Annotated in this window: 103 protein-coding genes (2 of these 103 only partly in view); 58 read left to right on the top strand and 45 right to left on the bottom strand. The window is 68.1% G+C overall.

Going from position 1 to position 112,295, the window contains the following annotated elements:
- The 5 genes from AC2YHA_RS16760 to AC2YHA_RS16740 all read right to left on the bottom strand — a co-directional run.
- Positions 1-354 carry the 5' portion of a hypothetical protein gene (locus AC2YHA_RS16760; protein ID WP_487402523.1) on the bottom strand. 303 nt of this gene lie to the left of the window's left edge, so only the first 354 of its 657 coding nucleotides appear in the window; the start codon lies at positions 352-354; the stop codon falls past the left edge of the window.
- Positions 351-2,333, bottom strand: coding sequence for a hypothetical protein (locus AC2YHA_RS16755; protein ID WP_487402522.1), 1,983 nt, complete (start codon positions 2,331-2,333; stop codon positions 351-353). Before AC2YHA_RS16755 ends, AC2YHA_RS16760 begins: the two co-directional genes overlap by 4 nt.
- Positions 2,334-2,503: 170 nt before the next feature.
- Complete coding sequence (locus tag AC2YHA_RS16750) at positions 2,504-4,300, bottom strand: AMP-dependent synthetase/ligase (protein ID WP_487402521.1); 1,797 nt, start codon at positions 4,298-4,300, stop codon at positions 2,504-2,506.
- 29 nt (positions 4,301-4,329) lie between these two features.
- Positions 4,330-6,084, bottom strand: coding sequence for a gamma-glutamyltransferase family protein (locus AC2YHA_RS16745; protein WP_487402520.1), 1,755 nt, complete (start codon positions 6,082-6,084; stop codon positions 4,330-4,332).
- A gap of 144 nt (positions 6,085-6,228) precedes the next feature.
- A complete protein-coding gene (locus AC2YHA_RS16740) occupies positions 6,229-7,284 on the bottom strand; it encodes a quinone-dependent dihydroorotate dehydrogenase (protein WP_487402519.1) in 1,056 nt (351 codons plus the stop codon).
- Positions 7,285-7,409: 125 nt separating this feature from the next.
- Between AC2YHA_RS16740 and AC2YHA_RS16735 the strand changes: the two genes are divergently transcribed.
- From AC2YHA_RS16735 to AC2YHA_RS16695, 9 genes are all read left to right on the top strand, one after another.
- A complete protein-coding gene (locus AC2YHA_RS16735; protein ID WP_487402518.1) occupies positions 7,410-7,823 on the top strand; it encodes an SUF system Fe-S cluster assembly regulator in 414 nt (137 codons plus the stop codon).
- Complete coding sequence (gene sufB / locus AC2YHA_RS16730) at positions 7,823-9,286, top strand: Fe-S cluster assembly protein SufB (RefSeq protein ID WP_487402517.1); 1,464 nt, start codon at positions 7,823-7,825, stop codon at positions 9,284-9,286. The genes AC2YHA_RS16735 and sufB overlap by 1 nt, the downstream gene beginning before the upstream one ends.
- Positions 9,283-9,813 carry an N-acetyltransferase family protein gene (locus AC2YHA_RS16725; RefSeq protein ID WP_487402516.1) on the top strand — a complete coding sequence of 177 codons (531 nt, stop codon included), beginning with the start codon at positions 9,283-9,285 and terminating at the stop codon, positions 9,811-9,813. The genes sufB and AC2YHA_RS16725 overlap by 4 nt, the downstream gene beginning before the upstream one ends.
- Positions 9,810-10,118, top strand: coding sequence for a hypothetical protein (locus tag AC2YHA_RS16720; RefSeq protein ID WP_487402515.1), 309 nt, complete (start codon positions 9,810-9,812; stop codon positions 10,116-10,118). The genes AC2YHA_RS16725 and AC2YHA_RS16720 overlap by 4 nt, the downstream gene beginning before the upstream one ends.
- A 2-nt stretch (positions 10,119-10,120) precedes the next feature.
- On the top strand, positions 10,121-10,864 hold the full coding sequence (gene sufC, locus AC2YHA_RS16715; protein WP_487402514.1) for a Fe-S cluster assembly ATPase SufC: 744 nt from the start codon (positions 10,121-10,123) through the stop codon (positions 10,862-10,864).
- Between the two features lie 262 nt (positions 10,865-11,126).
- The gene (locus tag AC2YHA_RS16710; RefSeq protein WP_487402513.1) at positions 11,127-12,203 is read left to right on the top strand and encodes a SufB/SufD family protein; all 1,077 of its coding nucleotides are present in this window, start codon (positions 11,127-11,129) and stop codon (positions 12,201-12,203) included.
- A gap of 155 nt (positions 12,204-12,358) precedes the next feature.
- A complete protein-coding gene (locus AC2YHA_RS16705) occupies positions 12,359-13,537 on the top strand; it encodes a cysteine desulfurase (protein WP_487402537.1) in 1,179 nt (392 codons plus the stop codon).
- The gene (locus AC2YHA_RS16700) at positions 13,534-14,004 is read left to right on the top strand and encodes an SUF system Fe-S cluster assembly protein (RefSeq protein WP_487402512.1); all 471 of its coding nucleotides are present in this window, start codon (positions 13,534-13,536) and stop codon (positions 14,002-14,004) included. The genes AC2YHA_RS16705 and AC2YHA_RS16700 overlap by 4 nt, the downstream gene beginning before the upstream one ends.
- Positions 14,004-14,357 carry a HesB/IscA family protein gene (locus tag AC2YHA_RS16695; RefSeq protein ID WP_487402511.1) on the top strand — a complete coding sequence of 118 codons (354 nt, stop codon included), beginning with the start codon at positions 14,004-14,006 and terminating at the stop codon, positions 14,355-14,357. The genes AC2YHA_RS16700 and AC2YHA_RS16695 overlap by 1 nt, the downstream gene beginning before the upstream one ends.
- On the opposite strand, the gene AC2YHA_RS16690 is transcribed toward AC2YHA_RS16695, so the two are convergent.
- The 10 genes from AC2YHA_RS16690 to AC2YHA_RS16645 all read right to left on the bottom strand — a co-directional run bounded on the left by AC2YHA_RS16690 (position 14,347) and on the right by AC2YHA_RS16645 (position 26,135).
- Positions 14,347-15,732 carry an efflux transporter outer membrane subunit gene (locus AC2YHA_RS16690; RefSeq protein WP_487402510.1) on the bottom strand — a complete coding sequence of 462 codons (1,386 nt, stop codon included), beginning with the start codon at positions 15,730-15,732 and terminating at the stop codon, positions 14,347-14,349. The two genes, AC2YHA_RS16695 and AC2YHA_RS16690, sit on opposite strands and share 11 nt — an antisense overlap.
- The gene (locus tag AC2YHA_RS16685) at positions 15,729-16,874 is read right to left on the bottom strand and encodes an HlyD family secretion protein (RefSeq protein ID WP_487402509.1); all 1,146 of its coding nucleotides are present in this window, start codon (positions 16,872-16,874) and stop codon (positions 15,729-15,731) included. Before AC2YHA_RS16685 ends, AC2YHA_RS16690 begins: the two co-directional genes overlap by 4 nt.
- Positions 16,871-18,460 carry an efflux MFS transporter permease gene (locus AC2YHA_RS16680; protein ID WP_487402508.1) on the bottom strand — a complete coding sequence of 530 codons (1,590 nt, stop codon included), beginning with the start codon at positions 18,458-18,460 and terminating at the stop codon, positions 16,871-16,873. The genes AC2YHA_RS16685 and AC2YHA_RS16680 overlap by 4 nt, the downstream gene beginning before the upstream one ends.
- Before the next feature lie 175 nt (positions 18,461-18,635).
- Positions 18,636-19,268, bottom strand: coding sequence for an alpha/beta hydrolase (locus tag AC2YHA_RS16675; RefSeq protein ID WP_487402507.1), 633 nt, complete (start codon positions 19,266-19,268; stop codon positions 18,636-18,638).
- Between the two features lie 332 nt (positions 19,269-19,600).
- Positions 19,601-20,476, bottom strand: coding sequence for a helix-turn-helix transcriptional regulator (locus AC2YHA_RS16670; RefSeq protein ID WP_487402506.1), 876 nt, complete (start codon positions 20,474-20,476; stop codon positions 19,601-19,603).
- A 32-nt stretch (positions 20,477-20,508) separates the two neighbouring features.
- Positions 20,509-22,074 (bottom strand): alpha-amylase family glycosyl hydrolase, encoded by a 1,566-nt coding sequence (locus AC2YHA_RS16665; RefSeq protein ID WP_487402505.1) that lies wholly within the window; start codon positions 22,072-22,074, stop codon positions 20,509-20,511.
- The gene (locus AC2YHA_RS16660; protein WP_487402504.1) at positions 22,071-22,910 is read right to left on the bottom strand and encodes an alpha/beta hydrolase; all 840 of its coding nucleotides are present in this window, start codon (positions 22,908-22,910) and stop codon (positions 22,071-22,073) included. The genes AC2YHA_RS16665 and AC2YHA_RS16660 overlap by 4 nt, the downstream gene beginning before the upstream one ends.
- Positions 22,907-24,007, bottom strand: coding sequence for an alcohol dehydrogenase catalytic domain-containing protein (locus tag AC2YHA_RS16655; protein ID WP_487402503.1), 1,101 nt, complete (start codon positions 24,005-24,007; stop codon positions 22,907-22,909). Before AC2YHA_RS16655 ends, AC2YHA_RS16660 begins: the two co-directional genes overlap by 4 nt.
- A gap of 8 nt (positions 24,008-24,015) precedes the next feature.
- The gene (locus tag AC2YHA_RS16650) at positions 24,016-24,828 is read right to left on the bottom strand and encodes a phytanoyl-CoA dioxygenase family protein (protein ID WP_487402502.1); all 813 of its coding nucleotides are present in this window, start codon (positions 24,826-24,828) and stop codon (positions 24,016-24,018) included.
- Between the two features lie 272 nt (positions 24,829-25,100).
- The gene (locus tag AC2YHA_RS16645; protein WP_487402501.1) at positions 25,101-26,135 is read right to left on the bottom strand and encodes a LacI family DNA-binding transcriptional regulator; all 1,035 of its coding nucleotides are present in this window, start codon (positions 26,133-26,135) and stop codon (positions 25,101-25,103) included.
- A gap of 183 nt (positions 26,136-26,318) precedes the next feature.
- On the opposite strand from AC2YHA_RS16645, the gene AC2YHA_RS16640 reads away from it, so the two are divergent.
- The 5 genes from AC2YHA_RS16640 to AC2YHA_RS16620 are packed head-to-tail and all read left to right on the top strand — an operon-like array spanning position 26,319 to position 35,071.
- Positions 26,319-29,126 (top strand): TonB-dependent receptor, encoded by a 2,808-nt coding sequence (locus AC2YHA_RS16640; RefSeq protein WP_487402500.1) that lies wholly within the window; start codon positions 26,319-26,321, stop codon positions 29,124-29,126.
- 60 nt (positions 29,127-29,186) lie between these two features.
- Positions 29,187-31,010, top strand: coding sequence for an alpha-amylase family glycosyl hydrolase (locus tag AC2YHA_RS16635; protein WP_487402499.1), 1,824 nt, complete (start codon positions 29,187-29,189; stop codon positions 31,008-31,010).
- Positions 31,007-32,632: an alpha-glucosidase family protein gene (locus AC2YHA_RS16630; protein WP_487402498.1), complete on the top strand. Its 1,626-nt coding sequence runs from the start codon at positions 31,007-31,009 to the stop codon at positions 32,630-32,632. The genes AC2YHA_RS16635 and AC2YHA_RS16630 overlap by 4 nt, the downstream gene beginning before the upstream one ends.
- A 10-nt stretch (positions 32,633-32,642) precedes the next feature.
- Positions 32,643-33,560 carry an alpha/beta hydrolase gene (locus AC2YHA_RS16625; RefSeq protein WP_487402497.1) on the top strand — a complete coding sequence of 306 codons (918 nt, stop codon included), beginning with the start codon at positions 32,643-32,645 and terminating at the stop codon, positions 33,558-33,560.
- Complete coding sequence (locus AC2YHA_RS16620; RefSeq protein WP_487402496.1) at positions 33,542-35,071, top strand: MFS transporter; 1,530 nt, start codon at positions 33,542-33,544, stop codon at positions 35,069-35,071. The genes AC2YHA_RS16625 and AC2YHA_RS16620 overlap by 19 nt, the downstream gene beginning before the upstream one ends.
- Here the strand turns inward: AC2YHA_RS16620 and AC2YHA_RS16615 are convergent.
- Together AC2YHA_RS16615 and AC2YHA_RS16610 are read right to left on the bottom strand one after the other, a co-directional pair.
- On the bottom strand, positions 35,063-36,403 hold the full coding sequence (locus AC2YHA_RS16615; protein WP_487402495.1) for an Nramp family divalent metal transporter: 1,341 nt from the start codon (positions 36,401-36,403) through the stop codon (positions 35,063-35,065). The two genes, AC2YHA_RS16620 and AC2YHA_RS16615, sit on opposite strands and share 9 nt — an antisense overlap.
- A gap of 54 nt (positions 36,404-36,457) precedes the next feature.
- Positions 36,458-37,114: a uracil-DNA glycosylase gene (locus tag AC2YHA_RS16610; RefSeq protein ID WP_487402494.1), complete on the bottom strand. Its 657-nt coding sequence runs from the start codon at positions 37,112-37,114 to the stop codon at positions 36,458-36,460.
- A 22-nt stretch (positions 37,115-37,136) separates the two neighbouring features.
- Between AC2YHA_RS16610 and folK the strand changes: the two genes are divergently transcribed.
- On the top strand, positions 37,137-37,622 hold the full coding sequence (folK, locus tag AC2YHA_RS16605; protein ID WP_487402493.1) for a 2-amino-4-hydroxy-6-hydroxymethyldihydropteridine diphosphokinase: 486 nt from the start codon (positions 37,137-37,139) through the stop codon (positions 37,620-37,622).
- Between the two features lie 987 nt (positions 37,623-38,609).
- Positions 38,610-43,295 carry an autotransporter domain-containing protein gene (locus AC2YHA_RS16600; RefSeq protein ID WP_487402492.1) on the top strand — a complete coding sequence of 1,562 codons (4,686 nt, stop codon included), beginning with the start codon at positions 38,610-38,612 and terminating at the stop codon, positions 43,293-43,295.
- A gap of 159 nt (positions 43,296-43,454) precedes the next feature.
- Here the strand turns inward: AC2YHA_RS16600 and AC2YHA_RS16595 are convergent, their stop codons facing one another.
- A complete protein-coding gene (locus AC2YHA_RS16595) occupies positions 43,455-44,201 on the bottom strand; it encodes an isocitrate lyase/PEP mutase family protein (RefSeq protein ID WP_487402491.1) in 747 nt (248 codons plus the stop codon).
- 110 nt (positions 44,202-44,311) lie between these two features.
- Positions 44,312-45,166 (bottom strand): TolB family protein, encoded by an 855-nt coding sequence (locus tag AC2YHA_RS16590; RefSeq protein WP_487402490.1) that lies wholly within the window; start codon positions 45,164-45,166, stop codon positions 44,312-44,314.
- A 134-nt stretch (positions 45,167-45,300) separates the two neighbouring features.
- Between AC2YHA_RS16590 and AC2YHA_RS16585 the strand changes: the two genes are divergently transcribed.
- On the top strand, positions 45,301-47,211 hold the full coding sequence (locus AC2YHA_RS16585; RefSeq protein WP_487402489.1) for a M48 family metallopeptidase: 1,911 nt from the start codon (positions 45,301-45,303) through the stop codon (positions 47,209-47,211).
- A gap of 22 nt (positions 47,212-47,233) precedes the next feature.
- Here AC2YHA_RS16585 and AC2YHA_RS16580 read toward each other — a convergent pair whose 3' ends face one another.
- The 3 genes from AC2YHA_RS16580 to AC2YHA_RS16570 form a co-directional block, all read right to left on the bottom strand.
- Positions 47,234-48,952, bottom strand: a complete 1,719-nt coding sequence (locus tag AC2YHA_RS16580) for a cation acetate symporter (RefSeq protein WP_487402488.1) — start codon at positions 48,950-48,952, stop codon at positions 47,234-47,236.
- Positions 48,949-49,272: a DUF485 domain-containing protein gene (locus tag AC2YHA_RS16575; protein WP_487402487.1), complete on the bottom strand. Its 324-nt coding sequence runs from the start codon at positions 49,270-49,272 to the stop codon at positions 48,949-48,951. Before AC2YHA_RS16575 ends, AC2YHA_RS16580 begins: the two co-directional genes overlap by 4 nt.
- Positions 49,273-49,553: 281 nt before the next feature.
- Positions 49,554-50,525, bottom strand: a complete 972-nt coding sequence (locus AC2YHA_RS16570) for a DMT family transporter (RefSeq protein ID WP_487402486.1) — start codon at positions 50,523-50,525, stop codon at positions 49,554-49,556.
- A 104-nt stretch (positions 50,526-50,629) separates the two neighbouring features.
- Between AC2YHA_RS16570 and AC2YHA_RS16565 the strand changes: the two genes are divergently transcribed.
- Entirely contained in the window at positions 50,630-51,115 is a 486-nt protein-coding gene (locus tag AC2YHA_RS16565) for an Lrp/AsnC family transcriptional regulator (RefSeq protein ID WP_487402485.1), read from the top strand.
- Positions 51,116-51,251: 136 nt separating this feature from the next.
- On the opposite strand, the gene AC2YHA_RS16560 is transcribed toward AC2YHA_RS16565, so the two are convergent.
- The 5 genes from AC2YHA_RS16560 to AC2YHA_RS16540 form a co-directional block, all read right to left on the bottom strand.
- Positions 51,252-52,052, bottom strand: a complete 801-nt coding sequence (locus tag AC2YHA_RS16560) for a LytR/AlgR family response regulator transcription factor (protein WP_233784099.1) — start codon at positions 52,050-52,052, stop codon at positions 51,252-51,254.
- Positions 52,053-52,175: 123 nt separating this feature from the next.
- The gene (locus AC2YHA_RS16555; RefSeq protein WP_233784098.1) at positions 52,176-53,270 is read right to left on the bottom strand and encodes a sensor histidine kinase; all 1,095 of its coding nucleotides are present in this window, start codon (positions 53,268-53,270) and stop codon (positions 52,176-52,178) included.
- A gap of 115 nt (positions 53,271-53,385) precedes the next feature.
- On the bottom strand, positions 53,386-55,968 hold the full coding sequence (locus tag AC2YHA_RS16550) for a TonB-dependent receptor (RefSeq protein WP_487402484.1): 2,583 nt from the start codon (positions 55,966-55,968) through the stop codon (positions 53,386-53,388).
- Positions 55,969-56,116: 148 nt separating this feature from the next.
- Positions 56,117-58,255 (bottom strand): NAD-dependent DNA ligase LigA, encoded by a 2,139-nt coding sequence (ligA, locus tag AC2YHA_RS16545; RefSeq protein ID WP_487402483.1) that lies wholly within the window; start codon positions 58,253-58,255, stop codon positions 56,117-56,119.
- Positions 58,256-58,527: 272 nt separating this feature from the next.
- Positions 58,528-59,025 carry a winged helix-turn-helix transcriptional regulator gene (locus tag AC2YHA_RS16540; RefSeq protein WP_487402482.1) on the bottom strand — a complete coding sequence of 166 codons (498 nt, stop codon included), beginning with the start codon at positions 59,023-59,025 and terminating at the stop codon, positions 58,528-58,530.
- Positions 59,026-59,123: 98 nt separating this feature from the next.
- Here AC2YHA_RS16540 and AC2YHA_RS16535 point away from each other — a divergent pair, with 98 nt between their 5' ends.
- From AC2YHA_RS16535 to AC2YHA_RS16510, 6 genes are all read left to right on the top strand, one after another.
- On the top strand, positions 59,124-59,693 hold the full coding sequence (locus AC2YHA_RS16535) for a dihydrofolate reductase family protein (protein ID WP_487402481.1): 570 nt from the start codon (positions 59,124-59,126) through the stop codon (positions 59,691-59,693).
- A 9-nt stretch (positions 59,694-59,702) separates the two neighbouring features.
- Positions 59,703-60,368 (top strand): glutathione S-transferase family protein, encoded by a 666-nt coding sequence (locus tag AC2YHA_RS16530; protein ID WP_487402480.1) that lies wholly within the window; start codon positions 59,703-59,705, stop codon positions 60,366-60,368.
- A 297-nt stretch (positions 60,369-60,665) separates the two neighbouring features.
- Positions 60,666-61,250 carry a hypothetical protein gene (locus AC2YHA_RS16525; protein WP_233784092.1) on the top strand — a complete coding sequence of 195 codons (585 nt, stop codon included), beginning with the start codon at positions 60,666-60,668 and terminating at the stop codon, positions 61,248-61,250.
- Between the two features lie 45 nt (positions 61,251-61,295).
- Positions 61,296-62,816 (top strand): fumarate hydratase, encoded by a 1,521-nt coding sequence (locus AC2YHA_RS16520; protein WP_487402479.1) that lies wholly within the window; start codon positions 61,296-61,298, stop codon positions 62,814-62,816.
- A 3-nt stretch (positions 62,817-62,819) separates the two neighbouring features.
- Positions 62,820-63,959 (top strand): MBL fold metallo-hydrolase, encoded by a 1,140-nt coding sequence (locus tag AC2YHA_RS16515; RefSeq protein ID WP_487402478.1) that lies wholly within the window; start codon positions 62,820-62,822, stop codon positions 63,957-63,959.
- Positions 63,960-64,042: 83 nt separating this feature from the next.
- Positions 64,043-64,468 carry a hypothetical protein gene (locus AC2YHA_RS16510; protein WP_233784089.1) on the top strand — a complete coding sequence of 142 codons (426 nt, stop codon included), beginning with the start codon at positions 64,043-64,045 and terminating at the stop codon, positions 64,466-64,468.
- 80 nt (positions 64,469-64,548) lie between these two features.
- Here the strand turns inward: AC2YHA_RS16510 and AC2YHA_RS16505 are convergent, their stop codons facing one another.
- Entirely contained in the window at positions 64,549-65,103 is a 555-nt protein-coding gene (locus tag AC2YHA_RS16505; RefSeq protein ID WP_233784088.1) for a DUF3617 domain-containing protein, read from the bottom strand.
- Between the two features lie 156 nt (positions 65,104-65,259).
- Between AC2YHA_RS16505 and AC2YHA_RS16500 the strand changes: the two genes are divergently transcribed.
- The 7 genes from AC2YHA_RS16500 to AC2YHA_RS16470 all read left to right on the top strand — a co-directional run bounded on the left by AC2YHA_RS16500 (position 65,260) and on the right by AC2YHA_RS16470 (position 70,804).
- Positions 65,260-66,282, top strand: a complete 1,023-nt coding sequence (locus AC2YHA_RS16500; RefSeq protein ID WP_487402477.1) for a DNA/RNA non-specific endonuclease — start codon at positions 65,260-65,262, stop codon at positions 66,280-66,282.
- Positions 66,269-66,691, top strand: a complete 423-nt coding sequence (locus AC2YHA_RS16495) for a hypothetical protein (RefSeq protein WP_487402476.1) — start codon at positions 66,269-66,271, stop codon at positions 66,689-66,691. The genes AC2YHA_RS16500 and AC2YHA_RS16495 overlap by 14 nt, the downstream gene beginning before the upstream one ends.
- A 68-nt stretch (positions 66,692-66,759) precedes the next feature.
- Entirely contained in the window at positions 66,760-68,949 is a 2,190-nt protein-coding gene (uvrB, locus tag AC2YHA_RS16490) for an excinuclease ABC subunit UvrB (protein ID WP_487402475.1), read from the top strand.
- A 76-nt stretch (positions 68,950-69,025) separates the two neighbouring features.
- Positions 69,026-69,766, top strand: coding sequence for an SDR family oxidoreductase (locus AC2YHA_RS16485; RefSeq protein WP_487402474.1), 741 nt, complete (start codon positions 69,026-69,028; stop codon positions 69,764-69,766).
- Between the two features lie 59 nt (positions 69,767-69,825).
- On the top strand, positions 69,826-70,323 hold the full coding sequence (locus AC2YHA_RS16480) for a hypothetical protein (protein WP_233784083.1): 498 nt from the start codon (positions 69,826-69,828) through the stop codon (positions 70,321-70,323).
- A 40-nt stretch (positions 70,324-70,363) separates the two neighbouring features.
- A complete protein-coding gene (locus AC2YHA_RS16475) occupies positions 70,364-70,513 on the top strand; it encodes a hypothetical protein (protein ID WP_436811449.1) in 150 nt (49 codons plus the stop codon).
- Positions 70,514-70,516: 3 nt separating this feature from the next.
- Positions 70,517-70,804: a DUF3175 domain-containing protein gene (locus AC2YHA_RS16470; RefSeq protein WP_487402473.1), complete on the top strand. Its 288-nt coding sequence runs from the start codon at positions 70,517-70,519 to the stop codon at positions 70,802-70,804.
- Positions 70,805-71,184: 380 nt separating this feature from the next.
- Here the strand turns inward: AC2YHA_RS16470 and AC2YHA_RS16465 are convergent, their stop codons facing one another.
- Positions 71,185-71,400, bottom strand: a complete 216-nt coding sequence (locus AC2YHA_RS16465; protein WP_487402472.1) for a hypothetical protein — start codon at positions 71,398-71,400, stop codon at positions 71,185-71,187.
- A gap of 70 nt (positions 71,401-71,470) precedes the next feature.
- Here AC2YHA_RS16465 and AC2YHA_RS16460 point away from each other — a divergent pair, with 70 nt between their 5' ends.
- Positions 71,471-72,061: an NADPH-dependent FMN reductase gene (locus AC2YHA_RS16460; protein ID WP_487402471.1), complete on the top strand. Its 591-nt coding sequence runs from the start codon at positions 71,471-71,473 to the stop codon at positions 72,059-72,061.
- A 493-nt stretch (positions 72,062-72,554) separates the two neighbouring features.
- Here the strand turns inward: AC2YHA_RS16460 and mutS are convergent, their stop codons facing one another.
- A complete protein-coding gene (gene mutS / locus AC2YHA_RS16455; RefSeq protein ID WP_487402536.1) occupies positions 72,555-75,125 on the bottom strand; it encodes a DNA mismatch repair protein MutS in 2,571 nt (856 codons plus the stop codon).
- A gap of 139 nt (positions 75,126-75,264) precedes the next feature.
- Here mutS and AC2YHA_RS16450 point away from each other — a divergent pair, with 139 nt between their 5' ends.
- A complete protein-coding gene (locus AC2YHA_RS16450) occupies positions 75,265-77,532 on the top strand; it encodes an NADP-dependent malic enzyme (protein WP_487402470.1) in 2,268 nt (755 codons plus the stop codon).
- Between the two features lie 39 nt (positions 77,533-77,571).
- Here the strand turns inward: AC2YHA_RS16450 and AC2YHA_RS16445 are convergent, their stop codons facing one another.
- Together AC2YHA_RS16445 and AC2YHA_RS16440 are read right to left on the bottom strand one after the other, a co-directional pair.
- Positions 77,572-78,360, bottom strand: a complete 789-nt coding sequence (locus tag AC2YHA_RS16445; RefSeq protein ID WP_487402469.1) for an SDR family oxidoreductase — start codon at positions 78,358-78,360, stop codon at positions 77,572-77,574.
- Between the two features lie 17 nt (positions 78,361-78,377).
- Positions 78,378-79,523 carry an acyl-CoA dehydrogenase family protein gene (locus tag AC2YHA_RS16440; RefSeq protein ID WP_487402468.1) on the bottom strand — a complete coding sequence of 382 codons (1,146 nt, stop codon included), beginning with the start codon at positions 79,521-79,523 and terminating at the stop codon, positions 78,378-78,380.
- A gap of 140 nt (positions 79,524-79,663) precedes the next feature.
- Here AC2YHA_RS16440 and AC2YHA_RS16435 point away from each other — a divergent pair, with 140 nt between their 5' ends.
- The 3 genes from AC2YHA_RS16435 to AC2YHA_RS16425 are packed head-to-tail and all read left to right on the top strand — an operon-like array spanning position 79,664 to position 82,868.
- Positions 79,664-80,491, top strand: a complete 828-nt coding sequence (locus AC2YHA_RS16435; protein WP_487402467.1) for an SDR family NAD(P)-dependent oxidoreductase — start codon at positions 79,664-79,666, stop codon at positions 80,489-80,491.
- A 5-nt stretch (positions 80,492-80,496) separates the two neighbouring features.
- Positions 80,497-81,939, top strand: a complete 1,443-nt coding sequence (locus tag AC2YHA_RS16430) for an MFS transporter (protein WP_487402535.1) — start codon at positions 80,497-80,499, stop codon at positions 81,937-81,939.
- A 47-nt stretch (positions 81,940-81,986) separates the two neighbouring features.
- Positions 81,987-82,868: a tyrosine recombinase XerC gene (locus tag AC2YHA_RS16425; protein WP_233784073.1), complete on the top strand. Its 882-nt coding sequence runs from the start codon at positions 81,987-81,989 to the stop codon at positions 82,866-82,868.
- A 3-nt stretch (positions 82,869-82,871) separates the two neighbouring features.
- Here the strand turns inward: AC2YHA_RS16425 and AC2YHA_RS16420 are convergent, their stop codons facing one another.
- From AC2YHA_RS16420 to rsmI, 4 genes are read right to left on the bottom strand one after another with little or no spacing between them, the layout of a single operon-like run.
- Positions 82,872-83,489, bottom strand: a complete 618-nt coding sequence (locus tag AC2YHA_RS16420) for a DedA family protein (protein WP_487402466.1) — start codon at positions 83,487-83,489, stop codon at positions 82,872-82,874.
- Positions 83,489-84,448, bottom strand: coding sequence for a glutathione synthase (gene gshB / locus AC2YHA_RS16415; protein ID WP_487402465.1), 960 nt, complete (start codon positions 84,446-84,448; stop codon positions 83,489-83,491). Before gshB ends, AC2YHA_RS16420 begins: the two co-directional genes overlap by 1 nt.
- Before the next feature lie 52 nt (positions 84,449-84,500).
- Positions 84,501-84,899: a YraN family protein gene (locus AC2YHA_RS16410; protein WP_487402464.1), complete on the bottom strand. Its 399-nt coding sequence runs from the start codon at positions 84,897-84,899 to the stop codon at positions 84,501-84,503.
- Between the two features lie 2 nt (positions 84,900-84,901).
- Entirely contained in the window at positions 84,902-85,792 is an 891-nt protein-coding gene (rsmI, locus tag AC2YHA_RS16405) for a 16S rRNA (cytidine(1402)-2'-O)-methyltransferase (RefSeq protein ID WP_487402463.1), read from the bottom strand.
- A gap of 13 nt (positions 85,793-85,805) precedes the next feature.
- Between rsmI and AC2YHA_RS16400 the strand changes: the two genes are divergently transcribed.
- Positions 85,806-86,996, top strand: coding sequence for a penicillin-binding protein activator (locus AC2YHA_RS16400; RefSeq protein ID WP_487402462.1), 1,191 nt, complete (start codon positions 85,806-85,808; stop codon positions 86,994-86,996).
- Positions 86,997-87,000: 4 nt separating this feature from the next.
- Here AC2YHA_RS16400 and hemW read toward each other — a convergent pair whose 3' ends face one another.
- Positions 87,001-88,119: a radical SAM family heme chaperone HemW gene (gene hemW, locus AC2YHA_RS16395; protein ID WP_487402461.1), complete on the bottom strand. Its 1,119-nt coding sequence runs from the start codon at positions 88,117-88,119 to the stop codon at positions 87,001-87,003.
- An 86-nt stretch (positions 88,120-88,205) separates the two neighbouring features.
- On the opposite strand from hemW, the gene AC2YHA_RS16390 reads away from it, so the two are divergent.
- Positions 88,206-88,886: a DUF2490 domain-containing protein gene (locus tag AC2YHA_RS16390; protein ID WP_487402460.1), complete on the top strand. Its 681-nt coding sequence runs from the start codon at positions 88,206-88,208 to the stop codon at positions 88,884-88,886.
- A gap of 43 nt (positions 88,887-88,929) precedes the next feature.
- On the top strand, positions 88,930-89,490 hold the full coding sequence (locus AC2YHA_RS16385; protein WP_487402459.1) for a CAP domain-containing protein: 561 nt from the start codon (positions 88,930-88,932) through the stop codon (positions 89,488-89,490).
- Between the two features lie 145 nt (positions 89,491-89,635).
- Here the strand turns inward: AC2YHA_RS16385 and rdgB are convergent, their stop codons facing one another.
- Entirely contained in the window at positions 89,636-90,265 is a 630-nt protein-coding gene (gene rdgB, locus AC2YHA_RS16380; protein ID WP_487402458.1) for an RdgB/HAM1 family non-canonical purine NTP pyrophosphatase, read from the bottom strand.
- The gene (rph, locus tag AC2YHA_RS16375) at positions 90,262-90,978 is read right to left on the bottom strand and encodes a ribonuclease PH (protein ID WP_233784063.1); all 717 of its coding nucleotides are present in this window, start codon (positions 90,976-90,978) and stop codon (positions 90,262-90,264) included. The genes rdgB and rph overlap by 4 nt, the downstream gene beginning before the upstream one ends.
- Between rph and AC2YHA_RS16370 the strand changes: the two genes are divergently transcribed.
- From AC2YHA_RS16370 to AC2YHA_RS16345, 6 genes are all read left to right on the top strand, one after another.
- Positions 90,977-91,504, top strand: coding sequence for a DUF6438 domain-containing protein (locus tag AC2YHA_RS16370; protein WP_487402457.1), 528 nt, complete (start codon positions 90,977-90,979; stop codon positions 91,502-91,504). The two genes, rph and AC2YHA_RS16370, sit on opposite strands and share 2 nt — an antisense overlap.
- A gap of 32 nt (positions 91,505-91,536) precedes the next feature.
- On the top strand, positions 91,537-92,577 hold the full coding sequence (gene hrcA / locus AC2YHA_RS16365) for a heat-inducible transcriptional repressor HrcA (RefSeq protein ID WP_487402456.1): 1,041 nt from the start codon (positions 91,537-91,539) through the stop codon (positions 92,575-92,577).
- A gap of 19 nt (positions 92,578-92,596) precedes the next feature.
- The gene (grpE, locus tag AC2YHA_RS16360) at positions 92,597-93,175 is read left to right on the top strand and encodes a nucleotide exchange factor GrpE (RefSeq protein WP_487402455.1); all 579 of its coding nucleotides are present in this window, start codon (positions 92,597-92,599) and stop codon (positions 93,173-93,175) included.
- A gap of 141 nt (positions 93,176-93,316) precedes the next feature.
- Positions 93,317-96,067 (top strand): [protein-PII] uridylyltransferase, encoded by a 2,751-nt coding sequence (locus AC2YHA_RS16355; protein WP_487402534.1) that lies wholly within the window; start codon positions 93,317-93,319, stop codon positions 96,065-96,067.
- Between the two features lie 15 nt (positions 96,068-96,082).
- Positions 96,083-96,466, top strand: coding sequence for a VOC family protein (locus AC2YHA_RS16350; protein ID WP_487402454.1), 384 nt, complete (start codon positions 96,083-96,085; stop codon positions 96,464-96,466).
- A gap of 78 nt (positions 96,467-96,544) precedes the next feature.
- Positions 96,545-97,573: an aldo/keto reductase gene (locus AC2YHA_RS16345; RefSeq protein WP_487402453.1), complete on the top strand. Its 1,029-nt coding sequence runs from the start codon at positions 96,545-96,547 to the stop codon at positions 97,571-97,573.
- Positions 97,574-97,620: 47 nt separating this feature from the next.
- Here AC2YHA_RS16345 and AC2YHA_RS16340 read toward each other — a convergent pair whose 3' ends face one another.
- Positions 97,621-98,085, bottom strand: coding sequence for a winged helix-turn-helix transcriptional regulator (locus tag AC2YHA_RS16340; RefSeq protein ID WP_487402452.1), 465 nt, complete (start codon positions 98,083-98,085; stop codon positions 97,621-97,623).
- Between the two features lie 121 nt (positions 98,086-98,206).
- Between AC2YHA_RS16340 and AC2YHA_RS16335 the strand changes: the two genes are divergently transcribed.
- Complete coding sequence (locus AC2YHA_RS16335; protein ID WP_487402451.1) at positions 98,207-99,493, top strand: MFS transporter; 1,287 nt, start codon at positions 98,207-98,209, stop codon at positions 99,491-99,493.
- A gap of 63 nt (positions 99,494-99,556) precedes the next feature.
- Here the strand turns inward: AC2YHA_RS16335 and AC2YHA_RS16330 are convergent, their stop codons facing one another.
- The 4 genes from AC2YHA_RS16330 to AC2YHA_RS16315 all read right to left on the bottom strand — a co-directional run bounded on the left by AC2YHA_RS16330 (position 99,557) and on the right by AC2YHA_RS16315 (position 103,759).
- Complete coding sequence (locus tag AC2YHA_RS16330) at positions 99,557-100,393, bottom strand: glycoside hydrolase family 16 protein (RefSeq protein ID WP_487402450.1); 837 nt, start codon at positions 100,391-100,393, stop codon at positions 99,557-99,559.
- 32 nt (positions 100,394-100,425) lie between these two features.
- A complete protein-coding gene (infC, locus tag AC2YHA_RS16325; RefSeq protein ID WP_233784056.1) occupies positions 100,426-100,959 on the bottom strand; it encodes a translation initiation factor IF-3 in 534 nt (177 codons plus the stop codon).
- Positions 100,960-101,273: 314 nt separating this feature from the next.
- On the bottom strand, positions 101,274-103,271 hold the full coding sequence (gene thrS, locus AC2YHA_RS16320) for a threonine--tRNA ligase (protein ID WP_487402449.1): 1,998 nt from the start codon (positions 103,269-103,271) through the stop codon (positions 101,274-101,276).
- A gap of 224 nt (positions 103,272-103,495) precedes the next feature.
- The gene (locus tag AC2YHA_RS16315) at positions 103,496-103,759 is read right to left on the bottom strand and encodes a hypothetical protein (protein ID WP_487402448.1); all 264 of its coding nucleotides are present in this window, start codon (positions 103,757-103,759) and stop codon (positions 103,496-103,498) included.
- A 157-nt stretch (positions 103,760-103,916) separates the two neighbouring features.
- Between AC2YHA_RS16315 and AC2YHA_RS16310 the strand changes: the two genes are divergently transcribed.
- Together AC2YHA_RS16310 and AC2YHA_RS16305 are read left to right on the top strand one after the other, a co-directional pair.
- A complete protein-coding gene (locus tag AC2YHA_RS16310; protein ID WP_487402447.1) occupies positions 103,917-104,267 on the top strand; it encodes a hypothetical protein in 351 nt (116 codons plus the stop codon).
- 37 nt (positions 104,268-104,304) lie between these two features.
- Positions 104,305-104,691 (top strand): VOC family protein, encoded by a 387-nt coding sequence (locus AC2YHA_RS16305; protein ID WP_487402446.1) that lies wholly within the window; start codon positions 104,305-104,307, stop codon positions 104,689-104,691.
- On the opposite strand, the gene AC2YHA_RS16300 is transcribed toward AC2YHA_RS16305, so the two are convergent.
- A complete protein-coding gene (locus AC2YHA_RS16300; RefSeq protein ID WP_233784051.1) occupies positions 104,688-105,509 on the bottom strand; it encodes an LD-carboxypeptidase in 822 nt (273 codons plus the stop codon). The genes AC2YHA_RS16305 and AC2YHA_RS16300 overlap by 4 nt on opposite strands.
- 76 nt (positions 105,510-105,585) lie before the next feature.
- Between AC2YHA_RS16300 and AC2YHA_RS16295 the strand changes: the two genes are divergently transcribed.
- The 10 genes from AC2YHA_RS16295 to AC2YHA_RS16250 all read left to right on the top strand — a co-directional run.
- Positions 105,586-106,989, top strand: a complete 1,404-nt coding sequence (locus tag AC2YHA_RS16295) for a glutamate ligase domain-containing protein (protein ID WP_487402445.1) — start codon at positions 105,586-105,588, stop codon at positions 106,987-106,989.
- A gap of 56 nt (positions 106,990-107,045) precedes the next feature.
- Positions 107,046-107,387: a DUF6152 family protein gene (locus AC2YHA_RS16290; protein ID WP_487402444.1), complete on the top strand. Its 342-nt coding sequence runs from the start codon at positions 107,046-107,048 to the stop codon at positions 107,385-107,387.
- Positions 107,388-107,849, top strand: a complete 462-nt coding sequence (locus AC2YHA_RS16285) for a DUF6644 family protein (RefSeq protein WP_487402443.1) — start codon at positions 107,388-107,390, stop codon at positions 107,847-107,849.
- Positions 107,850-108,058: 209 nt separating this feature from the next.
- Complete coding sequence (locus AC2YHA_RS16280) at positions 108,059-108,463, top strand: hypothetical protein (RefSeq protein ID WP_487402442.1); 405 nt, start codon at positions 108,059-108,061, stop codon at positions 108,461-108,463.
- Complete coding sequence (locus AC2YHA_RS16275) at positions 108,460-108,669, top strand: helix-turn-helix transcriptional regulator (RefSeq protein WP_487402441.1); 210 nt, start codon at positions 108,460-108,462, stop codon at positions 108,667-108,669. Before AC2YHA_RS16280 ends, AC2YHA_RS16275 begins: the two co-directional genes overlap by 4 nt.
- A complete protein-coding gene (locus AC2YHA_RS16270) occupies positions 108,666-108,791 on the top strand; it encodes a hypothetical protein (RefSeq protein WP_487402440.1) in 126 nt (41 codons plus the stop codon). The genes AC2YHA_RS16275 and AC2YHA_RS16270 overlap by 4 nt, the downstream gene beginning before the upstream one ends.
- A gap of 51 nt (positions 108,792-108,842) precedes the next feature.
- Positions 108,843-109,922: a YjgN family protein gene (locus AC2YHA_RS16265; RefSeq protein WP_233784045.1), complete on the top strand. Its 1,080-nt coding sequence runs from the start codon at positions 108,843-108,845 to the stop codon at positions 109,920-109,922.
- Between the two features lie 12 nt (positions 109,923-109,934).
- Entirely contained in the window at positions 109,935-111,014 is a 1,080-nt protein-coding gene (locus AC2YHA_RS16260; RefSeq protein ID WP_487402439.1) for a M48 family metallopeptidase, read from the top strand.
- Between the two features lie 179 nt (positions 111,015-111,193).
- A complete protein-coding gene (locus tag AC2YHA_RS16255; RefSeq protein ID WP_487402438.1) occupies positions 111,194-111,898 on the top strand; it encodes an alpha/beta fold hydrolase in 705 nt (234 codons plus the stop codon).
- A protein-coding gene (locus AC2YHA_RS16250) for a tetratricopeptide repeat protein (RefSeq protein ID WP_487402437.1) crosses the window boundary here: on the top strand, positions 111,895-112,295 show its 5' portion. The gene runs 334 nt beyond the window's last position; only the first 401 of its 735 coding nucleotides appear in the window; its start codon is at positions 111,895-111,897; its stop codon lies beyond the right edge, outside the window. The genes AC2YHA_RS16255 and AC2YHA_RS16250 overlap by 4 nt, the downstream gene beginning before the upstream one ends.

Below are 112,295 nucleotides of genomic sequence, written 5' to 3'. Positions count from 1 at the left end.
CAGGCCTCTGGCGTCGAGCGGGTGCTCGGTCTCGGCCGCTTCGATCCGGCTCAGCAGGAAGACGCTGATCGAGCGGTCGATGGTCACCGGCAGGATGATCAGGAACGCCATGTTGAAGCTCAACGATGTCGCCACCGCCGCGATGACGGTCACGGGGTCGGCGCCGCGGCGGCGCAACAGCAGGAGGAGCGCGATCGCCATGATCACGGCGTCGACCGCGCACATCAGCAGGCCGCGGTAGAACAGGATCGAGCCATCCCGCAGCAGCGGCGAGCGCATGAGGCCGATGTAGAGCAGGAACCCCGCCAGCGTGGTGGAGCCCATGATCGCGAAGGATGTCAGGAGGCGTTTCATGGACTGGGGCTCCCGATCTCGGCGATGCAGACCCGTGGGTCCCGGTAGGCGCATCGCGGCCCTGGCGGAGGGGCGCCGTTTTGTCGCCACACCGGATCCCGCGCCGAGAAGAGGATCGCATCGATGCCCTCGCGACGGGCGATCGCCGCGATCTCGCCCGGCGGTAGCGCGCGCTCGAAAATCGGGCGCAGGCGACTGATCCTGTCGATGACCTGCCGACGCGGCGCGCCGAACAGATTGGCCTCGCCGTCGGCGACGGCCGTGCCGTTGCGGCCATAGAGGCCGAAGTTGAACACCCGCCTGGTCGCGCCGGGATTCGCCTGCAGCACGGCATCCGCAGGGAGGTGCCGTTCGGCCCAGCGATAAGCCTGTCGTTCCGAATAATCGACCGCGGGCGCGGCGTTGATCTGCTCCCAGCTCGCTCGGAACTCAGGCGGGATGGATCTCAGGCCGAAAAGGTCCCACGCATTGGCGAGCACGCCAACCGCTATGAGCATTCGCAGCATCAACGGAACCACGGCGATCTCCGTCAGGATCGCGCCGGTCCAGATGATGGCGGGCAGCTGCGCGAACCAGATCGAGCGCCAGCCGAAATCATTGTTGATGATCGTTGAGCGCACAAAGCTGGCTTCGACCAGGCCGATCGCCGCCGAGATAAGGAGCAGGACCGCGAGCGGATTGTCGGGCGCCGGGCGGCGGATACGAGCGGCGAGGAAGGCGATCGCGCCATAGGCGAAGGCGCCGAACTCGATCATGTACCCGACCGGCAGCAGGAGGATCAGAATCAGCGCAGAGCCGAATCCCCCGCCCGCATCGATCCCGCCATAGGGCCGCAGATAAGGGGCAAGCGGAAAACCCTCCTGCGCGCGACCCGAGATGAGGTCGCCGATCTGGGGCGCGGCGACCAGGAGCGCGACCGTCACGGCAAGGGTAAAGGCGAGCAACGGCGCACGCCCCTTGCCGAGGAGCGCGAGCTGCCAGGCGGCCAGAATCGGAACGGCGGCGACGGCGATCCAGACCGACATGCCGAAACCGGAGGCGAAGGCGAGCCCCGCACCGGCGCCGAGCATCCCGAAACGAGCACCCTTCTCGACGCGGGCCCGCTCCAGCAGATCCGCGCCTATCCAGATAGCGAGGAGCGCGCTCAGATGGTGCGGCACCCACAGAACGGTCCCGAAGGCGAAGCTGACCGCCTCGCTCCACCAGTCGACCTGCGGATACCATAGGCCCGTCTGCATCGTGCGGAGCAGGGCGAAGGGAAGATCGGCGCCGCCGACGAAGCAGAGCGCCGTCATCACGATGAAAGCGCGTGCGCGCCGACCGGACGCGATCAGCCCGGCATCGACGGCGATGCGCCAAAGCGCCGCCGGGAGTGCTATCCCGGTCCAGAACGCCGATCCTGCAAAGGCCATGCGACTGTCGACGAGGCCGTGCCCCAGCCACCGCACCATCGCCGGCCCGAGATAGTAATAATAGTAATATCCAGCGGCCGCGGGCCGAGCGAAGAACGCGTCGCGCAGGGGGAGGCCGTGCTGCGCCAGCGATTCTATGACGGACGCGTGTTTGACCAAGTCGAGGACTATCAGGCTCTGGTTCAGGCGCCCGGCCCGGTCGACGTCGACGAAGGCGAAGGCGACCGCGAGCCACCACAATGGCAGCAGCGCGAACAGCGGATGAGGGCCGATCCGGCGGGACCGCAGAAGCGCGATGACGGCCCCAGCGCCGACGACCGCCAGGGCCAGGTGGATGATGCTCGTGACCGCGAGACCGACCAGCCGGATGCACAGCGCGTCGATCGCGGGCTGGACCGCCAGCGACAGCAGCAGCGCCCATCCGCATCGCGTCCAGCCGCGACCTGGATCCAATCCCAGCATCCGCTCGCAACCGACGACGAGCGCGAGACCGGGCAGCCAGGCGATGAACGGCATGAGCATCGTTGCGGCTGCCAGCCCGCTCAGGTCCTGGGCCAGCGCCGTCATCGGGGAATGACCGCGGACGTGCTTGTCGACGCACGCGATCCGCACCGAGCGGCAACCGGAAGTGCAATCATTGCGCGCCCATCCCCCTCCCTTCGCAATCGGCGGGATAGGAGAGGAAGGTTAACAACGCCTTTGCCACGCCGGCGCCTGTCGCCGGACCGCGGCTTCGCTCACTGCCGGTAGAGGGCGTCCAGCCGTGCCCCATAAACCTCGCGCAGCACGTGGCGACGGATCTTGAGACTCGGCGTCAGCTGCTCGTTTTCGATGGTGAACGGCTCGTCGGCCAGGATGAAGCGGCGGATGCGCTCGATCTGCGACAGGTCCTTGTTCACCCGCTCGACCGCATGGCCGATCGCTGCCTTGAAGTCGTGGTCGCCTCCCAGCCTGGCGAAGTCGCACGGCGTGCCGCTGTGCGCGCACCATTCCTGCGTCCATTCGGGATCGGGCACGATCACCGCCACCATGTACGGCTTGCGGTCGCCCGAGATCATCGCCTGCAGTATCTCGGGCTGCAGCGTCAGCATCCCCTCCACCTTCTGCGGCGCGACATTGTCGCCCTTGTCGTTGACGATGATGTCCTTCTTGCGGTCGGTGATCTTGATGCGACCCTTCTCGTCGATCAGGCCGATGTCGCCGGTGTGGAGCCAGCCGTCCTTCAGCACGCGCTCGGTCTCGGCCTCGTTGCGCCAATAGCCCTTCATCACCAGCTCGCCCTTGACCAGGATCTCGCCGTCCTCGGCGATCCGGACCTCGGTGTTCTTGAGCGGCGGGCCGACCGTGTCGTGCTTGAGGCCGACGCTCGGACGGTTGCACGAGATCACCGGCGCCGCCTCGGTCTGGCCATAGCCCTGGAGGAAGGTGAGGCCGATCGATTCGAAGAACTGGCCGACCTCTGGATTGAGCGGCGCGCCGCCCGAGACCATCGCCTTGATCCGCCCGCCGAAGCGCTTGCCGATCTTGGGCTTGAACAGCGCGTTGACCAGCAGGTTGGCCGGCTGGTCGGCGATGCCGATGCGCCCGCCCGCCGCCTTCTTGCCGCCGAGCCGCACCGCCTGGTCGAGCAGGAAGGTGGAGATGCGGCCCTGCTTCTCGATCGCCTTGGTGATGCGGGTGCGCAGCACCTCGAACAGGCGCGGCACGACGACCATGATCGTCGGCCGCGTCTCCTCGATGTTGGAGGCGAGCTTGTCGAGCCCCTCGGCATAATAGATCTGCGCCCCGAGCCCGATCGGGAAATGCTGCCCGCCGGTATGCTCATAGGCGTGGGAGAGCGGGAGGAAGGACAGGAATATCTCGTCGTCGTCCCAGCCGAAATCCTCGGAGATGACCGCGGAGGCGCCCTCGACATTGTGCAGGATCGCGCCGTGGTGCTGCATCACCCCGCGCGGGGCGCCGCCGGTGCCGCTGGTGTAGATGATGCAGGCGAGGTCGCCGCGCTCGGCGGTGGCGCTCGCGGCGACCGCCTCGACGTCGCCGGGATGGGCGGCGATCAGCGCCCGCCAGTCGTGATAGTCGACCTGTCCCGTCTGGCCGGGCCGCATCTCGTCGATCCCGATCACCACCCGCGCCGAGGAGCGCAGCACCGCGGGCATCAGCACGCGCGCGAGCTTGGACGTCGACACGATCACCGCGCAGGCGCCCGAGTTCTCCAGGATGTGCGCATGGTCGCGCTCGGTGTTGGTGGTGTAGGTGGGGACGGTCACGCATCCCGCGGCCATGATCGCGAGGTCGCTGATGCACCATTCCGGCCGGTTCTCGCTGACCAGCATCACCCGCTCGCCGGGCCTCAGCCCGATCGCCTTCAGCGCGGTGGCGAGGCTCGCCACCTGTCGCGCCGCCTCCGCCCAGCTTGTCGGCACCCATTGACCGCCCTGCTTGGCCCACAGGAACGGTGCCTCGCCCTTCTCCCGCGCACGGGTGAAGAACATGGTGACGAGGTTGGGGAAATGTTCGAGCGTCCGTGTCATTCAGCCTCTCTCCCCCATTTTTTCAGGCCTTACTCGCTCAACGCCACTCCCACGCTGCGCGGATCGGCGGCGCCGACCCAGCCGTTCGCGGTCTTCTCGGCGGCATTGGCCTTGAGGCCGAGCTTGCCGATCGTGACGGTATGGCCGAGCCGCTCCAATGCCGGCTTCAACGCTTCGCGGCTGGTGCCCTGTTCCAGGATCAGCCCGGCGTCGTTGAAATAGATGAGGCCCTCGCCGATCGCATCGCGCGCGCTCTCGCCCCAGTCGAGGTGGGCGATCAGCGCCTTGGCGACCTGCATGATGATCGTCTTGCCGCCGGCCGCGCCGACGGTGAAGATCGGCTTGCCCGACGCGTCGTAGACGATCGTCGGCGCCATTGACGACAGCGGCCGCTTGCCGCCCTCGACCCGGTTGGCGACCGGCGCGCCGTCCTTCTCGGGTGCGGCGGTGAAGTCGGTGAGCTCGTTGTTGAGGACGTAGCCGCCCGCGACCAGCTGGCTGCCGAACGGCCCCTCGACGGTCGAGGTCATCGTCACCACGTCGCCGTTCCTGTCGACCGCGATGAAGTGGGTGGTGCCCGGCACCTCCTTCTGCACCGCGGCGGTGCGCGGCTCGGCGCCCGGCGGGGTTCCTGCCTCATAGGTGCCGAGGCTCTTCGTCTCGGAGATCAGCCGCGAGCGCGCGGCGATGTAGCCCTTGTCGAGCAGCCCGGCGACCGGCACCTTCACGAAGTCGGGATCGCCGAGATACTTCTCCCGATCGGCATAGGCGAGCTGCATCGCCTCGGCGATCAGGTGCCAGGCGACCGGCGAATCCTTGCCCAGCGCCTTCATGTCGAAGCGCTCGACCATTCCCAGGATCTGGAACACGGTGGTCGCGCCCGAGGAGGGCGGGCCCATGCCGCACAGCTTGTACTGGCGATAGGTGGTGCACACCGCCGGCTGTTCCTTGGCCTGATAGGCGGCGAGGTCGGCGAGCGTCATGTCGCTCGGCGCGACCTTGGACCCGGTGACGGTGTCGACCAGCAGCTTGGCGTTGGCGCCCGAATAGAAGGCGTCGGGACCCTCGTCGGCGATCTTGCGCAGCGTCGCGGCGAGCGCGGGGTTGCGGACCGTCATCCCCTCGGTCAGCGGCTTGCCGCCCGGCGCATAGAGCGCCGCGACAGCGGGGAAATTGTCGGACGTCGGCACGATCCGCGCCGAATCGTCGCCTGCGACCGGCTGCGCGTCCGGTGCGGCGGGCGTCGAAGCGCCCTTCTTCCGTCCGAACCACAAGGGCGACAGGTTTGCCGACGAGTTCGCGAGCGGCCGCGTCACCTGATAGCCCTGCTCGGCGAGGCGGATCGCCGGCTGGAACAGCGCCTTCCACGGCAGCTTGCCCCATTTCCGGTGCGCCATCGCCGCTAGCCGGACGTTGCCCGGCACGCCCACCGACTTGCCGCCGGGGAACAGCTCGACGAACGGCCTGGGCTTGCCGTCGGGACCGAGGAAGCGATCGGTCGTCGCGGCGGCCGGCGCCTTCTCGCGCCCGTTGATCGTGTCGGTCACGCCAGACTTGGCGTCGTAGTGCATCAGGAAGCCGCCGCCGCCGATGCCGGACGACTGCGGCTCGACCACGGTCAGCGCCAGCATCATCGCCATCGCCGCATCGGTGGCGCTGCCGCCCTGCCGCAGGATCTCGCGCCCCGCCTCGCTCGCGCGCGGATCGGCGGAGGTGACGACGCCCTGTGCGAAGGCGGTGTGCGGGACGAGCAGGGCGACGAACGCGACGAGCAGCTTCTTCATGGGGCCGGACCCTAGTCCCGGGTGCCGCCGCGTCAACCGGCGCCCTTACTGTCCCTCTCCCAATGGGAGAGGGAAGGAGCGCCGAAGGCGCGGGAGGGTGAGGGTGACTGCGGCCAGCGTGGTCACCCTCACCCTCCCACCCAGCTACGCCGGGCGGGCCCCTCCCTCTCCCAACGGGAGAGGGGATTCGCTCGCAACCGCATCGGCGACATTCGCGAACCCGTCGCGCTCCAGCAGCTTCGCCAGCCCCTTCGCGATCCGCCGCGCCAGCCCCGGCCCTTCGTAGACCAGCGCCGTATAGAGCTGCACCAGGCTCGCCCCGGCGCGGATGCGGGCATAGGCCTCTTCCGCGCTGTCGATCCCGCCGACCGACACCAGGGTCAGCTCGCCCCCGGTCGCCGCCCGGAAGTCCGCCAGCCGCTGCCGCGCCAGCGCCTTGAGCGGCGCACCCGACAGTCCGCCTGCCTCCCCCGCGTGCTTCGATCGGAGCGACGGCCGCGACACGGTGGTGTTGGACACGATCAGCGCATCGATCCGATGCTCGACCGCCGCCCGCGCGATGCCGTCGATGTCGGCCGGCTCCAGGTCCGGCGCCACCTTGAGGAACAGCGGCGTGAGGCCGCGCGCCTCGTCCGCCGCGGCCAACAGCTCGGCCAGCGCCGTGCCGCGCTGCAGGTCGCGCAGCCCCGGCGTATTGGGCGAGCTCACGTTGATCGTGACATAGTCCGCCACCTTCGCCGCCATGCTGACGCCGGTCGCATAGTCGGCGATCCGGTCCGCCGCGTCCTTGTTCGCGCCGACGTTGACCCCCAGCACTCCCGGCCGCTTCGCATCGGCGATCCGCGGCAGCGCCGCCTCGATCCCGCCGTTGTTGAAGCCCATGCGGTTGATCACCGCCCGGTCCTCGGTCAACCGGAACAGCCGTGGCCGCGGATTGCCCGGCTGCGGCCTGGGCGTCAGCGTCCCCACCTCGACGCTGCCGAAGCCCATCCCGAAGAAGCCGGCGATCGCCTCCCCATCCTTGTCGACGCCCGCGGCGAGCCCGACCGGATTGGGAAACACCAGCCCCGCCACCTTGGTCTCGAGCCGCCGGTCGCGCTCGACGCCTCTCAACGGCAGCGGCGCCGCCAGCGCCCGGATGGTGAGCCGATGCGCCCGCTCGGCCTCGAGCGCGAAGAGGAAGGGGTGGTAAAGAGCCATGCGCGGCCCCATAGCGGCATTCACCCGCGCGCCCAAAATCCTTGCCCGCGGCGGTTGACTCAGGACGCCCACGCGCCCATCTGCCCAATCGGAACGAATCATTCCGATTTGAGAATCGCTCGCAAATGCGCCTGACTGCCCAAGCCGATTATGCCGTGGTGGTGATGTCCGCCGCCGCGCGCCATTGCGGGCTGAGCGGCCGGCTCAACGCGACCCTGCTCGCCGACGCGACCGGCCTGCCGCTGCCCACGGTGCAGAAGCTGGTGAGCCGCCTCTCAGCCGCCGGCCTCATCGAATCGGCGCGCGGCACCGGCGGCGGCTTCCGCCTCGCCCGCCCGCCTGCGACGATCAGCCTCGCCGACATCATCGAGGCGATCGAGGGACCCATCGCCATGACGGCCTGCGTCGAGAACGGCCGTCACGACTGCTGCATCGAGGAGAATTGCCGCGTGAAGCCCCATTGGAACGCCGTCAACGGCGCGGTGAAGGGCGCGCTCGCCGGCGTCACGCTCGCCAGCCTGACCGGGGAGGCACGCTGATGGCCACGAAGAACGCCGAGGCGCTCGCCGCTGCCAACAAGAAGTACGAATGGGGCTTCGCCTCCGACGTCGAGCAGGAATTCGCGCCCAAGGGCCTCAGCGAGGACACGATCCGCTACATCTCCGCCAAGAAGCGCGAGCCCGAGTGGATGCTCGACTGGCGGCTGAAGGCGTTCCGGACCTGGCAGACGATGACCTTGCCGGAATGGGCGAAGCTCGCGATCCCGCCGATCGACTATCAGGACGCCTATTACTACGCCGAGCCCAAGGCCAAGGCGACGATCGCCAGCCTGGACGAGCTCGACCCCGAGATCCGCCGCACCTATGAGAAGCTCGGCATCCCGATCGAGGAGCAGAAGGTCCTCGCCGGCGTCGAGGGCGCGCGCAAGGTCGCGGTCGACGCGGTGTTCGACAGCGTCTCGGTCGCCACCACCTTCCGCGAGGAGCTGAAGGCGGCCGGCGTCATCTTCCTGTCGATCAGCGAGGCGATCCGCGAATACCCCGACCTCGTCCGCAAGTACCTTGGCAAGGTCGTGCCGGTCCGTGACAATTTCTACTCGGCGCTCAACAGCGCGGTCTTCTCCGACGGCACCTTCGTCTATGTGCCGGAGGGCGTGCGCTGCCCGATGGAGCTGTCGACCTATTTCCGCATCAACGCCGAGAACACCGGCCAGTTCGAGCGCACGCTGATCGTCGCCGACAAGGGCAGCTACGTCAGCTACCTCGAGGGCTGCACCGCCCCGATGCGCGACGAGAACCAGCTCCACGCCGCCGTGGTCGAGCTCTACGCCCACGACGACGCCGAGATCAAATACAGCACCGTCCAGAACTGGTACCCCGGCGACGAGCACGGGAAGGGCGGCATCTACAATTTCGTCACCAAGCGCGCCCTGTGCGCGGGGACGAACTCCAAGGTGTCGTGGACCCAGGTCGAGACCGGCTCCGCGATCACCTGGAAATATCCGAGCTGCATCCTCCAGGGCGACGGCTCGGTCGGCGAGTTCTACTCGGTCGCGGTCACCAACAACCATCAGCAGGCCGACACGGGCACCAAGATGCTGCACATCGGCAAGAACACCCGCTCGACGATCGTGTCGAAGGGCATCTCGGCCGGCAAGTCCAACAACACCTACCGCGGCAAGGTGCTGGTCAACGCGCTGGCGGAGAATGTCCGCAACTTCACCCAGTGCGACAGCCTGTTGCTCGGCGACCAGTGCGGCGCCCACACGGTGCCGTACATCGAGGTCAAGAACCCGAGCGCCCAGATCGAGCACGAGGCGACAACCTCGAAGATCAGCGAGGACCAGCTGTTCTACGCCATGCAGCGCGGGCTCGACCAGGAGGCGGCGGTGGCGCTGATCGTCAACGGCTTCGCCCGCGAGGTGCTGCAGCAGCTGCCGATGGAGTTCGCGGTCGAGGCGCAGAAGCTGCTCGGCATCTCGCTGGAGGGCTCGGTCGGATGAGCGGCGTCACGGTGCGTCCGGTCACCTCGGCGGATGCCGCCGAGCTGGCCGAGCTGCTCAACGCGATCATCGCGCGCGGCGGCACCACCGCGCTCGAGACGCCGTTCACGCCGGAGCGGCTCGACGCCGCCTATCTCACCGGTCCCGACGTGCTGTGCTGCCACGTCGCGGTCGGGCCGGACGGGCGGCTCGAAGGCTTCCAGACGCTGATCCGCGAGCACGACATCCCGGCCGACTGGGGCGACATCGGCACCTTCACCCGCGTCGACGGCATCCAGAAGGGCGTCGGCACCGCCCTGTTCGCCGCGACCCGTGCCAAGGCGCGCGCGATCGGCCTCAAGGGCATCAACGCCACCATCCGCGCCGACAACACCGGCGGCCTCGCCTTCTACGCGAAGATGGGCCTGGAGGATTACGCCGTCGATCGCGCGAGGCCGCTCAAGGACGGCACCCTGGTCGACCGCATCCGCAAGCGCTACCTGCTCGATGGAGAAGGGAAGGGGCTCACGGAAGGACGCGCCGGATGATGTTCATCCCCGCGCTCCTCCTCCAGGCGGCCGCTCCGCCGCAAACCGCGCCGGATGCGGACATCACCGTCATCGGCAACAAGCTGCGCAAGCTCCAGCTCGGCCTGGCGATGGACGACGGTAAGCTGACGGGCTGCACCGTCAAGGTCTCGAGCGGCGACCGCTTCATCGACGACGTCGCCTGTACGTCGGCCCGGACCTGCGTCGGCAGCGGCGTCGTGGAGAGTTCGCAGCTGCTCGGCTGCATCAACCAGCGGATCGTGATCGCCGTCGCGCAGCAGCGCGCCAAGGACAGAGAAGGCTAACAGTGCTCAGTATCGAAAACCTCCACGCCGAAGTCGACGGCAAGGAAATCCTCAAGGGCCTCTCGCTCACCGTGAACGCGGGCGAGGTCCATGCGATCATGGGGCCCAACGGCGCCGGCAAGTCGACGCTCGGCTACGTCCTCGGCGGCCGCCCGGGCTATGAGGTGACCGCCGGCTCGGTCACCTTCGACGGCCAGGACCTGCTGGAGATGGAGCCGCACGAGCGCGCCGCCGCCGGCCTGTTCCTCGGCTTCCAGTATCCGGTCGAGATCCCCGGCGTCTCCAACGTCCAGTTCCTGCGCGAGGCGCTCAACGCCCAGCGCCGCGCCCGCGACGAGAAGCCGCTCTCGGGCGGCGAGTTCCTGAAGCTCGCCCGCGCTGAGGCCGATGCGCTGAGCCTCGACCCGGAGATGCTGAAGCGCCCGGTCAACGTCGGCTTCTCGGGCGGCGAGAAGAAGCGCAACGAGATGGTGCAGATGGGGATCATCGATCCCCGTTTCGCGATCCTCGACGAGACCGACAGCGGCCTCGACATCGACGCGCTGCGCATCGTCGCCGACGGCATCAACCGCATCATGCGCGGGCCGGACAAGGCGGTGCTGCTCATCACCCATTACCAGCGCCTGCTCGAATATGTGGAGCCCGACGCGGTCCACGTCCTCGCCGATGGCCGCATCGTCCGCTCGGGCGGGCCCGAACTCGCCCGCGAGCTCGAGGCGCACGGCTATGGAGCTGTGGAGGCATGATCACGCGAAGGCGCGAAGGCGCGGAGAAGGAAAGGAATTTTGTTCACGCAGAGGCGCAGAGAGCGCAGAGGCGCTTCGTCTGCTGCACGCGTCTCGCGTCAGTGAGACTTTCCACTCTTCGGCGAGCGCCAAATTCGAAGGCCGCTGGCGCGGCGGAGGGTGCGGCAGGCGGCGTATCTCTGCGTCCTCTGCGCCTCTGCGTGAACAAAATCTTCGTGCCTTCGCGCCTTCGCGTGAACGATATTGTCTCGGAGGCGCTCGCATGACCGCCGTCCTCGATCTTCCCTCGACTCGCCAGGAGGATTGGCGTTGGTCCGATCCGCAGGCGATCGCCGCCGCGGCCACTTTGCCGCACGGCACCACGGTGGTCCCGCCGTTCCTCGACCTCGACGGCCCGCGCCTCGTCTTCATCGACGGCGTGCTCGACCGCACCCGCAGCGCTCCCGGCCCGGTGGCGATCGAGCCGCTGGAGTCCGCGACCGAGCATCCCCTCGGCAGCCGCGCCGCCGGCACCGGCTGGTCGCTGGCGCTCGGCCCCGAGCACGCGGTGACCAACCTCCAGATCGTCCACGTCGCGACCGGCGGCGACAATCATCTCCCTGCGCGCATCGTGCTCGCCGAGGATGCGGTCGCCTCGATCGTCGAGACCTATGTCGGCGCCGGCTGGTCGAACCGCCTGACGCAGGTCGAGCTCGCCCGCTCGGCCCGCCTCCAGCGCTCGATCCGCCTGCTCCAGGACGACGGCTTCGTCTCGCTCCGCGACGAGGCGGAGATCGGCCAGGGCGCGAGCTACGTCACGGTGGTCCTCGGCGCCGGTGGGATGGGCAGCCGCCTCGATGCCGCGCTGACGCTGGCGGGGGAGGGCGCCTATGCCGAGATGGGCGGTGCGCTGCTCACCCGCGGCAGGCAGCATCAGGAATGCGCGGTCGTCGTCCGCCACGCCGCGCCCGACGGTGTCAGCCGTCAGTTGTGGCGCGCGGTCGCCGCCGATCGGAGCCAGGCGAGCCTCGCCGCCCGCGTCGAGGTCGCCCGCCACGCCCAGAAGACCGACGGCGAGCAGTCGCTACGCGGCCTGCTGCTCCAGCGCTCGGCGGCGGTGAACCTCAAGCCCGAGCTGGAGATCTTCGCCGACGACGTGAAATGCGCCCATGGCGCCACCGTCGGCGAGCTCGATGCCCGCGCCCTCTTCTACCTCGAAAGCCGCGGCATCGATCCGGCCCGCGCCAAGGCGCTGCTCACCCGCGCCTTCGTGGCGGATTCGCTGGATCGCATCGGCGACGAGGCGGTGCGCGCGGCCTTCGCCGCCGATGCCGATGCCTGGCTGGAGGCGACGCTGTGACCGGGCATCTTCCGATCCTCCCCGGCACGGGGAGGGGGACCGGCGAAGCCGGTGGAGGGGGCTCGCGACTTGGCGATTCGCTGGTGGAGAGCCCCCTCCACCAGCCTGCGGCTGGTCCCCCTCCCCGTGCCGGGGAGGAGCTTGCCCCTCTCGACCTGGTGTCGGATTTCCCGGCGATCCCCGCGGGCTGGGCCTATCTCGACACCGCCGCCACCGCGCAGAAGCCGCAGCCGGTGATCGACGCGATCACCCGCGCCTATGCCGAGACCTATGCGACGGTGCATCGCGGCGTCTACCAGCGCTCGGCCGACATGACGCTGGCGTACGAGGCCGCCCGCAGGCGCGTCGCCGGTTTCATCGGCGGCCAGCCGGAGGAAGTGGTGTTCGTCCGCGGCGCGACCGAGGCGATCAACCTCGTCGCCCAGAGCTGGGCCGGCACGCAGCTCAAGGCGGGCGACCGCATCCTGCTGTCGACGCTCGAGCACCACTCGAACATCGTCCCCTGGCAGCTCGTCGCCGAGCGGATCGGGGCGCACATCGACGTGGTGCCGCTGACCGCGGACCACCGCATCGATCTCGACGCGATGGCGGCGATGCTGAACGAGCAGCACAAGCTGGTCGCGCTCGCCCATGTCTCCAACGTGCTGGGCTCGGTGCTCGACGCGCGCCGCGCGGCCGACCTCGCCCATCGGCAAGGCGCCAAGCTGTTGCTCGACGGTTGCCAGGCGGTGCCGCGCATGGCCGTCGACGTTGCCGCGATCGGCGCCGATTTCTACGCCTTCTCCGGCCACAAGCTCTACGGCCCGACCGGTATCGGCGTGTTGTGGGGCCGGGCCGAACTGCTCGACGCGATGCCGCCGTACCAGGGCGGCGGATCGATGATCGACCGCGTCACCTTCGCGCGCACCACCTACGCCCCGCCGCCCGCACGGTTCGAGGCGGGAACGCCGCATATCGTCGGCGCGCTCGGGCTCGCCGCGGCGATCGACTATGTCGAGGGCATCGGGCTCGACCGCATCCACGCGCACGAGACCGCGCTGGTGCGCGAGGCGCGCGAGGCGCTCCAGCAGATCAACAGCGTCCGCCTGTTCGGCCCCGAGGATTCGGCCGGAATCGTGAGTTTCGCCGTCGAGGGGGTGCATCCGCACGACATCGGCACCATCTTGGACGAGGGAAGCGTGGCGATCCGCGCCGGCCACCATTGCGCCCAGCCCTTGATGGAGGCGCTGGGGGTGCCGGCGACGGCGCGGGCGAGCTTCGGGGTCTACAACGGGCCGGCGGACATCGCGGCGCTGGCGCGGGGTGTTGAGCGAGTGACGAGGATCTTCGGATGAGCGATCGGATTGCGGTCGAGGAAGTGGACAGCGTGACGCCGCCGCCCAAGGCGCGCGTGGAGGACGCCGCAGAAAGCCCGCGCGAGACGTTCGAGCGCAAGCGCGACTATCTGTCCGGCTTCCTCGCGGAGAAGCCGCAGGGCCTCTCGCCGGTCGAGCCGGGCGGCGAGACCTATGAGGCGGTGATCGAGGCGCTCAAGGAAATCTTCGATCCCGAGATCCCGGTGAACATCTATGAGCTCGGCCTGATCTACAACGTCGAGGTGACGCCGGAGGGCCACGCCGCGGTGACGATGACGCTGACCACGCCGCACTGCCCGGTCGCGGAATCGATGCCGGGCGAGGTCGAGCTGCGCGTCGGCGCGGTGCCGGGGATCGGCACGGTCGACGTCAACCTCGTCTGGGACCCGCCGTGGGACCCGTCAAAGATGTCCGACGAGGCGCGGCTCGAGCTGGGGATGCTGTGATGACGACCACCACCCGCGCACGCCCCGCCGTGCTCAACCTCACTCCCCGCGCCGAGGCGCGGATCGCCGAGCTGATGGCGAAGGCGCCGGAGGGCGCGGTCGGGGTCAAGCTGTCGACCCCGCGCCGCGGCTGCTCGGGCCTCGCCTATTCGGTCGATTACGTGACCGAGGCCAAGCCGTTCGACGAGGCGGTGGTGACGCCGGGCGGCACGCTCTACGTCGACGGCGCATCGGTGCTCTACCTGGTCGGCTCGACGATGGACTGGGTCGAGGACGATTTCACCGCCGGCTTCGTGTTCGACAATCCCAACGCCAAGGGCGCCTGCGGCTGCGGCGAGAGCTTCACCGTCTGACGCCGGCGACGTCCGCCGCGTCCCAGCCGCCCCCCATCGCCTGGTAGAGCGAGACATAGGCGGTGAGCCGGTCCGCCTCGGCCTGGACCAGAGTGAGCTCGGCATTGAGCAGCCCGCGCTGCGCGTCGAGCTGGTCGAGGTAGGAGGAATAGCCCGCCCGATACCGGTTCGAGGCATTGCGCAGCGCCGCGGCGAGCGCATCCCGCTGGGCGGTGAGGGCGACGGCCTGCTCCCCCGAGCGCTGCACGCCGACGAGGCCGTCCTCGACCTCGCGGAACGCCTGCAGCGCCGCCTTGCGATAGGCGAACGCCGCCTGGTCCCGCCGCGCCGCCGCCGCATCGGCCTGCGCCCGGGTCCGGCCGGCGTCGAAGATCGGCCCGAGGATCGACCCGCCCAGTGAGAACGCGCCTACGGGATCGGACAGCGCGGTCGACAGCACCAGCCCGGCCGACCCGGTCAGGCTGACGCTCGGCAGCATCGCCGCCCTTGCGCTGTCGAGGCTGCGGTCGGCGGCGACCAGCGTCTGCTCGGCCTGGAACAGGTCCGGCCGGCGGCGCAGCAGGTCGGCGGGCAGCCCGTCGGGGATCGCCGGGAAGGCGAGCCGCTCCAGCGCCGCCCCGCGGGCCACGGCGGCGGGCGGATCGCCGACCAGGATGCTGAGCGCATTCTCCTGCCGGGCGATGGCGAGCTCGGTCTGCGGCACGATCTGCTCGGTGGCATGGTACTCGCCCTCGGCCTGGTGCAGCTCGAGGTTCGAGGTATAGCCGGTGGTCGCCCGCCGCCGGGCGATGCGCAGCGCCTCGGCCCGCGAGGCCAGCGTCTCCCGCGCCACCGCCAGCCGTGCGTCGAGCGCGCGCAGCGTGATATAGCCGCTCGCCACGCTGCTGGTGATCGCCAGCCGCACCGCGTCCCGGGCGCCCTCGCTGGCGAGCAGCTGCGCCCGCGCCGCCGCGTCGGAGCTGCGCAGCCGCCCGAACAGATCGAGATCGTAGCTCGCCGAGAGCGCCGGCTGGCCGCCGAGATTGGTCGCCGCCGTCCCGAACGCGTTGAGCGCCCGGGCCTCGGACACCGGCGCCGTCCCGCTGACGTTCGGCGCGAGCTGGGCACGGGCGAGCCGCTCCTGCGCCCGCGCTTCCTCCACCCGCGCCGCCGCGGTGGCGATGTCCGGATTGTTGGCGAGCGCACGCTCGACCAGAGCGGTGAGCACCGGATCGCCGAACGCCTGCCACCAGTCTGCCCGGATCGGCGCCCCCGGCCCGAGCGCGCCACGCCACGCCGGCGGCGGCACCACGGCTGCGCCCGGCGGCGCCTCCGGACGCGGACCGATGCAGCCGCTCGCCGCCAGCGCCGCCAGCAGGACGAGCCCGCGTCTCACCGGACGCGAGGCCCGCTGCTGGTGTCGACCCGCGCCTGCACCGACATGCCGGGCCTGAGCCGCGCCGCGAGCGGCTGGCCGGGGTCGACACGGATGCGTACCGCGATCCGCTGCGGCACCTTGGTGAAGTTGCCGGTGGCGTTGTCCGCCTTCAGCACCGCGAACTCCGATCCGGCGGCGGGCGAGATGCGCTCGACCCGCCCGGTCAGCCGTGCGTTGGCGAGCGCATCGACGGTGAAGCTCGCCGGCTGGCCGACCGCCATCCGCGCGGTCTGCGCCTCCTTGAAGTTGGCGATCACCCATGTCTCCGCCGGCACCAGGAACATGAGCTGCGACCCCGCCGTCACATATTGCCCCAGCCGCACGCCGACCTCGCTCAGCCGTCCGGTCTCGGGGGCGCGGATCACCGTGTTGGCGAAGTCGATCTCCGCCGCCCGCCGCGCCGCCTCCGCGCCCGCGACGCCAGCCTGCTGTCCGCCGCGCCCGACCTCGACGGTGCGGATGTCCTGCCGCGCGATCTCCCGCGCCGCGATCGCCTGCCGCAGCCCCGCCTGCGCCTGGCGCAGCGCCGCCAGCGTCTGGTCACGCTCGCGCAGGCTCACCGATCCGTCGGTGACGAGGTCGTTGACGCGCGCCATGTCCGCCTGCGCGCGCAGCAGCTGCGCACGGGCATTGGCGACCGCCGCTTCCTGCGCGGCGAAGCTTGCGGCACGCGAGCGCGCGGCCTGGTCGGCGTTGGCGAGCGTCGCCTGGCTCGACGCCACCTGCGCTTCCGCCTGCTGGACGCGCTGGCGGTAGATGCGGTCGTCGATCACCACAAGCGGCTGGCCTGCGCGCACCTCCTCGAAGTCGCGCACCGTCACCTGCGTCACGTAACCGCTCACCTGCGGGCTGATCACGGTGGTGCGCCCGCGCACATAGGCGTTGTCGGTCGACTCATAGGGGGTCGCGAACGGCGGCAGCCGCCACGCCGCCAGGATCGCGGCGATGCCGGCCAGCGCGATCAGCGCCAGCACGATCAGCATCGTCCGGCTGTTGCGCGGCGGCCGCCAGCCCGATCCTGCGGGCGGCGGAGGTGCCGCTTGGGTCTCGGCCGCGCGCTCCTCCGTCACCGGGGCGGCACTGGCGGCGGTATCGGTCATGCGGCGGCCTCCCCTCCAGCCATGCGTCGCGCGCGCCACGCACGGCGGATCAGCAGGAACATCAGATACAGGGTGGTCGCCGCCGCCAGCCATGCGATCAAGCGGAAAGTGTCGTTGTAGGCGAGCACGTTGGCCTCGCGCGTCGCGGTCTGAGAGAGCAGGGCGCCGCCTTCCGCGCTGCGCAGCGCGGGATCGCCGACCACGCGACCGACCGCCGCGCCACCCGCCTGGAGCCGCGCGGCGACGATCGGATCGGTGGGATCGACGGTCTGCACGATCGCTGCGCTCTCAGCCTTCTCCCGGATCGTCTGGTACGATCCGAGCAGCGCCGATCCGCCGAGGCTGCCGATCGAGTTGATGATCCCGAACAGCGCGATGAAGGTGATGATGTGGCCCGAGCCCTCGCGCAACGCCCGCGTCATCCCGAACAGCAGCGAGGGGCCGAGGAAGAAGGTCGCCGAGAAGGCGATCAGCGCCTGCGTCGCATACATCTGCGGCGCGCGGGTGAGGCTGGTCGAGTGCGAGTCGATAAAGGCGGCGACCGCCACCAGCCCGATCGACAGCATCACCGGATGGGCCAGCTTCTCGACGTTGAGCGTCACCGCGCTCGCGACCACCCCGGCGACCGAAGCAATGAAGATGATCGTAAACAACGTCCCGAACTGGTCATTGTTCTGCCCCAGCACGGTCAGCAGCCCGACCGCGGCATAGGTCTGCTCGGACAGCACGATCCGCGCCATGATCGTGACGATGGTGAAGCGCAGGATGTCGGAGCTCGCCAGCCAGCGCGTGTTGAGCAGCGGGTTGGCGCGATGATGCTCGATCGCGATCGCGGCGAGGAACATCGGCAGCGCGATGATCAGCGCCCAGGCGATCCAGTTCGCGTTGGTCCACCACACGATGCGCCCGAGCCCCAGCACCGCCGCGACCAGCGCCATCGAGATGCCGAACAGCAGGAAGGTGACGAAGTCGAGCGGCTCGAACGCCTTGCGCCGGATGGTCGGCGGCAGCCGCAGCCATGCGACGCCGGCGAGCGACAGCAGCGCCAGCCCCAGCTCGAACAGATACAGCATCCGCCACTGCGACATCGCCAGCAGGTCGGGCGAGAATAGCCGGGCGAGCGGCAGCGTGCATTGCGGGATGCCGATCCCGATCACCACCGCCTTCAGCCGCCACTTCGCCGGCAGCGCCTGCATCATGTAGTAGAGACACAGGCTGCTGACCGCCGCGCCTGCCATGCCGCTGGCGGCCCGCACGACGATCGCCGACCAGAAATCGCGCACGAACAGATGCCCGAGCGTCAGCGCCGCATAGATGCCGAGAAAGATGATCGCGAAGGGCCTGAGGCCGAACTGCTGCCGGAACTTGATCAGCAGCAGGTTGATCGACGTGTTGGTCATCACATAGACCGTCGGCAGCCACGCGATCTCGGCCGGATCGAGCCCCAGCGATCCCTGCAGCGTCGTGGTGTTGGCCGAAATCAGCGCGCTGCCGAAACCGCCGGTCAGCCCCAGCAGCACCGCGATGATGCCATAGGCGATCCGCCGGCGGTTCGGATGCTCGGGCGATCCCGGCGATCCGGGCATCGCCGGCATTTCATGCGGCGCGAACTCCCAGCGTTCTTCCGAAAGGAACCGACGAAGGCGCGCGGCGGGCATGGCCCCAATACGCGCGAGAACCGCCGAGGCTTCAAGCCCCTAGGGTCTGGACCCTAGCCTGAAAGCCTCGGCGCGCCTGCCGACGAAAGCTGTCCTCCCGGCGTCAGGCGCCGCGCCAGAACCGGCGGGCGAGGGAGGTCGTTTGCGCGGGATACCCCTGGAGTTCGGCCACCTTCGGCTCGGTGATCGTGCCGTTCAGCACGCCGTCGAGCAACTCGCCGAGGTGGCGCTCGCCGTCGGTCTCGCAGCCCTGTCCCGCCGCCACCAGCGCGAGCGCGGAGGCATGGACGAACCGGCTGCCCCAATTGGTCGCGAGCGTCGCGGCCTGCGCGCCCGCCTCGGCCGTATCGGCATCGGTGTAGAGAAGCGACGGGAAGGGCAGCGGCGTGCTCGGTGCCGAGAAAGACTTGAGCCCGACTGAGGGCTTCGCCGCGCCGGTGCCGAGCGGGTCGAGCAGCAACGCCCCGGCGACGTCGGCGACATAGGCGGTCGGCGACAACCGCGCCCACCAGGCGACGGCGAAGCAGCTGACCGATTCGGCGATCAGCACGACCTTGCCGCGCGTCCGCCGCACCGCCTCATCGAGCCGCGCCGCCCATACGTTGCGGCGGCCCAGACCATGCACGCCGAGCTCGACCTTCGGCCCGTCGAGGGCATGGAGCCAGCGCGACGAATCGCTTCGATCGGACACCGCGATGATCACCGGGAACTCTTCGAACGCAGCGGAAACGGGCATCGCCACCTCTCCTGCAGCGGTCAGGATGTCATGGGATGAGCCCCATGCGACTCCGGGCCGGAATGCGCGAAGCTATTCCCACCTATCCGCTATGCAATAGCCTTTGCGACGAGGCGAAGCTGAAGGTGAGATGAACGCTTGGGCACGGGATCTTGAGAGTCGGAGGCCGACATCTCAATTCTCCTCGGCGTCACCCCGGACTTGTTCCGGGGTCCACTGCGCCTCGCGGGTTGCGCTCGAAACCTCTTGTCCGGTCCTTGCCTCCCGGTGGACCCCGGAACAAGTCCGGGGTGACGACTGGAAATCAGGCTACGGGAGACCTTTTCCCGTCTCTAATGCCGGGTAGCCGAATCGCGCGGGACGGTCGCGTGGCCGACCCTGCGATAGGCTTTGGGCGTCATCCCGAACCGCCGGTGGAACAATTCGCCGAAGTGCGAGGGAGTGGCGAAGCCCAGCCGATAGGCGATCTCGGCGATGCTCTGTTCGCTTTCGAGCAGATAGCGGCTGGCGAGGTGCAGCCGGTGCGTGCGGACATAATCGCTCCAGGCCAGCCCGATCTGCTGGCGGAACCGCCGGCTGAAATAGGCCGGCGACAGCGAACAGAGCGCCGCCGCTTCTTCCAATGAAGGTGCAAGAGCCGGATCGCGGCGCAGGCGGTCGAGCGCCGGTCGCAGCCGGTCGATCCCCGTACGGCCGGCGGCCAGCGCCTCGCCGTCGATCGCAGGAGACCGCACCACCCCGCGCAGCAGCAGCTCGGCGATCGGCAGCGCCAGCGGATCGGCCGCCGACAGCTCGGTCAGCCAATCGGCGAGCATGTCGAGGCGGCCCTGCTGGATCGAATCGGGCTTGGCGCAGAACGGCGCGGAGAGTCGCTCGAGTCCCGGCGCCTGCCCCAGCGCCTCTCCGGCAATCGCATCGATCTGGACCAGCACCCAGTCGCGCGGTCCCGGGCCCAGCGCGAAGTCGTGCTGGCACATCGACGGCACGAACACGACGCAGCCCGGCGTCAGCGGATAGCGGCGCCCCTCAGCGGTGAAATGGCCGGAGACGCGGCCGAACAGCACCAGCTCATGCACGTCGTGGAAATGCGGGAACGGCGTGCTCGGCGGCGAGCCCGGCCCCTGGTGCACGCGCTCGACGCGCAGCCCCGCGCCGGGGCGCAGCTCCACCGGCTCGCAGATCGGGCGGTCGAGGTCGGACGTGGCCATCCGCCTGCTCTCCGCCCGGTACTGCACCATCGTCAAGGGGTGCCGAGGATCCGCACCTCCAGCGGCCTGAGCCTGAGGGCCGACGGACCGGCGGCCGCGCTGCGGTCGATCAGGTCGATCCAGCCCGAACCGAGCCCGGCAGGATGCGCCTCGGCGTCGGCCTTGCCGAGATTGACCATCAGCAGCGTTCGCCGGCCGCCGGTCTCGCGCAGCACGCACAGTACCGGCGATCCCTCGTCGCAGACCAGGCGCTGGCTCCCTTCGCGCAGCTCCGGGCGGTCGCGGCGCAGCGCGAGCAGCGTGCGATACCAGTTGAGGAGCGAATCCGGCCGGCCAGCCTCCTCTTCGATCGAGACGCCGTCGTGCGATCGGTTGGCGCGCTCGATCCACCACGGGCGGTCGTCGCCCTTGTACCAGGTCGCCGACCCCGCCGCGTCGAGATCGGCCGACCAGCGGAACGCCTCGCGCAGCGGGATGTGCGCGGCGTCCGACATGGTGCCCTTGCGCGTCACGCCGCGCATGCCGAGCTCCTGGCCGTAGTAGATCAGCGGCTCGCCCTCCAGCATCAGCGCGATCGCCGCCGCGGCGCGCGCGCGGGCCGGGTCGTTGTCGACCAGCGACATCAGCCGGTCGGTGTCGTGGTTCTCGAGGAAAGTGATCTGGCCCTTGCCGGCTGGGGTCTTCGCCTCGGTCTCGCGGATCGCGGCGACGATCGCCGGCTTGTCGAGCTTGGTCATCGCGCCGCGCAGCGGGAAGGCGAAGACGAGATCGGCGTTGCCGCGGTTCAGCCAGTCCTCGCCATATCCCCAGTCGGCCTGCTCGGCGAGGATGCGGAAGCCGGGCCTCCGCGCCTTCACCTTCGCGATGATCGGCGTCCAGAAATCGGCGAACAGGTTCTTGAGCAGATGCTTGTTGTCGAGATCGTCCATCATATGGTCGATCCGGTAGCCGTCGACGCCGTCGCGGCCGCTGCCGTCGCCGTGCGGGTCGGCCCAGAACAGGAACAGCCGCTCGAAATAGCGTTTCACCGCCGGCTGGCGCATGTCGACCATCGCGATGCCGATGTAGCGACCGTCATAGCTCTGCCAGGCGGGCTGGTTGAGGAACGGCTCCGGCTCCTGATGCCCCGGTCGGCGCCACAGGATATGATCGCCGAGCGGCGCGTCCGGCCGCCCCCGCGATTGCTCCAGCCACGGATGCCCGTCCGCGACATACTGGATCTCCTGGTCGAGATAGACCTTGAGGCCAAGGCCGTGCGCGGCGCGGACGAAGGCGAAATAATCGTCCATCGTGCCATAGGCCGGGTCGATGCCCTCGAAGTCGGTCGCGAAATAATTGTGGTAGAAGGGCGAGGGCTGGAGCGGCGTCAGCAGGATCGAGGTCACGCCGAGCTGCTTCAGATAGTCGAGCTTCTCGGTCAGCCCCTTAAGGTCGCCGATGCGGTCGCCGTTGGAATCGCGGAAGCTGCGCATGAAGATGTGATAGAAGACCTCCTCGCCCGCCGGCGCGAGCGGCGGCGGCGCAGGGGATTGCGCCGGCGCGGCGGCGGCGAGCGCCGCGGCCATGGCCAATCCGGCAAGCGTGCGGGCGATCCTCATCCGTTCCTCTCCATGACCGTCCTGTCGCCGCACAGCACGCGGCCGAAGAAGCGCAGCGTCTCCTCGATCGCGCTCGACCAGTAGCGCCAGTCGTGCCCGCCGGGTCGCTCGGCATAGACGTGCGGAACCCCGCGCTGCTCCAGCGCGAAATGCAGCGCGCGGTTCGCCGCCAGGAAGGGGTCGTCGAGCCCGCAATCGAACCGGATCGGCGGCAGCGGCGCGGGCGCTTCGGTGAGCGCCGCCAGCACGCTGGTGTCGCAATCGGCGATGCTCCACCATTCGCGGCTTTCCTCGATCAGCGCGTCGAGCTGCTGCGCTTCGGTGACCGCGGAATGGGCCGATGCGGCAGCGAAGCGGTCCGGATATTTGCCGGCAAGGCACAGCGCCCCGAACCCGCCCATGCTGAGTCCTCCGACGAGCAGCGGCGAATCGGCGGTGCAGCCCTCGACGACATGGGCGGCCAGCGCGGGCACCTCCTTGACGATCCATTGCTCGAAATCGAGGCGCGCGTGCGGGACATAGCCCGATCCGTCGCCCCACAGGCCGTCCGACGGCATCACCAAAGCGATCGGCGGCAGCGAACCCTCCGCCATCAGCCGCGCGGCGGTGAGATGGGCGCCACCCTTCAGCGCCCAGGCCCAATGCGAGCTGTAGACTCCGTGGAGCAGCATCACGATCGGCAGGTCGCGGACGCCCCTGAACTCGGGCGGGACATACAGCGTCACGTCGGCGCGCTGGCTCAGCGCCCGGCTCTTGACGGTGAGGAATTCGAGATCGTCGGCCGGGATCGCCGGATCCGAGCGCTCGATCGTGCGGAACGGGCTTCCGCGGCTCATGCGAACGTCAGCACGCTTTTGGTGCTCCTTCCTTCGAGCATGTCGGCAAAGGCACGGTCGAGCGCCTCGAGCGGGTAGCGGTGGCTGATCAGCGACGCGAGCTCGAGGCTGCCGTCCGCCGCCCAGCCGAACAGGCGGGGAAAGTCGCGCGCCGGCACGCAGCCGCCGTAGAGCGGGGCGAGGTAGCGCTTGTTCCAGAAGAAATCGGTCAGCGCGACGCTGCCGGTGCCATGCGCGCCGCTCACCTGCAACGCATTGCCGCCGTTCCGGACCAGGCGCAGCGGCAGGAAGGCGAGGGCGGGGACGCCCGTTGCCTCGAAGGCGTGATCGGCCCCCCGCCCGCCCGTCAGCGCGCGGACCTCCGTCACCAGCCGCTCGCCGTCATCGTCGCCCGCGCGCAGCAGATGCGTCGCGCCGAGCGCCCGGGCGTGGTCGAGCCGCGCCTGGACCCGATCGATCGCGATGATGGTCGCAGCTCCGGCGATCCGCGCGCCCTGGATCACGTTCAGCCCCACGCCGCCGCACCCGACCACCGCCACGCTGTCCCCCGGCGCGACCTCCGCCACATTCACCACCGACCCGACGCCGGTCATCACCGCGCAGCCAAGGATGCAGGCGATCTCGGCCGGCAATTCCGGGGGCAGCGGCGTCACCGCCTCGGCCCGGACCAGCGCATGACGCGAGAAGGTGCCGAGGTGAAAGGCACGCTCGACCGGCTTGCCGTCGAGGCGCGTCCCGCCGGCATGGGCGCGGCTGGTGCCGAGCGCCGGCGGATCGATCTCATGGGTGCGCTCGCACAGCGCCTCGGCGCCGCGGCCGCACTGGAAGCAGGCGCCGCACGGGATCGCCCAGTTGAGCAGGACGGGCTGGCCGACTTCGAGCCGAGTCACGCCTTCACCGATCGCCTCGACGTGGCCGGCGCCTTCGTGGCCCATCACCAGCGGCCCCGGCCAGCGCAGCGAGGCATGGTCGGTATGGCACACGCCCGCCGCCGCGATCGTCACCCGGACCTCGCCGGGACCGGGCGGATCGACCTCGATCGTCTCGATCGTGAAGCCGCCCCGGCCGTCGGCGATCGCCGCCGGACCGACGGCCACGCCTGCGCTCACGCGGCGCGCTCGAACAGCACGGGGTTGAGCCGCGTGTCGATCACCTTGCCGACCTCGGCGCCCGGGCACCAGCGCTCCCAGTCGTGCCGCTGCATGTCGTTGCTCGGCGCCTTCAGCACCATGTCGCGGTCCATGTAGATCACGGTCATCACCGATCGCGGCTGCTCCGACCGGTTCGGCCCGGCGCGGTGGAAGGTCCAGCCGAGGTGGAAGCTGACCTCGCCGAGGTCGAACGGGGCATCGACCACCGGGAAGCCGTGCGCCTCCATGTTGCGCGTGATCTCGCGCTCGCTCTCGTCGGAGATGCCGAGGTCGCGGCCGAACTCGATATGCTGGCTGCCGGCGAAGAAGGCGAGCGGCCCCATGTCCTGCGGCACCGCCTGCAGCGGCACCCAGGCGGTGATGGTGCGATCGCTGGAGACGGGCCAGTAATATTGGTCGGCATGGGCCGGGGTGATCCCGCCGCCCGGCTCCTTGTAGAGCGACTGATCGTGATAGAGCCGCACGCCCTCCACCTCGAGCAGCGCCGCGGCGATCCCGGCGAGCCGCTTGCCGAACACGAACTCGCGTGCGACCGAACTCTCCTCCCACAGGTTCATGATCTGCAGGAAGGCGCGGTCATAGGTGCTGCGCTCCTCGAGCGGCAGCGTCTGGGTGTTGAGCGCGATGGTGAGCAGCGTGATCTCTTCGCCGTAATAGCGAAGCTCCTCGGCCGAGAACACGTGCTTGAGCTTGATGAACCCGTCGTTGCGGAACTGCGCGACCTGCTCGGGCGAAATCGGATAGGGGCGATCGAGATCGATCGGCATCCTGGCATCTCCTGCGTCTGTTCTTGGAGGCCAGCATAATCTCACACAGATGCGGCCGCAGCCGCCGCGGCTATCGCGTCCCGGCGCAAAAACTATCGGATCGATGACCTTTGGAACGGGTTGCGGAATGTGACCCACTTACTCGTCACCCCGGACTTGTTCCGGGGGCCACCGGGCGCACAACTAAAGGTTTCGAGATTCCAGCTGGAACCTCGCCGCCTGCCTTCGTGGAGAAGTGGATGCCGGACCAAGTCCGGCATGACAATCCAGGTCTAGCCGCGCCCGCTCGACTGCCGCTCCACCAGCCGCGCGGGCAGCACGGTCGTGTCGGCCGGCTCGCGGTTGATCTGGCGGATCAGCGAGTCGACCAGCAGCTCGCCGGCGCGGGCATAGTCCTGGGCGATGGTGGTCAGCGCCGGCTGGGTCAGCCGCGCGGCGGGGATGTCGTCGAAGCCGACGATCGCGACGTCGCGCGGAACCTCGAGGCCGTGCTCGGCCAATGCCTGCATCGCCCCGATCGCGATCAGGTCCGAGCCGGCGAAGATCGCGTCGAAGGGAATGCCGCGCCCGATCAGCTGCCGGGCGGCGGCATAGCCCGCCTCCTCGGTGGTGATCGAATCGACCTGCAGCCCGATGTCCGGGATCAGTCCGGCGTCGCGCTGCGCATCGCAGAGTCCGAGATAGCGATTGCGGAATTCGGGATAACGCTTGTTCGCTTCGCCGAGAAAGGCGATGTGCCGTCGTCCGCTCGCGATCAGATGCTCGCCCGCCAGCCGCCCGCCGCCGCGATTGTCGCAGCCGATCGTGGTGCCCGCGCTGCCCGGCTCGACCGAGCCCCAGCGCACGAAATGGGTACCATGCTCGACGAGATGGTCGAGCCGGGCGCGGTAGAGCTCGTAGTCGCCATAGCCGAGCAGGATGATGCCGTCGGCGCGGTGGCTGTCCTCGTAATCGACATGCCAGTCGGCGGAGAGCTGTTGGAACGAGGTGAGCAGGTCATAGCCCCTGAGCGCGCAGGTCCGCGTGATCGAACCCAGCATCGACAGGAAGAAGGGATTGATCAGCGTCTCGTCGGGCGTCGGGTCCTGGAAGAACAGCAGCGCCAGCGTGTTGCTCTGCCCGCGCCTCAGGTTCGAAGCGTTCTTGTCGACCTTGTAGTTGAGCTGGCGCGCGATCGCCTCGACGCGCTTGCGGGTCGCCTCGCTCACGGTCCGGTCGCCGCGCAGCGCGCGGGACACGGTCGGCTGGGAGACGCCGGCAAGCGCGGCGATGTCGAACGAAGTGGGCTTGGCGTGCACCGAACGCATTCTGCTCTGCAAGGGACCCATAGTCCTTGCAACTCATCCTAGTCGCGCCCGCAGACAAGCGGAAGCTGAGGCTGAATACGTATGCCGGAATCTTGGAATTGAGTGGCCGCGGCGACACACACGACCTTCAGATACCAGCCGAGCGGACATTTGAGAGGCCGCCGGCAGATCGGGAGGGGACTGATGACCAAGCTCAATTCTTCCATGGCGGCCCGGCTTTCGGTCGGCGCGAGCGCGCTGGCGATGGCGCTGGCGGCGGCGCCGTCCTTCGCCCAGTCGGCCGATACCGCGGTGCCGGACACCCAGGTGCCGGACCAGCCGGATCAACAGGACATCGTCGTCACCGGCTTCCGCGCGGCGCTCGAGAGCGCGGTGGCGGAGAAGAAGAACCGCGACCAGGTCGTCGAATCGATCTCGGCGGAGGACATCGGCAAGCTCCCCGACGCCTCGATCGCCGAATCGATCGCGCGCCTGCCGGGCCTCACCTCGCAGCGCGTGTCGGGCCGCTCGAACGTCATCTCGATCCGCGGCTTCGCGCCGGACTTCTCGACCACGCTGCTCAACGGCCGCGAGCAGACCTCGACCGGCGACAACCGCGCGGTCGAGTACGACCAGTATCCGTCCGAGGTGATCAGCCAGGTCAACGTCTACAAGACGCCGATGGCTAGCCTGGTCGGCCAGGGCCTCGCCGGCACGGTCGACCTGCGCACCATCCGCCCGCTCGACTATGGCAAGCGCGTCATCTCGGTCGGCGCGCGCGGTATCTATTCCGATCTCGGCAAGCTCAACGCCGGGTCGAAGGAATATGGCTACCGCGTCAACGGCACCTATGTCGACAAGTTCGCCAATGACACGATCGGCGTCGCGCTGTCGGCGAGCTATGTCGACGAGCCGTACCAGATCCAGGAGTTCAACAGCTGGGGCTATGCAGATACCCCGGCCGGCCCGGTGATCGGCGGCTCCAAGTCCTACAACACCTCGACTACGCTCAAGCGGCTCGGTCTCCAGGGCACGGTCCAGTGGCGGCCCGCGCCGGAATTCACCACCACCTTCGACGCCTTCTATTCGGACTTCAAGGACGACCAGATCAAGCGCGGCGTCGAGATGCCGCTGCTGTGGGGCGGCGTGCCGCTCACCAATGCGCAGGCGACCGACGGCCTCGTCACCTCGGGCACCTATACCGGAGTCAAGGGCGTCGTCCGCAACGATGCCTTCCAGCGCCATGCCAAGCTCTATTCGTTCGGCTGGAACGGCAAGTACGAGGGCGACGACGGGTGGAAGGCGACGTTCGACGTCAGCCATTCGCGCACCGACCGCAACGAGCTGACGCTGGAGACCTATGCCGGCACCGGCCGCGTCGGATCGGGCGCGACCGACACGGTCAATTTCCGCTCGTCGGGCAGCGGCACGACCTTCGATCATGCGCTCGACTATGGCGACTGGAACACCATCCTGCTCACCAGCCCGCAAGGGTGGGGCGGCACGCTGATCGGCCTGAATGGCGACGCCATCCGCGGCGGCCAGGACGGCTATTACAACAACCGCGTCATCAAGGACCGGCTGTGGCAGTATCGCGCGGAGGTGGAGAAGGAGATCGACAACGGTTTCCTGCGCAGCGTCCAGTTCGGCCTGAACTATACCGATCGCAGCAAGTCGCTGACGCCGAACGAGGCGTTCGTCGGCCTCGTCGCCAACACCGACGAGACGGTGAGCGTGCCGGTGCCGCCGGAGTTCCGGCTCGGCACCACCAACCTGTCCTATCTCGGGCTGGGGCCGGTCATCAGCTACGATCCGGTCGCGCTGCTCAATTCGGGCATCTACCACCTGATCGCCAACCCCTATGGCGACGTCGTGGTGAAGGGCTATGACGTCTCCGAAAAGGTGATGACCGCCTATCTCCAGGCGAACATCAAGTCGCACGTCGGATCGGCCGAGCTGACCGGCAACGTCGGCGTCCAGTTCGCCGCCACCTCGCAGCATTCGAACGGCGCGTCGGCTATATTCGCGGGCTTCAACCCCAACGGATCGCCCAACATCCTGGGCATCGCGCGGCACGAGGGCGCGACCTTCGACGACTGGCTGCCCAGCCTCAACCTGTCGCTGCGCTTCCCGAGCGACTTCGTGATCCGCTTCGGCGCGGCGCGCGAGATCATCCGGCCCAAGCTCGACGACATGAAGGCGTCGACCAGCTACGGCTTCAATATGGGCGCCGGCGGCGATCCCGCCGTCGCCCGCGTGGATGGCAGCTCGGGCAACCCGGTGCTGCGGCCGTGGCGCGCCTGGGCCGCCGACCTCACCTTCGAGAAATATTTCGGCACGCGCGGCTATCTCGCGGCGCAGTTCTTCTGGAAGGACCTCGAAAGCTACGTCTACAACGCGACCATCCCGTTCGACTTCACCGGCTATCCGGTCGGCGATCCGGGCACCTACATGGGCGCCGACGGGGTCATTCGTCCGCGCACGATCAACTACAACGGCTTCATGACCGTGCCGATCAACGGCAAGGGCGGCAAGCTCTACGGCGTCGAGCTGGCCGGCACGCTCCCGCTCGGCGGCGTCGTCAGTGCGCTCGACGGCTTCGGCCTGACCGGCGGCGGCTCCTATACGATCACCAAGATCCATCCCCGGCCCGGCGACCCCACCGACAATCTGCCCGGCTATTCGAAGTGGGTGGTGAACGGCACCGCCTTCTTCGAGAAATGGGGCTTCTCGGCGCGCGGCAGCGTCCGTTACCGCTCGACCTTCATCGGCGACGTCTCCGCGTTCGGCGCCACCCCCGTCCGCCGCCGCGCCGCGCCGGAGACGATCGTCGATGCGCAGATCGGCTATGATTTCTCGGACGGCGCGTTCAAGGGCCTGTCGCTGTACCTCCAGGGCCAGAACCTCACCGACGAACCGTTCAAGACCTACAATCCCGGGCATCCCGAGCAGGTGATCGACTACCAGACCTATGGCCGCCGCTTCCTGGCGGGATTCACCTACAAATTCTGAGCAATTGCATCGCCTGTCCGCTCTTCGGCGGGCAGGCGACACGCATCGGAGTAGAGTGCGATGACGGTTTCGAGGGCTGCGGCCCTGCTGATCTCCGCGCTGGCGATCGCGGGCGCGCCGGTGCCGGTCGCGGCGCAGTCGCAGGCAGGTTTCCGCGATCGGCTGCCCGAGGACGAGGTCATCTACTTCCTGCTGCCCGACCGGTTCGAGAACGGCGATCCGGCGAACGATCGCGGCGGGCTGTCCGGGGATCGCCTGAAGACGGGCTTCGACCCCGCCGCCAAGGGGTTCTACCACGGCGGCGACCTCAAGGGCGTGACCCAGCGGCTCGACTATCTCCAAGGGCTCGGCATCACCGCGATCTGGGTGGCGCCGATCTTCAAGAACAAGCCGGTGCAGGGCCCGCCGGGGCAGGAATCGGCCGGCTATCACGGCTATTGGATCACCGATTTCACTCAGGTCGATCCGCATTTCGGCACAAATGCCGACTTCAAGGCGCTGGTCGACGCCGCGCACGCGCGCGGGATCAAGGTCTATATGGACATCGTCGCCAACCACACCGCTGACGTGATCCAGTTCCGCGAGTGCCAAGGGCGGGACTGCCCCTATCGCAGCCGCGCCGACTATCCCTATCAGGCACGCGGCGGGACCGGCGGAGCGGCGATCAATCCCGGCTTCGCGGGCGACGGCGTGCAGACGGCGGAGAATTTCGCCAGGCTCACCGACCCGACCTATGCCTATACCCCCTTCGTTCCGCCGGCCGAGGCGCGGGTGAAGGTGCCGGCTTGGCTCAACGATCCGATCTACTACCACAACCGTGGCAACTCGACCTTCGCGGGCGAGAGCTCGACGATGGGCGATTTCGTCGGGCTCGACGACCTGATGACCGAGAATCCGCGCGTCGTCGCGGGCATGATCGACATCTTCGGCGGCTGGATCGACCGGTTCGGCGTCGACGGCTTCCGCATCGACACCGCGCGGCATGTGAATCCCGAATTCTGGCAGGCGTTCGTGCCTGCGATGCTCGAGCGGGCGAAGGCGAAGGGCATCCCCAATTTCCATATCTTCGGCGAGGTGGCTGATCCCGATCCGGCGGCGCTGGCGCACCACACGCGCGTGGACAAGCTGCCGACGGTGCTCGACTTCGCCTTCGCGCTCGCGGTCAACGAGGCCAGCGCCGGCAAGGGCGGCACCGATCAGCTGGCGCGCATTTTCGCCGCCGATCCGCTCTACGAGGGCGGCGAGGCGACCGCGCGGCGGCTGCCGACCTTCGTCAGCAATCACGATGCCGGGCGCACCGCCACGACGGACGCGGCCATCAATCCCAAGGCGACCCCCGACGAGCTGCTGAAGCGCGATCTGCTCGCCCATGCGATGCTGCTGACGCTGCGCGGCGTGCCGACGATCTATTCGGGCGACGAGCAGGGGTTCGTCGGCGACGGCGGCGACCAGGACGCGCGCGAGGACATGTTCCCGTCGAAGGTGGCGAGCTACAACGACAACCGGCTGCTCGGCACGACCAGGACCACGGCCGATTCCAACTTCGATACCGATCATCCGCTCTACCGCGAGATCGCCACGCTCGCGCGCATCCGCACCGGACATGCGGCGCTCCGGCGCGGGCGTCAGGTCGTGCGCTTCGCCGGCGACAAGCCGGGGCTGTTCGCGGTGTCGCGCTTCGAACCCGACAACGGAAGGGAAATGCTGCTGCTCTACAACACTTCCACCGCACCGATTGCGGCCAATGTCGAAGTCGAGGTGAATTCCACGAGTTTCACGGCGCTCGCGGGCGCGTGCCCGGCGCAGGCGACGCGGCCCGGCAGTGTGGCCGTCAGGCTGCCGGCGCTCGGCTATGCCGTCTGCGCGGCCGGGGAGGCGAAATGAGCGAGGCGAACCCGAAGCCGGCGCCGCGCGCGATGCGCGAATGGTGGCGAGGTGCGTCGATCTACCAGATCTACCCGCGCAGCTTCGCCGATTCGAACGGCGACGGGGTGGGGGACCTTCCCGGCATCACCGCGCATCTCGATCATGTCGCGTCGCTCGGTGTCGACGCGATCTGGCTGTCGCCCTTCTTCCCCTCGCCGATGAAGGACTTCGGCTATGACGTCGCCGACTATTGCGACGTCGACCCCATCTTCGGGACGCTGGACGATTTCGACGCGCTTGTCCAACGCGCGCACGCGCTCGGTCTGAAGGTGATCGTCGACCAAGTCTACTCTCACACCTCGGATGTCCACGGCTGGTTTCTCGAAAGCCGCTCCGACCGCACCAACGCCAAGGCCGATTGGTACGTTTGGGCTGACGCCAAGTCCGACGGCGGCCCGCCCAACAACTGGCAGTCGGTGTTCGGCGGCCCGGCCTGGACCTGGGACGCGCGGCGCCGGCAATACTATCTCCACAACTTCCTGAGTTCCCAGCCGCAGCTCAACGTGCGCAACCCCGCGGTGCAGCAGGCGCTGATCGAGGTCGGCTGCTTTTGGCTCGACCGCGGCGTCGACGGCTTCCGCCTCGACGCGATCAACTTCACGATGCACAATCCGGCGCTGACCGACAATCCGCCCGCGCCCGACGACGGCAGCCCACGCACGCGCTCGTTCGACTATCAGCTCCACATCCACAACCAGTCGCAGCCGGAGATCCCCGACTTCCTCGCCCGCGTCCGCGCCAGCCTCGACGCCTATGGCGACCGCTTCACCGTGGCCGAGGTCGGCGGCGCCGACAGCGACCGCGAGATGAAGCTGTTCACCCATCGCGAGCGCGGGCTCAACACCGCCTATGGCTTCGACTTCCTCTATGCGTCGGAGCTGACGCCGCGCATCATCCGCGACGCGGTCGAGCGCTGGCCGTCCGGTCCCGACATGAGCTGGCCGAGCTGGGCGTTCGAGAACCACGACGCGCCGCGCGCCCTCTCGCGCTGGGCGGACCCTGCCGACTACGGCCGCTTCGCGCGGATGAAGATGCTGCTGCTGGCGACGCTGCGCGGCAACATCTTCCTCTATTACGGCGAGGAGCTGGGGCTGACCCAGGTCGAGGTCGGCTACGACGACCTCCAGGACCCGGAGGCGATCAGCAACTGGCCGCTCACTCTGTCGCGCGACGGCGCACGCACGCCGATGCCGTGGCGGCACGACGCCCATGCGCTGGGCTTCACCTCGGGCAAGCCATGGCTGCCGGTCGGCCCCGACCACGCCGACCTGGCGGTGGACGTGCAGGCGCGGGATCCGCACTCGATGCTCGCCTTCACCCGCGAGGTGCTGGCGCTGCGCAAGGCGCATGACGCGCTGCTGATCGGCGACATGACGGTGATCGAGGCTTCGGATAAGCTACTCGTCTTCGAGCGCACCTATGATGGCGAGCACATGATCTGCGCCTTCAACTTCGCCCATGAGGACAGCGGCTGGGAGCCGCCGCAGCCGGCCCGCTGGCAAGTCGTTGCGCGCAGCCGGGATGGTGAAGGCTGGAGCCTGCCGGCGTTGTCGGGCTTCGTCGCGCGGCGGATCGGGTGAGGGCGGAACGGTGACCTTCCTCTCTCGCCTGGTGCTCGTCCTGCTGGGCATGGCGATCGCGTGCGCCTCTCCTGCCGGCGCCCAGGACAACGGCCGCTTCGTCGAGGTCGCGGCGATGCCCTCGGCCAACATCGCGGCGCCGCACGTCACCATCTGGCTGCCGCCGGGCTATGACGGCGGCAAGCGGCGCTACGGCGTGCTCTACATGCACGACGGGCAGAATCTGTTCGACCCCAATCTGTCGGCATTCAAGAAAGTGTGGGGCGTCGACGTCTCGATCCGGCGGCTGGTCGCGATGAAGCGGATCGCGCCGGTCATCGTCGTCGGCATCTGGAACCCGGACAAGGCGCGCTATCGGCAATATCTGCCGAAGACCGTCTACGATGCCGCGCCCGCCTCGATACGGACGGGACTCGACCGCCTCGCCGACGGCGCGATCAGCTCGGACGCCTATCTCCGCTTCATCGTGGACGAGCTCAAGCCGGCGATCGACCGCGACTATCGTACCCGACCCGACCGCGACCATACCGCGATCGCCGGGTCCAGCATGGGCGGACTGATCTCGCTGGCGGCGATCGCAGAATATCCGCGCGTGTTCGGCAAGGCCGCGCTCCTGTCGTCCCATTGGCCGCTCGGCGATCCCGCCACGATCGGGCCGTTCAATCCAGATGTCGCGGCGTTGTGGCGGAACTACCTCGACACCCGTCTCGGCGCGCCCGCCGGCCGCCGCATCTGGAGCGATCACGGCACCGCGACGCTCGACGCGGCCTACGGCCCGTATCAGGAGGCGATCGATGCCGACTTCGCCCGTCTCGGCTGGAAACGGGGCCGCGACTATGAGAGCCGCATCTATCCCGGCGCCGCGCACGAGGAGCTGAGCTGGGCGGCACGGCTCGACGAGGTGTTGGGATGGCTGCTGGCGCGGTGAGCGAGGCGCTGGACGAGACTGGCAAGGCAGGCCAGCGCCGTCCGCTGCTCGGCTTCTGGCAGCTGTGGAACCTCTCGTTCGGCTTCCTCGGCATCCAGGTCGGCTTCGCGCTGCAGGGCGCGAACGTCAGCCGCATCTTCCAGACGCTCGGCGCCTCGATCGACGACCTGCCGATCCTGTGGATCGCAGGGCCGGTTACCGGCCTGATCGTCCAGCCGATCATCGGCCATTTCAGCGACCGCACCTGGGGCAGGCTCGGCCGGCGCCGGCCCTATTTCCTCATGGGCGCGGTCCTCGCCTCGCTCGCGCTGGCGCTGTTCCCGAGCGCATCGGCGCTGTGGATGGCGGCGGGGCTGCTGTGGATGCTCGACGCCTCGATCAACATCTCGATGGAGCCGTTCCGCGCCTTCGTCGGCGACATGGTCGACGAGCGGCAGCGCACGCGCGGCTATGCTTTCCAGACCATCTTCATCGGCACGGGCGCGGTGCTGGCCTCGCTCGCACCCGCTTTCCTCACCAAGGTGCTGGGCGTCAGCAATACCGCCGCGCCGGGGACGATCCCGCCGGCGGTCGCCTATGCCTTCCATATCGGCGCGGTGGCCTTGTTCGCGGCGGTGCTGTGGACGGTGCTGACGACGCGCGAGTATTCGCCCGAGGAGCTGGCGCGGTTCGGCGCGACGACGGTCGAGGCGGAGCATGCGCCGCTCGGCGCGCCGCGCGCGGCCGTCGGTGGCCTGTGGCTGGCGGTCGGGCTCGCGCTGGCGGCGGGCGTATGGTGGCTGGGCCTCGACAAGCCGCTCTACGTCCTCGGCTTCGGCCTTGCCGCGTTCGACGCCGCGCAGATCGTCAACGCCGTCGCCGTGGCAAAGGGCCGGCGCGATTCGCTGCTCAATCATCTGCTGAGCGACCTCGCCAACATGCCGCCGACGATGCGCAAGCTCGCGCTCGTCCAGTTCCTGTCGTGGTTCGGCCTGTTCATCCTGTGGATCTATGCGACGCCGATCGTCACCCGCTATCAGTTCGGCGCAACCGAAGCGGTGGGGCGAGCCTATAACGACGGCGCCGACTGGGTCGGCGTGCTGTTCGCAGTCTACAACGGCGTGGCGGCGCTCTACGCCTTCATCCTGCCCGCGCTCGCCGAGCGGATCGGCGCGACGCGGCTCCATGCGGTAAACCTCGTCGCCGGCGCGCTCGGCTTCGCCTCGGTGCTGATGATCGCCAGTCCGACGCCGCTGATCCTGTCGATGGTCGGCATCGGCATGGCCTGGGCATCGATCCTGACCATCCCCTATTCTCTGCTCAGCGCCAGCCTGCCGCAGGCGAAGCTCGGTGTGTACATGGGTCTGTTCAACATCTTCATCGTGCTGCCGCAGCTCGTGGTGTCGAGCGTGATGGGATCGCTCGCCCATGCGCTCTATCCGCACGCGCCGATCGTCTCGTTCCCGATCGCCGCCGCCTGCTTCGTCGGCGCGGCGATCCTGATCCTCAGGGTGCGCGAGGACCTACAATAGCACGCCGGCCAGCAGCGTTACGTTGAGCCCGATCACCACCGTGCAGATCAGCCAGGCCGCGGCGAGCAGCCATCCGCGGCTGGCATGCTCGCCCATCAATCGCCGGCTGCTGGTGAACTGGACGAGCGGCACCATCGCGAAGGGCAGCTGCAGGCTCAGCACCACTTGGCTCAGCACCAGCAGCCTGGCGGTGCCGCTCTCGCCGTAGAGGCCGGCGACGATCGCCGCCGGCACGATCGCGATCATCCGCGTGACCAGCCGCCGCAGCCACACCGGCAGGCGGATGTCGAGGAATCCCTCCATCACGATCTGCCCGGCAAGCGTGCCGGTGACGGTGGAGTTCTGCCCCGAGGCGAGCAAGGCGATCGCGAAGATCACGCTCGCCGCGCCGACGCCGAGCACCGGAGTCAGCAGCCGATAGGCATCCTGGATCTCGGCGACCTCGGTGCGGCCGGTGGTGTGGAACGCCGCGGCGGCGAGGATCAGGATCGCGGCGTTGATGAACAGCGCCAGCATCAGCGCCACGCTCGAATCGATCGTCGCGAGCTTCAGCGCCTCGCGCCTGCCCTCGGGCGTCGGGGCGAAGGCGCGCGTCTGCACCACCGCCGAGTGGAGATAGAGATTGTGCGGCATCACCGTCGCGCCGAGGATGCCGATCGCGATGTAGAGCATCGCCGGGTTGGTGACGATCTCCGGGCTGGGAATCAGCCCGCGCGCGATCCCCGCCAGGCTCGGCTGGGCGAAGACGAGCTCGAGCGCGAAGCAGCCGGCGATGATGATCAGCAGGGCGACGATGAACGCCTCCAGCTTGCGGAATCCGTAGCGCTGGAGCGCGAGGATCAGGAGCACATCCACCGCGGTGATCGCGATGCCCGCGACCAGCGGGATGCCGAGCAGCAGCTGCAGCGCGATCGCGGTGCCGATCACCTCGGCCAGGTCGCAGGCGATGATCGCCAGCTCGCACAGCAGCCACAGCGCGATGTTGACCGGACGCGAGTAGTTGGCGCGGCACGCCTGGGCCAGATCCATGCCGCCGATGATGCCGAGCTTGGCCGACAGCGCCTGCAGCACCATCGCCATGATGTTCGACAGTAGGATGACCGAGAGCAGCGTATAGCCGAACGCCGACCCGCCGGCGAGGTCGGTCGCCCAGTTGCCCGGGTCCATATAGCCGACCGCGACCAGATAGCCTGGCCCCGCGAACGCGCCGAGCTTGCGCCAGAAGCCCGCGACGGCCGGCACATGCACCGAGCGGTGGACCTCGGAAAGGCTTGGGGACAGGCTCGGCGAAGGCGGCGGCACGACAGCGTCGGCAACGGGCGGCGGCGCCATATGATCCTTTCCCCGGTTGATCCGGACCCTTTATGTGGTGCGCATCGTCCCGGCTCAACCGCCGAGCGCTACGGCGCGCGCGAAAACGGCCTCGAACATCTCCGCCGTCAGCCGGCCGGTGTTCTGGTTGTAGCGCGAGCAGTGATAGCTATCGATCAGGATACGCCCGTCGGGCATGCGATGCTCGGCAAGATGGGCGAAGCGCGCCTTGGGCAGCTTGCCGCCCAGCACCTTCACCGCCGACTGGTGCGCGATCTGGCCGAGCGCGACGAACACGCGCAGCCGGGGCAGCGCCGCGACCTGGCCGTCGAGGAAAGTCCGGCAGGTCCGGGTTTCCTCCGGTGTCGGCTTGTTCTCGGGCGGCAGGCATTTGACCGAATTGAGGATGACCGCGCCGGTGAGGCGCAGGCCGTCGTCGGGCCGTCCCTCGTAACGGCCGGCGGCGAGACCGAACTTCGCCAGCGTGCCGAACAGCAACTCGCCGGCATAGTCGCCGGTGAACGGCCGCCCGGTGCGGTTGGCGCCGTGCTTGCCGGGGGCAAGGCCGATGATGCCGAGCCAGCTTTCCGGATCACCGAACGCCGGAACGGGTGCATTCCACCAGCCTGGATGCTCGACCCTGAGCGCCTCCCGCAACGCCACCAGCCGCGGACAGCGCGGGCAATCGCGCGGCGGCTCGGTTGCGGGAATGGGGCCGGGTGCGAAGCTCACGCATCTCCGCTAGGGCAGGCGCATGGGGCTCACAAGCTACGCGATCGCGCTGGGATCGAACCGGAGGGGGCGGCACGGCGGCCCGGAGGACGAGGTGCGCGCGGCGCTGGCGCTGCTGAAGCCGATCGCGGTCTCGCCGATCGTCGGCAGCGTCGCGATGGGCCCGTCCCTGCGCCGCTACGCCAATGCCGCCGCGATCGTCAGGACGGACGAGGCACCGGATGTCCTGCTCCGTCGCCTGAAGGCGATCGAGCACGCCTTCGGCCGCCGCCGCGGCCGGCGCTGGGGCGCCAGGGTGATCGACCTCGATATCATCCTCTGGTCCGAAGGCGCGTGGGCGAGCGCGGGCCTGATCGTGCCGCACATGGCTTTCCGCGAGCGCCTGTTCGTTCTCCAGCCGCTGGCCGCGATCGCGTCCCGCTGGCGCGATCCGGTGACCGGCCTCAGCGTCCATCACCTCCTCGCGCGGTTGACCCGGCCGCGCGCCACACGTAGGGCGCAGCCTTAGCGGTTCCGTAGCTCAGTCGGTAGGGCAAGCGGCTTTCAGCTGCGTGACGACCGGACTGATTATAGTGCAGATGCAAGTTGTTGGAGGAGGTCGCGAAACGGTTTTGATCGAGATTTGATAGTGAGGGCCCTTAGCTCAGTCGGTAGAGCAACTGACTTCGATTGGAGTCACCGCCGAGAAATTGGCGGATGAGAAGGTGTCAAAGTCGGGGAACCCGTCCGCGTCGCGGCGACGGCAATCCCGAGCCAAGCCCCGGCAACGGGGAAGGTGTAGAGGCCTGACGGCACCCACCTACGTCCTTCGGGATAAGGTGAAGGGAAGGTCCAGACCACGAACCCGGTAACGGGGCGGCGAAAGCCGAAGTGGGAGGTTAATCAGTAGGTCGCTGGTTCGAATCCAGCAGGGCTCACCAATTCGAGGTAATCTCATCAGCCTGCCGAACGCGACGAAGGGGCGGTCGAATAGACCGCTCCTTCTATATTCCGGGCCCAGTGCCTTCCCTCAACCTCCGGCAGTGCTTTGTCGCCGTGTCCGTCGATAGCGACGTTGACAGCCATCATTGCGCGAAACATGAGGTTCAAGATCCGCTGTTCGCCGCGAAACGGCGAGTTCCTTCGACCAACTCGAGTTACATCGCTCGATCGGACGGAGCTCGATCAGGCAGAAAACAATCCCCTGGTGCTTGGGAATCTTCTAAAGCAATATGAATACAGTATCGGGATATTCCGATTTAACAAGACTTCGATCCACTCTAGACAGAATCGAGTTGGCTTCCCATAGAGTCTATCCGTTTTACGGGGGGATTCATGGCCATTTTTTCCGCTAGGCGGCGAGCTTATCGCTATGCGTTGAGTATGAGCGCGCTTGCAGTCGCGGCGCTTTCCGGCACCGCTGCATTGGCGCAGTGCGTCCCCGATCCCCCCCTCGCCGACCAGACGACCAAGTGCGAGGGCATGCAGACCGGAGGCCTTGTCGTAGCATCCGATCGTGGCGGATGGCTTCGCCTGGGCGGGGCCGCTCACCCTTTCCGGCAGCGGGACGGTGATCAACCGGACCAATCTGGTCGCGAACGGCTATCTCGGGCTGCAGGCAGGTGACGGCTATGCGTACAGCCTTGAATTCTCCAACCTCGGGACGATTACCGGCAATTCCAACGGCAACGGCGGAGCCATATCGCTGTACGGCATGGCATTCGACAATGCCGGGACGATCGACATCATAGGCGATGCGCTGCGCGCCGGTGGCAGTGTCGATTTTACCAACAGCGGCACGATAACGGCGACCAACAACGCGGTTGTATTCAGTTGGGGCTCCTTCGCGAACAGCGGTACGATCCGCTCGACGGCGGGCACCGCGCTCACCATCGAATGGGGCGCCGGTAATCAGATCGAAAACAGCGGCACGATCGATGGTGCCAAGGTCGGAGTCCGCCAGATGGGCGGAACTCTGTTCAACAGCGGTCTGATCTCCTCTGCCGGAACGGCTGTGGTTGCCGGCGGCACGCTCTACAATCAGGCGGGAGGTGTGATCCGCGGCGGCACCATGGCCATCGGACCGGAAGCCGGTGCGGGCGGGGTCTACGGGGCAACGGTCATCAATGCCGGCACGATCGAAGGCGACGTCTACCTCGCCAGCAACTCGCCATATAGCGGCAACACCTTCTTTGCCCAGAAAGGCGGCGTCCTCAACGGCGACCTGACGCTCAGCAAGAGCGACACGTTCATCGCCGATCTGAGCAGCCGGACCGGCAGCGGCTTCACCGGCATCAACGGCACGGTGACCGCCAATGGCGCGGCGCTTCGCTACCAGGTCACGTCCGACGCGACCCAGATGCTGGGCAAAGTCGCCGATTTCGGCAGCGTCAGCTATGAGGTGGCCGAGGGGGCAACGCTCGGCCTGAATGCCGCCACGGCACGAACCGAGAGCCTGACGCTCGGCGGGCACGGCACGGTCGACCTCGATGCCGATTTCACAATCACGGACGGCACGGCGATCACCGTCGCCGCCCCCTTCCAGCTTCCCGGTGCGTCCTGGGAGAATTCCGATCTCCTGATCGTCAGTCACGGTGACATCACTATCCGCCGACAGGACACCGGCGCCCTGACCTATCCGGAATATGGCGCAGCGGTCTATCTCGGCTCCGCCGGGCAGTTCACCAACAAGGGCACGATCAGTTACCAGAACGCGCTGCCGGCCAATTTCGCCCTGCCTGTCGTCATCCGCGAAGGCGGCAAGGTCGTCAACGACGGGACGATCCTGCTGGATCGCGCCATCGCGATCAGCGGCGCTGCGGAGGTGATCAACAACGGCTCCATCATCGAGGCGCCCGGCGGAACGGCATCGCAAGGCATCACCGCCCGTGAAGTTACCAACAACGGCATCGTAAGGGTCGGCAACCAGGCCGTCTGGGTCGACAGCTCCAGTACGAGCATCCACAATGCCGGCACGTTGGAGAGCCTGACCACGGCGGCGATTTCCGGCTATACTGCGACGATCCGGAATGATGCTGCCGGCGTGATCCGCGGCGGCAACGGCACTGCCATTCAGCTCCAGGGCGGATCGGTCGTCAACAGCGGCTCGATCATCGGCACGGTCGATCTCGCCTATGCCCCTTACGGCGGCCAGTCCTATTATCCGAGCAGCTACATCGCGCAGGGCGGTACGCTCCAGGGGGATCTGCTGTTCGGTGCCGGGAACGATCTCTTTTACGCCAAATCCGGGACGACGGGCGTGACCGGCATCATCGATGGCGGGGAGGGGAGGGACATCTTCGGCACGGAATATGCCGAAACGAGCACAGTCGCCGTCGATCGTCCGATCACCGAAGCACGGAATTTCGAGGAGCGGCTTTCGGTCGCATCAGGATCCGACACGACGCTGACACTGGTCGCCGACACGGTCCTGACCAGCGCCATCAACGTGGGCGGCGATGGCAGGATCATCAACCGCGCCTCCACAACCGATCTCGTCGGCACCTATCAGACGAGCCTTCTGACCATCCCGCCGATATTGGCAAGCTTCACGAACGAAGCCGATATCGGCGGCGCGTCGATCAGCACGCGCAGCTTCACCAACAGCGGCAACATCGGCACCTACGGCGCCTGGATTTCGGCCAACGATGTCGTGAACTTCGACAATTCGGGAAGTATCGCCGGCACGACGGGCTATTTCCGATCGGCCGTGTATCTAGGGGCATCCGATCTATCGACGCTGACGGCCAGCAACGACGGCATCATCGACGGCGGCATGACGATCGCCATGCGATTTTCGACAACGGCCACTTCGCCGGCAGCCAGCATCGTCAACAAGGGCACGATACGGTCGACCGAGGTCGCCGCGGTCAACATTACGGCGTCGGGCAACGGCGGCAAAGGCGCCATTTCCTTCGACAACCAAGGTGTGATCGAGGGCGATCTGGCGGGCATTTCTGTTTACAGCCGTTTCGATTATCCGGTGAACACCGTCGCCGACACGATCACGGCGGTGTCCCTCACCAACTCCGGCACGATCCGCACCTCGGGTGACGGCGTTCGCTTCGACAGCGTCGATTACCAGGGGAATCCCCTCACTTATGTGTATCCCGCTGTCACGATCCGCGCTGCGGCCCCTGCCGGCCTGTCTCTGAACAACAAGGCCGGTGGGCTGATCGCTGCGGACGGGCAGGATTCGATCGCGATCCTCTCCGCCGCCGGCGCTCTGACGCTGGTCAACGCCGGCATCGTCCGCGGCAGCGGCTGGATCGACACCGGCAGCGCTCGCCTGGCTGGCGCCGTGCAGACGGGTGCAGCGGACGACTATATCCGCAACAACGGCACGATCGCCGGTTCCCTCGCCCTGGGGGATGGCAGCAACCGCGTGGAGAATTACGGGACGATCGACGGCGACGTCACCTTCGGCTCGGGCGACGACAGCTATACCCAGTCGGCCAGCGGCGTGCTGACCGGCACGGTCGACGGTGGGGCGGGCATCAACGCGTTGATCGTGGATGCCGACGCCAACGGCACATATCAGGCGTCGCGCTATCGGAACTTCCAGAATCTCCGGCAGATCGGCAGCGGGACGATCGTCTACGCCGAACCCGCCAGCTTCGACTCCATCGAGGTTTCGAACGGCATTTTCCGCGTCGCGGAGAACAACTCGATCAACAGCCTGGGCACGTTCGCGATCATCGGTGGCCGGGTCGTCGGCGCGCTCGGCTCGACCATGACCGCGAGGCGCTTCGACGTCGCCAGCGGCGCGACCTTCGGCAGCGCCGGGACCGTCAATGGCGATGTGAACGTCCAAGGCACATTGAGCCCGGGCGCTTCCCCCGGCACGATGACCATCAACGGCGCATTGTCGCTGGCGAGCGGCTCCACCACGCTCTTCGAGATAACGCCGACCGTCAGCGATGCCATCGTCGTCAATGGCAAGGTCACCATCGCGGACGGCGCGACACTCACCCTCACCGGGTCGCGGCCGCTCACGCCGGGCGTGACCTATGACCTCATCACGGCGAGCGACAGCATCTCCGGCCGCTTCAGCACGATCAATGCCCCTGCCATATTGGGCCTGATCGTCCAGACGGCCGACGGCATCGAATTGCGCGGGCAGTTCATGCTGACGGCAGGTGCCAATGCGCAGGCGGCGCGGGTCGCCGATTATCTGAACGGCGTGCTGGCCGACGCATCCCTGCCGGCCGCGATGCTCGCCGCCGTCCCGTCCCTGCTCGACGCCAACGGCTTTGCGAGCGACACGGCAATGCGGCAGCTCTCGCCGGAAGCCTATGCCTCGGCCACCCAAATCGGCGTCGAGAAGGGGCTGGCGCTGGTCTCGGCCAGTCGGAGCTTCGCCATGGGGGAGGGGCGCAGCGACGCGGGGCTTTTCACCTTCGGACAGGTGTTCGGCGGCTGGCGTGACTTGCCCGGACAGGCTGCCAGAGGAACAGCCCGCGCCGACATTTCGGCCCATGGGCTCGTCGGCGGCGTGGGCTACGGCTCCGAGCGGGCGTCGATCGGCGCATTCGTCGGCTGGGCGAGCGCTTCGCAGCGCCTTCGCGAGCTGGGCGCCAGCACTGACGCGGATGGCGTCATCGCGGGCGTTGTCGGCAAGCTGCAGGTCGATCGGGTCGCGGTGACTGCGTTGGTCGCGCATGACGGCAGCAACGCCGACACCGATCGCGCGCTTCCCGGCGACAAGGCTCGCGGGCATTACGATCTGAACAGCTGGATCTATGACGTCCATCTCAGCTACGACTTCGATCTGTCGGACGGCTGGACGCTCAGTCCCGAGCTGGGCGCGACACGGATCGATACAAAGCGCGCAGCGGTGCGGGAGGCGGACGGTAGGCCCTTCGACTTGTCGGTGAGCGGCGCCAAGACCGACGCCACTTTCCTGGGCGCTGCCCTGAAGCTGACCGGCAGCCCGAGCCATATGTTGCAGCCGTGGCTCTCGGCAGGAGCGCGCAGCCAGCTATCCGGGCGGACGGTGACCGCCAGGGCCGATTTCACGGACATCTCAACCGGATCGATGCTTGCCTATGGTGCGGGGAGAAGCCGTACCCTGGCCACGGTTTCCGCCGGACTGAACGCGCGTCTTTCGCAATCGACCATGCTCACGGCCCGTGTCGGCAGCGAATTCGGCGCCGATAGTACGGGACAGGAAGCGAGCGTCGGCCTGCAGATGCGGTTTTAGAGAGGGCAGGCGCGGGGGCGACATTGTGGATCGACCGATCCAGGAACATCGGATCGATCCATAATCTTCCGTGCAGGACATTGCATCGGCAGGAGATCGACCAAAGACGGATATGAGGCGGGAAAGGCAGCTAGGTTCAACCTCATCCGACCCGAGCGCTTAGCCGATGTAGATCGCACGCGCCGCGTCCTCGACCGCCTGCATCGCGATACGATAGGGGCCGGGACCGTAGCTGATCCGGGCGACACCAGCCGCGGCGAACTCGGCGTTGGAGGGCGCGCCGGGCCAGGTCATCGCGTTCACCGGCAGCGGCGATTCGCGGCAGACGCGCGCGAGCAGGTCGAGGTCGACCAGTCCAGGTACGAAGAAGCCGCTGGCGCCGGCCTCGGCGTAGGCGTGGGCTCGGGCGATGGCGTCTTCCGCCTTGGCGGCGTCATGCGTGTCGGGTTTGGCCTGGAGGAAGATGTCGGTGCGCGCGTTGATGAAGAAATCCGCGCCCGCCGCCTTGCGCGCGACGGCGATGCGGGCGGCGTGATCCGCTGCCGGGCGGAGGCCGCCGCCGGCGAGGCCGTCCTCGAAGTTGCAGCCGATCGCACCCGTGGCCGCGAGCGCGGTGACGTTGGCGGCGAGGCCTTCTGCGTCGGCGGCATAGCCGGCCTCGAAGTCGATAGTGACGGGAAGGTCAACGGCACCCACGATCCGTGCGGCGTTGGCGATCACGAGGTCGACCGGCACGCCTTCGCCGTCGGCGAGACCGTGTGCGTCGGCGACCGACCAGCTGCCGGTGGCGATCGCCCGGGCACCGGCGCGCGCAACTGCGCGGGCGCTGCCGGCGTCCCAGGCGTTGAACAGCACGAGCGGCGTGCCGGCGACGTGGAGCGCGGTGAACTGCTGGAACTTCGACATGGCTTCTCCCTCTCCGTGACTCGAACCGCTCTTTACCGCATCCGGCGGAAACCCGGACGACGATCAGGCGATGGCAGGGGGCGGCGGCGGACGCCTCCTGAAACTTGCGGTCAACCCCGGCAGCGCGGCGGCCACTGCGGCTCGGGCCTGCCGATCAGCACCAGCTCGCCGGACTTGCCGCCGCCGACGTCGCGGGCGATCAGCACCGCCCTGCCGGAGGGTGCGAACAGCGCGCCGATCTCGGTGCCGTTGACGTTGTAGTCGGGGCCGAGCTTCGTCCTTGGCAGCCAGCCGTGCGGGCCACGTCGGCTTTCGTAATAGCCCTCGGCGGTTGCGATCAGCATGCGCGTGCCGTCGGGAGAGACCAGCGGCTCGTAATCGTCGCCGGGGCCGTTGATCGCGGGGCCGGCGTTCTCGACCGTCCAGCCGCCGTTCGTCCGGCGGGCGCGCCAGATATCGGTCTTGCCGATGCCGCCGGGGCGGTTCGAGCCGAAATAGAGCCAGCCATCGGGCGCTTCGCGGGGGAACCACTCCTGCCCATCCGAATTGATCGGCGCCGGCAGCCGTTCGGGCGTGCCCCAGCGGCCGTCTGCCCTGCGCGAGACGGTCCAGATATCCAGGTCCTTGCGGCGGATGCCGTCGGTGCTGCGGTTCGAGATGAACCACAACCGGCGGCCGCCGTCGGTGAAGACCGGGTCGGCCTCCAGCCCGTCGCCGGCGATCGGGGCGTCCCTAGCCGCTTCCCAGCCGCGCGGGCCGCAGCGGCTGTAGAGAATGCGCCAGCCGCTGAAATCGGGCTTCGAGCGGACGAACCAGACGTCGCCGGTCAGGGGATCGAAGGCGGGATGCGATTCGAACTGGTCGGTCGAGAGCGGCGGGGGCGGCGCCCAGCCGGCATCGGCCGCGAGGGTGGCGGGAGAGAGGACGGCAGCCGCAACCATCACCGTCTGACGCCACGCGCGCATCGTCTCCGCTCCCCATTCGTTCCTGTTATGTGCCAATGCGTACCGGCAAGGATGAGGAGAGGCAAGCCCGGTAGCCTTGCAGACGACGGCCGATTGGGCGACCGTGCAACCGGGGACCGGGGAAAGAATCGGCAATGGTGTTCGGGGGAAGGCGGCTCCAGGTCAGCGAGCCGGCGGGCGAATGGAGCATGCCGGCCGGTGTCGACGAGCGGTACGGGCCGCTAGTCGCGCGGCTGGAACGCGAAGCGGCGCAGCGGCCGCGCGGATATGCGCGCAAGGTCGTGCTGGCCGCTCTGCTCGGCTATGGTTTCGTCGGCCTGGTGGTCCTGGCGCTGGCGGCGATCGCCGTGGCGATGGTCGCGATGATCTTCTTCTTTCACTGGGCGGCAGGGCTCGAGATCAAGATCGCCATCATTTGCGGCATCGTCGGCCTCGCCATCCTGCGGTCGCTCATCGTGCGGGCGGAGCCGATCGAAGGACGCAGGCTCGATGCCGCCGAGGCGCCGGCGCTAGACGTCATGGTCGAGCAGCTCCGGCGAGCGACGGGCGGGCCGCGCATCCATGAGGTGGTGGTTACGGGCGAGTTCAACGCCGCGATCGTCCAGCAGCCGCGGTTCGGACTGTTCGGCGGATCGTTCAATACGCTGATCCTCGGCCTGCCCTTGCTGCAGGGCCTGAGCCGCGACGAGGTGACTGCGGTGATCGGGCACGAGCTCGGCCATTTCGTCGGCGCGCACGGCCGGTGGACCGCCTTCACTTATCGCGTACGTCTGCGCTGGTGGCAGATAGCGTCCGCTCTCGAGCATGGCGCGACGGCAAGCGTGATGCGGTGGTTCGTGCGCCGCTACGTGCCTTGGTTCAATGCCTATAGTTTCGTGCTCGCCCGTCAGCAGGAATTCGAGGCTGACCGGACGGCGGCACGGGTGACTGATCAGGCGACCGCCGGGGCGGCGCTGGTGCGCGTGCGACTTCAGAGCGAGCGCTTCGATCGGAGCTGGCAACGGCTATGGTCGGAGTCGCATCAGCATGGCGCGCCGACGGCCATGCCTTTTCGAAGCGCCGCGGAGCATCTGACACGAGCGGAAGGCGACGGCGCCGACCGCCAGGGTCTGGAGACGGCGCTCGCGGTCGCAACGGGGCTTGGCGATACGCATCCGAGTCTGGCCGATCGCCTCCGCGCCCTGGGCTGCGAGGGGCGAGTGCCGCAGCCCCTGGTTAGAAGCGCTGCGGACGAACTGCTCGGGCCGATCGCCGATCGGCTGGCAGACGAACTGGATGAGAGCTGGTGGCGGACCGCCAGCGAATGGTGGGCCGAGGCGAGGGAAAGGCGGCGGCAGGAGATCGCCGACCTCGACGCGCTCGAGGAGCGCCTGTCCCGCGGTGAGCTGACGCGCGAGGAGCAGGAGCATCATCTCGATCTGGTTCGCACGGTGCGCGGCGACGCGGCGGCGATACCCTATCTGCGCGCGTTGCTTGCGAGCGAACCCGACCTGCACGGCCTGCGCTTCCATCTGGGCGAGCTGCTCCTCCGCACCGGGGACGAGGCGGGAATCGCGGAGCTCGAAGCGGCGGCGGAGGCGGTGCCGATGCTGGAGGCGGCTGCGTGCGACCTGATCGCAGGCCATCTGAGCGATGCCGGCCGCCATGCCGAAATCGAACCGTGGATCGAGCGGCTGCATCGGGCCGCGCTCCGCGAGAATCTCGCCGAGAAGGAGCGGCGCGAGATCGATCCGGCCGTCGAGCTGCTCCCGCTCGACTGGAGCGACGGGGTGCGCGAGGCCGTGCGACAGCGGCTGAGTCAGGTCGTCGGCCTTCGCCAAGTCCGTGCGGCCCGGCGGCGGTTTCCGGGCAGCGGCGGCGAGCAGATCGTGTTCGTCTTCTCCGGCCATGCCGGCGCCGACGGGCAGGAGGTGATCGACGGGGTGATCGCCGTCCTGCTCGATTATGGCGACACGCTCGGCTTCCAGCGCACGCGGCAGGTCGCCTGGCTCGACCGGCGGCTGGCTAGGGTCGCCGGCAGCGAGCTCCATGCGGAGGACGCCTAGACGGCGCCCGTTTGCCCCGATCTCAATGCGCGCTCGCGGTGGCGGCGCCGATGCCGGTCTCGGAACGGACGCGCTGCTCGAGATAGCCGTCGCGGTCGACGGCGGCGCGGCCTGAGCGATCGAGCAGCGAGACGATCCAGATCACCAGGAAGGCGACCGGCATCGAGAAGATCGCCGGCGAGGTATAGGGAAAGACCGGCGCGGCATTGCCGAGCACCGTGACCCACACTGCCGGCGACAGGATGGTGAGCACCAACGCGAGCACCAGCCCGATCGAGCCGCCCCAGACGACGCCGCGGGTCGTGCAGCCCTTCCACAGCACCGACAGCAGCAACACCGGGAAGTTGGCCGAGGCGGCGAGCGCGAAGGCGAGGCTGACCATGAAGGCGACGTTCTGCTTCTCGAAGATGATACCGAGCAGGATAGCGACCACCGCCAGCACCACGACGGTGCGGCGCGAGACGCGCAGCTCGTCCTCCGAGCCGGCGCGGCCGTGGCGGAACACCGAGGCGTAGAGATCGTGGCTCACCGCCGACGCGCCGGCCAGCGTCAGGCCGGAGACCACGGCGAGGATGGTGGCGAAGGCGACCGCGCAGACGAAGCCGAGGAACAGGTCGCCGCCGATCGCGTCGGCGAGATTGATCGCGGCCATGTTGCCGCCGCCCCGCAAGGCTCCGGTCGCGGGATCGAGGAAGGCCGGGTCGGTCGCGACCAGCACGATCGCTCCGAAGCCGATGATGAAGGTGAGGAGATAGAAATAGCCGATCCAGCCGGTCGCCCACAGCACTGACTTGCGCGCCTCCCGCGCGTCGGGAACGGTGAAGAAGCGCATCAGGATATGCGGCAGGCCGGCGGTGCCGAACATCAGCGCCATGCCGAACGAGATCGCCGAGATGGGATCCTTGATGAAGTTGCCCGGACTCATGATCGAGCGGCCTTTCTCGGCCGCGGCGGCGGGGTCGGCGCCCGCCTTGGCGGCGAGCATCGTCTTCACCTCGACCGCGCGGGCGAACAGCGCGTCGGGCGAGAAGCCGACGCTCGCCAGCACCGCGACCGCCATCACGCTCGCGCAGCCGAGCAGCAGCACCGCCTTGATGATCTGCACCCAGGTGGTGGCGATCATCCCGCCGAACAACACATAGAGCGTCATCAGCACGCCGACGATCACCACGGCATAGCCATAGGGCAGGCCGAACAGCAGCTTGATGAGCTGCCCGGCGCCTACCATCTGCGCGATCAGGTAGAAGAGCACGACCGCGAGCGTGCTGAACGCGGCGAACAGCCGTACCGGCGCCTGCGCGAAGCGGAAGGAGGCGACGTCGGCGAAGGTGTAGCGGCCGAGGTTGCGCAGCCGCTCGGCGAGCAGGAACAGGATGATCGGCCAGCCGACCAGGAAGCCGGTCGAGTAGATGAGGCCGTCATAGCCGTCGGCGAAGATCTGCGCCGAGATGCCAAGGAAGGACGCCGCCGACATATAGTCGCCGGCGATGGCGAGGCCGTTCTGGAAGCCGGTGATGCCGCCGCCGGCCGCATAGAAATCGGCGGTGGTGCGGGTCTTGCGCGCCGCCCAGCGGGTGATGCCGAGGGTGAAGAGGACGAAGGCGCCGAACATCAGGATGGCGGGCCAGTTGGTCCGCTGCTGCTGCGCCTCACCGGTGAGGGCGTCGGCCAGCGCTGCGCCGGGCAGGGCGAGGGCGAACAGGAGCAGAGCGAGGCGGGGCGTGAGGAGGGGGCGCTTCACTTGCCGGCATCCTCGCGGATGGCGCGGACGGCGGGGTCGAAGTCGCGGTTGGCGCGGCAGACGTAGACGCCGGTCAGCACGATGCCGACGAGGATGACGGCGAGGCCGAGCGGGATGCCGAGCGTGGTCGTCCCGCCGCCGATCGGGCGGGCCAGCAGCGTCTTGTCGAAGGCGATCAGCAGGACATAGCCGAAGAAGACGACCAGCATGATTGCCGTCAGCAGCCAGGCGAAGCGCGACCGGCGGGCGACCAGCGCCTGGTACCGGGGATCGGCGGCGACCTGCCGCAGGCGCGCGCTGTCGGTGGTTTCATCGGGCATCGTGCCGGCATCCCCCTCTTTTCAGGTTCCGCCGTGATCTGGTTGCGATTCCGGCGGTGCCGGGAACCTGCCCGGATTGTGGCGGAGTGGCAAAGGTTATTGTCGGGGGACATTCGCGCCGGCTTCGACAGCCATTGCCTGAGCCTTGCAACCGTCACCCCGGCCTTGGGCCGGGGTCCACCGGGAGGCAAGGGCTGAGCAGGAGGCTCCAACCCAGCCCGTGAGGTTGGGTGGACCCCGGAACAAGTCCGGGGTGACGAAGAAGGAAGGCCGATCCAAGCCTAAGCCACCGCCGGAACGGCTTCAGCCGGCCTCCGGTGCGCCGCCATGCAGGACAGAACGCTGAGGACGACCAGGGCGAAGGCCGCCATCTCCAGCCCCGTCGGAAGGCGCTGCTCCCAGACGAACCCGTAGACGAGGGCGAACAGCGTCTCGAACAGGATCATCTGGCCCACCAGCGTCAGCGGCAGCAGCCGGCTCATCCGGTTCCACAACGCATTGCCGGCGATCGAGGCGAGCACCGCCACCCCGATCGATACGCCGGCGAGCTGGGCCCAGTCGCCCGCATCGTGCCGAGCCGTGCCGAGCAGCAGGGCGATCGGGACCAGGGCGACGCTCTGGGCGCCGGTGACGACGCCGGTCAGCAGGCTCCAGTCGTGGGCGGAAACGTCGGGAAGGCGGGCGAGCCAGCGGCTGTTTCCGACCGCGTAGCTGGTCCAAGATATGAGCGCGCCGATCGCGCAGATCAGGCCGATAGCCTGCGCGGTCGAGGACCCGACCGGCGCCTCCGCCACGGCTTGCCAGCCGATGCAGATCGCGCCGCCGGCTGAAAGCAGGAGCGAAGGGACGAGCCGGTTCAGGGGAACCGCCCCCCGGTCCCGGCTGCCGATGATGGTCACTGCCACCGGCAGGAAGCCGATGACGAGCGAGGTCATGGCGATGCCGCCCATCTGCACGGCGCTCGAGAGCAGGATATAGTAGAGCGTGTTGCCGGCGAGCGTGAGCCAGCCGAGCGCTAGCCATCCCTCGCGCCCGATCCGCGGGACGAGCGATCGCCAGCGTGGTGCGACAAGGACGGCGGAGATCAGGCCGTAACAGAGATAGCGGCCGATGGTGAGCTGGAGCGGGCTGAATCGGCCCGCCAATGCGGGCGCGAGGAATACCAGCCCCCACAGGGCGCCCGCGCCCATTCCGCACAGGATTCCAAGGGCCGTCGCGTTGCTGCCGGCCTCCTTTCGAAGGGCAGAGGTCATGATGTCTGTCCGCGCTTTCCTGTGATGAGGCGCGGGTTTTATCATCGCCGGAGCGGGGTGTGCGCTCTTGATTCAGGGGTGAAATGCAACAAAAACTCGCGGAAATGCCCAGCAAACCCTCTCATGCCCGCGGGCTGGACGCGTTCGACCGAGCGATCCTCCGCATCGTCCAGCGCGACAACAAGACGCCGCAACGGGTGATCGCGGAGGCGGTGAACCTGTCCGCTGCGGCAGTGCAGCGCCGGATCGCGGCGCTGGAGGACGCCGGCGTCATCGCGCGGAACGTCGCCGTCGTCGATCCGGATGCCGTGGGCCTGGCGATCACCGCCGTGGTCGAGGTGCACCTCCGCGACGAGCGGGCCGCGACGGTCGACGCCGCCAAGGCGCTGTTCCGGGAGACGCCCGACGTGCAGCAATGCTATTTCGTCACCGGCGGGGTGACCTTCGTGCTGGTCATCGTCAGCCGCGACATGCGGACCTACGAGGCACTGACGCGCCGGCTGTTCGCCGAGAATGACTTCGTCGAGCGCTACCGCACGCTGGTCGCGCTCGACCGGGTCAAGGCCGATACAGCTGTGGTGATTCCGTGAAACCTTCCGTGCTCCTGCGAAGGCAGGAGCGTTGGAGGATCGCAGGGGCGTCGTTTGCGGCCAAGGCTCCTGCCTTCGCAGGAGCACAAGGACAATATTGAAGATTGAAGCTGATCGCGGCCGGCAGCGATCCGCCCTAATGCACGAACCGCGCGACCACGTCGCGGTAGGAACGGCTGACCTTCACCTGCCCCCCGGATTCCAGCACCAGGAAGCATTCGCCGTTGGTGTGCGGCTTGACCTGCCGCACGAGGTCCAGGTTGACGATCGTCGAGCGGTGGACGCGCTGGAAGCGGCGCGGGTCGAGGCGCTTCTCCAGGTCCTTCATCGTCTGGCGCAGGATCAGCGTGTTGTCGCCGGTCTTGATGCACATGTAATCGCCGGCGGCCTCGACCACCTCGATCGTGTCGACGTCGACGCGGAAGATCTTGCCGCGGTCCTTGATGTTGATCAGCTTCTCGAAGCGGCTCGCAGCCGGCTGCTCGGTGCCGTCGGCCAGGGTCTCGGCGGCGTCGGGGGCGACTTCGGCGAGCACTTCCTTGAGCTTCTCGACCTCCTCGGCGCCGCGCTTCTCGCTGAGGCGCTGGCGGACGCGATCGAGCGTGTCGGCGAGGCGGGCCTCGTCGACCGGCTTCAGAAGATAATCGACCGCCTGCGCCTCGAACGCGCGGATCGCGTGGTCGGAATAGGCGGTGACGAAGACGAACAGCGGCGGCTCGACCTCCATCAGCCCCTGCACGACCGAGAAGCCGTCGAAGCCCGGCATCTGGATGTCGAGGAAGACGAGGTCGGGCTTGTGGGTCTTGATCGCGCTGATCGCCTCGCGGCCGTTGCCGCATTTGGCGACGATCTCGACGTCGTCGAACTCCTGGAGACGAAGCTCGAGGCCCTGGATCGCCAGCGGTTCGTCGTCGACGAGGATGGTGCGGATGGTCATGCTGCCTCACTCAAAAAATAAACGTGACTGCCCCCACCTGCGGACTCTCCCGGTGCCGGACCTCTTCCCGCCGCCGCCGCTTTCCCTACGGCGTGTGGAAGGGAGGTTCGTGGGTCCGACCCCTTATGCTGCCTCTCTTACCGGCTCCTCGATCTGGAACGGAATTTCGATCTCGACGCGGAAGCCCTTGCCGGGGACGGACCGCGTCTCGAAACGGTGGTCGGGGCCATAGGCCTGCGCCAGCCGCTCTCTTATATTGGCGAGGCCGACCCCGGTTGAAAGGCTTGGCCTTGGACGCGCGTCGCTCAAGCCCGGGCCGGTGTCGGATACGGTGATCTGCACCCTATCGCCGACGAGTCGAGCGGAGACGCCGATATCGGCGCCCTCCTCCTGCGGCGTTACGGCATATTTGATCGCATTCTCGACGAGCGGCTGGAGCAGCAGCGAAGGCAGGCGCGCCTTCTCGACCCGCGGCTCGACCTCGAAGGAGGTGCGCAGGCGGTTCTCGAACCGCATCTTCTCGATTTCGAGGTAGAGCTTCAGCGTTTCGATCTCCTGCGCGACGGTGACATGGGCGGTCGGCTCGTTGATCAGCGTGTAACGCAGGAACGCCGACAAACGGCTCAGCATCGCATTGGCACGCTCCGTCTGCTTGAGCAGCACCAGCGTCGAGATCGAGTTGAGCGTGTTGAACAGGAAGTGCGGGTTGAGCTGGTAGCGCAGCATCGCGAGCTGGGCCGAGGAGGCCTGGGTCTCCAGGAGCTGCATCTCGTCGATCTGCTTTTCGACGATCAGATAGAAGTTGATGCCGAAATAGAGCGCCGACCAGCCGGCGAGCACGGTGAAGTTCAAGAAGATGGTGCCGAGCACCAGGCTGATCGTGATCCCCGGCTCGGCGCTGCGCACGAACGAATAGGTGAAGGCGTCGATCACCGCATAGACGACGGTGGCGACCGCGAGCGTGACCAGCGTCAGCAGGATCTCCGTCACCCGCGGCAGGCGGCGATAGTAGCCGTAGAGCGTCGAGAGCAGCAGCGTGATGCAATAGCCGACGATCGCCTCGATGATCGCGACGATGATGTTCTCGAACGACAGGTTGTTCGAGATGGTCGAGACGGTGCGCAGCAAGAGATAGCCCGACCACCCCGCTGCCTGCAGCAGCCAGAAGGCGCGGCTCTTGTCCTCGAAGAACGGGCGCGAGAAGATCGCTGGCTTCACGATGCCTGTCTGTAGCGATCCCGGCGCGGCAGGCAAAGATGGCGTCGGGCGGATGCGAAAAGGCCGCCGCTTCCTTGCGGAAACGGCGGCCCTTTCATGCCGGTTCGGCGGACGATCAGAACTCGAAGTGGATCGAGCCCGTGAAGGTGCGCGGCGCCCCGAAGGTGAAGCGCGGGCCGCCCGCGGCGTCGGTCGTCGTGCTGATGTTGCCGAAATAACGCTCCTTCAGCAGGTTGCTCGCGTTGAACTGCAGGAAGGTGCGCTCGAGGCCGGCGAAGCCGAGGCCGATGCGGGCGTCGGCATCGACGACCGTGTAGCCGGCGGTGACCAGGTCGTTGACGTCGGTGACGTAACGGTCGCCGGTGTGCTTGGCCTGGACGCCGATCGAGACCGGGTCGAGGTCGAGCTGGGCGCGGCCGCCATACTGCCACTTCGGCGTCTCGACCACGAACTTGCCCTTGGTCGCCGCCAGGACCGCGCCGGTCAACGGGTTGACTGCGTCTTCCTTAAGCTCGGAGTCGATGTACGAGACCATGCCGTACAGCGACAGCTGGCGGAACGGACGCACCGCGATCGAGGCGTCGACGCCCTTGGTCTCGGTGCGGCCGACGTTGCGGTCGATGTTGATCGTGCCGCCGCCCTCGAGCTCCACTAGCGACGAGATGATGCGGTTGTTGTACTTGATGTACCAGGCCGCGACCTGTGCCTGGATCAGACGCGAAGTGTAGCGCAGGCCGAGGTCGAACGAGTCGGTCTTCTCCGGCTTCACCTCGTCGGTCGGCGCGCTCGTCTTGTCGTCGAACGCATAGAGATTGTCGGTGCGCGGCGCCGAGAAGCCCTTGGCGTAGCTGCCGAACACGCTGACTTCGTGGGTCAGGTCATAGGTGAAGCCGACGTTCGGAAGGACCGCGTTATAGGTTTTGATGCGACCCGTGTACGGCGCGCCGAGTGTGACCGTACGGGTCGGCGTGTCGAGCGCCACGTCCAGCGCCTGGACCTGTGCCGCCGTCTGCGACGTGCAGTAGGCGTCGTTCGAGCTGCCGGCGATCGTCCAGCAGTAGTTGTTCAGGTTGCGGCGGAAGAAGGGCACGCGAACACCCAGCGCGACCTTCAGGCTGTCGTCGAGGAACGACCCGCGATACTCGCCCGACACCTGGTGCAGGATGGCGTAGGACAGGCGGTTGCGCTTCTGGACCGGATTGCCGGCGGCGTCGACCACCGTGTACTCGCCCGTGCCGTCAACGTTGAAGTTGTAATAGGGCACGCCGTTGATCTGGAGGAGCGTCGCCTCGCCGGTCTGGCGATGGCGGGCGCGGTCCCACGAATAGCCGAGGCGGATCGTGTTGTGCTCGTCGAGCTCGTAGCGAAGACCGACGATTGCGGTCAGACGCTGGGTACGCGTGTTCGACGGGAAGTAGACGCGCACCTTGTCCAGCGTGTCTCCGTCGCGGTTGACGTCGACGCCCGACGCGATGCCCGCGCCGAGGCGATTATACTGATTGTTGTAGGCGCCGCTGGGGGTCGACGTGGTGAAGTCGGTCTCCGAGAGCAGCGCGGAGCCGCCGCCGTTCGCCTTCGTGTACTGGTAGGCCGCGTCGATGGTCAGGATCAGCTTGTCGCTCAGCGTGTAGCGCGAGTTCAGGCGGACGTTGCCGGTGTTCGACGGGTTCATTGCCGTCGCGTAGATGTTGTTGCACGAATTCTGGTCGTTCTGCGCAGTGCCGTTGCCGACCGGAGCCGCCGCCGAGTTGAGCGTGCAGGCATAGTCGTACAGCCAACCCGTGTTGGTGCTGTCGAACACCGAGTCATACTGGGAATTGCTGAGATCGATCTTGATAGGATCGCTGGACGTCGGGAAAGTCGGAGGATTGAGGGGCGGAATGACGCCATTACCCAGCTGCGTGCGCAGGTTGCTGAGGTTCGGGTTCGAATAGAAGTTGTTGCGGTTCTCGTTATAGTGGCCGGCGATCGAGATGAAATCGCCGTTCGAACCCAGCGGCTGGTAGATCTTGCCGTTGTACTGGTCCTTCTTGATCCGGCCCGGGCCGCGGAACTGATCGTAGCGCGTGGTCGATGCCGAGAACCAGGCCTTGGTGCCGAACGAGGTCAGCGTGCCGGTGTGGAGCAGCACGAAGGCGCGGGTGAAATCATCGCTGCCGCGGCTGAACACCGCCGTGCCGCTGAGCTCATCCTTCGGAAGGATCGAGCGATAGTTGATCGTGCCGCCTGACGCGCTGGCGGTCGGCGCGTCGACGTCCGTCGAGCCGAAGTTGACGTTGACCTGCTCGATCAGCTCAGGATCGAGCTGCTGGTTCGAATAGATGGCGTAATTGCCCGAATCGTTGAGCGGGATGCCGTCGAAGGTCAGCGAGACGCGATTGCCGTCGAAGCCGCGGATACGGATCTGGCCGCCCGACGAACCATAGGCGTCGGAGTTGGTGAAGCTGACGCCCGGGACGAGGTTGACGGTGTCGAGGATCGACTGGCCGGGCTGACGGCGCTCGATCAGCTCCTGGGTGATGACGGCCTTCGCCTTGGGCTGCTTCGGGAGCTCGAATCCGTTGATCGCGGTGTCCTGCCGCGAGCCCGTGACGACGATGTCGCCTTCCGCTTCAGCCGAACCCGTCGACTGGGCATAGGCAATGCCCGGGAGCGTGAACGCGACAAGCGCCACGCCGGCAAACAGCTTCATCCGCATGAAAATTTCCCCTTGGAGCCAGTGTGCTCGAACACGGCGACCCCCGCCGTTGCGGCGCCCCCTGCGCCTCATTTGTGACGCCTAAATGACTGGCCGCGAGTCGTGCAATGTCAAGCCGAACGTAATTTTGTTGCGTTGCAAAATGGCATCACCCGGCCGCGGCGACGATCGCCGCCCAGCCGGCCTCGTCGACCACGCGGATGCCTAGCTCGGCAGCCTTCTTGAGCTTCGAGCCGGCGCCGGGACCGGCCACCACCAGATCGGTTTTCGCCGACACCGATCCCGACACGCGCGCGCCCAGCGCCTCCGCCTGGGCCTTGGCCTCGTCGCGGCTCAGCGTCTCGAGGGTGCCGGTGAAGACCACGGTCTTGCCGGCGACCTCCGACTCGCGCACGTCGAGGACGAACGGGGGCGGGCTCACCTCGCCGAGCAGGTCGTCCCACACCGCGCGATTGTGCGGCTCATGGAAGAAGTCGGCGAGGGCGTGGCCGACGGCGGCGCCGACGTTCTCGACGCCGATATGCTCGGCGATCGCCTTGTCGCGGCGCGCGTGGAACTTCTGCTCCGTCTCGCCCAGCGCCGGGGCCATGCCGTCCCGGAGCGCGATGATCTCGTCCGCCAGCGCGCGGATTTCGGGGAAGGTCGGGTAGCGCTTGAGCAGGTCGCGCGCGGTGATGCTGCCGATGTGGCGGATGCCGAGGCCGAACAGCAGCCGCACCGGATCGGGGCTGCGCTTCGCCTCGATCGCGGCGAGCAGATTGTCGACCGACTTGTCCTTCCAGCCCTCGCGGCCGAGCAATTCGTCGCGATGCGCGGCGAGGCGGTAGATGTCGGCCGGCTCGGCGATCCAGCCGAGGTCGAGGAATTCCTGCAGGCTCTTCTCGCCCAGCCCCTCGATGTCGAGCGCGCCGCGGCTGACGAAATGGCGCAGCCGCTCCAGCCGCTGCGCCGGGCAGATCAGCCCGCCGGTGCAGCGGATGTCGACCTCGCCTTCCTCGCGCACCGCGTCGGACCGGCATTGCGGGCAGTGGGTGGGGAAGGTCCACGGCTCGCGCGGTTCGTCGCGAGTGAGGTTCTCGACGATTTGCGGGATGACGTCGCCGGCGCGCTGGAGCACGACGCGGTCGCCGGGGCGGACGCCGAGGCGGGCGATCTCGTCGGCGTTGTGCAGCGTCGCGTTGGTGACGACGACGCCGCCGACCGTCACCGGCTTCAGGCGCGCGACGGGCGTGAGCTTGCCGGTGCGGCCGACCTGGATGTCGATCCGTTCCAGCGTGGTCTCGGCGCGCTGGGCGGGGAATTTGTGCGCCAGCCCCCAGCGCGGGGCGCGGCCGACGCTGCCGAGCCGGGTCTGCCAGTCGAGCCGGTCGACCTTGTAGACCACGCCGTCGATATCGAAGGGAAAGTCGGCGCGCTCGTGCTCGATCGCACGGTAGACGGCGAGCGCCTCCTCGACGGTGTCGCAGCGTTTGAATGCCGCGGCGACGGGGAAGCCCCAGCCCCGGATCGCGGCGACCATGCCGGCCTGGGTATCGGCCGGGAGTGCGCTCGCCTCACCCCAGCCCCAGGCGAGGAAGCACAAGGGGCGGGAGGCGGTGACCGCCGCGTCCTTCTGGCGGAGCGAGCCGGCGGCGGCGTTGCGCGGGTTGGCGAACTGGCGAGCCTTCTCGGGATCGCCGGCCTCGGTGGCCTCGGCGAGCAGGCGGGCGTTGAGCGCGGCGAAATCGTCCTTTGCCATATAGACCTCGCCGCGTACCTCGAACACGTCGGGGGCGCCGGCGGGGAGCTCGCGGGGGATGTCCCCGATCGTCAGCGCATTGGGAGTCACGTCCTCGCCGATGGTGCCGTCGCCACGGGTGAGCGCACGGACGAGGCGGCGGTTCTCATAGCGCAGCGAGCAGGACAGGCCGTCGATCTTGGGCTCGGCGGTGAGGGCGATGGGCGTGTCCTCGGCCAGGCTGAGGAAGCGGCGGATGCGGGCGAGGAACTCGAAGACGTCGGCGTCGTCGAAGGCATTGTCGAGGCTGAACATCGGCCGCGCGTGCGGCACCTTGGCGAGATTCCCGGCGGGCGCGGCGCCGACCTGCTTCGACGGCGAATCGGCACGGACAAGCGCGGGGAAGGCCGCCTCGATCGCGGCGTTGCGGCGGACGAGCGCGTCGAATTCGCCGTCGCTGATCTCGGGCGCGTCGTCGGTGTGGTAGAGGCGGTTGTGGTGGGCGATCTCGGTGGCAAGCCGCTCGAGCTCGGCGGCGGCCTCGGCCTCGGTGGTGGGGAGCGCGTCCATGCGTTTCTCGCTACGGCAAGATGCGGCGGAGTTGAACCCGGGCCGGGGTGAGAAGGCTTTTTTGGTTCGCGCGGAGACGCGGAGACGCGGAGGTGTCTTGCTTGCGGCACCCGTCTCGCGTCGGCGAGACCTTTCAACCTGTGGCGAGCACCAACCATGAAGGCCGCTGGCGCGGCTGAGCGTGCGGCAGGCGACGTTCCTCCGCGTCTCCGCGTCTCCGCGCGAACCTCTTCTTCCTTTTTCTTCTTCGCGCCTTCGCGCCTTCGCGTGAACTATTCTACTTCTGCGAGCGCCGCCTCATAGGCAGCCTGCAACCGTGCCCCCACGCTCTCATGTCCCGGCGGCAGCGGCGTGCCGAGATGGACGTGGCGCAGCTCTGCCATGAAATCCTCCCAGAGCGGCGGGCCGCCTTCCTCCAGCAGCTGCGCGCGGACCGACAGCTCGCGGGTGACCGGCGTGTGGCGGCGGCCCCAGGCGCCCATCATCACCAGCACGGGGACGAGCTGGATCGCCTTCTCCGTGAGACTCAACGTGCTGCGCTGGCTGTGGGTGGGATCGGGCGCGCGGGTGATGAAGCCCCAGGCATCCAGCTTCTTGAGCCGGTCGGCGAGGATGTTGGAGGCGATCCGCTCCTCGGAATGGGTAAGCAGGTCGCGGAAGTGGCGGCGGTTTCCGAACATGATGTCGCGGATGACGATCAGGCTCCAGCGGTCGCCGAGCGCCTCCAGCGTCAGGTTAATCGGGCAGCCGGATCGGATCGTTTCGCTCATTCCGGGAATATGGAGAAACCGCTTGCATTATACAAGCGGTCAGATTATCGACTCGATACCGGTTGCAATACGCAAGCGGTTAATGTGAGGAGGTCGAGATGGGCAAGCTGGTGGTGTCGGTGTTCACGAGCCTGGACGGATACATAGAGCCCGAGAGCGGCTTCGAAGGGCCGGCCTGGTCCGACGACGTCGAGCGGCACTGGTCGCTCCATGCGCTCTCGCGGGCGAAGCACCTCGTCTACGGGCGCACCAATTTCGAATTCATGCGTGATTTCTGGAGCCAGGCGGAGACCGATCCGACCAGCGTCGCCGCAAGCATCAGCTATGCGGGGACGATGAACGCGCTGCCGAAGACGGTGTTCTCGCGCACCCTCACTGGCGATCCGGGCTGGAACGCCGCGCTGGCCCAGGACGGGATCGCGCCGACGATCGCGCGGCTCAAGGCCGAGGTCGACGGCGACATCTTCGCCTTCGGCGGCAAGGGGCTGATCGGTGCGCTGATCGAGGCCGACGTGGTCGACGAGATCATGATGATGATCGTGCCGGTGCTGTGGGGCGCCGGACGCCGGTTGTTCGAGGGCGAGCACGCGCGGCAGGAGCTGGCGCTGATCGAAAACCGTACGCTCGATACCGGATCGGTGATCCTGCGCTATGCCCGCACACGATAGGAGGGGACGATGACCGAACCGGCGATCAGGCTCTACGCACACCCTTTGTCTTCCTACTGCCACAAGGCGCTCACCGCCTTCTACGAGAAGGGCGTGCCGTTCGAGTTCGTGATGCTCGACGGCAGCGAGCCGGCGGCGAGCGCGTTCGCGGCGCTGTGGCCGATCGGGCGCTTCCCGATCATCACCGTCGGCGAGCGGATGATCGCGGAGGCGACCGTCATCATCGAATATCTCGACGTCCATCATCCGCAGCCGGCGCGACTGATCCCGGAGGATCCCGATGCGGCGATCGAGGTCAGGATGCTTGACCGCTTCTTCGACAACTACGTGATGACACCGCAGGGCAAGGTTGTGTTCGATTTCCTGCGCGACGGCGAGCACGACGAGCGCGGCGTGCGCGAGGCGCGGGCGATGCTCGACACTTCCTACGCATGGCTCGACGGCTGGCTGGCAGGGCGGGAATGGGCCGCGGCCGGGCAGTTCAGCCTCGCCGACTGCGCGGCGGCGCCGGCGCTGCTCTACGCCGACTGGACCCATCCGATTCCGGAGCGGTTCGCCAATCTGCGCGCCTATCGCGCGCGGCTGCTCGCGCGGCCGAGCTATGCCCGGGTGCTCGACGAGGCGCGACCCTATCGGCACATGTTCCCGCTCGGCGCGCCGGAGGGGCGGGACTGAGCTTGATTTTGGTTCACGCAGAGACGCGGAGGACGCAGAGGTGCCTCGCCTGTAGTCCCCGTCTCGCGTCAGCGAGACCTTTCAACCTGCGGTAAGCCACAAGCATGAAGGCCGCTGGCGCGGCTGAGCGCGCGGCGGGCGACGTAATCTCTGCGTCCTCTGCGTCTCTGCGTGAACCAATTCTTCTTCTCTTCGCGCCTTCGCGCCTTCGCGTGAACAAAACTCGACCCGCCTCCGGTGGAAAGCCGGCTCCAAATGCGGCAGGATCGCGCGCCAAGGCCTTGGGAGCGCGGCACGATGGGGACCGACCAGCTCTACCTGCACATCCGGGTGGTGATGAGCATCATCCTGGGGCTCGGCATCACCACGCTGTTGAAGGGCGTCGCGGCGATCATCGTGCATCCTAAGCGATACCGGTGGTCGTGGATCCACATGAGCTGGGTGGTGTGGACGCTCGTTTCGATCGTCACCTTCTGGTGGTGGGAGTTCCGCCTGGCCGAGGTCGCGCGCTGGACGTTCGGGTCCTATCTGTTCGTGATCGCCTATTGCTCGTGCTTCTTCATGCTTTCGGCGCTGCTGTTCCCGGAGGACGTGCAGGAATACGGCAGCTACGAGGGTTATCTGCTCGAGCGGCGGGCCTGGTTCTTCGGGCTGATCGCGCTGATGACGCTGATGGACCTCGCCGACACCTCGCTGAAGGGCGCGTCGCGCTGGCATGCGCTGGGGTGGCTGTATCCGATGCACATCGCGGTGATGCTGGCGGTGGCCGGGCTCGGCGCGTGGCTGAAGGACAAGCAGGCGCAGCTCGTACTGGCGCTGGCGGCGCTCGGCTATCAGCTGGTCTATTACGGGATCGAGTATTTCACGCTGGCGACCGAGTGAGAGACGTTGCGGCATCCGAGCGCGGGCCTTAGTGGCGGCTCCGCCATGACCGTCACCATCAAGCCCGCCGACCTGATCGAGAGCGTCGCCGACGCGCTCCAGTTCATCAGCTACTATCACCCGATGGATTACATCCGCGCGCTGGGCGCGGCCTATGAGGCCGAGCAGTCGCCCGCCGCCAAGGATGCGATCGCCCAAATCCTGACCAACTCGCGGATGTGCGCCGAGGGGCATCGGCCGATCTGCCAGGACACCGGCATCGTCACCGTGTTCGTCAAATGGGGGCAGGACTGCCGGCTGGACGGCGACCAGAGCCTGCAGGAGGTGATCGACGAAGGCGTGCGCCGCGCCTACCTCCACCCGGAGAACAAGCTCAGGGCCTCGATCCTCGCCGATCCGGCCTTCACCCGCCGCAATACGCGCGACAACACGCCGTCGGTGCTCCACGTCGAGATGGTGCCGGGCGCGAAGGTGTCGGTCGACGTCGCGGCCAAGGGCGGGGGCAGCGAGAACAAGTCCAAGTTCAAGATGATGAACCCGTCGGATTCGATCGTCGACTGGGTGCTGGAGACGGTGCCGCAGATGGGCGCCGGCTGGTGCCCGCCGGGGATGCTCGGCATCGGCATCGGCGGGACGGCCGAGAAGGCGATGCTGCTCGCCAAGGAAAGCCTGATGGGCGCGATCGACATGAGCCAGCTCAAGGCGCGCGGGCCCCAGAACGATATCGAGGCGCTCAGGATCGAGCTCTATGACAAGGTCAACGCGCTCGGCATCGGCGCGCAGGGACTGGGCGGGCTGTCAACCATCCTCGACGTCAAGATCCTCGACTGGCCGACCCACGCTGCGTCGAAGCCGGTGGCGATGATCCCCAATTGCGCCGCCACCCGCCATGCGCATTTCGTGCTCGACGGATCGGGGCCGGCCTATCTGGAAGCGCCGAAGCTCGACGAATGGCCCAAGGTCGACTGGGCACCGGACAGCGCGGCCAAGCGGGTCGACCTCGACACGCTGACGCCGGAGGTGGTGAAGGGCTGGAAGCAGGGCGACCGGCTGCTCCTGAGCGGCAAGATGCTGACCGGGCGCGACGCGGCGCATAAGCGGATCAAGGACATGCTCGACCGCGGCGAGGACCTGCCGGTCGAGTTCCGCGGCCGCGTGATCTACTATGTCGGGCCGGTCGATCCGGTGGGCGAGGAAGTGGTCGGCCCGGCCGGCCCGACCACCGCGACGCGCATGGACAAGTTCACCCGCATGATGCTGGAGCAGGGCCTGCTGGCGATGGTCGGCAAGGCCGAGCGCGGACCGGCGGCGGTGGAGGCGATCCGCGACCATCAGTCGGCCTATCTGATGGCGGTGGGCGGCGCCGCCTATCTCGTTGCGCGCGCGATCAAGGGCAGCAAGGTGGTCGGCTTCGAGGACCTCGGCATGGAGGCGATCTACGAGTTCGAGGTGCAGGATTTCCCGGTGACGGTGGCGGTGGATTCGACGGGCGCCAACGTCCACCAGCTCGCGCCGCTGGTATGGCGGGAGAGGATCGCGAAGGAGAAGCTGCTGGAGAAGGCGTGAGCCATGCGCCGCCTGGCCGGGTTTCTCGCGGGCACGGTGCTGTGGCTGGTCGTTGCGGCCTGCCTGGCGATCACGATCGTCCCCCGCTTCCTTGACCACATCTATTATCGTGGACCGGCGACCGGGCATTTCGACGGAGAGCGGTTCTTCAATCCCGATGGCGCGGACGATGTGCGGCCGGGACCGGGATTTGCGCTGCGCTACTTGACCCGCGATGATCGGCCGGCCTGGCCTTCGCGCGTTGCGATCGCCCCTTCGAAACCCGCTCCTCGGGTCGAGGGAAGGTCGATGGTCGCGACCTGGGTCGGCCATGCGACCGTGCTCGTGCAGGCGGAAGGACTCAACATCCTCACCGATCCGGTGTGGAGCGACACGGTCGGGCCGCTGGGCTTCGGGCCGCGGCGGGTGGCGGCGCCCGGCATCCGCTTCGAGGATCTGCCGAGGATCGACCTCGTCCTCGTCAGCCACAACCATTACGACCATCTCGACGTGGCGACGCTCCGGCGGCTGTGGGAACGCGACCGGCCGATCATCGTCACCAGCCTGGGCAACGATGCGGTGATGGGCCTTCCCGCCAAGGCGCTCGACTGGGGCGGGCGCGTGGCGGTGAAGCCCGGCGTCGAAGTGGTGGTGACGCGCAGCCATCATTGGGATTCGCGCCGGTTCGCTGATCGCAACCGGGCATTGTGGTCGAGCTTCGTGGTGCGGCTGCCGGGCGGCAACCTGTTCTTCGCGGGCGATACCGGAGCGGGCGATCTCGGCTGGGCGGACGACGCGGCGCGGCTGGGGCCGGTACGCCTGGCGCTGATCCCGATCGGCGCGTTCCGCTTCGAGGCGGGACAGATGGCCTCGGGAAGCCATATCGGGCCGGTCGATGCGGTGGAGGTGTTTCGACGCCTTGGCGCTGCGAACGCGATCGGCGTGCATTGGGGGACATTCCGCCTGTCCTACGAGGCAAGGGACACGCCGCCGAAGCTGCTCGCCGCCACGATGCGCTGCGCCGGCCTCGAGGGCTTTCATGCCATGCCGATCGGCGCGCCGCGAACGATACCGCCGCTCTCCACGCGCCCATCCGCACCGGCGATATCGCGCGACGCGCTGCTCCGGTGCCTCGATACGCCGGCAGTCCGCGCACTGCGCTGAACCTGTTTGCGCGCCGCCCGGCGCCTGTTAGGAAGCGCGCCGGGGGAAGGGGTGTGCCCGAGGCAGGAAGCAGCGCCTTTTATGTGACGACGATCGACCGGGCGGGTTTGGCACTCGGCGCGGGCGGAGCCTTGTCCGGTCTGGTCGCGGCAGCGCTGGTCGCGGCGGGCGGACGTGCGGGCCTTGGCGCGCTGCTGCTCGGCTGGCTGGTCGGCGCGGTGTTCTCGATGCTGGCGATCGTCGCGGTCGCGGGGCCGGTGTGGGTGGCGCTCCACATCGCCGGCCGCCGCGGCCCATGGACCGCCGCGGCGACAGGCGGCGGAATCGCGCTGGTGCTGTTCAGCGCCGGCCAGACCTGGGGGTTCGGGATGTTCGGCGCCCCAGCGAACGACGCGGCGACCTTCACCTACCGGATCGTGAGCGCGGTCGCGACCAGCCTGATCGTCGCGCTCGCCGCCGCTGCGATCGGCTGGGTGATGCAGCGGATCGCCTACCGGCGGATTCTCTAGCGCCGTTCGCCCGGCGAAACAGTCGCGGCGCCGGCCGATGGGACCGGCGCCGCTCGAACTGCGGAAAGGTGATGTCCGCTTCAGCCTGCTTTGGGGGCGGCGGTGCATTCGCCGGTGCGCTTGGCCTCCATGGTCATGGTCATTTCCATGTTGCCCATCGGATTGCCGCCGCCGCCCTGGCCGGTGGAGGTGACCGCGATCTTGTAGGAATCGGGGCTGTAGTTGCCCTTCATCGTCATCTTGCGCTGGACGCCGGCGACCGTGCAGGTCTGGACCGCATCGATGTTGCCGCCCGACATGGTGAAGTGGTCGTACTTGCACTGGCCGCTCTGGTCGCCGCCGAAGAAATTGCCCTTGGGCTGCTTGGCGTCCTCGGCGGTGAGGCAGGTGGTGAAGCTCTGCGCCTTGCTCATCGACGCCTTGACCTGTTCGGCCGCCGCGGCGGGCATTCCCGGCACCTTCACGTCGCTGATCGCGACCGTGCCCTGCCACTGCCCCGGCGACATCATCGCGCCGCCGCCGGCCGCATCGACCTTGGCCGCGACTTCCTCGGCAGTGGCGTTGGTCGCGGAGACCGACGGCCCCTGATTGCACGCGGCGAGCGGAAGCACCGCGAGAATGATGGCACGCTTCATTGGCATACTCCCTGTTCAGGCTTGGATGCCCCCTCCCGGTTCAGGAGCTTAGCGAGGATGTATGACAACTCAAGGGAGATCAGGTGCGGATATTTGTTCTTGATTTGTTCTTAATGTTCTGCTACCGAATCGATCTTGACGGGGGAGGCGGAACGGATGCGCGGCGGCGCCACTGGCGAGCGGACCAGAATTCCTGCAGCAAGTTTCGAGACATATCTGCGTACCGGCCGGCGAACCTGGCGGGTCGAGAGAAAATATAACCATTGGCACGATCCTGAGGACGGGCGGTTCACCTTCGCCGGAGGGGGCATCTACGTCGGCGAGGGAAACGGGGCGTCTCTGACGGATGACCAGCCGGGTGCGGGTGATCGAGCGGCCGCTTCGTCGCGGTCGAGCACAAGGGCAGCGCCTCAGGTATGGGCTGCTTTAAATCCGCGCGATCCCCTTAACCCGCGCAATCACTCGATCCATGTGGTGCGGCGTGGGGAGACGCTGACGAGTATCGCCGCGAAGCGGAAAGGGGTCACCGTTGCGGATCTGGCTTGGCTGAATGGCATCCGTGCCGATCGGCCGCTGCGCGTCGGTCAGCTGATCAAGCTACCGCATCAGGCGTTTCTGGACGCCGGCCGGGAGGCCAAAAACAAGACCCTAGCGCTGTTCTATTACGCGGACACGCACGGCAGGCGGTTGCCGCCCGATCCCGCCCGTCCGCCGACGCTGGCAAGCCAATTGCTCGATACGAATTGGCGAGCAGTAAGGAAGAACGGCTATGATTTCCAGATCGACCCGATCGTGCGGACACGGCGGATTAGAGGAGAATTGTCACTTGACGCTCGGGGGCAACGATCGCGGTACAATCAGGCGCAAGCTGGCGGTCAGGATCGCCGCCGGGGCGACGATGGCGGTCATTACATCGCTGTTCGCTTCAATGGCCCTAGCGACAAGTTCAACCACTTTGCCCAGGATAGGAATTTCAACCGCGGCGGCTATCGCGCTCTTGAAAACGACTGGGCAAGGGAACTGCAGAACAAGCACCGCGTCTTCGTCGACATCGTGCCTCATTATACAGACTTCTCGACGCGGCCGGATCGAATCCGCATCACCTGGTACGTCGACGGTAAGAGGCGGTTTCAGGAATTCCCGAACGAGGCGGAACGGCGATCCAATGGCAAAAGATAAATATGAGATCCTCGGGCCGATGTTCGCGGACATAGGCGCTGAACTGGCTGAGATCGTTGGTGGGAATCCCAACGGGACATTCCTCTACGTCGAAATAGGCGAGGGATGGGTCCGGCCAAGCGTGTATAAGGACGAAGGTAGCGTCGTACGCGATTTCGAAATTGGCGAATCGCGTCTTTGCGATCTTATCTTCGATGCCTGGTATGCCGAGGATACTGACAAGCGCTGGGCTGTAATGGAATATGAGATTGAAGGCGGCAAGTTCGACGTACGCTTCAAATTTCCTGACGAAGTCGATGTGCTGCGCGATATTCATGACCGCCGCGAGGCGATGTTGAAGGCGCGCTATGGCGACAAGCCGGTGATTTATCCGCCGATCCCGGATGATTTCTTCGAGCTGAAGGAGTGAGCGGCCGGCGCGTGCGGTCCTACTGATCTGTCGATTGCCGCCGAACATCGTCGCCCTATATCGTCCCCATGGCCATCCAGATCCGCACCACCCTCGACGAGCCCGAGACCGGGCAGAGCTTCGTGCCGCACCGGCCCGAGCGGCCGCCCAAGGCGGAGGGCGGGAAACGGTTCGAGCTCGTCTCCGACTATTCGCCCTCGGGCGATCAGCCGCAGGCGATCCGCGAGCTGGTCGAGGCGGCTGAGGCGGGGGAGCGCGACCAGGTGCTGCTCGGCGTCACCGGCTCGGGCAAGACCTTCACCATGGCCAAGGTGATCGAGGCGCTGCAGCGTCCGGCGCTGGTGCTGGCGCCCAACAAGATCCTAGCGGCGCAGCTCTACGGCGAGTTCAAGAGCTTCTTCCCGAACAACGCGGTCGAATATTTCGTCAGCTACTACGACTATTACCAGCCCGAGGCCTATGTGCCGCGGTCGGACACCTACATCGAGAAGGAAAGCTCGGTGAATGAGGCGATCGATCGGATGCGGCATTCGGCGACGCGCGCGCTGTTGGAGCGCGACGACGTGATCATCGTCGCGTCGGTCAGCTGCCTCTACGGCATCGGATCGGTCGAGACCTATTCGGCGATGATCTTCGACCTCAAGAAGGGCCAGACCGTCGATCAGCGCGAGATCATCCGCAAGCTGGTCGCGCTCCAGTACAAGCGTAACGATGCGGCGTTCGCGCGCGGCAATTTCCGCGTGCGCGGCGACAGCCTGGAGATCTTCCCGTCGCACTATGAAGACACCGCCTGGCGGGTGAGCTTCTTCGGCGACGACATCGAGGAGATCGTCGAGTTCGATCCGCTGACGGGGAAGAAGGTCGCGAGCCTCGATTACGTCCGGGTCTATGCGAACAGCCACTATGTGACGCCGGGGCCGACGCTCAAGCAGGCGATGGAGGGCATCCGTCACGAGCTCGCCGAGCGGTTGAAGGAGCTGGAGGCGGAGGGCAAGCTGCTCGAGCTGCAGCGGCTGGAGCAGCGCACCAATTTCGACCTGGAGATGATCGCCGCGACGGGCTCCTGCGCGGGGATCGAGAATTACAGCCGCTTCCTCACCGGCCGCCTGCCCGGCGAGCCGCCGCCGACGTTGTTCGAATATCTGCCCGAGAACGCGCTGCTGTTCGTCGACGAGAGCCACCAGACGATCGGCCAGATCAACGGCATGTCGCGCGGCGATCATCGCCGCAAGATCACGCTGGCCGAATATGGTTTCCGCCTGCCGAGCGCGATCGACAACCGGCCGCTCCGCTTCAACGAATGGGACGCGATGCGCCCGCAGACCACCTATGTCTCGGCGACGCCGGGCGACTGGGAGATGGAGCGGACCGGCGGCGTGTTCGCCGAACAGGTGATCCGCCCGACCGGCCTGATCGATCCGCCGGTCGAGATCCGGCCGGTCGAGGAGCAGGTGCAGGACCTGATCCAGGAGTGCCGCAAGACCGCCGAACTCGGCTATCGCACGCTGGTGACGACGCTCACCAAGCGCATGGCCGAGGACCTGACCGAATATATGCACGAGGCCGGGCTCAAGGTCCGCTACATGCATTCGGACACCGAGACGCTGGAGCGGATCGAACTGATCCGCGACCTCCGCATGGGGGTGTACGACGTGCTGGTCGGCATCAACCTGCTGCGCGAGGGGCTCGACATCCCGGAATGCGGGCTGGTCGCGATCCTCGATGCCGACAAGGAGGGGTTCCTGCGCTCGGAGACCTCGCTCATCCAGACGATCGGCCGCGCAGCGCGCAACGTCGACGGACGCGTGATCCTCTACGCCGATCGCGTCACCGGCAGTATGGAGCGCGCGCTGAACGAGACCAACCGGCGCCGGGAGAAGCAGATGGCGTACAATGCCGAGCACGGCATCACGCCGGAGACGGTGCGCAAGTCGATCGGCGACATCATTGCGCATGTCGCGTCGAAGGATCAGGTGACGGTCGAGATCGACGCCGACCGGCCGCACATGGTCGGCCACAACCTGCGCGCGTACATCGAGGAGCTCGAGAAGAAGATGCGCGATGCCGCCGCGAACCTCGAGTTCGAGACGGCGGCGCGGTTGCGCGACGAGATCCGGCAGCTCGAGAACGAGGAACTGGGCCTGCCCGCGGGCGAGCACAAAGCGCCGGTGATGGGGCGCTCGACCGAAGGCAAGCCGGGGACGCGCAAGACGCGCTACGGGAAGGTGCAGCGGAAGTTCGGCGGGCGGCGGCACTGACCTCCTTCCGCGGCGTTCTGGGCATCAACCTCTTCGGAACGTGCGGTGACCGTCAGTCGAGGCTGGGAGACCGTAGATGGCCAGATTTGGCGGCAGGCGCATCCTGATCACCGGCGGCACCAGCGGGATCGGCCTGGCAGGCGCGCGCCGGCTGGCCGAGGAAGGCGCCGAGCTGATCGTGACCGGCCGCAACCCGGATCGGCTGGAGCAATGCCGCAAGCTGCTGCCGGAGAGCGTGCAACTCGTTCGTGACGACGCCGCCGATCCAGACACCGGCCGCCGGCTTCTAGAAGCGGTGCAGCGCGGCGCACGGCTCGACGGACTGTGGCTCAACGCCGGCTATGCCGATGTCTCGTCGGTCGAGGATGTCGACGCCGGCTTCTTCGACCGGATGATGAACGCCAACGTGCGCGGGCCGGTGCTCCAGCTCGCGGCGCTGAGCGGTGTGCTGAATGACGGGGCGTCGGTGGTCGTCACCTCCTCGACCTCGACCTACGAAGGCGCGGCGATGGCGAGCGTCTATGCCGCCACCAAGGGCGCGCTGATCTCGCTCAGCCGCTGCTGGGCGTCGGCGCTCGCGCCGCGCGGCGTGCGGGTGAACGCGCTGGTGCCCGGTCCGATCGATACGGCCTTCCGCGATTTCATGCCCGGGGACGTGCGCAAGAGCTTCGAGACGGACGTGACCGGCCGCACCGCGCTCGGGCGGGTGGGTTCGGCCGAAGAGGCGGCCGCGGTCGCATTGTTCCTGCTCTCGGACGAGGCCAGCTATGTCACCGGCGCGCAATATGCCGTCGACGGCGGGCTGACGATGGTCTGATGCACGCCGGTCCCGACGGCGGTTGAGGCGGACGGCGGCTTCGCCCATAAGGTGCGGCAATGCGTACTCGTCCGCTCCTCGCCGCGCTGATGCTCGGCACCCTCGCCGGCTGCATTCCGTCCACCACGCCGCCGCCCGCGCCGCCTCCGCCGCGGCCGGCGCCGGTGGCGACGCCCGCGCCGCCGCCTCCGCCGGTCTCGAGCGACTGGCGCGACTGGCCGCTGACGCCGGGGGACTGGCGCTATGCCGGCGGGGTGGCGACCTTCGGACCGGCCGGCGCGCCGGTGTTCACCATTGCCTGCGGGAGCGATCGCCGCGTCACGCTGACCCGCGCGGTGCCCGACGGGGCGACGATGGCGATCCGCACCACCAGCCGGTCGCAGACGCTGGCCACCGCCAACGGCGGCGGCAGCGCCGTGCTGCCGGCGCGCGATCCGCTGCTCGACGCGATCGGGTTCAGCCGCGGGCGCTTCATCGTCCAGGGCGTGGCCGCCCAGCCGCTGGTGATCCCGGCCTGGCCCGAGATTCTGCGCGTGATTGAGGACTGCCGAAGCTGATCGCGGCGCCCGTGCGTTGATGCGCGCGAGGAGAAAGCCGATGATCCGCAAGCTGAAATCCGGCGAATACCGCCTCTATTCGCGCAAGGTCGATCCCCGGACGCACAAGCGCCGCAACCTCGGCACCTTCTCGACGCGCGAGGCGGCGGAGAAGCACGAGCGCGAGGTGCAGTATTTCAAGAGGCATTGAGCCATGGCCGCGAAGAGGAAATGGTCGCACGAGGTGACCGAGCATTCCGATGCGCTCGACCTCGACCGCGACGTGTTTACGCTGCATGATCCCCGAAAGATCGCGCAATCGCTGAAGCGCTCGGCCGAACACAGCAGGCGGCGCAAGAGCGAGCCGTTCCGGTCGGCGATGTCGATGCTGACCTTCTACATCAACCGCGCCGGCAAGGGGCTCGATGCCAAGCGGAAGCGGATTCTGGAGGACGCGAAAGACGAGCTTCGCAGCGTGTTCGGCCGCGAACGGCAGACGTGAGAGAATCGTCGCAAACGCGATGCATTACAAGACTTGAATGCGCGACTCGCGTGATTCACATAGGGAGCGTGCCTGGCAAGGCACATCGTCTTAACAAGCGAAAGGAGGTGATCCGATGTCTCATGGTTCAGCAATGGGGTCGGTTCAGTTCGTTCGGGAGACGCGCCGCTGATATCGGATGAGCGGACGGAAGCCCTCCGTCCGTAGCGCGAGCGGGAGGTATCCTCCTCCAATCAACGCTCGACAATCCGATGAAAGCGGCCCGCATGGTCTCCCGGGCTGGAGCTTCCGGCCGCTGACCATGTCGGAGGTCGTCGGGTGGCAGGGATGCCACCCGGCGGCCTCTTTCATTTTCATCGCCTGCTTCCGGTTGCGCGGCATCAGCGATCGGTGTCGACCGGAGGTGTGGCATCCTGATCGCTCACCTCGCCGCGCCGACGTTCGCCCGGCGATTTGGCTGGCTTGTGGCCGAAGTCGAATGCAGCGCCCTCGGTCTGATCGCCGGGACGGTCGGTGCCGCCGCGGCCTTCATTGTCCCGCAGCGTCGGGTCGCGGGTGTTGGTGCTGGCCTTTCCCTGGCCGCTGTTCTCGCGCATGGCTCTCTCCTGTCGTCGGACGGGCAATCAACGAAACAGGCGGGGCGAGGCTCCGCGGCAGGGGACCTTCATGGCGGACCGCATTCTCGTCTTCTACGGCTCCTATCGGCGCGACCGCATGGGTATCCGGCTCGCGCATTATCTGGTGGGCAGGTTCCGCGAGCGCGGCGCCGACGTCGAATTGATCGACGCGCGCGATGTCGGACTGCCGATGCTCGACCGCATGTACAAGGAATATGCGCCCGGCGAGGCACCGCCGGCGATGGCGGCGCTGGCGGAGAAGATCGTCGCGGCCGATGCCTTCGTGTTCGTGGCCGGCGAATATAATTGGGGGATGCAGCCGGGGCTCAAGAACCTGACCGACCATTTCCTGGAGGAATGGTTCTGGCGGCCGGCGGCGATCGCGAGCTATTCGGCCGGGCGGATCGGCGGGGCGCGCAGCAATGCGATCTGGCACGGCTCGCTCAGCGAAATGGGGATGGTGGTGATCTCCAGCACGATCACGGTCGGCCAGGTCGGCCGGACGCTCGATGCCGAGGGTTCGCCGGTCGGCGACGGTGGTGCGGCGCTCGACCGCCAGTTCCCTCGCTTCGCCGACGACCTCGCCTGGTGGACCGAGGCGGCGCGGGAGCAGCGGGAGCGGAAGCCGCCGCCCTATTGATTCACCGCCTTGTGGTGAAGGCCAGGCGCATTCCCATCCGAAGAGAAGGCAGCTTTCTCTCAGGGAAAGCCGATGCGAAACGGCCCAATTCTGATGCCCCTCCTGCGACGCCGATCGTTCTTGTCACCTTTTCCACCTGAGCGGTCGGAATCGTGGTGCGCATCCGCAGGCGTGTTCACCTCGCCTTCCGGTCCCTTGGGTTCCCTATTCGGCGCGGGTTCTCGCCGATTGCCTTCCGGTCCACCGCGTACCTCTCGACCGGACGGACCTTCCTTGCCGCCTGCCCGGCCGCCATCGTTCATCCCCGCTGGCCCGTTCGGACCTCCTGCATGGTCGGGTGTATTGTGCTCGCCCAGTCCCCCTTCAGGCATGATCTCCCCCCTTCGCTGATCGGGGCGACGTTTATGCCACGTTACGTTGCGTGACTGAAGCAATTGGAGGTCGGCGATCGCCGCAATTCCGTTGCAGGTGACATCTCGTCTGCCTGCTCGATTCAGTCATCTGCCGCCAGTCCCTTCAGCCGATACAGCACCTCCAGCGCCTCACGCGGGCTGAGCGCGTCGACATCGAGTGCGCCCAGCTCAGCCCGGAGCGCATCGACCGCCTCCTCCTCCGCTTCGGCGGCTGCGGCGAACAGGGGCAGGTCGTCGAGTCCCGCGGCGAGGCCGCCGGTCTTCTCGCGGCCGGCTTCGAGCTTGTCGAGCACCGCCTTGGCGCGCTTGATCGTCGCGGGCGGCAAGCCGGCGAGGCGGGCGACGGCGAGGCCGTAGCTGCGGTCGGCGGGGCCCTCCGCCACCTCGTGGAGCAGGACGAGGTCGCCCTTCCACTCGCGCGCGCGGACATTGTGGAGGGTGAGCGCGTCGCAGCGCTCGGCGAGGCGCGTCAGCTCGTGGTAATGCGTCGCGAACAGGCAGCGGCAGCGGTTGTCCTCGTGGATCGCCTCGACCACCGCCCAGGCGATCGCGAGGCCGTCGTAGGTCGAGGTGCCGCGGCCGACCTCGTCGAGGATGACGAAGCTGCGCGCTGTCGCCTGTGCCAGGATCGCGGCGGTCTCGACCATCTCGACCATGAAGGTCGAGCGGCCGCGCGCGAGATTGTCCGACGCGCCGACGCGGCTGAACAGGCGATCGACGAGCCCCAGCGTCGCGCGTGTCGCGGGCACGTAGCTGCCGGCCTGCGCCAGTACCGCGATCAGCGCGTTCTGGCGCAGGAAGGTCGACTTGCCGCCCATGTTGGGGCCGGTGACCAGCCACAGACGGTTGCTCTCCGACAACATGCAGTCGTTGGCGACGAAGCGGCCGCCCGCTTTCGCCACTGCCGCCTCGACCACGGGATGGCGGCCGCCCTCGACCTCGAAACAGGCATGGTCGACGAGCGTGGGCAGCGCCCAGCCGCCCTCGGCGGCGCGCTCGGCAAGGCCGGCGGCGACGTCGAGGCGGGCGAGCGCGTCGGCGGTGCGGGCGATCGGCTCGCGATTGGCGAGCGCCTGTTGGGTCAGCTCCTCGAGATGCGCGGCCTCGGCGGCGAGAGCGTGCGCGCCGGCATGGGCGACCTTGATCGCTACCTCATGCAGCTCGGGCGCGTTGAAGCGGACCACGCCGGCGAGCGTCTGGCGGTGGGTGAAGCCGCTGTCGGGCCGCATCAGCGGATCGGCGGCCTTGGCCGGCACCTCGATATGATAGCCGAGCACGCCGTTGTGGCGGATCTTGAGCGAAGCGATGCCGGTCTGATCGCGATACTGCGCCTCCAGCGCGGCGATCGCGCGGCGGCCGCCGGCGCCGGCATCGCGCAGGTCGTCGAGCGCGGCGTCATAGCCCTCGGCGATATAGCCGCCGTTCGCGGCATCGATCGGTGGTGACGGGACGAGCGCGCGGGTGAGGAGGTCGATGAGCGCGCCATGACCCTGGAGCTGAGGTGCGAGCTCGACCAGCAGCGCCGGCTCATGGAACTGGTCGAGCATCTCGCCGAGACGCCACGCGCCATCGAGGCCGTCGCGCAGCTGTCCCAGGTCGCGTGGGCTACCGCGCCCGGCGGCGAGACGGCCGAGCGCGCGGCCGATGTCGGGGAGGGCCCGGAGTGCGGCGCGGATGCGCTCGCGCAGGGCCGCGTCGTCGTGGAAGCGCTGGACGAGGGCAAGGCGGGCCTCGATCGCCGCCTTGTCCATCAGCGGCGCGGACAGGTCCTGCCCGAGCAGGCGCGCGCCGGCGCCGGTGACGGTGCGGTCGACCGCGTCGAGCAGCGATCCGGCGCGGGTGCCGGCGGCGCTGATCGTCAGCTCCAGGCTCTCGCGGGTGGCCGCGTCGATCGCCATCGCCGCCTCGGAACGGACGATGCGCGGCGGACGGAGGAAGGGGAGGGCGCCGCGCGCGGTATGCTCGAGATAGGCGACCAGGCCCCCCGCCGCAGCCAGCGCCGCGCGCGACATCGCGCCATAGCCGTCGAGCGTCGCGACGCCGAACAGGGCCTTGAGCCGTTCCTCGCCGCGCGCACTGTCGAAATCGCCGCGAGGGCGGAACACGGTCGCGTCGGCGAAGCCACCGTCGGCCGCGACTACCTCGGCCGGGCTCAGCCGGGCGAGCTCGGCGCCGAGGCTGCCGGCGTTCGTCTCGATCACCTCGAACCGGCCGGTCGATACGTCCGCGGCAGCGATGGCGATCGCGCCGCCAGCCTCGCCTACCGCCGCGCACCAGTTGGCGGTGCGCGAATCGAGCAGCGCTTCCTCGGTCAGCGTGCCCGCCGTCACCACGCGGATGATCGAGCGGCCGACCAGCGCCTTGGAGCCACGCGCCTTGCGGGCCTCTTCCGGCGTCTCGGTCTGGTTGGCGATGGCGACGCGGTGGCCGGCCTTGATAAGACGGGCGAGATAGCCCTCCATCGCATGGGCGGGCACGCCGCACATCGGGATCGGCGCGCCGCCATGCTCGCCGCGCGCGGTGAGGGCGATATCGAGCACGGCGCTGGCGATCTTGGCATCCTCGAAGAACAGCTCGAAGAAGTCGCCCATCCGGTAGAACAGCAGGCAATCCTCAGCCTCGGCTTTGAGCGCGAGATATTGGGCCATCATCGGAGTGGGAGCGGCATCGGCCATGCGCGCCGAGGTAGCCGAGCGCTCGCGCGGACGGCAAGGGGATCGAACGGGCGCTATGCGGTTCCCTTCTCCGAAACGGCTGACTAAAGACCGGCGCGAGAGCCGGGAGAGATAGATGTCCGACGAACGAGCAGAAGCGAACGTGCAGTTTTCGGAGCGCGAGGCGCTGCTGTTTCACTCGGAAGGTCGCCCGGGCAAGATCGAGATCGTCGCGTCCAAGCCGCTGACGACGCAGCGCGACCTGGCGCTGGCCTATTCGCCGGGCGTCGCGGTGCCGGTGCAGGCGATCGCCGATGATCCCGCCACGGCCTACGACTATACCGCCAAGGGCAACCTGGTCGCCGTGATCTCCAACGGCACCGCGATCCTGGGGATGGGCAATCTCGGCGCACTCGCCTCCAAGCCGGTGATGGAAGGCAAGGCGGTGCTGTTCAAGCGCTTCGCCGACGTCGATTCGATCGACCTCGAACTGAAGACCGAGGACGTCGACCGCTTCATCGACGCGGTCGAGCTCTTGGAGCCGAGCTTCGGCGGCATCAACCTCGAGGACATCAAGGCGCCCGAGTGCTTCATCATCGAGCAGACGCTGCGCGAGCGCATGAACATCCCGGTGTTCCACGACGACCAGCACGGCACCGCGATCATCACCGCCGCCGGCCTGATCAACGCCGCGCTGCTCACCGGGCGCAAGATGGACGAGATCAAGGTGGTGGTGAACGGCGCGGGCGCGGCCGCGATCGCCTGCACCGAGCTGATCAAGGCGATGGGCGTGCGCCACGACCACGTCATCATGTGCGACCGCAAGGGCGTGATCTACCAGGGCCGCGACGACGTGAACCAGTGGCAGTCGGCCCATGCCGCCGTCACCGAGCGCCGCACGCTGACCGAGGCGCTGGAGGGCGCGGACGTGTTCCTCGGCCTCTCCGCCGCGGGGGCGCTGAAGCCCGAGATGGTCAAGCACATGGCCGAGGCGCCGATCATCTTCGCCATGGCCAACCCCGAGCCCGAGATCCGGCCGGAGGCGGCCAAGGCGGTTCGCCCTGACGCGATCGTCGCGACGGGGCGGTCGGACTACCCCAACCAGGTCAACAACGTCATCGGCTTCCCCTTCATCTTCCGTGGTGCGCTCGACGTGCGCGCGACGGGCATCAACGACGCGATGAAGATCGCCGCGGCCAAGGCGATCGCCGAGCTGGCGCGCGAGCGGGTGCCGGAGGAGGTCGCCGCGGCTTATGGCGTACGCCATGTGTTCGGGCCCGAATATATCATCCCGGCGCCGTTCGACCCGCGCCTGATGGAGAATGTCCCCTCCGCCGTCGCGCAGGCGGCGATGGATTCGGGCGTCGCGACCAAGCCGATTCTCGACATGGCCGCCTATCGCCAGGCACTGCGTGCGCGGCTCAACCCGACGACGTCGGTGCTCACGCTCGCCTATGAAGGCGCGCGGGCGCATCCCAAGCGTGTGCTGTTCGCCGAAGGCGAGGAGGAAGTGGTGCTGCGCGCGGCGATCGCCTTCCGCGAGGGCGGCTACGGCACGCCGGTGCTGGTCGGGCGCGAGGACGTCCACGATCGGTTGCGTGCGCTGGGGGTGAGCGATCCCGAAAGCTACGAGGTCCACAACAGCCGCACCTCGACGCTGGTGCCGACGATGGTCGACTTCCTCTACAAGCGGCTGCAGCGACGCGGATATCTGCGCCGCGATGCCGAGCGGATGATCAATCAGGACCGCAACATCTTCGGCGCGGTGCTGCTCCAGCTCGGCGAGGCCGATGCGATGATCACCGGCGTCACCCGCACCTATGCCCAGACGATCCGCGAGGTGCGGCGCGTGATCGATCCCGTCGCCGGGCGCACGCCGTTCGGCATTCACCTGATGGTCGGGCAGACCCATACCGTGTTCATGGCCGACACCACGATCAACGAGCGGCCGAACGCTGAGGAACTTGCCGACATCGCCGAGCAGACCGCGCTGGTCGCGCGGCGGATGGGGCACGAGCCGCGTGTCGCGTTCCTCAGCTATTCGACCTTCGGCAATCCCGAGGGCCAGTGGCTCGACAACATCCGCGCCGCCGTGAAGGTGCTCGACGGCCGACAGGTCGGGTTCGAGTATGAGGGCGAGATGGCGCCCGACGTGGCGCTCAACCCGAAGCAGCTCGCCAACTATCCCTTCGCGCGGCTTTCCGGTCCGGCCAATGTGCTGATCATGCCGGGGCTGCAGTCGGCCAACATCTCGGCCAAGCTGCTGCGCGAGCTCGGCGGCGACAGCGTGATCGGGCCGATGCTGATCGGCATGGAGAAGCCGGTCCAGGTCGCGCCGATGACCTCGACCGCGAGCGAGCTGGTGACGCTGGCCGTGCTCGCGGCGGGCGGGATCGCGCGGTAGCCCCAATCCTCCCCGAGCGAGCTCGGGGAGGTATCAGGATCAAGCGTCGATGCTGCTCCCCAGCGACGCGCTGACCAGACCCCCATCGACCACCAGCGTGTCCCCCACGACATAATCCGACGCGCGGCTGGCCAGGAAGATCGCCGCCCCGGCCATGTCCTCGAAATTGCCGATGCGGCGCATCGGGATGCGCTTGGCGACCTCGTCGCCATGATCGCGCGCGGCGCGGTTCATCTCGCTGGCGAAGGCGCCCGGGGCGAGGCTGGTGACGATGATCGCGTCCTTGATCAGCCGCGCGGCCATGCGCTTGGTGAGGTAGATCAGCGCCGCCTTGGATGCGTGGTAGCTGTAGGTCTCCCACGGATTGAGGCGCAGGCCGTCGATCGAGGTGATGTTGATCACCTTCGACGGTGCGTCGAAGCTCGCCTTCGCCTTGAGCAGGCCGTGCAGCGCCTGGGTCAGGAAGAAGGGCGACTTGACGTTGAGGTCCATCACCTTGTCCCAGCCGGCCTCCGGGAACTGCTCGAACGGTTCGCCCCAAGCGGCGCCGGCGTTGTTGACGAGGATGTCGAGGTGATCCTCGCGCTCCGCAATCGCGGTCGCGAGCGCGCGGCAGCCTTCCACCGTCGAGACGTCCTGCGGCAGCGGGATGCAGTTGGGGCCGAGCTCGGCCGCGGTCTCCTCACAGGCCGGTGCCTTGCGCGAGGAGATGTAGACCTTCGCGCCCTGTTCGATGAAGCCCTTGGCGATGATCTTGCCGATCCCGCGCGATCCGCCGGTGACGAGGGCGACCTTGCCCTCCAGGCTGAAGAGGCTGTTGAGGCTCATGTTTCTCTCCTTGTTGGTCAGCCGCCGCGCTTCAGCGTCTCGCGGGCGATGATGAGCTGCTGGATCTGGCTGGTGCCTTCGTAGATGCGGAACAGGCGGACGTCGCGGTAGAGCCGCTCGATGCCGTAATCGGCGATGTAGCCGGCGCCGCCGTAGATCTGCACCGCGCGATCGGCGACGCGGCCGACCATCTCGCTGGCGAAATATTTCGCGGCCGCCGATTCCAGCACCACCTCCCGACCGGCGTCCTTCGCCGCCGCCGTCTCCAGCACCAGCGCCCGCGCGGCGAGCGCTTCGGTCTTGCTGTCGGCGACCATCGCCTGGATGAGCTGGTGGTCGGCGATCGGCTTGCCGAACTGCCGACGTTCGCTGGCATAGGCGACGCAGTCGGCGATGAGGCGCTCGGCGACACCGACGCAGACCGCCGCGATGTGCAGCCGCCCGCGGTCGAGCACGCGCATCGCGATCTTGAAGCCTTCGCCCTCCTCGCCGAGCCGGTTGGCGACGGGGACCGGCACGTCGTCGAAGATCACATCGGCGACCTTGGCGCCCTTCTGCCCCATCTTCTTCTCGGGCTCGCCGATCGAGACGCCCGGCAGGTCGCGCGGCACCAGGAAGGCGGAGACGCCGCGACCGCCCGGCTCGTCGCGGGTGCGGGCCATCACCGTGAACAGGTCGGCCTTGTCGGCATTGGTGATGAAGCGCTTGGTGCCCGACAGGCGGTAGACGTCGCCGTCCTGCACCGCGCGCGCCTTCACGCTGCCCGAATCGGAGCCGACGTCGGGCTCGGTCAGCGCGAAGCTGGTGATCACCTCGCCGCTGGCGATGCGCGGCAGCCATTCTGCCTTCTGCTCGGGCGTGCCGGCGATTACCAGCCCTTGGCTGCCGATGCCGACATTGGTGCCGAAGGTCGATCGGAACGCCGGCGTGGTGCGGCCGAACTCGATCGCGACCCGCACCTCCTCGCTCATGGTCAGGCCGAGGCCACCGTGTTCCTCCGCGATCGACAGGCCGAACAGGCCCATCGCCTTCATCTCCTCGATGACCTCGTCGGGGATGGCGTCGTGGGCCTCGACCTCGGCCTCGAGCGGGCGCAGCCGTTCGGCGACGAATCGCCGTACCGTATCGATCAGCGCGTCGAAGGTCTCGGCGTCGAGGGCCACCGCATCCGCTCCTTTATCTTCTGCGACTCTGCTAACCGCCGACCGCGCAGGCCGCAAGCGCAGCATACCGCATTTTCCAACCGGGCCGATTGACGGACGCCGGACCGCCCCTATGCTGCCCGGGAAAGACAGGAGAGCGCATGCGGTTCGAGGGCAAGCGCGCAGTCGTCACCGGCGGCGCATCGGGGATCGGGCGCGCCACCGCCGAGCGGCTGGCGAGCGAGGGTGCCGAGGTGTGGATCGGCGACATCGACGACGCCGGCGGGGAAGCGGTGGCGGCGGCGATCGGTGGACATTACCGGCATTGCGACGTCAGCGATCCGGCCGAGATCGCGGCGCTGGTCGGAGCGGCGGATGCGGCGGGCGGGCTTGATGCGCTCGTCAACAATGCGGGCGCCGGCGGGTCGCGCGAGCGGATCGACGCGATCTCGGCGGAGGAGTGGGACCGCACCCATGCGCTGCTGCTGCGGTCGGTGGCGATGGGTATCCGCTATGTCGCGCCGTTGATGGCGAAGCGCGGGGGCGGGGCGATCGTGAACACCTCCTCGGTCTCGGCCTTCCAGTCGGGCGCGGCGCCGATCGCCTATTCGGTGGCCAAGGCCGGCGTGCTCCACCTGACCCGCATCGCGGCGGCGGAGCTGGCGCAGCACGGCATCCGGGTGAACGCGGTCGCGCCAGGCTTCATCACCACCAACATCTTCACCGCCTCGCTCGGCATCGACGGCGCGGCGCGCGAGCAGGCCAATGCCATGATCGCCGGCGTCGCCGCCCAGGCGCAGCCGATCGCGCGCGCAGGCCGGCCAGAGGATATCGCCGCCGCGATCGCCTATCTGCTGAGCGACGAGGCCGGGTTCGTCACCGGCACGCATCTCCTTATCGATGGCGGCATGAACATCGGGCCGCGTCACAGCTGGGATCCGGCGGCGCCGAGCTTCTTCGACGCCATCGCCAAGGTTGCAGGACAGTGACCGACATGGCGCGCGGCGAAACCGGCGGGAGCGCGCTGCCGCCGGTGCGGCGGATCGGGCAGGGGACGATGCTCGCCTATGCCTTCGGCGCGGTGGCCTATGGCGTGAAGGATTCGGGGTTCGGCACCTTCCTGCTGCTGTTCTACAATCAGGTGGTGGGGCTCCCGGCCGCGACGGTCGGGCTGGTGGTGATGTGCGCGCTGCTGATCGACGCGATGATCGATCCGGCGGTTGGCTTCTTCTCCGACCGCACGCGCGGGCGCTGGGGGCGGCGCCATCCGTGGATGTACGGCGCGGCGCTGCCGATCGCGATCGGCTGGGTGCTGTTGTGGAACCCACCCGCGCTGTCGGAGCCGATGACGCTCGTCTGGCTGTTCGTGATCGCGGTGGTCGTGCGCTCGGCGGTGTCCTGCTACGAGGTGCCGTCGGTCGCGCTGACGCCGGAGCTCACCGCCGATTACGACGAGCGCACGCGGATCATGGCCTATCGCTATCTGTTCGGCTGGGCGGGCGGACTGCTGATGCTGCTCGCGGCCTATCAGGTCTTCCTCGCGCCGACGCCGGAGTATCCGAACGGGCTGCTCAACCGCGCGGGTTATGCCCATTTCGCCATTGCCGGCGCGGTGCTGATGGCGGTGGCGATCCTGGTCTCCGCCCTCGGCACGCATCATGAGATCAAGCGGCTGCCGCGGCCCGAGGTGCGCGAGGGGACGCTGAAGAGCAGCTTTGCGGAGCTGGTCGCGACGGTGCGAAACCGCGCCTTCCTGATCCTGATGCTGGCGGGGGTGTGCGCCTATACCAACCAGGGGATTAGCTATGCGCTGTCCAACTATCTCTACAGCTACGTGTGGGGCTTCAAGGGTGCGACCTTCGTCTATCTGATGCTGGTGCTGTTCGCGGGCGTGATCCTGGCGTTCCTGCTGGCGCCGCGCGCCGCCAAGCATTTCGGCAAGCCGCGCGCGGCAGGCGGGGCGGTGCTGGCGGCGATGGTCTTCCAGACCGCGCCCTATTGGCTGCGGCTGGCGGGATGGTTCCCCGAACCCGGCGAGCCCGCGCTGCTCCCGGTGCTGTTCTCCTTCTACATCGCCAGCACCGCGCTCAGCGTGTCCGCCTTCATCATCGGCGCGTCGATGATGGCCGACGTGGTCGAGGATTCGGAGACGCGCACGGGCCTGCGCTCGGAGGGCGTGTTCTTCGCCGGCTCCTTCTTCGTCCAGAAATGCACCTCCGGCATCGGCATCTTCCTGGCCGGGATGATCCTGGCGATCGCGGCCTTTCCCGAGAAGGCGACGCCGGGGCAGGTGCCGGTGGGCACGATCGACCGGCTGACGATCGTGTTCAGCGTGATCTATCTCGCGCTGGCGACGCTTTCGGCGGTGCTGTTCCTGCGCTTTCCGTTCGGCAAGGCCGAACATGAAGCGCGGATCGCGCGATTGGCGCGGGAGTAGCAGCCTCTTCGCTTTGGTGGAGGCCGCGATTGGGATAGGCTCTGCTCGTGTCCGAGCCCTTGCCTCTTCTCTACGCCGCGCACCTTGCTCGCGACCGGCGGCGGTCGGCGCATACCGTGCGCGCCTATCAGGCGACGGCGGAGCGGCTCGTCGCCTTCCTCCAGCAGCATTGGGGCGAGGCGGTGGACCTGGCTGCGCTGTGCAGGATCACACCGGCGGACTTGCGCGCCTTCCTCGCCGCGCGGCGGAAAGACGGCCTCTCCAACACCTCCGCCGCGCGCGAGCTGTCGGCGGTGCGCGGCTTCCTCGCCTTCGGTGGGGCCGAGCCGCCGCGGCTCAAGGGGCCGCGGGTCAAGAAGGGCGTGCCGCGCCCGATCGCGCCCGACGAAGCGATCGCGCTTGCCGAGGAGGTCGCCGAGGACGCCGCCGAACCCTGGATCGCCGCGCGCGACTGGGCGGTGCTGCTGCTGCTCTATGGCGCCGGGCTACGCATCGGCGAGGCGCTGGGGCTGACCGGCGCGGTGCTGCCGCTCGGCGAGACGATGGCGGTCACCGGCAAGCGCGCCAAGACCCGCATCGTGCCGCTGCTCCCGCAGGTGCGCGAGGCGATCGAGCATTATGTCGCGCTCCAGCCCTGGGGCGTTTCCCGCGACGCCGAGTTGTTCCGCGGCGCCAAGGGTGGTCCGCTCTCGCCGGCCGTAGTGCGCCGCTCGGTTCGCGCTGCGCGGACGCGGCTAGGTCTCCCACCCCGTACCACGCCGCACGCGCTGCGCCACAGCTTCGCGACCCACCTGCTCGGCCGCGGCGCGGACCTGCGCGCGCTGCAGGAGCTGTTGGGGCATGCGAGCCTCAGCTCGACCCAGGTCTACACCGCAGTCGATGCCGCGCATCTGCTCGACGTCTACCGCAACGCCCATCCGCGGGCGTGATCGCTACTCGGCTTCGGCCGGTGCGCTTTTCCGCGGCTTCCAGGTGATCACGCGCCAGATGTAGGTCAGCACCAGTGCGGCCACGATGACCATGACGATCGGCCCGACAAAGCGGTCGATCTCGTCGATGTTGGTCTTGAGCCAATAGCCGACGCCGACCAGGATCACATTCCACACCAGGCTGCCTGCCGCGGTGTAGGTGACGAACTTGGCGAACCCCATGTGCATCAGCCCCGCCGGCAGCGAGATCATCGTCCGGCCGAACGGCAGGAAGCGGAACACGAACACCGTCTTGCCGCCGTGGCGCAGGAAATGGCGGCGGAGGTTCTCGACGTCCTGCCATTCCATCGTCAGCCAGCGGCTCCAGCGGTCGACCCAGGGCTTCAGCCGCTCGTAGCCGAAGCGCCGGCCGATCTCGTACCAGACGAGGTTGCCGAGCACCGTGCCAGTGGTGCCGGCGGCGAGGATGCCGGCAAGGTTGAGCTTGCCCTCGGCTGCGGCGATCCCGGCGATCCCCATGATCACCTCCGACGGCACCGGCGGGATCACGTTCTCGAGCATCATCAGGAAGAAGATGCCCCAGTAGCTGACGAACACCGGGTTGTGGGTGAAGTCGAACATCAGCGGGCGCGCTCGGCCACCCTGCGTTCGATCGCCTCCCAGATCATCGCCCCGGTGTCGGTGCCGTTGAAGCGGTCGATCGCGACGATGCCGGTGGGAGAGGTGACGTTGATCTCGGTCAGCCACTCGCCGCCGATCACGTCGATGCCGACGAAGATCAGGCCGCGCCGCTTGAGCTCCGGGCCGAGCGCCGCGCAGATTTCCTGCTCGCTGGGGGTCAGTTCCGTCTTCGCGGCCTTGCCCCCGACCGCGAGGTTCGATCGGATCTCGCCCTCGCCCGGGATGCGGTTGACGGCCCCCGCGACCTCGCCGTCGACCAGCACGATGCGCTTGTCGCCCTCGGCGACGCCGGGCAGGAATGCCTGGAGCATGTGCGGCTCCCGATAGGCGGTGTTGAACACCTCGATCAGCGAGGCGAGATTCTGCCCGTCGCGGCCGACCTTGAAGATCGCCTTGCCGCCGTTGCCGTGGAGCGGCTTCACCACGATCTCGCCATGCGCGGCGAGGAAGGCGCGTGCCTCGGCGAGGCTGCGGGTGACCAGGGTCGGCGGCATGAAGCGCGCGAAGTCGAGCACCCACACCTTCTCCGGCGCGTTGCGCACGCTGGCCGGATCGTTGACCACCAGGGTCCGGTCGCTGATCCGCTCGAGCAGGTGGGTGGCGGTGATGTAGCCGAGGTCGAACGGCGGGTCCTGGCGCATCAGCACCACGTCGGCTTGGTCGCCGAGATCGAGCCGCACCGGCTCGCCGAAGCGGAAATGATCGCCTTCGACCCGCTGCACCGTCACCGGATGCGCCTCCGTCCACACATGGCCGTCGGCGTAGTTCAGGTCCTCGGCCGCGTAGTGGAACAGCCTGTGCCCGCGCGCCTGCGCCGACAGCATCAGTGCGAAGGTCGAATCGCCGGCGATGTTGATCGATTCGAGCGGGTCCATCTGGACGGCGACACTCAGACCCATTCGCAAATCTCCATCAGCGCGGACCGCCACTTAGGAAGTGGCGGCGCGGAAGTCACCCGATCCAGGCATTCTCGATGTGCCGCGGCGCCGTGCGCGGGGCGAGCAGGATCACGTCGACGCGGATGTCGTCGCCCGGGCCGGCATAGCGCGGCATCAGATATTCCGCCGCCGCCGCGACGCGCGAGAGCCGCCGCTGGTCGATCGCGAAATCGAGCTCGGCATCGCTGGCGCGCGCCTTGACCTCGACGAAGGCGACCAGATTGCCCCTCCGCGCGATCAGGTCGACCTCGCCGGCCGGCGTCCGCACGCGCCGGGCGAGGATGCGCCAGCCCTTGAGCCGCAGCCACCACCCCGCGATCCGCTCGCCGCGCCGGCCGGCGGCTTCGGCTATGCGCCGCTTTTCTAAGCCCCTCCCCTTCAGGGGAGGGGTTGGGGTGGGGGAGTGCCGCATGCTCATCGCTCGGGGATAGCCCCCACCCCCAACCCCTCCCCTGAAGGGGAGGGGCTTAGCGTGCTCTTCAACTCCATCGCCCTCGCATAGAGCTCGCGCCGGTCGAGCCCCAGCCGTTTCGCCACCTCCGCCGCCGCCTTGGAGACCGGAAGCCGCGTCAATGCCTCCCGAAGCGCCGCGTCCGCATCCTCTTCGCTGGCCGGCGCCGGTTCGCCGGGCGGGGCGACGATGACCACGATCTCGCCCTTCGGCGGCGCATCGGCATAGCGTGCTGCCAGCTCGCCGAGCGTCCCGGCCACGCATTCCTCGAATCGCTTGGTGATCTCGCGCGCGACCCCGGCCTCGCGGTCGCCGAGCCCTTCCGCCAGCGCGGCCAGCGTCGCCGCCAGCCGCGGGCCGCTCTCGTACAGGATGAGCGTCGCCCGCACGCCGGCCACCTCCGCGATCGCCGTCGCGCGGGCGCCGGCCTTCGCGGGGAGGAAGCCGAGGAACAGGAACCGGTCGGTCGGCAGCCCCGCCAGCGTCAGCGCCGCGATCGCCGCGCAGGGGCCGGGGATCGTCGTCACCGGATGTCCTGCCGCGCGCGCGTCGCGCACCAGCTTGTAGCCTGGGTCGGAGATCAGCGGCGTCCCCGCGTCCGACACCAGCACCACCGTCTCTGCCGCCATCCGCGCCACCAGGCCGGGGCGTACCGCTTCGGCATTATGGTCGTGGTACGGCGTCATCGGCCGCTTGATGCCGAGGTGATTCAACAGCTTGGCAGTGACCCTGCTGTCCTCGACCGCGATCACGTCGGCGCCTTTCAGCACCTCCGCGGCGCGCGGGGAGAGGTCGCCGAGATTGCCGATCGGGGTCGCGACGATGTAGAGGCCGGGGGAGAGTTCGGCGTTCATGAGGGGATAGTCTATGGCGGATGCGGCAAGCAGGACGCAACGGCGCGGTGCATTGAGGCAGCTGATCGCGCTGGCGGGAGCCGCGTTGCTGGCGGGATGCGCGACGCTCGTTCCCAAGGGGCCGGCGCCCGAAGCCCCGCCGCCTACCGCTCCGCCGCCCAAGGCGCCCGCCACCTCGACGCTGCCCGAGGATGTCGAGCGCCACCGCGTCGCGCTGCTGGTGCCGCTGTCGGGCACCAACGCGGCGGTCGGCCGCAGCCTCGCCAACGCGACCCAGCTCGCGCTGCTCGACACGCAGAACGAGCGCGTGCGCATCACCAGCTACGACACTGCCGCGGGTGCCGCCGCCGCGGCGAATCGCGCGATCTCCGAGGGCAATCAGCTCATCCTCGGCCCGCTCCTCTCGGAGGACGTGCGCGTGGTCGCGCCGATCGCCAAGCGCGCGGGCGTGCCGGTGCTGAGCTTCTCCAACGACGCCTCGGTCGCCGGCGACGGCGTCTATGTGCTCGGCTACATGCCCGGTCAGTCGATCGAGCGGGTGGTCGACTATGCCCGCAAGAGCGGTGTCACCAACTTCGCCGGGCTGGTGCCCAAGGGCCTCTATGGCGAGCGCGCGTCCAATGCCTTCCTGCGCGCGGTCGAGGGCGCCGGGGGCAAGGTGGTGACGATGCAGACCTACGATCGCAGCTCCGGCTCGATCGCCGCGGCGGTGGCGCGGATGCCCCGGACCTCGCCGTTCCAGGCGGTGCTGATCGCCGATTCGGCCGGCACCGCGGCGCTGGCGGTGCCGGCGATCCGCCGCAGCGGCGGGGCATCGGCGCGCGTGCTCGGCACCGAGCTATGGAACACCGACGCCTCGCTGGGCAGCCGGCCGGCGCTGAACGGCGCCTGGTTCGCCAGCGTGTCGGACACGCTCTACCGCCAGTACGCCACCAAGTACCGCACCCGCTTCGGCAGCGCGCCCTATCGCCTCTCGAGCCTCGGCTATGACGCGGTGCTGCTGACGGTGCGCATCGCCCGCGACTGGCGGGTGGGCACGCGCTTCCCGCAGGCCCAGCTCGGCGACAGCGGCGGCTTCGCCGGCCTCGACGGTGCCTTCCGCTTCGGCCGCGATGGCGTGGCGGAACGGGCGCTCGAGGTGCAGGAGGTCCGCGGCGGCACGACGGTGACGGTGTCGCCGGCGCCGTCGGGGTTCGCGCGCTGAGCGGCTAGGGCCGCACGATCGCCTTCAGGATGCCGTCGAGCAGCAGCACGCCGGCATCCGTGACGGCGAGGCGCGGGCCGCTCCGGACCAGCAGGCCTTCCGTGACGAGGCGACCCACCGCCGCCTCGTCGAGGATCGTCGGGTCGGGCTCGACTCCCTCGGCGAGCCGCAGCCCCATCAGCAGCGCCTCGATCGCCTGGGTGTGCGTGTCGAGCGGGTCCTCGCTCTCGATGCCGTGGCCGTTGCGGTCGACCGCGGCGAGCCAGTTCTCGGGCTTCTTCCGGCGAAAGGTCGCGAGCCCGCCGCGCCGGCCGTGTGCGCCGGGGCCGATGCCGGCGTAATCACGGTAGCGCCAATAGGCGAGGTTGTGGCGGCTCTCCGCGCCCGGCCGCGCATGGTTCGACACCTCGTAGCGCGGCAGCCCCGCGGCGGCGGTCATCGCCGCGGTCGCCTCGAACAGCTCGGCCGCCGCGTCGCCGTCGGGGATCTCCAGCTCGCCCTTGGCAGCGAGGGTGGCGAAGCGCGTGCCCGGCTCGATGGTGAGCTGGTAGAGCGACAGATGCTCGGTCCCGAACGCGAGCGCGCGCGTCAGCTCCGCTTCCCACGCCGCAAGGTCCTGGCCGGGCCGGGCGTAGATCAGGTCGAAGCTCACCCGCGTGAACGCACGCTGCGCCGTATCGAGCGCCGCCAGCCCCTCGGTCACGTCATGCGCCCGGCCGAGGAAGGCGAGCGCCGCATCGTCGAGCGCCTGCAGCCCCAGCGATACCCGGTTGACGCCGGCGCGCGCCAGGTCGCCGAACCGCGCCGCCTCGACCGAAGAGGGATTGGCCTCCAGCGTGATCTCGGCGCCGTCATCGAATCCCCAGGCCGCATCGGCCGCCTCCAGCACCGCCGCCACCGTCTCCGGCGGCATCAGCGAGGGCGTGCCGCCGCCGAAGAACACCGACCCCAGCCGCCGTCCCGGCAGCAGCGCCGCCTCATGGGCGAGGTCGGCGAGCAGCGCTTCCCGCCAGCGCGTATGATCGACCTCGTCGCGGACATGGCTGTTGAAGTCGCAATAGGGGCATTTCGACACGCAGAACGGCCAATGGACGTAGAGCGCGAGCGGCGGGGCAGGGGTCATGTCACGCGCGATAACGATCGGGCAAAGATCGGGCAAAGCCGATCCTGCTACCGGCCGGCACCGACGTGTCCGTTCGGGAGTATCTCATGCGTTTTCGTTCGATCCTCATCGCCGCCGCCTCGCTCGCCGCCAGCCCGGCGGCCGCGCAGACCGACCACGACTCGGCGGTCTGGGTCAACGTCACCGCGATGGGATCGATCGACGATCGTCTGGTCTATTTCGCGGAGGTGCAGCCGCGCGTGACCGACGACGTCTCGCGGCTGTCGCAGCTGCTGCTGCGCAGTGCGATCGGCTACAAGCTCACGCCGGAGGTCACACTCTACCAGGGCTATGCCCATATCGAGGAGCCGGGCGGCGCCGGCGTCCCCGGCCGCAACGAGGAGCGCAGCTTCCAGCAGCTCAGCTGGTCGCTGCACAAGGCGGGCCGCTCCGACCTGTCCTCGCGCACCCGGTTCGAGCAGCGTTGGCGCTCCGACGCGGGCGGCATGGCGCTGCGCCTGCGCGAGATGCTGCGCTACGAGCACGCGCTGAGCGATCGCGAGCGCAGCGTCGGCGCGCTGGTCTGGGCCGAAGGCTTCTGGGGGCTCAAGTCGGGCGGCTGGGCGACGGAGGAATTCGACCAGCTGCGCAGCTTCGTCGGTGCGGTCATTCCGCTGCCGGGCAAGTCGACGCTCGAGGCCGGCTACATGAACCAGCTCCGCAATGCTCCCGGCGGGCGGACCAACGTGGCGCACATCGCCTCGCTGACCGCCTTCATTCGCTATTGAGGGGTTGCCGGACGTTCATGCGGCCCCGATTAGGGTCGCGGTGATGATCGGGCGGAAGCTGACCCTTGTCCTGACCGCACTGCTGGCGGCCTGCTCGTCGGAAGCGCCGCCGCGTGTCGTCGAGCCGCGTCCGTTCGAGGGCAATGCGCCGCGCGGGCAGGCGCTGCTGCAGCGCGCGGTGATGACGATGCACAACGCCGCGCGCGCCTCGGTCCGCCAGCCGCCGCTCGCGTGGGACGACGGGCTTGCCGCCGATGCCGCCGCTTATGCGCAGGAGATGGCGCGTACCCGCCGGTTCGAGCATTCGCCGCAGCCGCGCGGGAACCCGCCGCAGGGCGAGAACCTCTGGACCGGCACGCGCGGCGCCTATCGCTATGACGAGATGGTCCAGCACTGGCTCGACGAGCAGCGGAATTTCGTCAACGGCCCGATTCCCAACGTCAGCCGCACCGGCCGGTTCGGCGACGTCGGCCACTACAGCCAGATCATCTGGTCGCGCACCACCCGCGTCGGCTGCGCGATGGCACCCAACCGCCGCGACGAATATCTGGTCTGCCGCTATCTCCCCGCCGGCAACATCTACGGCGAGCGGGCGCTGCCTTAGCCCCAAAGCTCCTCCCCGGCACGGGGAGGGGGACCAGCCGTAGGCTGGTGGAGGGGGCTTTCCGCAAACGATTCCGTCGAGGTGGGGCCCCTCCACCACCGCCTCCGGCGGCGGTCCCCCTCCCCGTGCCGGGGAGGAGCTTTGCTTAGAACACCGCCGCCACCAGCTGCCGGAACGCGTCCGCCCGGTGGCTGATCGCGTGCTTGGCGTCCGGGTCCATCTCCCCGAAGGTCTGCTCATGGCCGTTGGGCACGAACATCGGATCATAGCCGAAGCCCTTGTCCCCCCGCGGCGGCCACACCAGCGTGCCGTCGACGCGCCCCTCGAACCACTCGACATGCCCGTCCGGCCAGGCGAGCGCCAGCGCGCAGACGAAATAGGCGTCGCGCGGCGGATTGGGCCCGGTCGCGGCGATGTTGCGCTCGACCAGCTCCATCGCCACCCGGAAGTCGCGGTCCGGCCCCGCCCAGCGGGCCGAGAAGATGCCGGGCTCGCCGCCCAGCGCCTCGACGCACAGCCCGCTGTCGTCCGCCAGCGCCGGCAGCCCCGACAGGTCGGCTGCCTGCAGCGCCTTCAGCTCGGCATTGGCGACGAAGGTCGTCCCCGTCTCCTCGGGCTCCGGCAGGTCGAGCGCCTTGGCCGAGACCGGCTGCACGCCATAGGGCCCGAGCAGCGATTCGATCTCGCGCACCTTGCCGGCGTTGTGGCTGGCGATCACCAGCTTGCCGGGCCGCAGCTTGCGGATCGCCTGCGGGACCTCGCCTTCGCCGCTCACCGCCCGGTGGCCTTGTCCTGGGCCGCGAAGATCTGGGTGCAGCCGATTCGTGCGAGCCGCAGCAGCCGCAGCAGCCCTTCCTCGTCATAGCAGGCGCCCTCGGCGGTCGCCTGCGCCTCGGCGATCTTGCCGTCGTCGAGCAGCACGAAATTGGCGTCGGCCTCGGCGGTCGAATCCTCGGGATAGTCGAGGTCGAGCACCGGCACGCCCTGATAGATGCCGCAGCTCACCGCCGCGACCTTGTGCTGGATCGGATCGACCGCGATCAACCCGTTCGCCAGCAGCTTGTCGACCGCGAGCCGCAGCGCCACCCACGCGCCCGAGATCGAGGCGGTGCGCGTGCCGCCATCGGCCTGGATCACGTCGCAGTCGAGCGTGATCTGCCGCTCGCCGAGCAGCTTGAGGTCGGTGACGGCGCGCAGGCTGCGGCCGATCAGCCGCTGGATCTCCTGCGTGCGGCCCGACTGCTTGCCCTTGGCCGCCTCGCGCTGGCCGCGGGTATGGGTGGCGCGCGGCAGCATGCCGTACTCCGCCGTCACCCAGCCCTCGCCCTTGCCGCGCAGGAACGGCGGCACCCGCTCCTCGACGCTGGCGGTGACCAGCACCCTGGTGTCGCCGAAGCCGATCAACACCGATCCCTCGGCGTGGCGGGTGAAGTTCGGCTCGATGGTGATGGCGCGCATCTCGTCGGGCGCGCGGCCGGAAGGTCGCATGGAGGTCTCCGTATCAGTTGCTGCGGCCCTAGACGGCATGGGCGCAACGCGCCAGTGTCGGCGGATGATCCGAAAGTTGCTTCTGCTGCCGCTTGCCGCCTGTATCTCGGCGGGGGCGCGGGACGACATCGGCCCGCCTGTACCGATTACCTATTCGCGCAGCGGATGCGAAGGCACCTGTCCGGTCTTCGAGGTCACGGTCACCGATCGATCCGGCGTGTTTCGCGGCCGCTATTTCACCCGGGTCAGGGGCGAGCGTCGTTTCGCCTTCACGCCGGAACAATATCGTAACTTCGCCGCGGTGCTGGCGCCGTACCGACCCAAGGGCATGCGCTTGATCCTCGCCCGAACGTCCGGTTGCCGCAACGCGCCTACCGATCTCCCGAGCGTCAACGTTCAATGGGGCGAGCGTGACCGGCTCGGATTCTACACCGGTTGCCGAGGTGCGGCGAACGCGCGCATCGGAGCCGCCCTCGGCCGGGCGGAAGCGATCCTGCCGATCGCCGACCTGGTCGGCCCACGTTGAGACCTGCGTCGAGCTATCCTAGATTCAATCCCATGACCCCCTCGATCACCGACCTCACCGATCGCGCGCGGGACGTGTTCCGGCTGGTGGTCGAGGCCTATCTGGAGACGGGCGCGCCGGTCGGGTCGAAGACGATCTCGCTGCTGCCGGGGCTCAACCTCTCGCCTGCCTCGATCCGCAATGTCATGCAGGACCTGGAGGAAGCGGGGCTGCTCGCCGCGCCGCATACCTCCGCCGGGCGGATGCCGACCGAATCGGGCCTTCGCCTGTTCGTCGACGGGATGATGCACGCCGTCGCGCCCACGCCCGAGGAGCGCGCCGCGATCGAATCGCGCGCGTCAAATGCCGGCCCGATCGAGGAAGCGATCGCCGCCACCACCGCCGCGCTTTCCGGCCTGTCCTCCTGCGCCGGCCTGGTGCTGGTGCCGAAGCGCGAGCCGGTGCTGCGCCAGTTCGGCTTCGCGCCGCTCGGCCAGGGCCGGGTGCTCGCGGTGCTGGTCGGCGAGGACGGATCGGTCGAGAACCGCGTCGTCGACCTGCCGCCGGGCATGACGTCCTCCGCGCTCGAATCGGCCTCCAACTACCTGAGCGCCGCGCTCGCCGGCCGCACGCTCACCGAGGCGCGGCGCCTGATCACGCGCGAGATCGCGGAGGAACGCGCCCGGCTCGACCGCTTCACCCGCGCGCTGGTCGAGCGTGGCCTCGCCGTGTGGAGCGAGGACCCCGGCCATCGCCCCGTGCTGATCGTGCGCGGCCAGGCCAACCTGATCGATCCGGCCGCCGCCGCCGACCTCGACCGGGTGCGCGGCTTGCTCGACGAGCTCGAGGGCAAGGAGGAGATCGCCCGCCTGCTCGACAGCGCGCGCGAGGCCGATGCCGCGCGCATCTTCATCGGATCGGAGAACAAGCTGTTTGCCCTGTCGGGCTCGTCGGTGATCGCCCAGCCGGTTCGTGCGTTGGACGGTCAGGTGGTCGGCGTGGTCGGCGTGATCGGCCCGACGCGGTTGAACTATGCGCGCGTCGTGCCCATGGTGGATTTCACGGCGGCGACACTGGCGCGCCTGCTCGGTTGAATTTTTGAAAACGGACGCAATGAACGACGAGACCAAGAACCAGTCCCCGCCGAACGGGGAAGAATTGACCGCGGAAACCGTGGACCTGCGCGAGGAAACCGCGGAGGCCGCTCCGGAGGTCGCCGATCACGATCAGGTCGCCAAGCTCGCCGAGGAACTGGCGGAGGCGAAGGCGGCGGTGCTCTATGCGCGCGCCGATGCGCAGAACTCGCTGCGCCGCGCGGAGAAGGAGCTGCAGGACGCGCGCGCCTATGCAGTCACGGCGTTCGCGCGCGACCTGCTGTCGGTCGCCGACAATCTCGCGCGTGGGCTGGCGGCTATCCCTGCCGAGCTGCGCGAGGACGAGAAGCTCAAGGGCCTGGTCACCGGCATCGAGGCGACCGGGCGCGAGCTCGACAACGTCTTCGCCCGCCACGGCATCGCCAAGATCACCGCGATGGGCGAGAAGCTCGATCCCAATCGCCACCAGGCGATGCTGGAGATCCCGAGCGCGGATGCCGAGCCCGGCACGATCGTGCAGGAGATGCAGGCCGGCTACATGCTCAAGGACCGCCTCCTCCGCCCGGCGCTGGTGGGCGTCGCCAAGACAGCGGATTGATCAAATTAGTCGTCATGCCGGACTTGTTCCGGCATCCACGGTGCCGCAAGCTCAGACATTGGCGATAGGTGGACCCCGGCCCAAGGCCGGGGTGACGCCGAACTTGTGGCGCGCATCGCGTACAATCTCTATCTCGAAGCCATGTCCCGCTTCGAGCATGTCCCGCACCGCCGCGCGATCATCGACCGTCGCGCCATCGCCGACGCGCTCGCCGCGCTGGAGGCAAAGGACACCGCCGCACGCCGCCGCGCCGCCACCGATCGCCTGAAGCAGGCGCTCGACGCCGGCCGCGCCGAGATCGCGCGGCGCTTCGCCGAACACCCCTCGCGCGGACTGGAAGCGGCGGCGGCGGGCGCTTTCCTGATCGACCAGATCCTGCGGCTGCTGTGGGACTTCACCGTCCAGCGGCTCTACCGCAACACCAATCCTACCGCCGCCGAGCGGATGACGCTGATCGCGGTCGGCGGCTACGGCCGCGGCGAGATGGCGCCGCATTCGGACGTCGACATCGGCTTCCTCACGCCCTGGAAGCAGACCGGCTGGTGCGAGCAGGTCATCGAGTCGATGCTCTATTCGCTGTGGGACATGGGGCTGAAGGTCGGCCATTCCTCGCGCTCGCTCGACGAGATGGTGCGCGAGGCGAAGAAGGACGTGACCATCCGCACCGCGCTGGTCGAGGCGCGCTATGTCTGGGGCGACACCGACCTCTACGAAGAGGCGGCGCGCCGCTTCAAGGCGGAGGTCGAGGCCGGCACCGCGCGCACCTTCATCGCCCAGAAGCTCGCCGAACGCGACGAGCGCCACCGCAAGATGGGCGACAGCCGCTACGTCGTCGAGCCCAACGTCAAGGAGGGGAAGGGCGGCCTGCGCGACCTCCACACACTCTTCTGGATCGGTAAGTACATCCACAACGTCGGGAGTGCCGCCGAACTGGTCGACAAGGGCCTGCTCACCCGCGCCGAATACCGCCAGTTCCATCGCGCCGAGAACTTCCTGTGGGCGGTGCGCTGCCACCTTCACCTGATCGCCGGCCGCGCCGAGGACCGGCTGACCTTCGACCTCCAGCGCGAGATCGCCGAGCGGATGCGCTATTCCGACCGGCCGGGGAAGCCGAAGGTCGAACGCTTCATGCAGTTCTACTTCCTGCAGGCGAAGGTGGTCGGCGACCTGACCGGCGTGTTCCTGGCGCATCTCGACGAGCAGTTCGCCGCGCGCGGCCGCCGCTTCTTCAACCTGCCGACGATCCGCCGCCGCCCGCGCAAGCTGAAGGGCTTCGTCCTCGACCGCGGCCGGCTCGCGCTGCCGCGCGACACGTTCTTCGTCGAGGACCCGGTGCGCCTGATCGAGATGTTCGCGCTCGCCGAGCAGCACGGCCTCGAAATCCACCCGCTGGCGATGCGCGCCGCCGCGCGTGACGCCAAGCTGGTCGACGACGTCCGCAACGATCCGCGCGCCAACGCCCTGTTCCTCGACCTGCTGACGTCGAAGCAGAGTCCCGACATGGTGCTGCGCTGGATGAACGAGGCCGGTGTGTTCGGCCGCTTCGTGCCCGATTTCGGCCGCGTGGTCGCGCAGATGCAGTTCGACATGTACCACCACTACACCGTCGACGAGCACACCATCCGGGCGATCGGCCTGCTGGCCGCGATCGAGCGCGGCGATTCCAAGGACGACCATCCGCTCTCGACCGGCCTGTTCCCGCAGATCGTGGCGCGGCGCGCGCTCTACGTCGCGGTGCTGCTCCACGATATCGCCAAGGGGCGCGGCGGCGACCATTCGATCCTGGGGGCCGAGGTCGCCGAGCGGCTCGGTCCCCGCTTCGGCCTGACGCCGGCCGAGACGGAGACGGTGGCGTGGCTGGTCCGCTATCACCTGCTCATGTCGGCGACCGCGTTCAAGCGCGACCTTTCCGACTTCAAGACCATCCTCGACTTCGCCGAGCAGGTGCAGAGCCCGCAGCGACTGATGATGCTGCTGGTGCTGACCATCGTCGACATCCGCGCGGTCGGCCCCGGCATCTGGAACGGCTGGAAGCGCCAGCTCCTCCACAATCTCTACGAGAGCGCCGAGGAGGTGCTGCGCCTCGGCCACAAGCAGCGCGGCCGCGGCGAGCGGATCGCCGCCAAGCAGGCCGATCTTGCGGCGGCGCTCGACTGGGATGGCGGACGGATGGCCGAGTTCGTCCGCCGCTTGCCCGAAAGCTATTGGGTGGCGGAGCCGCTCGAGGTGCTGGAGGCCAATGCCCGTCTCGTCGAGCGCGCCGGCGGCGAGCAGCTGTTCATCGACGCGCGGCCCGATGCCGATCAGGGCGCGACATTGGTGACGGTCTATGCCGCCGACCACCCCGGCCTGTTCTACCGCATCGCCGGCGCGATCCACGCCGCCGGCGGCAACATCATCGACGCGCGCATCCACACCACCCGCGACGGCATGGCCCTCGACAACTTCCTCGTCCAGGATCCGCTAGGCCGCCCCTTCGACGACGCCGGCCAGCTCGGCCGCATCAAGACCGCGATCACCGAGGCGCTCGCCAACCGCTTCAAGCTCAGCGACCGGCTCAAGGCCAAGCCGCTGCCGCGCCCGCGCGCCGACGCCTTCCCGATCGAGGCCAACGTGCTGATCGACAACAACGCCTCGAACCGCTTCACCGTGATCGAGGTCAATGCCCGCGACCGGCCGGCGCTGCTCCACCATCTCGCGCATGCCTTGTTCCAGTCGCGCGTGACGATCCGCTCGGCGCATGTCGCCACCTATGGCGAACGGGCGGTCGATACCTTCTATGTCACCGACCTAATCGGCGATAAGATCACCGCCGCTGGCCGCATCAAGGCTATCGAGAAGCGGCTGCTGGCAGCGGCCGAGGGCGACGGAGCGCTCGATATCGCCGCCTGACAGGGGAGAGAGACGATGCCCGTGCTCGGAATCGGTGGCTTCTTCTGGCGCGCCCGCGATCCGGAGGGGCTCGCCACCTGGTATAAGGAGCATCTCGGCGTCGGCGCCGGCTGCGCCGCCGACGAGGCGGGCGAGCCCAGCGAATGGGCTTGGCAGGTGCAGGGCGGCCCTGTGGTGTTCCAGCCGTTCGGCGCGGCGACCGACTATTTCGCGGCGGACAAGCAGTTCATGCTGAATCTGCGCGTGCGCGATCTCGAGGGGATGCTGGAGCAGCTCAACGCCGCGGGGATCGAGATCATTACCAAGGACGAATGGGACTCGCCCGAGACCGGCAAGTTCGCCCGCATCCACGATCCCGAGGGCAATGCGATCGAACTATGGGAACCGCCGGCCTCCTGATCCTTCCAAATCGGACGAGGCATCCCACCTGAGGCGGGGCGGCCGCCGTCCGGCGGTCCTTTCAGGTGGAGACAGGACATGGAATTCCGTCAACTCGGCCGCTCGGGCCTCAAGGTGCCCGTGCTCAGCTTCGGCACCGGCACGTTCAACCGCGACCATCAGTTCTTCAACACCTGGGGGCACACCGACGTCGCCGAGGCGACCCGGCTGGTCGACATCTGCCTGGAGGCGGGCGTCAACTTCTTCGACACCGCCGACATCTATTCGGCGGGTGCTTCCGAGGAGATCCTGGGCGAGGCGCTCAAAGGCAAGCGCGACAAGGCGCTGATCTCGACCAAGGCGACCTTTCGTACCGGTGACGGCCCCAACGACGTCGGCTCCTCGCGCTACCATCTGATCCGCGCCTGCGAGGCGAGCCTCAGGCGGCTCGGCACCGACCATATCGACCTCTATTTCATGCACGGCTTCGATGCGATCGCGCCGGTCGACGAGACGCTGCGCGCGCTCGACGACCTCATCACCAGCGGCAAGATCGGCTATATCGGCGCGTCCAACTTCTCCGGCTGGCATCTGATGAAGTCGCTGGCGACCTCGGAGAAGTACGGCCTCGCGCGCTACGTCGCCTACCAGGGCTATTACTCGCTGATCGGCCGCGACTACGAATGGGAGCTGATGCCGCTCGGCCTCGACCAGGGCATCGGCCTGATGGTGTGGAGCCCGCTCGGCTGGGGCCGCCTCACCGGCAAGATCCGCCGCGGGCAGGACCAGAGCGGCCGCATCGCCTCGGGCGGCGCGGTCGGCGGCCCGCCGGTGGACGACGAGTATCTCTATACGGTGGTCGAGGTGCTGGAGGCGATCGCCGGCGAGACCGGCAAGACCGTCCCCCAGGTCGCGCTCAACTGGCTGCTGAGCCGGCCGACGGTGGCCAACATCGTGATCGGCGCGCGCAACGAGGAGCAGCTCAAGGCCAATCTCGGCGCGGTCGGCTGGTCGCTCACTACAGAGCAGATCGAGCGCCTCGACGACGCCAGCCGCCGCACGCCCGCCTATCCCTACTGGCACCAGATGGACTTCGACGCCCGCAACCCCAAGCCTACACGATGGTAGGGAGCGGCTGAGGCAGTCATCCTCGTCCGCAAGCCGCTCCGGATCGGTCATTCCTCCGGCTGTCGGTCGACGGGTACCTTGAGAATGAGCGCGCGATCCGGGCTGATCGGATCGCCGCTCGCGGTGCGGACGTCGAGGCGGACGGCCTGGCCGGTATCGCGGTCGACCAGCTTCGAAAACGGCTCGCCGGGTGCGAACAGATATTGTTCCCCCCACTGCCGCAATGCGACCATCACGGGGAAGAGATCGCGTCCCTTTTCTGTCAGGCGATATTGCTGATGCGCCGCGCCGTCGGCGGAAGGAATCGCCTCCAGGATGCCGCGCTCGATCAGCGTGCGCAGGCGCTGCGCAAGGATATTCTTCGCGATACCCAGGCTGCGCTGGAACTCGCCAAAGCGCGTGAGCCCGTCGAAGGCGTCGCGTACGATGAGCAGCGACCACCAGTCGCCGATGACGTCCAGGGCGCGCGCGCTCGGGCAATAATCCCCGCTGAGGCTCTTACGCCTGACCACTGAAACTCTCCGATCCGTGTCGATCCGGTTTGGGGCGGTTGCATCATAAAACCATTCTGATATCGATCAAATGGTTTCATCATTAAACCGAATCGGTGTTACGATGCGATCTCATCAGGAAATGGCGACGAGCCTCGACGAGCCGGCGGGAACGGCCGGCGCTGCGGGTGGGCTGACACGCGAAGAACGCATTGATCGCGGGACGCGTGCCGACCGCCGCCGCCCGTCGACGCCGCTCACGCTGCTCTTCGCGACGGCGAGCGGACTGGCGGTGGCCAACGCCTATTTTGCCCATCCCATGCTGGACGCGATGGCCGACGACCTGGGCCTCACGCGCGCACATGCCGGATGGATCGTCGGGGCGACGCAGCTCGGCTATGGGCTGGGGCTGGTCCTGCTCGTTCCGCTGGGCGATCTTCTCGACCGCCGCCGCCTGGTGATCGCGCAGTCGCTGCTGTCGGTGGTCGCTTTACTCTCGATCGGCTTTGCATCCAGCGCGCCGCTGCTGCTGGTTTCGATGGCGGCGATGGGGTTTCTGGCGGTGGTAACGCAGTCCTTCGTCGCCTATGCGGCCAGTCTTGCCGGGCCCGGCGAACGCGGGCACGTCGTCGGGATCGTAACGAGCGGGATCGTCCTCGGCATCCTGCTGGCGCGCACCGTTGCCGGTGTCCTGACCGATCTCTCGGGATGGCGGGCCGTCTATTTCGCCTCCGGGCTGGCGACGCTCGTCATCGTCGCGCTGCTCGCCCGCTCACTGCCGAAGCGGCAACGAGCGGGCGACGCCATTACCTATCCGCATCTCATCGGCTCGCTGTTCAGGCTTTTGCTGACCGAGCCGGTGCTGCGCATTCGCGGTGTCATCGCCATGCTGATCTTCGCCAATATCACGACACTGCTGACGCCGCTGGTGCTGCCGCTGAGCGCGCCGCCATTCTCGCTGTCGCATACCGAGGTCGGCCTGTTCGGTCTCGCCGGGGTGGCCGGTGCCTTGGCGGCGTCGCGCGCAGGCCGATGGGCCGACGTGGGCCTGGGCCAGCGGACGACGGGCATCGGCCTCGCGCTCATGCTGTTCGCCTGGGCGCCGATTGCGCTGCTTGAGCAATCGCTCCTCTGGCTGATCGCCGGCGTGATCATCATCGATTTCGGCCTGCAGGCGGTGCACGTCACCAACCAGGCGATGATCTATCGAGCGCACCCGGAGGCGCAGAGCAGGCTGACCGCAGGATACATGGTCTTTTACTCCGCCGGCAGCGCGTTGGGTTCGTCCGTATCGACGCTTGTCTACGCGCAGGCTGGCTGGTTCGGTGTCTGCGCGTTGGGGGCGGGGATCAGCGCGCTGACGCTCGGCTTCTGGGCGTCCACCCGCCGCATGACGCCCGCGGGTACGACGGACATGCACAAGAGGTGAGATGCTCTAGTCGCGTGGCCGAGTTCAAAATCCGACCATCCGCTCGACGCGAGGTGCTTCCGCTCACCCCCGCTTCTGCCACACCCGCACGTAATCCACCTCCATCCGCGCCGGAAAGGCGGCCGGATCGATCCCCTGGTCCGCACCCCAGCCGCCGACGGCGACGTTGAGGATCAGATACTGCGGCTTGTCGAACGGCCAGGTCGCAGAGTCGCCCTTATGGTCGTTGTCGAAGCGCATGTAGGCGCGCCCGTCGACGCCGATCAGGATGCGGTCGGCGGTCCAGTCGAGTTGATAGGTGTGGAAGGCGGTGCAGGCGTCCGGCACCTGCGTCTCGGCGGTCTTCTGCGTCTTGGCGACGTGGTTGTACGCCTTGGTATGGACCGATCCGTGGATCGTTCCCGGCGTCTGGCCGACATGCTCCATGATGTCGATCTCGCCGACCGCCGGCCAGCCGGCGCTGCCGTCCGATCCCAGCGTCCAGATCGCCGGCCAGTTGCCCTTGCCGCAGGCGAGCTTCGCGCGGACCTCGAAGAAGCCGTAGGTCCAGTCGGCGACGCCCTGCGTGAACAGCTTGGCCGAGCTATAGTCCTGCCCGCCATAATCGGCCGCCTTGTCGACCCGCTCCTTGCGCGTCTCGATCACGAGATGGCCGTCCTCGACCCGCGCATTCTCGCGCCGGCCGGCGGCATAATATTGCAGCTCGTTGTTCCACCAGCCCTCGCGGTTGCGCGAGGTGTCGTAGCGCCACTTGGCGGGATCGGGCAGGCCGGGTGTGTCGAACTCGTCGCCCCACACCCGGACATAGTCCGTCGGCACCGCGATTCGCTCGTCGGTCGCCGCAGGGGCGGGGGGTGTGGCGATCGTCTGGGCGGCGGCGCCCGCGGGCGGCAGCATCATGAGCGCCGCCGCGAGCCGCCACCGCCGCCGCATCACTTCGGCGCCAGCACCATCAGCATCTGGCGGCCTTCCATGCGCGGATAGCTCTCGACCTTCGCATCCTCGGCGGTGTCGTCCTGGACGCGCTTCAACAGGTTCATGCCGAGCTGTCCATGCGAAAGCTCGCGGCCGCGGAAGCGCAGGGTGACCTTCACCTTGTCGCCTTCGCCGATGAACTTGTGGATCGCCTTCATCTTCGTATCATAATCGTGATCGTCGATGTTCGGACGCATCTTGATCTCTTTGATCTCCTGCGTCTTCTGCGACTTGCGCGCGGCGTTGGCCTTTTTCTGGGCCTCGTACTTGTACTTGCCGACATCGAGGAACTTGGCGACCGGCGGATCGGCGTTCGGCGACACCTCGACCAGGTCGAGGCCGAGCTCCTGCGCCTGCTCGATCGCTTCGCGCGTGTACATCACACCCAGGTTCTCGCCCTCATGGTCGATCACGCGGACCTTGGGCGACTGGATGAATTCGTTGAACCGGGGGCCGTTCATCGGCGGCGCCTGCAAGGGCCGGCGCATCATGGGAGGACGGATAGGTGTTGCTCCTGTGTTAGTTTCCAGACCGGGAAATATAGTCGCGGACGACGGCTTTTGAAAGCCGCTCAGCCACGACCCGCATGCTTCATGTGGATGAGCGGATAGGGACGGCCCAGCGGGCCGGTCTCCGGACGCCGGAGGTGGGCGAATCTCGGGGTCTTTCCGACTTGGATCGAAGCGCCGTTCGTCCCGAGCGAAGTCGAGGGACATTTTACGTGGCTGACTGTCCCTCGACTTCGCTCGGGACGAACGGTCAAGAATGGCGATTCAACCAAGTCGGAAAGACTCCAGCTCAACCTTCATCGGGCGAGGTCCGGCGCCTTCGCCTCCGCGACCAGCGCCGCGACGATGTCGTCGAGCTTGACCACCTCCTGCCGCTCACTGCCCAGCCGGCGGACGGCGACGGTGCCTTCCTCCGCCTCGCGCTTGCCGACGACGAGCAGCGCCGGGACCTTCGCCACCGAATGCTCGCGCACCTTGTAGTTGATCTTCTCGTTGCGCAGGTCGGTCTCGACGCGGATGCCCGCCGCCGCCAGCTTCGCCGCGACCGCGCGGGCATAGTCGTCGGCGTCGGACACGATCGTCGCCACCACCGCCTGCACCGGCGCCAGCCACAGCGGGAAGCGGCCGGCGTAATGCTCGATCAGGATGCCGATGAAACGCTCGAAGCTGCCCAGGATCGCGCGGTGGAGCATGATCGGGCGATGCCGCTCGCCGTCCTCGCCGACGTAGCTCGCGTCGAGCCGCTCGGGCAGCACCGTGTCGGTCTGGATCGTTCCGACCTGCCACGTCCGCCCGATCGCGTCGGTCAGATGGAACTCGAGCTTGGGTGCGTAGAAGGCGCCTTCGCCCGGCAACTCCTCCCAGCCATAATCCTCGGTGTTGCGCCCGGTCGCCGCCACCGCGTCGCGCAGCGACTGCTCGGACCAGTCCCACATCTCCTCGCTGCCGAAGCGCTTGTCGGGGCGCAGCGCCAGCTTGATCGCATAGTTCTCGAAGCCGAGGTCCTTGTAGACCGTGTCGAGCAGGTCGATGAACTTCGCCACCTCCTCGACCAGCTGGTCCTCGCGCACGAAGATATGGGCGTCGTCCTGCGTGAACTGGCGCACGCGCATGATGCCGTGGAGCGCGCCGTGCGGCTCGTTCCTGTGGCAGCAGCCGAATTCGGCCATGCGGATCGGCAGGTCGCGGTAGCTCTTGATGCCCTGGCGGAAGATGAGGACGTGCGCCGGGCAGTTCATCGGCTTCAGCGCCATCAGGTCGGCGGTGCCGCTGAAGATCGCCGCGTCGTCCTCGGTGTTCGGGATCTCGTCGGGCACGACGAACATGTTCTCGCGATACTTGCCCCAGTGGCCCGACTGCTCCCACTGACGCGCGTCCATCAGCTGCGGCGTCTTGACCTCGGCATAGCCGCCCGCGTCGAGGCGGCGGCGCATGTACGCCTCCAGCTCGCGCCAGATGATGTAGCCGTTGGGGTGCCAGAACACGCTGCCCTGCGCCTCGCTCTGGAGGTGGAACAGGTCCATCTCCTGCCCGATCTTGCGGTGGTCGCGCTTGGCCGCCTCCTCCAGCATATGGAGGTGCGCGTCGAGCTGCTTCTTGTTGAGCCAGCCGGTGCCGTAGATGCGCGAGAGCATCGCGTTCTTCTGGTCACCGCGCCAATAGGCGCCCGACACGCGCGTCAGTTTGAACGCTTGCGGATCGAGCTTCCCCGTCGAGGCGAGGTGCGGCCCCCGGCACATGTCGAGCCAGTCGCCGCCCGACCAATAGACCGTCAGTTCCTCGTTGTCGGGCAGCTCGGCCGCCCACTCGGCCTTGAACGTCTCGCCCTGCTGCTTCCACCGCTCGATCAGCTGCTCGCGCGTCCACACCTCGCGGCGGAGCGGCTTGTCGGCGGCGATGATCCTGCGCATCTCCGCCTCGATCGCGGGCAGGTCTTCCTCGGTGAAGGGCCGTTCTTTCGGCGCAAAGTCGTAGTAGAAGCCATCGTCCGTCGCCGGGCCGAAGGTGATCTGCGTGCCCGGGAACAGGCTCTGCACCGCCTCGGCCAGCACATGTGCGTAATCGTGCCGCGCGAGCTCCAGCGCATCCTTCTCGTCGCGGCTGGTGACCAGCGCGAGCTGGGCGTCATGGTCGAGCGGCCGCCCGATGTCGCGAAGCTCGCCGTCGACCCGCGCCGCGATCGCCGCCTTGGCGAGGCCGGGGCCGATCGCCGCGGCGATGTCCGCCGGCGTGGTGCCGCGCGCGACTTCGCGCACCGAGCCGTCGGGAAGCGTGATCTGGAGCGTGTCGTTCATCATGTCGTCCTGCGAATCCGGCGTGCCTAATGCACCGGCCGGCGCCCGGAGTGAAGCGGCAGGAACGGAAGGATGGGCGCCGGCTCCTCCCGTTCCCCGGGCGGAGCCTTCGGCCCGTCGGTCAGCGCTGCGTGCCCGAGCCGAAGTCCCCCCGGAGAGCCGGGGTGGTGCTAGTCTCGGTCAGGGCGAGCGGGCGCTGCATGGGACTGATATAGCGGCGCCCCTCAGGCTTCGCCAGCAGTCCTGTTCTCGAGCTGCCAGCCGATGCTCTTCCACAGCTGGTCGGTATGCTCGACGATCGCCTCCAGCATCGCCTTTGCTTCGGGGGTCGAGGCGTCGAGCTTGCCGAACCCGGCAATGGTCTCGCGCCGCAACCGGTCAGCATTCTCGACGGCGTTGGGATCGGTCGACAGCAGCGACAGCCACGCGCCTTCCACCGCAACGCGCAAGGCGACGATCTGCGCATGGAGTTCGGCGATTTCATTCATGGCGGCATTCCTTCGTTCACTTGGCCCCGTCACGTCTGGGCCAGCGCGAGTCAAGCACGGGAGAGCGTCATAAGGCCGGCTTGTCGCACTGTCCGAAGCTTCGATTTCCTTCCGCGCGCAATCGCTGCCACATCTGCGGCAATAGAGGAGAGGCAGCATGACCGAAGGTAGTGAGGTGATCCTGCGGCGCTGGTCGGCGCGCATCCGCACCGCCGACGAGCGGGCCTATGCCGACTATATCCTCGCGACCGGGCTCGACGACTATCGCGCGACGCCAGGCAACCTTGGTTACCAGATGCTGTTCCGCGCGCTCGGCGACGGATCGAGCGAAGTGACGACATTGAGCTGGTGGGCCTCGCTGACGGCGATCGAGGCGTTTGCCGGGGCGGACCCGACGTTGGCGCGCTACTATCCCGAGGACGACCGTTTCCTGCTCGACCGTCCCGAGCGCGTCGAGCATCACCGCGTGGCGGCGGGATCTGACGTGGTGACGCTGGCGGGCGGATGATAAGCAGCACTACCTGCCGACTCGACGGAGCCATGCCATGTCGGACACGCCCCCGCGGGCCACCGTCACCGCGATCATCCCGTGCAACGATCTCGACGCTGCGGAGGCATGGTGGAACCGCCTCGGCTTCAGCCGCCCGGCGGATCAGGGCTATGACGACTATCGGATGCTCTCGGACGGCGAAGGCGGCGAGGTGCATCTCAATCGGGCGGTCGAGGGCTGGCTGGTGCCCGGCCGCAATCCCTTCGGCGTCTACCTCTACACCCCGCGCGTCGACGCGATCGCCGTGGCGATGCGCGACGCGATCATCGAACGCGAGAAGCGGCCAACCCGCAAGGAATGGGGGATGTACGAGTTCGCCCTCAATGGCCCCGACGATCTATTGGTCCGGATCGGCTGGCCGAGCGAGCTGATCGGCAGCTAGGCCACTCCGAACGGCACCACCATGTTGAGCGCCGCATGGCCGATGCTGGCGCGCCCCAGATAGGGCACGCCCATCTCCTTGCACCAGCGCTCCATCATCTGCTCCAGCGTCTCGCCGAACTCGACCTCGGTGTCGCCATCGGGCACGTCGGTCACCGCGCCGAGCCGCACCCCGGCGATGCCGCGCAACTGCGTGGCGTTGGCCATCTGGAACAGCATCCGGTCGATCCGGTAATAGGATTCCGATACCTCCTCGAGATAGAGGATATGGTCGGTGAGGTCCGGCACCCACGGCGTCCCCAGCATCGCCGTCAGGATCGCGAGGTTGAATGCCGCCGCCGGCCGCCCGTCGAGCGTCGGCTCCAGTACCTTGCGATCGCGATCGACCAGCCAGCCGAGCGCGCGTCCCACCGGAACCCCGCCGCTCGCCTCGCTGACGTTGGAGGCCATCGGCCCGTGCACCGGCTTGCCGATCCGCCGCGCATAGAGCGCGCCCAGCATGAAGCCCATGTCGGAAAAGCCCATGTAGCTCTTCTCGCGCGCCGCCGGCCCGAGCTGCGGCATCACCGCCTCGAGAATGCGGTTGGAGCCATAGCCGCCGCGCGCGAACCAGATCGCATCGACGTCAGGATCGTTGGCGTATCTGAGGAAGGTCTCGGCCCTGAGCGCGTCCGGCCCGGCGAAATGCCCCTCCACCACGAAGCATTGCGGATCGAACACCAGCTCGACCTGCGGGTAATAGAGCGCCGCGAACGCCGACACGCGCGCGGCCCCGGCCTGGCTGATCGACCGTGCGGGGGCGCAGACCGCGATGCGCATTCAGGTCACCTTCCGTTCGACACCAATGCGGCAAGCCTCCCTTGCCCTTGACCGGCGGGACGGATAGCCCGCGCTGATGCTTTCCGGCAAATCCTTCTTCTTCGTCGGCGTCGGCGGCTCGGGCATGATGCCGCTGGCGATGATCCTCGCCGGCCGCGGTGCCCGTGTCGCGGGATCGGACCGCAGCCTCGACCAGGGGCGCGTCCCCGCCAAGTTCGACGCCCTGCGCGCGCTCGGTGTCGCGCTGTTCCCGCAGGACGGCAGCGGCGTCGTCTCGCCCGATCAGACCGTGGTCGCTTCCGCGGCAGTGGAAGCAACCGTGCCGGACATGGTCGCGGCCGAGCGCGTCGCCGCCCCGCGCATGAGCCGCGCCGAGCTGCTCGCCAGCCTGTTCAACCAGGCGGCACTGCCGATCGGTGTCGCCGGCACCAGCGGCAAGTCGACCGTCACCGGCATGATCGGCTGGATCCTCCACGCCGCCGGCCGCGATCCCACGGTGATGAACGGCGCGGTGATGAAGAACTTCGCCTCGCCCGACGCGCCCTTCGCAAGTGCGCTGGTGGGGCAGGGCGACGCCTTCGTCAGCGAGGTCGACGAGAGCGACGGTTCGATCGCGCTCTACCAGCCCAGGATCGCGGTACTCAACAACGTCAGCCTCGATCACAAGTCCTTGGACGAATTGAACGACCTGTTTGCCGCCTTCATCGCCAAGGCGGAGGTCGCGGTGATCAACACCGGCAACGCCGAGGCCGCGCGCCTGGCGATGACGCTGCCCCGCAACCGGCTGGTGACGGTGGCGGTGGAGGAGCCGGCCGACCTTACCGCCGCCAACATCGCCGAGGAGCCGTTCGCCGTCGCCTTCGACCTCGCTGAGGCGGACGAGAGGGTACGTGTCCGCCTGGCCGTCCCCGGCCGCCACAACGTCGCCAACGCGATCGCCGCGATCGGCGCCGCGCGGGCGGCGGGTATCCCGCTCGGGCAGGCGGCGCAGGCGATCGCCGGCTTCACGGGCCTGCGCCGCCGCTTCGAGCTGGTCGGCGAGGGCGGCGGCGTCGCGGTGATCGATGACTTCGGTCACAACCCCGACAAGATCGCCGCGACGCTGGCGACGCTCCACGCCTTCCCCGGCCGGTTGCTCCTGCTGTTCCAGCCGCACGGCTTCGGCCCGCTCAAGGTGATGCGGCGCGAGCTGGTCGAGACCTTCGTCACCGGCCTCGCCGCCGAGGACGTGCTGGTGCTGCCCGACCCGGTCTACATGGGCGGCACCGTCACCCGCGAGGTGACCAGCGCCGACATCGTCACCGACGTCGCCGCTTCGGGCCGCCATGCCCTCCACATTCCGGATCGCGCCGCCGCCGCCGCGCATCTGGTCGCCGAGGCGCGGCCCGGCGACCGTATCGTCGTGATGGGCGCGCGCGACGATACGCTGAGCCTGCTCGCGGCGGACTTGGTCGAATCGCTCCGCGGCCGCGCCGATTGAGAGGGACTCGCGCCAGCTCTTGGTCTAATCTGTTCCGGCTGGATCAGGAGGCTCACATGCGATTCCCGATACTGCTTGTTGCCGCGCTGTCGATCCCTGGCGCGGCCGTCGCCCACCATGGCTGGAGCAGCTACGATGCCAAGGTGGTGAAGATCACCGCCCCGCTCGCCAATGTCTCCTGGGGCAACCCGCACGGCGGGGCCAAGGTGGCGTACCAAGGCAAGACCTGGGACGTAGTGCTTGCGCCGGTCGCTCGGATGGAGGCCCGCGGGCTTACCCGCGAGATGCTGGCGAACGGCAAGCCGGTGACGCTCGAAGGCTATCCGCGCAAGGACGGCACGCCGGAGATGCGGATCGAACGCGTCACCGTCGCCGGAAAGACGGTCGAGCTGCGCTAGTTGCTCGAGAATTTCGCCGCATCGATCGAGGCCAGCGCCTTCGGCATGGCCGCGCGGGAATCGGCGTGGCTCTATCCGGCCGCCAACCTCGTTCACCTCCTCGGTCTCGTCTGCCTGGTCGGCGGCATCGGCGTGGTCGACCTGAGGCTGGTCGGCGCTTTCCGCACGCTGCCGCTCGCCACCCTCTCGCGAGCGCTGACTCCGATCGCGATTGCCGGCCTCCTGATGCTGGCGGCGAGCGGTCCCGTCCTGTTCGCAGCGGACGCTACCGCCCTGATCCGATCCCCGCGCTTCCTGACCAAGCTCGCGCTCATCGCCGTCGCGCTCGCCAACGCATTGGCCTTCCGCTTCTGGTGGCGGGGCGGGGAGACGCCGTCCTGGCCTCTGCGGATGCTGGCGGGCGCCTCGCTCCTCCTCTGGCTCACCGTCGCCGCCCTCGGCCGCCTGATCGCCTACGCGTAGGCGGATTAGAGCAGCTGCAGTGCTCCTGCGAAAGCAGGAGCCCAGGCCACAAACGTGCCCATGGTCAAGGCTCCTGCTTTGGTAGGGGCAGGATTCCAACTCGACCTCGTTTTGCTTTGACGTGCAAGCTTTTCAAATTGCAAAGTGTGCTTGACATAATTCGCGCCGACGAGTAAAGTGTCCTTGTCAGAAATTACAGGACGCTTGTCATGCGCTTCTCACCCGCCCAGAAACGGTACAATCGAACGATCCTGCTGCTGAGCAGCGCCTATGCGGTGCTGCTCGTCGGCGCCGTCTATCTCCTGTCGCGGCATCTCGTGTCTGGTCCGCTGGCCTATGTAATCGGCGTCTTGCCCGCGCTGCCGGTCACCGGATTCTTCCTTGCGATGGGACGTTACCTCTTCGACGAGAGCGACGAATATCTGCGCGTGCTGCAGGTGAGGCAGCTGCTGGTCGCGACCGGCGTGATGCTCGCGGCCTCGACGATCTGGGGCTTTCTGGAAGGGTTCGCGCTCGTGCCGCACGTCGTCGCCTATACTTGGCCGATTCTGTGGCTCGGCGGCCTGCTGCTCGGCGCCTGCATCAACAGGCTGACGCTGCGAGGCCGCGAATGAGGAACCGCCTCAAGGTGCTCCGCGCCGAGCGCGACTGGAGCCAGCAGGATCTCGCCGACCGGCTCGGCGTCTCGCGCCAGAGCGTCAACGCGATCGAGACCGGGCGCTACGATCCCTCGCTGCCGCTCGCCTTCAAGATCGCCGACGTCTTCGGGCTCGCCATCGAAGCCATCTTCGTCAATCCCGCCAAGGAGACCGACCAATGACCCCCGCCGCCAAGGGGCGCCTGATCGCGGCGATCGCGCTGCCGTTCCTGCTGTTCAACGCCTTTCCCAACCACAGCGATTCCTTGCACCGGGCAGTAGAGGCCCTCCTCGCCACAAAGTGAGTTGACGCTTTCCCGCCGCTCGGCTCCAACGAGCGGCAAGGGGGAATCGCGATGGACATGCAGCAGGGGACCGCGCCGCACAGCGCCTTCGAATTCCACGGCGACTGGCGCGAGTTCGCGCCGATCGCCTTCACCAATCTGCTGCTGACGATCGTCACGCTCGGCATCTACGCCTTCTGGGCGCGCACCCGCGAGCGGCGTTACCTGTGGAGCCGCACCCGCTTCATCGACGATCGGCTCGAATGGACCGGTACGGGACTGGAACTGTTCGTCGGCTATCTGATGGCGCTGCTGTTCTTCCTGGTTCCGTTCGCGCTGCTCAACCTGCTGCTGCAGGGCATGGTGTTGCGCGGCCACCCGGGCGCGGCGGGACTGCTGGTCTTCCTGCTCTATCTGCTGCTGCTCTATCTGGTCGGCGTCGCGATCTTCCGCGCCATCCGCTACCGGCTCAGCCGTACCTTCTGGCACGGTATCCGCGGCGGCAGCGATACGCAGGGGCTCGCCTATGGCTGGCAGCATCTCTGGCGCACGCTGCTCGGCTTCCTCGCATTCGGCCTGATGGTGCCATGGTCGATGACCAGCTTGTGGAACCGGCGCTGGCGCGAGATGAGCTTCGGCCCCTACCGCTTCGAGGCCAACGCCGACTGGAACCACATCATCGGCCGCTATCTGATCTTCTATCTGGTGCCGATCGCATTGTTCGTCGGCCTGTTCCTGATCGGCATGATGACGGCAATGACCGTCGGCTCCAGCCGGGAGCCGAGCGTGATGGCGATCGTGCTGGCGACCGTCTTCATCCTCGGCTTCTACGGCCTGCTCGGCGCGGTCGCGCTGTTCTTCTACTCGGCCTATTACCGCGAGGCGGTCGGCGCGCTGGAGCTGGGACCGCTCGCCTTCGACTTCACCGCGCGGACCAGGGACTGGATCCTCCTGTTCCTCGGCAATATTGGCCTCGTCTTGGTGACGTTCGGCGTCGGCATGCTGTTCGTGCCCTACCGCAACTGGAAGTTCTTCATCACCCACATCGAGGCCTATGGCGAGCTCCACCTCGACGAGCTGACGCAGTCGGAGACGCGCGCGCCGACCCAGGGCGAAGGGCTGCTCGATGCGTTCGACGTGGGTGCCTTCTGATGAAGGCAGGCGATGTCGGCGCCTTCTGACGCGGCGGCCGTCTGGCATTACGACGGCCTCAGCGCCGTCCGGCGTGAGGCGCTGCTGGTGCCGGACGGGGCGAGCTTCACGCTGATCGAGGGCGAGGGCGCCGTCGGCCCCTTCGCCTTCGCCGACCTGGTCGGCCACGGCCGCATCGATGGCCGCCACCAATATGGACTGAAGGGCCGCCCCGGCTGGCGCATCGCCATCGCCGAGCCGATCCCGTCCGCGGTGCTGGTGCGGCTGCCCGGCGAGCAGCGCTACGGCGGGATCGTCGACAGACTCGGCCTCGTCTACGGCACGCTGATCTTCGCCGGCATCGCGGCTCTGGCGCTGCTCGGCCTGTCCTTCGCTCCATCGGTCGCGGCGCGGCTGATGCCGCCAGTGATGGAGCGGCGGCTCGGCGACCTGATGGTCGGCGACTTCGGCGGCCGCACCTGCAAGGCACCCGCCGGCGCCGCCGCGCTCCAGGCGCTGACCGACCGGCTCGGCCCTGCGGTGGGCGATGCCGACATCCACGTGGTCAACGTACCGATCGTCAACGCGGTGACATTGCCCGGCGGCCATGTGCTGATCTTCCAGGGTCTGCTCCGGGATGCCAGGTCGCCCGACGAGGTCGCCGGCGTGATCGCGCATGAGCTCGGCCACGTCGCGCACCGTGACGTGCTGGCGTCGCTGATCCGCCAGCTCGGGCTCAGCGTGGTGCTGGGCGGCCTCGACGGCAACGTCGGCGGCTACACCAATGCGCTGCTCTCCGCCGGCTACAGTCGCAGCGCGGAGGCGAGCGCGGACGCCTTCGCGATCGATGCGCTGAGAGAGGCGCAGGTCTCCCCCCTCGGCACCGCCGCCTTCTTCGACCGGCTCGGCAAGGGGGAGGCGAAGCTCGGCGCGTCGCTCCGCGTGCTCGGCTATCTCTCCAGTCATCCGCTGTCGAGCGACCGCCAGCGCCTGTTCCGCGCCAGCGCCCGCGGGCAGATCTACCGTCCCGCCCTGGACGCGCAGCAATGGGCGGCGCTGCGCACCATCTGCACGGCCGATCCCGACGTCAGCAAGTCCGAGATGCGATTTTAGGCCCCAATTCCTCCCCGAGCTTGCTCGGGGAGGGGGACCAGCCGAAGGCTGGTGGAGGGGAAGAATCCTGCCGTTGCGCATTTCCCCTCCACCCCGCGATTTCATCGCGCGGTCCCCCTCCCCGAGCAAGCTCGGGGAGGATTGAGCTCACGAAATCGCTGTCCTACGTGGGCACCGCCATGACCGAACGCCAGCTCGCCCATCATCACACCCCCGGCGCCGGCCCGACGGTGATGTTCCTCCCGGGCTATGCCTCGGACATGAGCGGCACCAAGGCGCTGGCGATCGAGGACTGGGCACGTGCGAAGGGCCGGGCGTGCCTGCGGTTCGACTATTCCGGCTGCGGCGCCAGCCCGGGCGCGTTCGAGGACGGTACGCTCGACATCTGGCGCGACGACGTGCTGTGGCTGATCGACCATGTCCTCGAGGGGCCGGTGGTGCTGGTCGGCTCGTCGATGGGCGGGTGGATCATGCTGCTGGCGGCGCTCGCCCGGTCGGATCGCATCGCCGGCTTGGTGGGCATCGCCCCGGCGCCCGACTTCACCGACTGGGGCTTCACCCAGGAGCAGAAGATGACCCTGCTCGCCGAAGGCCGGCTGGAGCAACCCTCTCAATATGCGCCCGAGCCGACCGTCACCACCCGCGCCTTCTGGTCCTCGGGCGAAGCCAACCGGCTGCTGCACGGCGCCATCGCCGTCGATGCGCCGGTTCGCCTCGTCCACGGCCAGGCCGATCCCGACGTGCCATGGACGCTGAGCCTCGACCTCATGCGCCTCATCCGTTCACCCGACGTGCAGGCGACCTTCGTCAAGGACGGCGACCACCGCCTCTCGCGGGAGAGCGACATCGCGCTGATCCTGCGCACGATCGAAGGTCTGCCATGATCCTGCTGCCGCTGCTGCTCCAGACCGTCGCGCCGGTCGAGACGCCCGAAGCGCGTTTCGACCGCTGCGTCGATCTCGCCACCGGCAGCGATCCGGCGCAGGGCGCGGCGGAGGCGTCGGCGTGGCGGCTCGCCGGCGGCGGCTTCCTTGCCCGCCAGTGCCTCGGCATGGCCTATGCGCGCTCAGGCAACTTCGCCGGTGCGGCGGGTGCCTTCGCCGAGGCGGCGCACGAGGCCGAGGTCGCGCACGATGCCCGCGCCGCCAACTATTGGGCACAGGCGGGCAATGCCTGGCTGGCGGCCGGTGATCCGGTGAAGGCGCGCACGGCGCTCAATGCGGCGCTTTCCAGCGGTACGCTCACCGGCCTGCCGCTCGGGGAGGCGCAGCTCGATCGCGC

Source organism: Sphingomonas sp. SRI_018 (genome assembly GCF_057586275.1).
Note: the sequence above shows the minus strand (reverse complement) of the source record. Positions and strands in the feature narration are given on the sequence as shown.

Excerpts from the sequence above, each read along its gene's own strand:
- hrcA (WP_487402456.1), top strand. The coding sequence starts at position 91,537 with ATGACCCCCTCGATCACCGACCTCACCGATCGCGCGCGGGACGTGTTC.
- AC2YHA_RS16255 (WP_487402438.1), top strand. The coding sequence starts at position 111,194 with ATGACCGAACGCCAGCTCGCCCATCATCACACCCCCGGCGCCGGCCCG.
- AC2YHA_RS16635 (WP_487402499.1), top strand. The coding sequence starts at position 29,187 with ATGACGGTTTCGAGGGCTGCGGCCCTGCTGATCTCCGCGCTGGCGATC.
- AC2YHA_RS16620 (WP_487402496.1), top strand. The coding sequence starts at position 33,542 with ATGGCTGCTGGCGCGGTGAGCGAGGCGCTGGACGAGACTGGCAAGGCA.
- rsmI (WP_487402463.1), bottom strand. The coding sequence starts at position 85,792 with ATGAACGCCGAACTCTCCCCCGGCCTCTACATCGTCGCGACCCCGATC.
- AC2YHA_RS16355 (WP_487402534.1), top strand. The coding sequence starts at position 93,317 with ATGTCCCGCTTCGAGCATGTCCCGCACCGCCGCGCGATCATCGACCGT.
- AC2YHA_RS16465 (WP_487402472.1), bottom strand. The coding sequence starts at position 71,400 with ATGCGCGAGAACAGCGGCCAGGGAAAGGCCAGCACCAACACCCGCGAC.
- grpE (WP_487402455.1), top strand. The coding sequence starts at position 92,597 with ATGAACGACGAGACCAAGAACCAGTCCCCGCCGAACGGGGAAGAATTG.
- AC2YHA_RS16275 (WP_487402441.1), top strand. The coding sequence starts at position 108,460 with ATGAGGAACCGCCTCAAGGTGCTCCGCGCCGAGCGCGACTGGAGCCAG.
- AC2YHA_RS16700 (WP_487402512.1), top strand. The coding sequence starts at position 13,534 with ATGAGCGATCGGATTGCGGTCGAGGAAGTGGACAGCGTGACGCCGCCG.
- AC2YHA_RS16615 (WP_487402495.1), bottom strand. The coding sequence starts at position 36,403 with ATGGCGCCGCCGCCCGTTGCCGACGCTGTCGTGCCGCCGCCTTCGCCG.
- AC2YHA_RS16540 (WP_487402482.1), bottom strand. The coding sequence starts at position 59,025 with ATGAGCGAAACGATCCGATCCGGCTGCCCGATTAACCTGACGCTGGAG.
- AC2YHA_RS16520 (WP_487402479.1), top strand. The coding sequence starts at position 61,296 with ATGACCGTCACCATCAAGCCCGCCGACCTGATCGAGAGCGTCGCCGAC.
- AC2YHA_RS16310 (WP_487402447.1), top strand. The coding sequence starts at position 103,917 with ATGACCGAAGGTAGTGAGGTGATCCTGCGGCGCTGGTCGGCGCGCATC.
- AC2YHA_RS16445 (WP_487402469.1), bottom strand. The coding sequence starts at position 78,360 with ATGAGCCTCAACAGCCTCTTCAGCCTGGAGGGCAAGGTCGCCCTCGTC.
- uvrB (WP_487402475.1), top strand. The coding sequence starts at position 66,760 with ATGGCCATCCAGATCCGCACCACCCTCGACGAGCCCGAGACCGGGCAG.
- AC2YHA_RS16570 (WP_487402486.1), bottom strand. The coding sequence starts at position 50,525 with ATGACCTCTGCCCTTCGAAAGGAGGCCGGCAGCAACGCGACGGCCCTT.
- AC2YHA_RS16680 (WP_487402508.1), bottom strand. The coding sequence starts at position 18,460 with ATGCCCGGATCGCCGGGATCGCCCGAGCATCCGAACCGCCGGCGGATC.
- AC2YHA_RS16675 (WP_487402507.1), bottom strand. The coding sequence starts at position 19,268 with ATGCCCGTTTCCGCTGCGTTCGAAGAGTTCCCGGTGATCATCGCGGTG.
- AC2YHA_RS16260 (WP_487402439.1), top strand. The coding sequence starts at position 109,935 with ATGTCGGCGCCTTCTGACGCGGCGGCCGTCTGGCATTACGACGGCCTC.
- AC2YHA_RS16330 (WP_487402450.1), bottom strand. The coding sequence starts at position 100,393 with ATGATGCTGCCGCCCGCGGGCGCCGCCGCCCAGACGATCGCCACACCC.
- AC2YHA_RS16295 (WP_487402445.1), top strand. The coding sequence starts at position 105,586 with ATGCTTTCCGGCAAATCCTTCTTCTTCGTCGGCGTCGGCGGCTCGGGC.
- AC2YHA_RS16735 (WP_487402518.1), top strand. The coding sequence starts at position 7,410 with ATGCGCCTGACTGCCCAAGCCGATTATGCCGTGGTGGTGATGTCCGCC.
- AC2YHA_RS16590 (WP_487402490.1), bottom strand. The coding sequence starts at position 45,166 with ATGCGCGCGTGGCGTCAGACGGTGATGGTTGCGGCTGCCGTCCTCTCT.
- AC2YHA_RS16280 (WP_487402442.1), top strand. The coding sequence starts at position 108,059 with ATGCGCTTCTCACCCGCCCAGAAACGGTACAATCGAACGATCCTGCTG.
- AC2YHA_RS16315 (WP_487402448.1), bottom strand. The coding sequence starts at position 103,759 with ATGAATGAAATCGCCGAACTCCATGCGCAGATCGTCGCCTTGCGCGTT.
- AC2YHA_RS16485 (WP_487402474.1), top strand. The coding sequence starts at position 69,026 with ATGGCCAGATTTGGCGGCAGGCGCATCCTGATCACCGGCGGCACCAGC.
- AC2YHA_RS16575 (WP_487402487.1), bottom strand. The coding sequence starts at position 49,272 with ATGCCCGATGAAACCACCGACAGCGCGCGCCTGCGGCAGGTCGCCGCC.
- sufB (WP_487402517.1), top strand. The coding sequence starts at position 7,823 with ATGGCCACGAAGAACGCCGAGGCGCTCGCCGCTGCCAACAAGAAGTAC.
- rph (WP_233784063.1), bottom strand. The coding sequence starts at position 90,978 with ATGCGACCTTCCGGCCGCGCGCCCGACGAGATGCGCGCCATCACCATC.
- AC2YHA_RS16755 (WP_487402522.1), bottom strand. The coding sequence starts at position 2,333 with ATGACGGCGCTGGCCCAGGACCTGAGCGGGCTGGCAGCCGCAACGATG.
- AC2YHA_RS16265 (WP_233784045.1), top strand. The coding sequence starts at position 108,843 with ATGGACATGCAGCAGGGGACCGCGCCGCACAGCGCCTTCGAATTCCAC.
- AC2YHA_RS16450 (WP_487402470.1), top strand. The coding sequence starts at position 75,265 with ATGTCCGACGAACGAGCAGAAGCGAACGTGCAGTTTTCGGAGCGCGAG.
- AC2YHA_RS16725 (WP_487402516.1), top strand. The coding sequence starts at position 9,283 with ATGAGCGGCGTCACGGTGCGTCCGGTCACCTCGGCGGATGCCGCCGAG.
- AC2YHA_RS16300 (WP_233784051.1), bottom strand. The coding sequence starts at position 105,509 with ATGCGCATCGCGGTCTGCGCCCCCGCACGGTCGATCAGCCAGGCCGGG.
- AC2YHA_RS16670 (WP_487402506.1), bottom strand. The coding sequence starts at position 20,476 with ATGGCCACGTCCGACCTCGACCGCCCGATCTGCGAGCCGGTGGAGCTG.
- AC2YHA_RS16660 (WP_487402504.1), bottom strand. The coding sequence starts at position 22,910 with ATGAGCCGCGGAAGCCCGTTCCGCACGATCGAGCGCTCGGATCCGGCG.
- AC2YHA_RS16460 (WP_487402471.1), top strand. The coding sequence starts at position 71,471 with ATGGCGGACCGCATTCTCGTCTTCTACGGCTCCTATCGGCGCGACCGC.
- AC2YHA_RS16505 (WP_233784088.1), bottom strand. The coding sequence starts at position 65,103 with ATGAAGCGTGCCATCATTCTCGCGGTGCTTCCGCTCGCCGCGTGCAAT.
- AC2YHA_RS16665 (WP_487402505.1), bottom strand. The coding sequence starts at position 22,074 with ATGAGGATCGCCCGCACGCTTGCCGGATTGGCCATGGCCGCGGCGCTC.
- AC2YHA_RS16685 (WP_487402509.1), bottom strand. The coding sequence starts at position 16,874 with ATGACCGATACCGCCGCCAGTGCCGCCCCGGTGACGGAGGAGCGCGCG.
- AC2YHA_RS16650 (WP_487402502.1), bottom strand. The coding sequence starts at position 24,828 with ATGCCGATCGATCTCGATCGCCCCTATCCGATTTCGCCCGAGCAGGTC.
- AC2YHA_RS16345 (WP_487402453.1), top strand. The coding sequence starts at position 96,545 with ATGGAATTCCGTCAACTCGGCCGCTCGGGCCTCAAGGTGCCCGTGCTC.
- AC2YHA_RS16630 (WP_487402498.1), top strand. The coding sequence starts at position 31,007 with ATGAGCGAGGCGAACCCGAAGCCGGCGCCGCGCGCGATGCGCGAATGG.
- AC2YHA_RS16530 (WP_487402480.1), top strand. The coding sequence starts at position 59,703 with ATGACCGAACCGGCGATCAGGCTCTACGCACACCCTTTGTCTTCCTAC.
- AC2YHA_RS16500 (WP_487402477.1), top strand. The coding sequence starts at position 65,260 with ATGCGCGGCGGCGCCACTGGCGAGCGGACCAGAATTCCTGCAGCAAGT.
- AC2YHA_RS16400 (WP_487402462.1), top strand. The coding sequence starts at position 85,806 with ATGGCGGATGCGGCAAGCAGGACGCAACGGCGCGGTGCATTGAGGCAG.
- gshB (WP_487402465.1), bottom strand. The coding sequence starts at position 84,448 with ATGGGTCTGAGTGTCGCCGTCCAGATGGACCCGCTCGAATCGATCAAC.
- AC2YHA_RS16710 (WP_487402513.1), top strand. The coding sequence starts at position 11,127 with ATGACCGCCGTCCTCGATCTTCCCTCGACTCGCCAGGAGGATTGGCGT.
- AC2YHA_RS16335 (WP_487402451.1), top strand. The coding sequence starts at position 98,207 with ATGGCGACGAGCCTCGACGAGCCGGCGGGAACGGCCGGCGCTGCGGGT.
- AC2YHA_RS16470 (WP_487402473.1), top strand. The coding sequence starts at position 70,517 with ATGGCCGCGAAGAGGAAATGGTCGCACGAGGTGACCGAGCATTCCGAT.
- AC2YHA_RS16480 (WP_233784083.1), top strand. The coding sequence starts at position 69,826 with ATGCGTACTCGTCCGCTCCTCGCCGCGCTGATGCTCGGCACCCTCGCC.
- hemW (WP_487402461.1), bottom strand. The coding sequence starts at position 88,119 with ATGACCCCTGCCCCGCCGCTCGCGCTCTACGTCCATTGGCCGTTCTGC.
- AC2YHA_RS16390 (WP_487402460.1), top strand. The coding sequence starts at position 88,206 with ATGCGTTTTCGTTCGATCCTCATCGCCGCCGCCTCGCTCGCCGCCAGC.
- AC2YHA_RS16495 (WP_487402476.1), top strand. The coding sequence starts at position 66,269 with ATGGCAAAAGATAAATATGAGATCCTCGGGCCGATGTTCGCGGACATA.
- AC2YHA_RS16585 (WP_487402489.1), top strand. The coding sequence starts at position 45,301 with ATGGTGTTCGGGGGAAGGCGGCTCCAGGTCAGCGAGCCGGCGGGCGAA.
- mutS (WP_487402536.1), bottom strand. The coding sequence starts at position 75,125 with ATGATGGCCCAATATCTCGCGCTCAAAGCCGAGGCTGAGGATTGCCTG.
- AC2YHA_RS16645 (WP_487402501.1), bottom strand. The coding sequence starts at position 26,135 with ATGCGTTCGGTGCACGCCAAGCCCACTTCGTTCGACATCGCCGCGCTT.
- infC (WP_233784056.1), bottom strand. The coding sequence starts at position 100,959 with ATGATGCGCCGGCCCTTGCAGGCGCCGCCGATGAACGGCCCCCGGTTC.
- AC2YHA_RS16745 (WP_487402520.1), bottom strand. The coding sequence starts at position 6,084 with ATGAAGAAGCTGCTCGTCGCGTTCGTCGCCCTGCTCGTCCCGCACACC.
- AC2YHA_RS16430 (WP_487402535.1), top strand. The coding sequence starts at position 80,497 with ATGGCGCGCGGCGAAACCGGCGGGAGCGCGCTGCCGCCGGTGCGGCGG.
- AC2YHA_RS16550 (WP_487402484.1), bottom strand. The coding sequence starts at position 55,968 with ATGCGGATGAAGCTGTTTGCCGGCGTGGCGCTTGTCGCGTTCACGCTC.
- AC2YHA_RS16435 (WP_487402467.1), top strand. The coding sequence starts at position 79,664 with ATGCGGTTCGAGGGCAAGCGCGCAGTCGTCACCGGCGGCGCATCGGGG.
- AC2YHA_RS16560 (WP_233784099.1), bottom strand. The coding sequence starts at position 52,052 with ATGACCATCCGCACCATCCTCGTCGACGACGAACCGCTGGCGATCCAG.
- AC2YHA_RS16750 (WP_487402521.1), bottom strand. The coding sequence starts at position 4,300 with ATGACACGGACGCTCGAACATTTCCCCAACCTCGTCACCATGTTCTTC.
- AC2YHA_RS16270 (WP_487402440.1), top strand. The coding sequence starts at position 108,666 with ATGACCCCCGCCGCCAAGGGGCGCCTGATCGCGGCGATCGCGCTGCCG.
- AC2YHA_RS16475 (WP_436811449.1), top strand. The coding sequence starts at position 70,364 with ATGATCCGCAAGCTGAAATCCGGCGAATACCGCCTCTATTCGCGCAAG.
- AC2YHA_RS16565 (WP_487402485.1), top strand. The coding sequence starts at position 50,630 with ATGCCCAGCAAACCCTCTCATGCCCGCGGGCTGGACGCGTTCGACCGA.
- AC2YHA_RS16350 (WP_487402454.1), top strand. The coding sequence starts at position 96,083 with ATGCCCGTGCTCGGAATCGGTGGCTTCTTCTGGCGCGCCCGCGATCCG.
- AC2YHA_RS16640 (WP_487402500.1), top strand. The coding sequence starts at position 26,319 with ATGACCAAGCTCAATTCTTCCATGGCGGCCCGGCTTTCGGTCGGCGCG.
- AC2YHA_RS16535 (WP_487402481.1), top strand. The coding sequence starts at position 59,124 with ATGGGCAAGCTGGTGGTGTCGGTGTTCACGAGCCTGGACGGATACATA.
- AC2YHA_RS16385 (WP_487402459.1), top strand. The coding sequence starts at position 88,930 with ATGATCGGGCGGAAGCTGACCCTTGTCCTGACCGCACTGCTGGCGGCC.
- AC2YHA_RS16410 (WP_487402464.1), bottom strand. The coding sequence starts at position 84,899 with ATGCGGCACTCCCCCACCCCAACCCCTCCCCTGAAGGGGAGGGGCTTA.
- AC2YHA_RS16525 (WP_233784092.1), top strand. The coding sequence starts at position 60,666 with ATGGGGACCGACCAGCTCTACCTGCACATCCGGGTGGTGATGAGCATC.
- thrS (WP_487402449.1), bottom strand. The coding sequence starts at position 103,271 with ATGAACGACACGCTCCAGATCACGCTTCCCGACGGCTCGGTGCGCGAA.
- AC2YHA_RS16515 (WP_487402478.1), top strand. The coding sequence starts at position 62,820 with ATGCGCCGCCTGGCCGGGTTTCTCGCGGGCACGGTGCTGTGGCTGGTC.
- AC2YHA_RS16370 (WP_487402457.1), top strand. The coding sequence starts at position 90,977 with ATGGAGGTCTCCGTATCAGTTGCTGCGGCCCTAGACGGCATGGGCGCA.
- folK (WP_487402493.1), top strand. The coding sequence starts at position 37,137 with ATGGGGCTCACAAGCTACGCGATCGCGCTGGGATCGAACCGGAGGGGG.
- AC2YHA_RS16720 (WP_487402515.1), top strand. The coding sequence starts at position 9,810 with ATGATGTTCATCCCCGCGCTCCTCCTCCAGGCGGCCGCTCCGCCGCAA.
- AC2YHA_RS16695 (WP_487402511.1), top strand. The coding sequence starts at position 14,004 with ATGACGACCACCACCCGCGCACGCCCCGCCGTGCTCAACCTCACTCCC.
- AC2YHA_RS16595 (WP_487402491.1), bottom strand. The coding sequence starts at position 44,201 with ATGTCGAAGTTCCAGCAGTTCACCGCGCTCCACGTCGCCGGCACGCCG.
- AC2YHA_RS16420 (WP_487402466.1), bottom strand. The coding sequence starts at position 83,489 with ATGTTCGACTTCACCCACAACCCGGTGTTCGTCAGCTACTGGGGCATC.
- AC2YHA_RS16290 (WP_487402444.1), top strand. The coding sequence starts at position 107,046 with ATGCGATTCCCGATACTGCTTGTTGCCGCGCTGTCGATCCCTGGCGCG.
- ligA (WP_487402483.1), bottom strand. The coding sequence starts at position 58,255 with ATGGACGCGCTCCCCACCACCGAGGCCGAGGCCGCCGCCGAGCTCGAG.
- AC2YHA_RS16305 (WP_487402446.1), top strand. The coding sequence starts at position 104,305 with ATGTCGGACACGCCCCCGCGGGCCACCGTCACCGCGATCATCCCGTGC.
- AC2YHA_RS16740 (WP_487402519.1), bottom strand. The coding sequence starts at position 7,284 with ATGGCTCTTTACCACCCCTTCCTCTTCGCGCTCGAGGCCGAGCGGGCG.